This window comes from Runella zeae DSM 19591 (assembly GCF_000423565.1).
Taxonomy (GTDB): domain Bacteria; phylum Bacteroidota; class Bacteroidia; order Cytophagales; family Spirosomataceae; genus Runella; species Runella zeae.
This window is the reverse complement of the sequence record NZ_AUIF01000031.1, coordinates 57,672-144,392: the sequence shown is the minus strand read 5'-3', so window position 1 is coordinate 144,392 and position 86,721 is coordinate 57,672. Positions and strand designations below refer to the sequence as shown.

Annotated in this window: 77 protein-coding genes; 30 read left to right on the top strand and 47 right to left on the bottom strand. The window is 44.0% G+C overall.

Annotation, left to right across the window (positions count from 1 at the left end; all coding sequences use genetic code 11):
• From G563_RS0108285 to G563_RS0108260, 6 genes are all read right to left on the bottom strand, one after another.
• On the bottom strand, positions 1-267 hold a 267-nt coding region (locus G563_RS0108285; RefSeq protein ID WP_028664917.1), incomplete at its 3' end, for a hypothetical protein.
• Positions 264-518, bottom strand: coding sequence for a hypothetical protein (locus G563_RS0108280; protein WP_028664916.1), 255 nt, complete (start codon positions 516-518; stop codon positions 264-266). The genes G563_RS0108280 and G563_RS0108285, both read right to left, overlap by 4 nt.
• Positions 515-1,216, bottom strand: a complete 702-nt coding sequence (locus G563_RS0108275) for a hypothetical protein (protein ID WP_028664915.1) — start codon at positions 1,214-1,216, stop codon at positions 515-517. The genes G563_RS0108280 and G563_RS0108275 overlap by 4 nt, the downstream gene beginning before the upstream one ends.
• Entirely contained in the window at positions 1,216-2,010 is a 795-nt protein-coding gene (locus tag G563_RS0108270; RefSeq protein WP_028664914.1) for a hypothetical protein, read from the bottom strand. Before G563_RS0108270 ends, G563_RS0108275 begins: the two co-directional genes overlap by 1 nt.
• The gene (locus G563_RS0108265) at positions 2,007-2,408 is read right to left on the bottom strand and encodes a hypothetical protein (protein WP_028664913.1); all 402 of its coding nucleotides are present in this window, start codon (positions 2,406-2,408) and stop codon (positions 2,007-2,009) included. The genes G563_RS0108270 and G563_RS0108265 overlap by 4 nt, the downstream gene beginning before the upstream one ends.
• A complete protein-coding gene (locus G563_RS0108260) occupies positions 2,405-2,758 on the bottom strand; it encodes a hypothetical protein (protein WP_157585172.1) in 354 nt (117 codons plus the stop codon). The genes G563_RS0108265 and G563_RS0108260 overlap by 4 nt, the downstream gene beginning before the upstream one ends.
• Positions 2,759-2,985: 227 nt before the next feature.
• Between G563_RS0108260 and G563_RS0108255 the strand changes: the two genes are divergently transcribed.
• The 6 genes from G563_RS0108255 to G563_RS0108230 all read left to right on the top strand — a co-directional run bounded on the left by G563_RS0108255 (position 2,986) and on the right by G563_RS0108230 (position 27,054).
• Positions 2,986-3,198 (top strand): hypothetical protein, encoded by a 213-nt coding sequence (locus G563_RS0108255; protein WP_028664911.1) that lies wholly within the window; start codon positions 2,986-2,988, stop codon positions 3,196-3,198.
• 1,427 nt (positions 3,199-4,625) lie between these two features.
• Positions 4,626-18,263 carry an Ig-like domain-containing protein gene (locus tag G563_RS0108250; RefSeq protein WP_028664910.1) on the top strand — a complete coding sequence of 4,546 codons (13,638 nt, stop codon included), beginning with the start codon at positions 4,626-4,628 and terminating at the stop codon, positions 18,261-18,263.
• Positions 18,260-18,988, top strand: coding sequence for a hypothetical protein (locus G563_RS0108245; RefSeq protein WP_028664909.1), 729 nt, complete (start codon positions 18,260-18,262; stop codon positions 18,986-18,988). The genes G563_RS0108250 and G563_RS0108245 overlap by 4 nt, the downstream gene beginning before the upstream one ends.
• A gap of 554 nt (positions 18,989-19,542) precedes the next feature.
• On the top strand, positions 19,543-21,480 hold the full coding sequence (locus G563_RS0108240) for a hypothetical protein (protein WP_028664908.1): 1,938 nt from the start codon (positions 19,543-19,545) through the stop codon (positions 21,478-21,480).
• Between the two features lie 149 nt (positions 21,481-21,629).
• Entirely contained in the window at positions 21,630-24,869 is a 3,240-nt protein-coding gene (locus tag G563_RS0108235) for a hypothetical protein (RefSeq protein ID WP_028664907.1), read from the top strand.
• A 10-nt stretch (positions 24,870-24,879) separates the two neighbouring features.
• Complete coding sequence (locus G563_RS0108230; protein WP_157585170.1) at positions 24,880-27,054, top strand: fibronectin type III domain-containing protein; 2,175 nt, start codon at positions 24,880-24,882, stop codon at positions 27,052-27,054.
• Positions 27,055-27,108: 54 nt separating this feature from the next.
• On the opposite strand, the gene G563_RS0108225 is transcribed toward G563_RS0108230, so the two are convergent.
• The 15 genes from G563_RS0108225 to G563_RS0108160 all read right to left on the bottom strand — a co-directional run bounded on the left by G563_RS0108225 (position 27,109) and on the right by G563_RS0108160 (position 33,331).
• Positions 27,109-27,315: a hypothetical protein gene (locus G563_RS0108225; protein ID WP_028664905.1), complete on the bottom strand. Its 207-nt coding sequence runs from the start codon at positions 27,313-27,315 to the stop codon at positions 27,109-27,111.
• 55 nt (positions 27,316-27,370) lie between these two features.
• The gene (locus tag G563_RS0108220) at positions 27,371-27,580 is read right to left on the bottom strand and encodes a hypothetical protein (RefSeq protein ID WP_028664904.1); all 210 of its coding nucleotides are present in this window, start codon (positions 27,578-27,580) and stop codon (positions 27,371-27,373) included.
• Between the two features lie 79 nt (positions 27,581-27,659).
• Positions 27,660-28,157: a hypothetical protein gene (locus G563_RS0108215; RefSeq protein ID WP_028664903.1), complete on the bottom strand. Its 498-nt coding sequence runs from the start codon at positions 28,155-28,157 to the stop codon at positions 27,660-27,662.
• Complete coding sequence (locus G563_RS0108210) at positions 28,154-28,462, bottom strand: hypothetical protein (RefSeq protein ID WP_157585168.1); 309 nt, start codon at positions 28,460-28,462, stop codon at positions 28,154-28,156. Before G563_RS0108210 ends, G563_RS0108215 begins: the two co-directional genes overlap by 4 nt.
• A 126-nt stretch (positions 28,463-28,588) precedes the next feature.
• The gene (locus G563_RS0108205) at positions 28,589-28,819 is read right to left on the bottom strand and encodes a hypothetical protein (protein ID WP_028664901.1); all 231 of its coding nucleotides are present in this window, start codon (positions 28,817-28,819) and stop codon (positions 28,589-28,591) included.
• 12 nt (positions 28,820-28,831) lie between these two features.
• Positions 28,832-29,608, bottom strand: coding sequence for a DNA adenine methylase (locus G563_RS0108200; protein ID WP_028664900.1), 777 nt, complete (start codon positions 29,606-29,608; stop codon positions 28,832-28,834).
• 4 nt (positions 29,609-29,612) lie between these two features.
• Positions 29,613-30,005 carry a hypothetical protein gene (locus G563_RS0108195; protein WP_028664899.1) on the bottom strand — a complete coding sequence of 131 codons (393 nt, stop codon included), beginning with the start codon at positions 30,003-30,005 and terminating at the stop codon, positions 29,613-29,615.
• Positions 29,968-30,333 carry a hypothetical protein gene (locus G563_RS0108190; RefSeq protein ID WP_028664898.1) on the bottom strand — a complete coding sequence of 122 codons (366 nt, stop codon included), beginning with the start codon at positions 30,331-30,333 and terminating at the stop codon, positions 29,968-29,970. The genes G563_RS0108195 and G563_RS0108190 overlap by 38 nt, the downstream gene beginning before the upstream one ends.
• Before the next feature lie 12 nt (positions 30,334-30,345).
• Complete coding sequence (locus tag G563_RS0108185) at positions 30,346-30,837, bottom strand: hypothetical protein (RefSeq protein ID WP_157585165.1); 492 nt, start codon at positions 30,835-30,837, stop codon at positions 30,346-30,348.
• Complete coding sequence (locus G563_RS0108180; RefSeq protein ID WP_028664896.1) at positions 30,804-31,274, bottom strand: hypothetical protein; 471 nt, start codon at positions 31,272-31,274, stop codon at positions 30,804-30,806. The genes G563_RS0108185 and G563_RS0108180 overlap by 34 nt, the downstream gene beginning before the upstream one ends.
• 250 nt (positions 31,275-31,524) lie before the next feature.
• Positions 31,525-32,214 (bottom strand): hypothetical protein, encoded by a 690-nt coding sequence (locus G563_RS0108175; protein WP_028664895.1) that lies wholly within the window; start codon positions 32,212-32,214, stop codon positions 31,525-31,527.
• Positions 32,215-32,286: 72 nt separating this feature from the next.
• Positions 32,287-32,502 (bottom strand): hypothetical protein, encoded by a 216-nt coding sequence (locus G563_RS0108170; protein WP_028664894.1) that lies wholly within the window; start codon positions 32,500-32,502, stop codon positions 32,287-32,289.
• On the bottom strand, positions 32,499-32,810 hold the full coding sequence (locus tag G563_RS0108165) for a hypothetical protein (protein ID WP_028664893.1): 312 nt from the start codon (positions 32,808-32,810) through the stop codon (positions 32,499-32,501). Before G563_RS0108165 ends, G563_RS0108170 begins: the two co-directional genes overlap by 4 nt.
• A gap of 109 nt (positions 32,811-32,919) precedes the next feature.
• Positions 32,920-33,075 carry a hypothetical protein gene (locus G563_RS37955; RefSeq protein ID WP_157585163.1) on the bottom strand — a complete coding sequence of 52 codons (156 nt, stop codon included), beginning with the start codon at positions 33,073-33,075 and terminating at the stop codon, positions 32,920-32,922.
• A 1-nt stretch (position 33,076) separates the two neighbouring features.
• Complete coding sequence (locus G563_RS0108160) at positions 33,077-33,331, bottom strand: hypothetical protein (protein ID WP_028664892.1); 255 nt, start codon at positions 33,329-33,331, stop codon at positions 33,077-33,079.
• A 167-nt stretch (positions 33,332-33,498) separates the two neighbouring features.
• Here G563_RS0108160 and G563_RS0108155 point away from each other — a divergent pair, with 167 nt between their 5' ends.
• Both G563_RS0108155 and G563_RS0108150 read left to right on the top strand, forming a co-directional pair.
• Complete coding sequence (locus tag G563_RS0108155) at positions 33,499-33,933, top strand: helix-turn-helix domain-containing protein (protein WP_028664891.1); 435 nt, start codon at positions 33,499-33,501, stop codon at positions 33,931-33,933.
• 361 nt (positions 33,934-34,294) lie between these two features.
• Entirely contained in the window at positions 34,295-35,503 is a 1,209-nt protein-coding gene (locus G563_RS0108150; protein WP_157585161.1) for a tyrosine-type recombinase/integrase, read from the top strand.
• A gap of 345 nt (positions 35,504-35,848) precedes the next feature.
• On the opposite strand, the gene G563_RS0108145 is transcribed toward G563_RS0108150, so the two are convergent.
• The 24 genes from G563_RS0108145 to G563_RS0108025 form a co-directional block, all read right to left on the bottom strand.
• Entirely contained in the window at positions 35,849-36,274 is a 426-nt protein-coding gene (locus tag G563_RS0108145) for a hypothetical protein (RefSeq protein WP_028664889.1), read from the bottom strand.
• A gap of 180 nt (positions 36,275-36,454) precedes the next feature.
• The gene (locus G563_RS0108140) at positions 36,455-37,246 is read right to left on the bottom strand and encodes a DUF4261 domain-containing protein (RefSeq protein WP_028664888.1); all 792 of its coding nucleotides are present in this window, start codon (positions 37,244-37,246) and stop codon (positions 36,455-36,457) included.
• A 178-nt stretch (positions 37,247-37,424) separates the two neighbouring features.
• A complete protein-coding gene (locus tag G563_RS37950; protein ID WP_157585159.1) occupies positions 37,425-37,589 on the bottom strand; it encodes a hypothetical protein in 165 nt (54 codons plus the stop codon).
• Between the two features lie 502 nt (positions 37,590-38,091).
• Complete coding sequence (locus tag G563_RS0108130) at positions 38,092-39,804, bottom strand: AIPR family protein (protein ID WP_028664886.1); 1,713 nt, start codon at positions 39,802-39,804, stop codon at positions 38,092-38,094.
• A gap of 682 nt (positions 39,805-40,486) precedes the next feature.
• A complete protein-coding gene (locus G563_RS0108120) occupies positions 40,487-41,461 on the bottom strand; it encodes a YitT family protein (protein ID WP_028664884.1) in 975 nt (324 codons plus the stop codon).
• A gap of 70 nt (positions 41,462-41,531) precedes the next feature.
• On the bottom strand, positions 41,532-42,014 hold the full coding sequence (locus G563_RS0108115; RefSeq protein WP_157585157.1) for a hypothetical protein: 483 nt from the start codon (positions 42,012-42,014) through the stop codon (positions 41,532-41,534).
• A 618-nt stretch (positions 42,015-42,632) separates the two neighbouring features.
• Positions 42,633-43,181, bottom strand: coding sequence for a bifunctional nuclease family protein (locus G563_RS0108110; RefSeq protein WP_028664882.1), 549 nt, complete (start codon positions 43,179-43,181; stop codon positions 42,633-42,635).
• The gene (locus G563_RS0108105) at positions 43,174-43,404 is read right to left on the bottom strand and encodes a hypothetical protein (RefSeq protein WP_028664881.1); all 231 of its coding nucleotides are present in this window, start codon (positions 43,402-43,404) and stop codon (positions 43,174-43,176) included. The genes G563_RS0108110 and G563_RS0108105 overlap by 8 nt, the downstream gene beginning before the upstream one ends.
• Before the next feature lie 130 nt (positions 43,405-43,534).
• Complete coding sequence (locus G563_RS0108100) at positions 43,535-44,140, bottom strand: urease accessory protein (RefSeq protein WP_028664880.1); 606 nt, start codon at positions 44,138-44,140, stop codon at positions 43,535-43,537.
• A gap of 12 nt (positions 44,141-44,152) precedes the next feature.
• Complete coding sequence (locus G563_RS0108095; RefSeq protein ID WP_028664879.1) at positions 44,153-45,334, bottom strand: NHL repeat-containing protein; 1,182 nt, start codon at positions 45,332-45,334, stop codon at positions 44,153-44,155.
• Between the two features lie 53 nt (positions 45,335-45,387).
• On the bottom strand, positions 45,388-46,428 hold the full coding sequence (gene hypE / locus G563_RS0108090; protein ID WP_229598460.1) for a hydrogenase expression/formation protein HypE: 1,041 nt from the start codon (positions 46,426-46,428) through the stop codon (positions 45,388-45,390).
• A gap of 11 nt (positions 46,429-46,439) precedes the next feature.
• Complete coding sequence (gene hypD, locus G563_RS0108085; RefSeq protein WP_028664877.1) at positions 46,440-47,534, bottom strand: hydrogenase formation protein HypD; 1,095 nt, start codon at positions 47,532-47,534, stop codon at positions 46,440-46,442.
• A gap of 5 nt (positions 47,535-47,539) precedes the next feature.
• On the bottom strand, positions 47,540-47,818 hold the full coding sequence (locus G563_RS0108080; protein ID WP_028664876.1) for a HypC/HybG/HupF family hydrogenase formation chaperone: 279 nt from the start codon (positions 47,816-47,818) through the stop codon (positions 47,540-47,542).
• A 346-nt stretch (positions 47,819-48,164) separates the two neighbouring features.
• Positions 48,165-50,528, bottom strand: coding sequence for a carbamoyltransferase HypF (gene hypF, locus G563_RS0108075; protein WP_084650802.1), 2,364 nt, complete (start codon positions 50,526-50,528; stop codon positions 48,165-48,167).
• 7 nt (positions 50,529-50,535) lie between these two features.
• Positions 50,536-51,249, bottom strand: coding sequence for a hydrogenase nickel incorporation protein HypB (gene hypB, locus G563_RS34000; RefSeq protein ID WP_084650801.1), 714 nt, complete (start codon positions 51,247-51,249; stop codon positions 50,536-50,538).
• A 5-nt stretch (positions 51,250-51,254) separates the two neighbouring features.
• Positions 51,255-51,596, bottom strand: coding sequence for a hydrogenase maturation nickel metallochaperone HypA/HybF (locus G563_RS0108065; protein ID WP_028526817.1), 342 nt, complete (start codon positions 51,594-51,596; stop codon positions 51,255-51,257).
• 87 nt (positions 51,597-51,683) lie between these two features.
• A complete protein-coding gene (locus tag G563_RS0108060) occupies positions 51,684-53,210 on the bottom strand; it encodes a hypothetical protein (RefSeq protein ID WP_028664874.1) in 1,527 nt (508 codons plus the stop codon).
• Positions 53,185-53,511 (bottom strand): hypothetical protein, encoded by a 327-nt coding sequence (locus G563_RS0108055; protein ID WP_028664873.1) that lies wholly within the window; start codon positions 53,509-53,511, stop codon positions 53,185-53,187. Before G563_RS0108055 ends, G563_RS0108060 begins: the two co-directional genes overlap by 26 nt.
• Positions 53,508-53,816: a hypothetical protein gene (locus G563_RS0108050; protein WP_028664872.1), complete on the bottom strand. Its 309-nt coding sequence runs from the start codon at positions 53,814-53,816 to the stop codon at positions 53,508-53,510. Before G563_RS0108050 ends, G563_RS0108055 begins: the two co-directional genes overlap by 4 nt.
• Positions 53,800-54,291 carry a hydrogenase maturation protease gene (locus tag G563_RS0108045; RefSeq protein ID WP_028664871.1) on the bottom strand — a complete coding sequence of 164 codons (492 nt, stop codon included), beginning with the start codon at positions 54,289-54,291 and terminating at the stop codon, positions 53,800-53,802. Before G563_RS0108045 ends, G563_RS0108050 begins: the two co-directional genes overlap by 17 nt.
• Positions 54,292-54,513: 222 nt before the next feature.
• Positions 54,514-56,106, bottom strand: a complete 1,593-nt coding sequence (locus tag G563_RS0108040) for a nickel-dependent hydrogenase large subunit (RefSeq protein WP_028664870.1) — start codon at positions 56,104-56,106, stop codon at positions 54,514-54,516.
• Positions 56,107-56,143: 37 nt separating this feature from the next.
• Positions 56,144-57,127 carry an NADH-quinone oxidoreductase subunit B family protein gene (locus tag G563_RS0108035; RefSeq protein WP_028664869.1) on the bottom strand — a complete coding sequence of 328 codons (984 nt, stop codon included), beginning with the start codon at positions 57,125-57,127 and terminating at the stop codon, positions 56,144-56,146.
• A 211-nt stretch (positions 57,128-57,338) separates the two neighbouring features.
• Entirely contained in the window at positions 57,339-57,959 is a 621-nt protein-coding gene (locus tag G563_RS0108030; RefSeq protein WP_028664868.1) for a TetR/AcrR family transcriptional regulator, read from the bottom strand.
• Positions 57,960-57,979: 20 nt separating this feature from the next.
• Entirely contained in the window at positions 57,980-58,339 is a 360-nt protein-coding gene (locus G563_RS0108025) for a hypothetical protein (RefSeq protein ID WP_028664867.1), read from the bottom strand.
• Positions 58,340-58,504: 165 nt separating this feature from the next.
• On the opposite strand from G563_RS0108025, the gene G563_RS0108020 reads away from it, so the two are divergent.
• The 3 genes from G563_RS0108020 to G563_RS0108010 all read left to right on the top strand — a co-directional run bounded on the left by G563_RS0108020 (position 58,505) and on the right by G563_RS0108010 (position 61,214).
• The gene (locus G563_RS0108020) at positions 58,505-59,278 is read left to right on the top strand and encodes an endonuclease/exonuclease/phosphatase family protein (protein ID WP_051210824.1); all 774 of its coding nucleotides are present in this window, start codon (positions 58,505-58,507) and stop codon (positions 59,276-59,278) included.
• Positions 59,275-60,138: an AraC family transcriptional regulator gene (locus G563_RS0108015; RefSeq protein WP_028664865.1), complete on the top strand. Its 864-nt coding sequence runs from the start codon at positions 59,275-59,277 to the stop codon at positions 60,136-60,138. Before G563_RS0108020 ends, G563_RS0108015 begins: the two co-directional genes overlap by 4 nt.
• Before the next feature lie 170 nt (positions 60,139-60,308).
• Complete coding sequence (locus G563_RS0108010) at positions 60,309-61,214, top strand: dihydrodipicolinate synthase family protein (protein ID WP_028664864.1); 906 nt, start codon at positions 60,309-60,311, stop codon at positions 61,212-61,214.
• Between the two features lie 88 nt (positions 61,215-61,302).
• Here the strand turns inward: G563_RS0108010 and G563_RS33995 are convergent, their stop codons facing one another.
• Both G563_RS33995 and G563_RS0108000 read right to left on the bottom strand, forming a co-directional pair.
• The gene (locus G563_RS33995; RefSeq protein ID WP_051210823.1) at positions 61,303-62,124 is read right to left on the bottom strand and encodes an ATP-binding protein; all 822 of its coding nucleotides are present in this window, start codon (positions 62,122-62,124) and stop codon (positions 61,303-61,305) included.
• A 272-nt stretch (positions 62,125-62,396) separates the two neighbouring features.
• A complete protein-coding gene (locus G563_RS0108000) occupies positions 62,397-63,422 on the bottom strand; it encodes a helix-turn-helix transcriptional regulator (protein ID WP_028664863.1) in 1,026 nt (341 codons plus the stop codon).
• Between the two features lie 574 nt (positions 63,423-63,996).
• Between G563_RS0108000 and G563_RS0107985 the strand changes: the two genes are divergently transcribed.
• The 19 genes from G563_RS0107985 (at position 63,997) to G563_RS0107890 (ending at position 86,495) form a co-directional block, all read left to right on the top strand.
• Complete coding sequence (locus G563_RS0107985) at positions 63,997-65,097, top strand: slipin family protein (RefSeq protein WP_028664862.1); 1,101 nt, start codon at positions 63,997-63,999, stop codon at positions 65,095-65,097.
• Positions 65,098-65,153: 56 nt separating this feature from the next.
• On the top strand, positions 65,154-66,035 hold the full coding sequence (locus G563_RS0107980; RefSeq protein WP_028664861.1) for a phosphatase domain-containing protein: 882 nt from the start codon (positions 65,154-65,156) through the stop codon (positions 66,033-66,035).
• Positions 66,036-66,132: 97 nt separating this feature from the next.
• Complete coding sequence (locus G563_RS0107975; RefSeq protein WP_028664860.1) at positions 66,133-67,401, top strand: hypothetical protein; 1,269 nt, start codon at positions 66,133-66,135, stop codon at positions 67,399-67,401.
• A gap of 214 nt (positions 67,402-67,615) precedes the next feature.
• A complete protein-coding gene (locus G563_RS0107970) occupies positions 67,616-69,049 on the top strand; it encodes a sulfatase family protein (RefSeq protein WP_028664859.1) in 1,434 nt (477 codons plus the stop codon).
• A gap of 22 nt (positions 69,050-69,071) precedes the next feature.
• Positions 69,072-69,842: a sialate O-acetylesterase gene (locus tag G563_RS0107965; RefSeq protein WP_028664858.1), complete on the top strand. Its 771-nt coding sequence runs from the start codon at positions 69,072-69,074 to the stop codon at positions 69,840-69,842.
• 175 nt (positions 69,843-70,017) lie between these two features.
• Positions 70,018-70,869, top strand: coding sequence for a sugar phosphate isomerase/epimerase family protein (locus tag G563_RS0107960; protein ID WP_028664857.1), 852 nt, complete (start codon positions 70,018-70,020; stop codon positions 70,867-70,869).
• Positions 70,870-71,058: 189 nt separating this feature from the next.
• A complete protein-coding gene (locus tag G563_RS0107955; protein WP_028664856.1) occupies positions 71,059-71,616 on the top strand; it encodes an RNA polymerase sigma factor in 558 nt (185 codons plus the stop codon).
• 33 nt (positions 71,617-71,649) lie between these two features.
• Positions 71,650-72,663, top strand: a complete 1,014-nt coding sequence (locus G563_RS33990) for a FecR family protein (RefSeq protein WP_051210822.1) — start codon at positions 71,650-71,652, stop codon at positions 72,661-72,663.
• Between the two features lie 190 nt (positions 72,664-72,853).
• The gene (locus tag G563_RS0107945; protein ID WP_229598458.1) at positions 72,854-76,198 is read left to right on the top strand and encodes a TonB-dependent receptor; all 3,345 of its coding nucleotides are present in this window, start codon (positions 72,854-72,856) and stop codon (positions 76,196-76,198) included.
• 67 nt (positions 76,199-76,265) lie between these two features.
• Positions 76,266-77,747, top strand: coding sequence for a RagB/SusD family nutrient uptake outer membrane protein (locus G563_RS0107940; RefSeq protein WP_037326152.1), 1,482 nt, complete (start codon positions 76,266-76,268; stop codon positions 77,745-77,747).
• Positions 77,748-77,758: 11 nt separating this feature from the next.
• Positions 77,759-79,120, top strand: a complete 1,362-nt coding sequence (locus tag G563_RS0107935; protein WP_084650800.1) for an FAD-dependent oxidoreductase — start codon at positions 77,759-77,761, stop codon at positions 79,118-79,120.
• A 21-nt stretch (positions 79,121-79,141) separates the two neighbouring features.
• Positions 79,142-80,287: a hypothetical protein gene (locus G563_RS36805; RefSeq protein ID WP_157585155.1), complete on the top strand. Its 1,146-nt coding sequence runs from the start codon at positions 79,142-79,144 to the stop codon at positions 80,285-80,287.
• A gap of 47 nt (positions 80,288-80,334) precedes the next feature.
• Positions 80,335-81,726, top strand: coding sequence for a sulfatase family protein (locus tag G563_RS0107925; RefSeq protein WP_028664852.1), 1,392 nt, complete (start codon positions 80,335-80,337; stop codon positions 81,724-81,726).
• Between the two features lie 98 nt (positions 81,727-81,824).
• Positions 81,825-82,601: a glycoside hydrolase family 16 protein gene (locus tag G563_RS0107920; RefSeq protein WP_028664851.1), complete on the top strand. Its 777-nt coding sequence runs from the start codon at positions 81,825-81,827 to the stop codon at positions 82,599-82,601.
• 1 nt (position 82,602) lies between these two features.
• Positions 82,603-83,484 (top strand): RluA family pseudouridine synthase, encoded by an 882-nt coding sequence (locus tag G563_RS0107915; protein ID WP_028664850.1) that lies wholly within the window; start codon positions 82,603-82,605, stop codon positions 83,482-83,484.
• A 266-nt stretch (positions 83,485-83,750) separates the two neighbouring features.
• Positions 83,751-84,161 (top strand): DUF1801 domain-containing protein, encoded by a 411-nt coding sequence (locus G563_RS0107905; RefSeq protein WP_028664849.1) that lies wholly within the window; start codon positions 83,751-83,753, stop codon positions 84,159-84,161.
• Positions 84,162-84,193: 32 nt separating this feature from the next.
• Positions 84,194-85,198, top strand: a complete 1,005-nt coding sequence (locus tag G563_RS0107900; RefSeq protein WP_028664848.1) for a 4-hydroxyproline epimerase — start codon at positions 84,194-84,196, stop codon at positions 85,196-85,198.
• A gap of 26 nt (positions 85,199-85,224) precedes the next feature.
• Entirely contained in the window at positions 85,225-86,211 is a 987-nt protein-coding gene (locus G563_RS0107895; protein WP_037326147.1) for an HNH endonuclease, read from the top strand.
• A complete protein-coding gene (locus G563_RS0107890) occupies positions 86,208-86,495 on the top strand; it encodes a hypothetical protein (protein ID WP_028664846.1) in 288 nt (95 codons plus the stop codon). Before G563_RS0107895 ends, G563_RS0107890 begins: the two co-directional genes overlap by 4 nt.
• The last annotated feature ends 226 nt before the right edge of the window (positions 86,496-86,721 follow it).

The window sequence follows — 86,721 nt, the reverse complement described above, 5'->3', positions numbered from 1 at the left end:
TTTTACCGGAACCACTTCGTAGATAATGGGAGACTTTTGGTGGGTGGTGAGGCCATTGACCTTGACCATGATTTTAGATAAGGCAGGAAGCAAAATGCCAAAATAAAAGGCCGACAATGCCAATCCTACCAAGACAAAAACCCAAAAAACAATCCAGAAAAAAGAGGTTGAGCGTTCTTCTTTGGGGGTTTCTTCGTCAGCTTGAGCGTAAGAGGGTTGCAGCGGAGGCATTTGCTGAAAATACTGATTTTGAAGTTGCTGATTCATGGTTTTTTTGTGCGGTTTTGGATGGCAAAATTGATTTCGGTAAGGATTCTTTCGAGTTCGATTGCTACAAACTCATGGGGTAGGTTGGATTGTACGCTGAAGATTTTTCCCTTGCCCAAGTGGTACAAAGCCACCACCGTAATGGGCGTTTCGGGATTTTTTTTCAGGTGCTTGAGACTGCTTTGTGCCTCTTTCCGCATGGCTTCTAGTACTTCGAGGCTCGTTTTTGAAAGGTCGTCGGTGAAGGTCATTGGAGGTATTTGTTTTTGTAAGAAAAAGGGAAATAGTCTTCGCCTCGGTGAATCGTAAAGTCACCGTTTGAGTCAGGAATCCAGATTTCATCATCTTCGGTGTCGTAGATACGGGTAGCCCATTTTTGGTTGGATTCGAGCGTGTAGTTTTCCCGAATCACCTCCGTGAGCAAATGCCCTATTTCGCGCCTTGCAATGAGCTTTGGGGGTAGGTTTTCGGGGTCGTCCACGGTCTGCTTGAGGATGTACATATTGGCTTGTTCGAGCAGGGCGGGGGCGATTTCGCGGATGCTATGGGCTTGGAAAATCAGCTCATTGCCGTTGTTTTTGGGCGTTTTGAGGAGTTTTTCGCGGGCTATGGTGAGATTGCCCCGAAAAAGCACCCCACAATCATCAAAAAGGATACTGCTTTTGCTGACGTGATGGGTCACGGCTTCACAAAATTCGTCAATCTCTACGCCCCTCACGATGCCGCGTATGGGTTCTTGTTGCAAGGGTAGCAGATAGATGATTTGCTCTAAGGTGAGGGGAATTAAGTTGTGGGTGTTGTAACTAGAGTTGTTGGTATGGTCGTACACAAGAATATGCTTGCGTACTGACCCCCTAATTGAAAATTCAGTAGCCAACTGCAAGGCGGTGTAGGTTTTGCCCACATTTCGCTTACCCACGGCAAGCCATATATTACCCTTTGCGTTCATTACTTTTTCTTAGAAAATTTGTTTTTGACACTGCCCACCGCACCCGATATTTTTTCTACAATGACCTCCTTACCTGATTCTACAATCTCGGCTCCCGTGAGAAGGATGTAGTTTTTGAGAAAATCTCTAGGGTCTTCGAGGCGGAGTTCGCCCCGCTCGTTCAAGTCCCACATCTCCTGAAAAATGAGTTCTTCGTAGATATTGCGCATATCATCATCGGAAAGAATGTGCGTTTTGGATTGCTCAATAGTCCTTCTTTTCTCGACTGCTTTGCGCAGGGTCGGAATCATTGCCAGCTCTTCTTGGGTAAGGGTAGTGTCGAGTTTTTCGGCTCTTTCTACCATCTCTACCATCGCATTGGTAGCGGCCAATGCCCCCACGAGGCTACGGGCAAATCTACCTGCGGTTTCGACGTATTTGAGGTTGACGGTGGCTTTCCATTTGGCCATGCTACGCATCTTTTCCTCGTCCACTTTGTAGCGTGGGGGCGGTGGGGGTGGCATGTAAGGCGTAGGCATTCCATACATAGGTTGGGGAGGATAGGCATACATTGGCGGCGTCGGTGCTTGACGCGAAAATTGCTCTACGGCCACCGTATTTGGCGGCGGTACTGGAGCTTGAAAGATGGGGGTAGGCGCTTGATAAGCCTCTGGTGGGGTGGGTGGCGTACTTGGAGGGGGAAGCTCGGCAGGCTTTTCGGCGAGGATTTTTGAAAAGGCGGTTTTGGCCGTGTCCAAAGTGTCCTGTGCCACTGCGCCTAACCACTGATCGCGAAGGTTTTGAAATTGATTCATCGGTTGAATCGGTTTATGAATTTGGAGAAGAATTTAGAAAGGCCGTCTACTAGCTTCATTTTGAGCCAGTCGAAGGCTTTGCCCTTGGTTTCGTCGATGATTCGACGGGCTTTTTGGGCGGTATTTTCGCGCTTGAGCAAGCGTTGGATTTCGTTAGAGATATAGGGTCTCATCCATTCCTGTATGGCTTCGGGGTTGGCATTGAGAAGTCCCATTTTGGCAAAGGTGTCGGTCAATAACCTCAACTGAACCTCGTTTTGAATGGTTGTTAGGGGGAATTGTTGGCGGAATTTGAGGGCCTGAATGGCATCCCGAAAAAAAGCCTGCGCTTCTTCTTCGGTAAACTCCCCAAAATCGTAGGTAATCACCTTTTCTTGGTTGACAATGACAAGTCTCATGAAGTGGGGCAAAAGGTTAGAAAATGGGTGATGATTTCGGTCGTGTTGACGGCAATTTTTCCAGTCTCTAAGCCTTGGGCTAGGCTCTTGATAGCGGCCTTAATCGAAGGATTGGAAAAGGCTTGGTAGGCTTCTTGCTGTGGGGTGAGTGGGGCAGGTGGTGGGGGTGGTTCTACGCCTTCGGCGAGCAGTTGGCGCACGATTTGGTGAGGACTAGTGGCCGTGGTTTCGGCCAATGTTCTAATCTTTTCATGGGTAGTTTTGCCTATTCTTATGCTCAGAAGTTCGCTACAACGTTCGTTGAGAAGGCGATGTTCTGTGAAGGGTTTGCTTTGAGATACATCCATCATCGTGGAGACTGTTTTTTTCTCAAAGGTCGGGTGATAGTATATAGTTTGTATCGGTGCCCCTTACGTTACATTACGTATCATTACGTTACATTACGTATCCTTACGTAACATTACGTCGGTTGCTATACGTTTTTGAAGAGAAAGATTGAATAAGTCTATTGAAGTACACGTTTAAGTGTGTATTTTTGAAGTACTAATTATGCTGATTAATAACCCTTAAAAGAAGTATGTCACAAGCTAGTTTAAATCTTGCTGATGAAAGTTGGATGTTTGCCGAGGTGAATGAGAAGTTTCTTTTGCGCAACAAAATCTATGCGGAAGGCTATGCCCGTCAACGAATGTCTTACATCAGGAAGGCCCTTGGACTAAGGTATATCAGCATCAAAACCTTTGCCGATTTCTACAAGATGGATGTATGGTTGTTTTTTGGCAAGAAGTAGGGAGTGTACCTAATAATTATTATCATGTTATTCTAGTAAATATCTATGCGCATATGCCGTAGAGGATTACTTTTCTATAAATGGAGAAGTTTATCTTCTTAAGTATAATAGAAGGTACAATTCAAAGCTAGGCAGCTTTGTCTATAAAAGATACCTGAAATTAGAGATTTTGGCCATTTGGGTATACGACTCTTCACTTTATTATCCCCTTCTGTATTTTCTTATCGTGTCAGCTTTTTTGGGTGGCTTTTAAAAATGGTCTATTCATTACCTAAAGGGGGGATAATTACGATCATTAAACCATTTTGCGACAGTCATCATATTTCATGCTAAAAGACTTTTATTTCTATATAATTGAATATTTGTATTTTTTCGCCAAGTGGTTAAAAGACCTTATTTTTCTACAAACTTGATTAGCAGGCTCTTTCAATTATATACGTTTTGTTCATTAAGGCACCCTTTTTTGGTTAGTATTAATTGTGGAAAAGTAGTTCGTTGTTCGCAAACGTAGAAAAATTAGGTCGCTAGGATGATTGTTAATTTTCGATATTGTAGATAAGTAGCTATGAATCAATTTGTTATAAAGATGTTTATGCGGGATTTTTGGAGAGTAGTTAACTTTTTAAATTTTGCCGAACGGGTATAATGTTGTTGTGCTGATTTTTCTTGTAAAACCTTTAATTCCAAAGAAAGTGAACGAAAATATACTATTTCTTAACTTACATTTGATCTACTTTACATGTTTTACTCTCTCTATCCTCAATTCCCCAAAGCACTTAGGAACCTGCGCAAAACCTCATCCTTACTAAATATAGTTAATGTTTCTTTCAAAAAGATGCTACCTCTTGCACCTAAAACAAGTTAGATGAAATTTGATTTTATCAGGATTTATTGAGTTTTTAAAATGTTTTTGAGGATTTTTCGAAACTTTACTAATGACTGTCTACTGAACTCAACCCAAAGACTATCAAAGCATTTTCATAGACATACATTACAATTTGATTTGTAGCACTTTTCAAAGCTAAAAATTATTAGAAGTTAGATTTTTATGGATACTAATGAAGAAAGTGTAAATGAAATCATAAACAATGCAAATATTTAAAGACGTGTTTTTTGCAAGAATTTTGAATTATATCTAGTATATAAATATGTTCTGAGATTGGTATGAATTTGATAAAGTAGAGAATATATATTATGATTTTATGGAACAAAAAACGTACCATAATTATGTTTTTATATTCTATGTTAGGTAGTTGATATGTCTTTTAGTATTTTTTTTAAGCTTGTGTATCAATGCTTTAACTGATCGTTTTGCCGCTTGATAATTTTTTAAAAAATATATCTTTTAAAGTGGCACGTTTTTAGACTCAATGTAAGATAATTCCTCTTACCATAACCTATTGAAGTAGGGTTTCTTACATTGATTTATGAAACATCGTTTACTCTCTCTGCTGCTGAGTGTAGCATTTGTTAGCGTCATTTCTAGCTTTGTGCTGGCAAAGCCTACTACTGAAGAAAATCCCACTTCAAGAACTATTTTCACAAGTTTAGGTAGCCCTCATATGGGTGTTAATTTAACTCAATATTCTTTGTGGCAACAGATTTTTGGGTTAGATCCTGTTCGTTTTACGATGCGGGCAAGTAAAGACAGTGTTAAACTAGGAGAGGAATTTGAAATCACCATTAGGGCAGAGCTGTTACCTATTCCACCAAGTGCTTTTTTTGTTTTTGATGAACAAAAATCTTTTTCTCTCAAATTGATTTTACCTGAAGGTTTTGTGCAAACAGGGGGGGATTACTATGACTATATCGGCGCTACTTTAACTACCCCTAACCAGCCCGTTCAATACACAATCAAAGGTTTTTTATCGCGTTCTGATATATCCCCCTCGTTTATGCTGTTGAGAGGGCCTAAGGATGGAAATGCTTCTAGTATTTTTGAGAAGAAAGGAGAGGTTCTTTTAACGATTCCAACATTATCTGATGCAGTAGCTCACAATTCAACTCGGTTAGCTAATGCTTGTAATATTCCTACTCCAAATATTTCTTTGTCTTCCGACTATGTATGTAGCGGATTCAATGGGGCTTCCACCTCTACAACAATTACGGTGTCAAACTGTCAGAGTTTTGAATGGAACAATGGCAATGGCTATTGGTCGACTGGTTGGAATAGCATTACCGTTTCTTCTTCTGGAAATTATCGATTTAGATGCATAGATAACAATCTTTGTTCTGGAATGTACGGAGATGAAGCAGGTGTCTTTATTCACGCTAGAACTGCTACGGGAAATGCGCCAAGTTTAAATGGTACTTATTTTGAGATATGTCCCAATCAAGGATGCGTAAATTTGCACATCACTAACGGCAGCGAATGGTATCATAAGCCACAGTGGGAAAATAACTGGGGATTAGGCAATGAAGGCAATCCCGGCCTTTGTATTTCAGCAGTTTCAGGAGTAACCACTCAAACTTATCGCGCTAGGTGGATTGTGGATGGTTGTCCCAATACAGGTGATTTTGCAGGGCCTTTTAGTCCTACTGCTACTTTCCAATCTAGTAATACCAATGGCGATTGGCAACAAAGCGAGTATGAAACCGTTTGTGTTGGTAGGGCAAAGCATAAAGCTAAGTTTGATATAAATAAATGCTCTCCTACTTACAATGCCTCTCCCATTGCGGGGGATTTAATAGATGCATGTGGCTGTGCTTCTCCAGAAGAAAAAAGGGATAACTATGAAGATATACCAGGTACAAGAGAATGTAATGGCACAGAGCAAAGGGTAAAAAGAAGAGATAACAATGTTTGTTCCTCAACATTTGGCAATGAAATCTGGTTTACTGAAATTTCGGCAATAACACCGCCTGCTCCCCCCCAAATAGATGCGAGTTCAGACCGGTTTTGTGCGGGACAAGGAGGAGTCCGTCTTTCGGTACAACAACAATATAATACGTACCAATGGAGTAATGGAAGTACCTCTCCAGATATCTATGTACAATCGGGAGGAACCTACTGGGTAAAAGTTGGCTACAGCAATGAATGTGGTGTGGCATGGTCAGGTGAATCGTATTTTACGGTGACTGAGCGGCATGCTCCTGAAGCACCTTCTACTCCTAGTATTGGAGGACCCACTAGCTTTTGTAATGGGCAAAGTGTTACTTTAAATACGGAACATGGTTATAGCGATTATCAATGGAAAAAAGACGGTAATGTCGTCGGGAATTCCCATGAACTGTACAATGTCAATAGCGGGGGTACTTATGAGGTAAGACGAGGCGCTAGTAATGAATGTGGGCTTAATTGGTCTAATGCCGCCAGCGTTTGGGTGTCAGTCAATTACCCTCCAAATCCTCCGACTACTCCCACTATCACAACTAGCGGTAGTACTGAATTTTGTAATGGAGGCAATGTAACTCTCTACGCCAACGGTGGACACAGTCAATATCGTTGGAATACAGGAAGTAACTCTTCAAATATTACCGTGGGCGGAACGGGTACCTATTCGGTAGAAGGAGCCGCTTCTAATGAATGTGGCACTACTTGGTCCAACGCCGCTAGCACTTATGTAAATGTTATTAGCTTACCAATTCCACCTTCTACTCCTTCTATTACAGGACCTAGCAGTTTTTGTAACGGAAGCACCTTTAGCTTAGAAACGGGCGGAGGCTATAGTAATTATGAATGGATAAAAGACGGTAACGTGATTGGGTACGGTTCTACATTGGGTAATTTAAGTGCTGGGGGTGAATATAAAGTAAGGAGAGGCTATAGCAATTCATGTGGTATTAGCTGGTCGGCAGAGACCTCCTTTTATGTCACTACCCTCTACGCTCCCAATGCACCCCCTATCCCTACGATTAATGCGAGTGGAGCCACTACTTTTTGTCAAGGCGGTAGCGTGACGCTTTCTTCTGCAACGACCCATAACTTATACGATTGGAATAATGGTAGCACTTCACAAAGCATCTTTGTCAATGCTAGCGGAAATTATCAACTTCGGGTCGCTGATGTTAATCAATGTGGAACCACTTGGTCGGCTCAGGCTAGTCGTTCGGTAACAGTTCACCCGATTCCTTCTTTCAGCGTCTCTGGAAGTAATCCTACTACCTGTAATGGTACCGAGGGAACTATCACGCTTCAAGGATTAGCCGCTAACACTGCTTATACCGTCAATTACAGTAAAAATAGTGGAAGCGCAATCTCCACTACCTTAACCAGCAACGGCTCAGGTAGTATTACCATAGCAGGATTAACCAAAGGTAGTTATACTGGTATTCAAGTAAGCCTAAATGGTTGCAGTTCGTCATCGGCCAGTATCAACTTAACGGATCCTAGTCCAGCCGCACCCACGCTGTCGGCATCTTCTACTTCTATCTGTGTGGGAGCCAGCACTACCCTGACTGCTACCAACACCTCAGGGGCAACGTATACATGGAGCGTTAGTCCTTCTTTAGGAGCTACTTTAGGCTCGTCTACTACCAATGTGAATACCTTGAGTGCCTCTACTTCGGGAAATTATACCGTCACAGTCACGCAAACCGTGGTAGGATGTAGTGCCTCAGCCAGTCGTAGCATTTCAATCCTCAAACCCAATTTTACCCTCAGCTCCGTAGCTCCTACTACCTGTATCAGCAGTGATGGGAGCTTTACTTTGGAAGGGCTGACGCCTAATACATCGCATGTTATTAATTATCTTAAAAATACAACCCCTGTTTCCACAACGATTACTTCTAATGCAAGCGGAAGCATTACCATTGGTAGCTTAACTGCTGGTAGCTATACCCAAATTACCGCCACCCAAAATGGTTGTATTTCGGATTCCAAAAGTATTTCTTTATACCCCGCCCAAACCACAGGCGTGAGTAATATCTCCCCAGCTACTTCGGCCATTTGTGTAGGAAACTCACTTAGTTTAAGCGTTACCAATGTATCAGGGGCTACTTATGTATGGAGTGTGAGCCCTTCTTCGGGCGCTACTTTGGGCAGTCCCAACGCAAACGCAACCAGTTTTGTCGCCAATGTCGCTGGTACGTATACGGTGACGGTTACTCAAACTGTTAATGGTTGTAGCTCGTCTACCTCCCGTACCATCTCCGCTAGTAAACCTAGTTTTAGTCTCGCCAGTGTCAATCCTATCACCTGTAATGGGGCGGGTAGTATTACGTTGAGTGGGCTGACGGCCAATACTACCTATGGCATCAGTTATGTCAAGAATGGGGGGGGGCCTACCACCGCTAACCTGCAAGCCAATAATGGTGGTCAACTGGTCTTATCGGGACTGACGGCTGGCAATTATACCGCAATTACAGCGACTTTAGGGGGGTGTACTTCTAACGCAGCCAGTGCCGTATTAGCAGACCCTGTTATACCTGCCATTAGTGCAGTGACGGCCAGCGCGACTACTGTTTGCGAAGGAACCACCGTCAATTTGAGTGTTACCAATGTAGCAGGAGCTACTTATACGTGGAATGTGGCTACTGCGGGCGCTACGTTAGGCAACTCTTCCGCTGCTAGCAATACCTTGGAAGTAGCCTCCGCAGGCTCCTATGTAGTCACTGTTACCCAAACTTTACAAGGCTGTAGTTCTAGTGCTAACATAACCATTACTTGTAACGCACGACCTAATTTTAACTTTACCAATACGAATCCCACTACCTGTCAAGGCCAAAATGGTAGCATCACGCTTACGGGTCTTTTACCTTCGGTTAGCTATGCGGTTAGTTATGTAAAAAATGAGAGTACTTTCCCCATTACTGCTAATTATACCGCTAACGGCTCGGGTCAAATTCTACTTTCGAGCCTAGGGGCAGGCGTGTATGTCTTACAAACAAGTCACGGTAGCTGCGTTTCGGTACAGAAAAGTACTACACTTTCTGATCCAACCAGTACGCCTATCAGTGCGATTAGTGGCTCCACGCTGGCTTGTACGGGTAGCTCTATCGAATTGAATGTAGCCAGCCAACCAGGTGCTTCCTACCTATGGAGTGTCACGCCTTCTTCGGCAGGAGCTACACTCGTGGATATTTCTTCTGCTACCACCCACTTGACCACCTCAGCGGTAGGTGATTACACGGTGAATGTGATTCAAGCATACAACAATTGTATCACGGCTACTTCTCATTCGGTCAGTGTGAGTGAAACGCCCAGTTTTAGTGTTTCGGCTACCAATCCTACGGGCTGTAATACCAATGACGGAAGCATTACCTTGAGTGGCCTTGTTCCTTTTAGAAATTATCTTATTCAGTACAGTTATAGCGTAGGACAGAGTGGCAGCACCTCGTCGACAGCGCCTACCACGCAGGTATACACCGCCAATGCCTCAGGACAAATTAAAATAAACAACCTTGCTCCAGGTAATTATTCCAACATTACTGCTGGTGTGGGAGTATGTGTATCTACCGCCGCTAGTATCAGTTTGGTAGAGCCTACGACCACGATTAGTGCCGTCACCATTACTGGCAATACGTTGGCTTGTACTTCTACCCCCATTAGTTTGAGTGTGGTATCGGTTCCGGGTGCTACTTATAGTTGGAAGATTCAGCCGAGTACAGGAGCAAATTTAAGTAGCAATGGAGGGCCTACCAATACCCTTATCGCATCTGTTGTTGACACCTATTCGGTGAGTGTTACTCAAACAGTAAATGGCTGTAAAGATTCCACTACCAGTGCTCCTATTACCTTCCGTATATGCTCCTCTAATATTCCAAAATTCGCTACTACTAGTTCGCTCAACGACCAAAGCATTTGTTTTGGACAGACCTTTCAGCCAGTTGTGGCGGAAGTAGAGAATAAGAATCAATTGGTGAACTACCAGTGGGAAGTCATAGGGGCTTTCTTTAACTTCCAAGCCATTCCTGGACAGACCTCTCCTACCTTAACAGCCTTGCCTACAGAAGTGGGCGTACACGAATACCGCATCAAAATCATCAATCCTTACGATTCCACTTTTGTCAGCCAAGTAGTCAAATTGACCGTCAAGGCCATACCTAGTTTCCCGGTTGTAGGAGCTACGCGTACGTTTGTGTGTGCAGGTGACAGCAGTGTATTGAATGCCTCTGGTTGTATTGGAGGAAGTATCATTTGGATACCTAATAACGGTATTGTCAACGGTAATCAGATGATAGTACGCCCTACAGCTACGACTGTATACAGAGTGGCTTGCAATCTTGACGGGTGTATTTCGGATTCCACCCAAAAAGTTACTATCTCTGTTAACCCCCAAAGTCCACCGATTCCTAACGTTGCTCATAGTGTAATTACCATCTGTGACACAGTGGGGAGTACTACTTTGACGGCTTCGGGATGCGGAACAGGGAGCGATGCTTATGCTTGGTATAGCAGTGCCACTAGCACTTCTATTTTGGCTACTACTGCCTCTTTCACCACTCCTGTGCTCAGCCAGCCCACAACCTACTACGTGGCTTGTAAAGCCACTTCAGCTTGCCAAGGGGTACGCGTGGCCATTGACGTGATTGTGAATCCTAAATATCCTGCGCCTACTTTAACTGCCACTAAAACAGAAATTTGCCCTGATAGTAGTTTTACATTATCCATATCGGGCTGCAATACAAAATTCAATACCCGTTTTTGGGTTTCTAATAATTCTAATGGTACGGGTGCTAATATTATTAGTAACCTTCAAAATACACGGACACTTACCTACAATGACCTGCAGGCAGATACTACCTTCTTTCAGGTATTTTGTGGTTTAAGTTGTCTTCAAGGAAAAATTTCAAATACGATTGCCATTGTCAAAAAAGCTTCGTGCTGTATACAACCTGAATTGGCTCCTCTAGCTTCACAGATTGTGTGTCAAGGTGCTAGCTTTCAGGCCGTAACTGCCCAGGTTACTAATAATGTCCCTGTTACTTGGCAATGGTACAACGACAACGGGGTGGCTAATGCCAATACCAATCTCATCGTAGGCCAAACTACTTCTACCCTTACTGCTTTACCTACTGCAGCAGGGATATACAAATACCGCGTTGTGGCTAGGGGTATGGGTAGTATTGCGGGAGATAACTGCTTGAGTGCCCAAACGGTAACGCTCACTATTCATGAAGGTACTGCCCCTACGGTGACGGCTAGTAAGCTCAACCTTTGTCCGGGCGAAAGTGTAACCCTGACCGCTACAGGTTGCACCATGACCTCTGAAGAGCAGCTGCCTACTCTTACTAAAGTCAGGGTGTTTCCAAGAGATGTAGACCGAGCCACCGCCCATACTGGAGCCTACATAGAAGGCTCCCAAGACATGGTCAATTGGAGCGTATTGGCGGGGCCACTTGCTACTTTAGCGGCTGGTTGGAACGACATCACTATCAACAACACTACTCCTTATCGCTATTTGCGCTACGTAGGTGCGCCAGGTGGTCGTGGAGAAATCGCCGAAATAGAATTTTATGCGGGTACTCAAAAACTCTCGGGAACTCTTTTCTCCGATGGAAGAATTTTCGCCAATGCGTATGCTGATTATGATTTTAAAAATGCTTTTGACGGCAATACTCAAAACTTTTGGATGAGTCAAAATGCGGGTCCGGGCGCATATATCGGCATGGATGTATCATCGGGCTCGCTCGTTACTTGGAGCAATGGGCTAGGAAGTGGAAATAGTGTTACTTTCTCTCCCAACCAATCGGGTACTTACTTTGCTACCTGCAATGTGGGTGGTTGTATTAGCCCTGTTTCTAATGCAGTAGTGATCAACGTAGCGGCCTCTAAACCTACCCCTATCATTACGACTACCCAAACCACCATTTGCGAAGGTACGGCGGTCACTTTGAGTGCTTCGGGTTGTGCTTCTTCTACAATCTCAAGCGGTGGGATACTTACCAAAGTAAGCCTGTATCCTCAAGATGCTCTGTATGAATTGAATGTGGGGCATCGCATCCAAGGCTCTAACGACCGTATCAATTGGACGGACTTGCGCGAGCCGCTACCACAACTCAACCCCGGTTGGAATCACTTTGATATAAGTACCAGCACCAACTACCGTTACCTTCGCTTATTGGCGGGGCCTAACAGCTACGGGGCATTGATGGAGCTTGAGTTTTACAGTGGTAGCACCAAGCTTTCGGGTGCCGTATTTAGTGATGGTCTTTTCTGGGATGCTAACACTGCCCACAACGGGGCCAACAATGCCTTTGACGGGAATACCCAAACCCAATGGTATGGGGCAGTGAGGGGGCAACAAAGTACTTTTGTAGGAATAGACACCCAAAGTGGTGGTAGTTTGCTCTGGTCGCCGGGTGGACAAAATGCCTCTTCTATTACCGTATCACCTAGCAGTACTACTACTTATACCGCTACGTGTAATGTAGACGGTTGTATTGGAACGGCCACGCAAGCGATTACGGTGTTACCTGCACCTATAATAGCCTCGATACCAGATCAAACTATTTGTGGTAGTGAAGAGGCTGAAGCTTTACCCATCCAAACCAGTGTTGCCAATGGCATACAAGTGACGTGGCAATGGTATAACAATAACGGGACCGGTAATCCAAATTATAATGCAATAGTGGGTCAGACCTCTGCTACTTTAGGGGACTTGCCGTCGCAATGGGGTTCGGGTAAAACCTATAAATACAAAGTAGTAGCCAGCGCAGTAGCGGCTACTTGTCAGGCTACACAGACCACTACCGTTATTAGTAGGCCAAACGTTATTGTTATCACAAAAAATACACCATCTTCTGTAGATATTTGTGCTAATGAATCAGCTACTCTTTTTGTTGTGGCAGAAGGAACAAATTTGACTTATCAGTGGCAAAAACGTATTGGTTTAACAGGTAGTTATAGTAATATTTCGGGAGAAACTTCTTCATCTCTCACTCTAAATAGTATTCCCGCTTCTGACCACAATAATTATTATCGTTGTGTCATAACCAAAATATCCGAATGTGGTAATACCACTAGAAATTCAACAGACACTCGTATTACAATTAGCTCTTCTATAGAGTTAAATGGGGGCAATACTATTGGTGGTTCTGTGTGCTTGAATGCATTAGTAGCCAGACTTAAATATACCTCTCCTGCTGCTACCGAATACAATATCAATTTTAATACCGCAGCTGAAGGATATGGATTTGTTGATACGGGTTGGCAGCCTATTACGACACCTGATACTATTGCGATTCCTCTGCCTTCTCAACTTGCTAATCTAACTAGCGGCTTTTCTATTTCTTTTACTCTCCAAACACGGTCTGGGGCTTGTGTATCTGCTGTAAGAAATGGAAGTGTCAATTTTTCGTCAACACCTTCCTTACAATTAGTAAGTGGCTATCCTATCTGTGATCCTTCCTTAACGACTTATACTGCTCGGGTTAGTGTTTCTAGCGGTGTACCTACAGCTACCTTGGGAACGGTTTCAAACCTTGGCTCTAATGTGTATCAAATAGCAGGCATTCCCATTAATAAATCTACTACTGTTAAAGTAGGAAGTACTTGCTCTCGCCAAATTACCATAGACCCTCCTTCCTGCACTTGCCCCACGGTAGCGGCACCTTCTTTGCAAGGCTCAAGCAATGTCACCATTTGCCAAGGCCAAACCTTGCCTACCTTTACGGTCAATACAGAAAGTGGAAAAAGCTACCACTGGTATGCGGCGGCGACGGGTGGCATCCCGCTCTTGGCCAACAGTGCCAGTTTCTCACCTACTTTTGCTGGAACCTATTACGTAGAAGCGCAGCTTCCTGGCACGCCTTGCCACAGTACCCGCGTTCCCGTTACGTTGACCATCAATCCTACGCCTTGGTTGGCTCAGGGGTCGGTCTCGTGTCAAACCCTCACCTACGGCTTGCCTATCGAAGTCAGTGCGGGTGCTACGCTTACTGCTAGTCAAGGTACCATTAGCGGAGCCTCTCCTTACTATTATCTCACTGGTGTCACCAGAGGTACAACCGTGACCCTGACAGCTACCGCCCAAGGCTGTAGTACCACCACCGTACTGCCTGTCACTACCTGCGGGGGCTGCGTGAATCCTACCTTAGCGGCGATTCCTACCCAAGAAATCTGCCTTGGTGCCAGCTTTAATCCCGTTACTACTTCCGTCACCAATGGCGTAGCAGTAACTTATCAATGGTACAACGACAACGGCACCGACAATGCCAATACCAACGCCATCAGCGGTCAAACGTCGGCTAGTTTGACGGCCTTGCCCACCACAGCGGGCGTGTATCAATACAAGGTAGTGGCTACCAATACCGCCACCAATACCTGCGTTGGTTCCCAAACTGTGAAGCTGACCATCCGCCCTCTCCCTTGGATTTATTTGGGTGGCCCCAGCTGTTTTGCCAATACCTACGACATCGCCGTTATCATCAGCGACGGGGCTACTTTGGCTACGACCAAAGGCAATATTGTAGGTACGGCTCCTAACCATGCGGTATTCAATATCCCCAAAGGTACCGCTGTCACCCTGACGGCTTCTGCGCATGGTTGTAGTGTGACTACGGTATTGGCCGATACCATTTGTGGTGGGTGTGTCAAACCTGTTTTGGCCAGTATTCCTTCCCAAACCATCTGCCAAGGGGATACCCTGACGCCGGTGACGGCCAATATTACCAATGGCGTAGCCGCCAGCCTGCAATGGTACAACGACAACGGTACTGCTAACCCTACCACCACCGCCCTCAACGGCCAAACTACGGCTACCCTCACGGCTTTGCCTACCACTGCTGGCGTGTATAAGTACAAACTCGTGGCTTTCAATGGCGTGTGCCGTGATTCGCAAACCGTGACGCTGACCATCAAACCCATGCCTTGGATTTACTTGGGTGGCCCGAGCTGCTTTGCTACTTACTACGATATAGCTACCATTATCAGCGAAGCGGCTACCTTGACCACTAGCCACGGTAATATTGTAGGGGAGGCGCCTAACCACGCGGTATTCAATATCATCAAGGGTACGACCGTGACCTTGACGGCGACCCACAATGGTTGTACGACCACCACGGTATTGCCCGCTTCGATTTGTGGGGGCTGTGTGATTCCTGAACTAGCGGCCATTCCTTCCCAAACCATCTGCCAAGGAGATACTTTAGAGCCCGTGGGTAGTAGTATCACCAATGGTGTAAGTGCTCGTTTGCAGTGGTTTAACGACAATGGCGCGGCCAACCCCACCACCGATAGCCTCAGTGGCCAAAACACCCCTATCTTGACGGCCTTGCCCACCACGCCGGGGGTGTATAAGTACAAGTTGGTAGCGACCAATACCACGGATGCTAGCTGCGTAGGTACGCAGACGGTTACGATTACCATCAACGAAACCCCTGCTGCTCCTACCATTAGTTTTGCGGCTTCCCGTAGGGTTGTTTGCCCCGATAGCAGTGTTACCTTGACCGCCGGCGGTTGTGCTACCACCGTAAACTGGCACTATACCCGCGCCAATGGTAGTACGGGCACGCTTGCTGCTACGGAGGCTAGCGTAACTGTTGCCTACAATACCATCGCCGGGACTCCGACTGACTCGCTTACTTTCCGCGCTACTTGTGCGGGGACTTGTGCCGCCACTCTCTACTCCAATGCGCTCTTGGTAGTCAAAAAAGCCTTGTGTGACACGGTAGCAGTGGTGAGTGACAGTGCCTGCTATGTGTATATCAAAGCCTCCAATGCGCAAGGACAAGAAACGACAAGTTTGCCTCGCTTGGGTGGGACTCTGCAACCCCTCAAACTCCAAGCCGATGATTTGGACAGTACAGGCTTTTGGAATACGGGGGTGACTTACCTATGGACTCGCCCCGACAGCACCACCACTACTACCGATACCTTGGTGGCCTCCACCATAGGAGCATACAAACTCTTGGTAAGCAAGCAAGGCCGAACCTGCGAAGCCTACGTAACGCTCAACGCCAAGCCTTGTGTGGTACGAGACTACACCAGTGCCTCTTGCCAGACGGTGACCATCAACAACCCCACCGCTACCAACCAACTCAGCAGCCTAGCCCCAGGTGATGTATTTTACGCTGCCGATTATAGCATCCATGTGACGGAAGCGAGCGGTAGCGCGGGTGGTTGGAGTGGCAAAGGCTACGTGGAGGTGTTGTTGCCTTTAGGAGTTACCTCCACGGTGGCGGTTACTTTCTCAGGTATTGCCATCAACGACTGTTATGAGTTGACCAATGGAACGGTGGAGACGGAGTATGACCCGAATGCAGGCGGGATTTTGGATGTGGATGATGCATTAGCCGCCTTAAATGACATTAAAGAACAATTAGGTTCATGGTTAGAATCATTTAGAGGTGAACCTACTCAAATTGAAAAACTTCAAAAAACAATTTTGCCCCTTTTGAAGCCTTACAAAGATGATTCTCGGGTAGCCGCAACAATTGAAAAGTTCAAGAACCTTTCTAACGTTTGTGACACGACCTTAAGTGCTGCTTGTAAATCTGCTATCGCAGAAGCACACGCGGCTTATGATAGCCTACAATCATTCATTGATGAACTCCCTCCGTTTCCTACGTATTTGCTGCCCGGAGCTTCCACTGCTGTGAATGGTCGCATGGCTGCCGAAGGACCTGACGTAAATATTATCACTGTAGCAGCACTTGATGCCTGCGCCAATGCCAAGTGTCGCAACTCTGTTGACCCGGTACGCCTATATTGGGGCCAAGTACTTGGTCCGGGCTATGAATTTTGGTCGGTAACCAGCAATGGGCAAAAATACTATGTTATGCGTACCTACGAAAGTTTGGTAGATGTAGTGTACTATTATGTAGCCTATGGAGAAAAACAGTATAAGATATTCAAACCTGCCAGAGGCACTACTGCTGCCGATGCCTTTGCCGATGCTGCCTCCAATTTGGTTTTTAATATAGGGGTGATGATTGCTACAGGCGGAGCCGCTTCTGCTACCGAGACGGTAGTCTTAAATGTATCGGATGCTTTTATTTCGGCTTTGGAAGAAAGTAAGGATGGCAATTTCGATGACTTTAAAAAGTCCTTTGCTACCAATCTACTTTTTAGTAGCCTTGATTTTGCCGAAGCCGCCGCTCCTGTTCTCAAAAACTTTTACAATAAAGTTAAACCTAATCTAAGTAGTTTTAATCAAGTAGCCCGCAACAAACTCAATACCCTACGTACACAAACAGGTTGGATAGCTCAAGTAGATGCTTACAAAAATACCATTCCTGCGCGGGTATTACCTAATTACAGCAAGGTACTTAAAGGTACATTGGGGGCAGCGTTTAGAGGCCTTTCTGATATAGGTGCCAAGATAGACCACAAAAACAAACAAATCATAGACGCAGGTAATAAAGTCATTGCGACTTTTAACCAGAAAGCTATCAAGTTTACTGAAAACGTCATTCCTGCGAGCTGGACAAAGAAAAAAACGCTCTATGATGTAGAAGTTGAAGAAGTAGTCAATGGCGTACCAACGCGGCGTAAAACCGATGTGGAGGTGTATGAGGGAAGTTGTATTACCTCTCCTAATCCTAATAAACGTGTGGCGGCTGGCGATGAGTGTAAGTTACTAAAAAAAGTATTCAAAGACCTAAAGACTTTTGCTGATTGGAAAAATTATGTGCTGGATAAAACCGTTTTCAAACAACGATTATCAGCAACAGCAAAGAGTTATCAATTGGCTTCCCAATATTGGCATAACCGCCATTTGTATCCCAATCATCCTGCTTTTCAAGGCGTTAGTAGTTTTGATGATTTTTTTCAAAATAGATTTTTGACAGGCTATAACTTCCAAGCTCATCATGTGTTACCTCATGATATACTAAACAAAAATACAAAATTGCAAGAGTTGTTACATTGGGGTTTTGAGAATAATCATAACTTTGATTTTGCAGGGGAAGAAAACGGGGTAATGATGCTAGCTTATAAATCTGCCATAAATTCGGGACATCATGGTAACGCTCCGAATTATGATCGACAAGTAGAAGCATTTTTGGAAAGCGTATTACGCAAGGATTTGTCGAGTCCGGAAAAAAAAATTGCCGCTATCAAAAGCATAAAGGATTATATTAGTTGCCTTAAAAGAGATGTAGTAGACGTTTGTGCAACAGGTGCACCTGCCACTGGCATAAATGGTAATCCTCTCAATTCATTAACTATCAATTGCAAATGAAATTTTATCAATTAAAAATCGAAATAAGACCTGGGCAAAAAGTTTATCCTTCTGCCTATTTATCCCCCCAAATGCAAGGGGCTGAGTTTATCCCTGATGGCGGTGATACGAAGAATTTTTTTAAACAACCCATCGAAAAATCCATCAATTATAGCTCTCTTATTGACGATGTACCTGTTTTTGATCATTTTGTGTTGAAGGAATTGTATGGCGAAAGAAAAAAAAAATTCGATTGGATAAAGCTCGATGTCTATGATTTTGTTGTCAATCATTACACAACAAGTTCTTGCTTTTTAGTATCAGAACAGTTCAAAGAAACTATCGCTGCTTTCAATCTCCCTCGGCATAAGTTTTACCCTGCTAAACTGATGTATAAAGGCGAAAAATTAGATTACTATGTTTTTCAGTTAGGCGAAGAAACCAAAATAACTTTTGAAAAATGTACTTATGCTGATAGGAAAAGTGGTATTATACAATCAGCCACCGAACTTGGCATTCATAATGAAGATGATTACTTAAAGACAAGGATAAAATTTTTTGATAAGGGTTCTGTATTAAATATTCACGATTTTGTTTTGGATAAATACCACGATTATTTCATTTGTGACGAACTATTCAAAGTTGTCAGCGAGCCGCTCAAAGAAGCGTTGGAGGCGGCAGGGCTTACCGAGGGTTGGAAGTTTGAAGACATTAGCCCGCGTACCATTACATTTTTAAATCAATAAATTTTTATCACTACTCGTCTTACGCTTATTACGAACGGTTTATGTAGACATCTATTGTACCAAGGCAAGTACGCAAAACTTAGCCAAACAACTTTAAAAAGCCACTGTCGTAGGTATGACCGAGACTTTCCAAGTTTAGAAAAAGAAAGCATAACGCCGTATATATGAAACGCTATTTTACGCCCCCGTTGTGCGTAGTGTTCAAAGAACACTGCGTACCCCAAATAAATAGCCCGCACCGGCGGCTCGGGTTTGCAACGGCTCGACCAAATTAGAATATCAACTAAGCAACCGTAAAAATCAATGGCATTTGCACGCAGAATACAAAATCCGGAAGGGCTATATTTCGTAACTTTTGCTACGGGACACCGACCACGGTGATATGTTGTTCAATATCATTCATCAAGAAAAGAAATTAACGAGAAGGCAATCTAAAAACTTAGAAAGTCAGTAGAAAAGAAAGCATAACGCCGTATATATGAAACGCTATTTTACGCACTCTCACTTAAAGTATCCATTTACCTAAACAACCAATTACCTTAAACCCTCTATCCATGCGTCTGAGTATTTACACATTTATTTTTAGTAGTATTTCCCTCGCCAGCCTTGCCCAGCGAGAAGCAGCCCAATACAGTCCCCGCGTCACGGGTCGAGATTCTATATTGCTTTTTCACGCTGAGACCGATGCCAACGCCAAAACGGAGATTCTCAAAACCAAAGGCCACGTACCCTACCTCGCTACCGATGCCCAAGGAGGGATGCGGATTGGGGTTTTCAAACAATACGTGGGTTATTTTGAGCCAGGGGTCGAGACCAAAGGGCTGCCCAAAGGCTTAAACGCCCTGCCCGGTCACGATGAAATCACTTACCACCCCACCACGGGCTTTAAAACTACCTCCAGCGTGATGTTCAACCTCAATAGCGGCCTGAACCTCTCGTTGCCCTACCGCTTGCTGGATGTCACTAGCCTCGCGGGAGGGGTTTCCACGGCTGGCAATCGCATCCTGAGCGATGCCTCCACCGCCGTCGATTACAATGCCTACCTGCGGCCCCACGCCACCACTTTGGGATTTCGAGGCCACCGCTTCCAGCAAAGTGATTTGTCGCTAGATAATCGCCGTCAGTGGGCATTCCTCAACCTCACCGATGGCTACTACGCCCCTTATGCAGGGGAGCAAGTATATGCCCAGCCTCGTTCCAAAGAACTCATCAAGTTGGCGGATAGCGGCTTGCCCCTCAATCGTATTGGAGATCCTATCATCAATGCAGCGGCGGGAACTTACACCGTTTTGCGCTGGAGCGGTACCCCCGCTTTTGTCACCGTAGATGCCACTGGCAAAGTGATACGCACGGTCGAACTTCCCGAGATTGCTAATAAATTCATTTTGGCTACTACTTCCGCCCTGTCCTACGCCAAGGGGTGGACGAGTAGCGATAGTGCGGGGGTGGCCATCGCCAACGATTATGTGTTTGGCTTGCCCGTAGGTGAAAAAGGCTACAAAGATGCCAACTTCCTGCTGGTCAGAATAGCCAACGACGGTCAGCTGATTTTTAAACACGCTTTTCATTTAGAGCATGAGTATGCTCCTGCGGGTCGGCTCACGATTTCGTCCAACGAGCAAGAGAGCATTGTGCGTATCATGCTCGGCAAAGGTCTCTTCAAATACACCATTGCCAACGTCAAAATCAACGCCACGGGCATTGTCTACACGCGCTACTGGACCCGTGATGAAGACACCAAAAAGCCGGTAGTCTTTGGTTTTAGTGGAATGCTGGGCAATGATGATTGCGAGCAAGATTGGTATTTGTTTTCGCTGCCCAACCAAGAAAACATCATCGTAGGGGAGACCACCCTAAGTGGCGAATGGAAGTCTTATACGGCCATGCACCTACTAGCCGACGGCAGCGTCAAAAAAGTGTATCGCACGCGGCATTTTGCGGGGGCAGCCGTTACCAAGCACCTACCCAAATGTGTCCCCTTGCCCAATGGTCGCGTGGCGATTGTCATCAATGAACCTACGCCAACCCCCACGGCGGGTTTACGGCCTTTTCAAGTACTTGATTACGAACTAGCGGGAGAGTTTCCTAGCACCACCAAAGGGCTATGGAAAGCGGGAGAAAGCAATGTGTTGTTCAATACTGTCACCGACGGGGAGCGTCAGGAAAAGAAATTAGCAAAAATTGCCAATGCGTTGGTGTCGGGAGAAATCCCCAAAGACCGTCGGACGCCCGAGGGTAACCTGCCCAACCTCGCCCCAGCGGTGTATGTGATAGATGTACAAAAAGAGCAGTTACAGCCTTACAATTTGATGTATTTGGGGGCTTATAGTATTCCTCAGCGGCCGTCGTTGTTTGTGAATGTAGCTTCGGGAGAGTTTTTGTACGTGGGTCGCACGCTCCCCGAAGGTCGCCCTCAATCGTTGACGGTGGCACCGGGCCAAACACGCACAGGACGAGGGATTTATTTGAAAGCCGTAAGAGGAGTATTGTAGCTCTCTAAAAACCTAGAAAGTCCATTAATCGCAGTCACCGAGACTTTCCAAGTTTGGTTGATTTCAACTTGGAAAGTCCATTAAACGCAGTCACCGAGACTTTCCAAGTTTTAGAAAGTCAGTAGAAAAGAAAGCATAACGCCGTATTTATGAAACGCTATTTTACGCACCTGCTCCTGTTTTGGGGGCTATGGGTGGGCAGGCTGAGCTTTGCCCATACCACGCCAAACGACCACCCAACCCCTGCCACACTTCCAGCGGCAGTAGCGGTGGCTTTGCCCAAAATGCTGCCCGCAGCCGCCTCTCCCCACTGGCCTGCGGTGCTGGCCGTAGCCCCCGCTACCGATGCCCAGATGGTCACCGTCAGCGATAGCAGCTCGGCGGAGCGGCAAAAAGCCCGTTCTATCTTTGGGGTTTTGGATGCCGCCGATCAGTACCGCGATAGCGTTTCTTACGATGACCTCGTGCGGCTGCCCGTGGGTATCCGCAAAAAAGTCGGCAACAACACCATCGAGCTAGCCATTGCCAAGGGCATCTTCTACCCCGACAAAGCCGAACTCACTGTTTATGTCCGCATGACCATGCCCGTCTCCGACCCCAACTCCAGTGTCAAAGAGCGGCAGTTGTTTTTTGGGGCCGACAAAGTCGGTATTACCCGCATGGGCGGACTCACGGGCGATTTTCGGGCGGTTTTGTTGGGCGATTTTATCCTACCCCTCAAAAACTTCACCATCATCCTCAAAGGGGGGCAGGGACTATCCCCCAAGGGTCTCGTCACCGACCCCCTCACCTATGCCGAGTTTAGTTGCGGTTCGGGTTTTAAACAAGCCCGTTTGGTAGCTGATGTAGTCTTCCCCCGCGAAGTGCTCACCCCCCTCAATGACACTACTTTCGTGCCATTGGATGCCAACAGCCGCGTCAAAGGCACTTTTGATTTTTTCTCCACCAAAGGGTTGCACGATGTGTTGATTCAAATGAACTTCAATACCCCCTTTGCCGTCACGGGCTACGACCGCTTTGCTTTTATCGTCAATCAGGTAGCACTGGATTTGAGTACGGTCAACAACCCCACCGCTATCACCTTTCCCGAAGGCTATCCCACCCAAGCCCAAGATGCCACTTGGCAAGGAGTTTATATCCAGCAGTTTAGTTTGATTCTCCCACCCGAATTCAAAAAGAAAAGCACGGGAGAGCGCGTGGGTCTGACCGCGCATCACGTACTCATCGACCAGTTGGGTTTTACGGGAACCGTAGCCGCCGGCACCATCAATCAGCCCGTACTGGCCCTAGACGAAGGCGATGCTTCGGGTTGGAAGTTTGCCGTTGATAATTTTTCATTGAGTTTTCTGGCCAACAAACTCCGTGGGGGTAGCTTTGCGGGGCGTATTTCGCTACCCATCAGCGACGAAGCAACAGGGGCTTTGGCCTACCAAGCCGCCATTGACCAAGGAGGCAAATACCGCTTGACGGTCTCCAACCTCAAAGCCCTTAATTTTAACTTCTTACGCGCCAAAGCGACCATTTATAAGGGGTCGGAAGTGACCCTGGCGGTGGTCAACAACCAATTCAAACCCAAAGCCATCCTGCACGGACAGCTTGGCATTTATGCCAATTTGGGAGATAGCCACAGCACCGCCATTGATACGACCAAAAACAACACCATGACTTTTCGGGGGATTCGCTTTGAAAACCTGGTGCTACAAACCGAATCTCCCCGGCTCTCGTTTGGGATGCTAGCCTATGAGCGAGCAGGTAACAAAGTCGCCAACTTTCCCATTGTCCTAGAATCCTTGGGGGTGACCAATATCCCTGACGGCGACGGCAACAGCATTGGCGTCGGCATTGGTATCAGTGTCAACCTCATGAAAAGCAACGGTGGCAAAGGCTTCAGCGGCGGAGCCTTCCTGACCTTTGAGGCCAAAGAAGAAGACGGAACTTGGAAATTTGTGGGCATTCGTCGCCCGATAGATATTGTACTCGATGCCGAAGTATCGGCCTTTAACCTGGCAGGAAGGATTCGGCTTTATGAAAATGAAGTAGAAAAAGGCTTTGAGGGTGCGATCAAGCTCAACATCAAGAAACCCAAAGATATATTGCTGTGTGCCCGCGCTAAATTCGGTTACAACTTTGCCGATGAGGAGCGTTACTGGTACGTTGATGCCTTGGTCTCAGGTTTGGATATCCCCGTTGCAGGGCCTCTGACCTTGGACGGTTTTGCGGGAGGGCTTTACAGCAAATTTAGACCCATTGGCACCGGTGGCACCGCCGCTACCTCCCGCGATTGCGACGGCCCTAATACCGGTATTCCCTATATGTATGACAAAACGGTGGGCTTAGGCTTTAGAGCTGCGGTATTGGTCAAACTTAAAAACTCTGAAAATGCCTTTCGGGGAAGATTGGGTTTTGAGATTGTACTCAACCGTAACTACGGCATCAGTAGCGTAGGCTTTTTTGGACAGGGTGAGTTGATGGTCAAAGGCTACGATGCCTCCACTCAAGATAGTAAAGTATCGGGGGCTTATAAAAATGTAGCACGCAACAGCGGCGACTCTACCTCTGCTCCGCGTACTCAAGCCTCTATCCAAAAAATGGCCTCCTCGGTCGACGATGTAGCGATTTCGAGTCCACCCTCGGGCAACATCGCTTTTTGGGTAGGAATGCTCTGGGATTTGGACCGTGATATGCTACACGGCGAAGCCGAAGCCTACGTCAACATTGGTACCATGCTAAGAGGGGTAGGGCCTTATGGACGCTTAGGAAGAGTCGAGCTTCACTTTGACCCTCAAAAATGGTACATCCACGTCGGAAAACCCACGGATAGGCTGGGGGTTATTGCCAAGTTTGGTCCCGTTTCTGCCCGTACGACCATGTACATGATGGTAGGGCATGGTATCCCTGCGCGTTTGCCATCACCCCCCCCTCAAGTGACCCGATTGATCAATGTGCCCTCACAAAGCACCGTTCGGTCGAGCAATGATACCCAAGACATCAATGATGGCAAGGGATTTGCTATGGGTATTGATATCAATGTTGGTACGGGGCCTACCCAAGAAGGGATGTTTTACGGAGCCTTCAACGTGGGGGCGGGCGTAGATTTGTTGATGCGCAAATACAGTGCTTTTTCTTGTGGTACGGAGGCGGGTTCTAATGGATTCTATGCCCAAGGACAATTCTATGCGTATTTACAGGGAGAAGTAGGCATTAGAGTCAAGAAGAGAACTTTCACGATTTTGAGTGGAAGTTTGGCCGGACTTATGCAAGGAGCATTGCCCAACCCCGCTTGGGCGAGGGGCTATGCCGCAGGACAGTTTCGGGTTTTAGGCGGATTGGTAAAAGGTAAATTCAATTTCAAAGTTCAACTCGGTGATGAGTGTAGAGGACTTTACTAAAAATAAAGATATGAAAATGAGTTATTTTAGGGCGTTTTTATGGCAAGTGGTCATGGGCTGTTTGTTGAGCTTTACGCTACAAGCCCAGACTAAAACGGTTTCGGGAACAGGGAGAGGATTACAGGGTAGGATAAACAACAACTATGTGATAGGATTGCGGTGGATGCCGGTGGGAGATACGACTACAGCCAACAGCTCAGCCACTAATTATTATTTGAATGCTTGGATGCGCTACCGCGCCAATGGTTATACCATTGAGCGGCGACGTAAAAATTCAACCACCATTGAGCGAACCGTAACCATTCTCCCTGATTCGGCAGCTTTGAGTGCTCTTGCATTAAGTTCTACTTCTAGCATTGAATCGGAAGCCAGTGATTTGTTGTACGGAGCCTTGTATGAACCGATTGAATTGGATTCAGGGCAAGTCAACGGACAAGCCATCCGTATTGAGCAAGGTACCACTGCCGATGAGCAATACCAACGCTACACCCTCACCGCTCTAGGGGCTGAAATGAGCTTCCGAGCGGCTCAATTGGCTGGATTGGGCTGGATAGATTCCACTGTTTCTTTTGGGATTCATTATGAATATCGAATTAGAGAAGCAGGTATCTCAGAGGCTGATACCGCAGTCCGTTCGTTCGTAATATCCGCCCAAGCTGTTCCACCGACATTGGTTCTTGTATACCCTCCCAGAGCAAAAGGAGGGAACAAAGAAGCAATGGTAGAATGGCGTTGGAGAGACTCAAATAACGCTACGATTAGTAACTACTATAAAGCATTTTCAAGTTATTTTGTGGAGAAAGCGCCCCTTGTTTCTCCTATCGTTTATACTCGCGTCAATACCAAACCTTTATTCCCTTTTAGTGACCTGACAGATACGCTTTCCTATCGGATTCCTTTAGATACAAATGGCGTAAATTACTATGTAAAAATAGTAGGCCGTACTCCCTTTGATGAAGAAATCAATTCTGCGCCAACGTCAGTAAAAGGAGTAGAGCCGATTCCTTATTACAGCATCCGTTTTGATAGTACACACCGCTCGGCCAACAATCAAGTTTATTTACATTGGGTATTTCCTGCCGATACAGTGGATGCCCAAGCCCAATCCAAAATTCGCGGGTTTATTCTGCGACAGTCTTCGGATTTTCAAACTTTCCAGTCTGTTACTTCTGGTGCTTTTTTATCGGCTAGTACCCGTCAATTTACCCTTAATAATGTCACACAATCGCGCTATTATATGATATCGGCTGTTACGGTCAATAGGGATACCATCCATTCGGTTCCGGTATTTGTAGATTTACCTGACGATACCCCTCCAGCCAAGCCACGGGGATTATTAGCTACTTGGCAAGACAGTACAAAAACCATTAAGGTTACTTGGTCGCCTAACACCGAAACCGATTTGTTAGGATACAAGCTGCTTCATGCCAGCTTACCCAACGAAGAACCCAGCGTCTTGGCAGATTCCATTACGACTACGACCTACATAGACACACTCATTAAAATGGATAACCGCAAAGCTTACTACTATCTAGTAGCTTACGACAAACGCTACAATCATTCTGAAATTTCGGATCGTATTGAATTGAAAAAACCAGATAAAATTGCTCCTGCTCGCCCTGTCTTTAGTAATTATGGCCTAACCGCCTCGGGCAGTGTGTCGTTAAGTTGGGTCAATAGTGCTAGTATAGATGTGGCCTCTTACCGCCTTACCCGCAAACCCAAAGGGAACACGGGGGTAGGCAGTATCATCAAATCATGGACAGTAGCCCAAGCTGCCGAAACCTATATGGATAGTTCCACGCAAGTGACTAGTTATACCTATTACATACAAGCCATTGATTCTACCAACAACATGAGTGCAGATAGCATTGATGTGGAAGTACTGACGGTGATGAAATCTAAGCCTTCGTTAGATTCGTTGGTAGGCGTAGCCGATACGCTTTTCAAACAAGTAGCTTTGCGTTGGGTATATGATGCAACAGGCGTGGTAGAGTTTCAGCTGCTCAAAGCCGAAGGAACTAGTGAACAACTTAGTTCATGGAAAATTGTTGACTCCTTTGCCCGCACGATTTTCGATGACAAGGTAGCTCTAGGTAAAACGTATCGTTATGCCATTCGAGCCGTATTTTCAGACGGAACCATGTCTAACTGGAAAGAAATCACGGTGGCTATCAATCCATGATTGAGGTATAAAATGGGAGTGTAAGTTTTTTGGAAAGGTTGACCATAATCTTCTTTATTCACCTCTTAACTCACGTTGAAATTTCAAGGAGTCTTCGCCCCACTTGATTTTACCGAAGAACTTATCTACGTCGAATTTTTTAGTAGGCTTTTTGAGTTTACCTAAAGCCTCTTCTATCTGCTTTTTGGTGGCGTTAGGTTTGATGATAACAGTCATGGTGGTAAGTATTTTTATTTCACTCACCAAAATTACAAATTTCATTTGACAATTCTCCTTTTCTCCCTTCAGTACGTTTATGAAGGGAGAAAAGGATATGTTACTTATTGTCGTACCAAATGGACTGAATAGCCTCAAATTTGGCTTGGGCTTGGACTATTTCTATGGTTACTTCTAGGAGTTGGTCGGCAAAATCGGGAAGGCATTCGGCTAACCCTATTGCTTTTTTTTTCAAGATTTGAATGACTTCTAGTTGGTCGGTGTAGGCTTTTCGATAAGCCTCTCTGGTCAAGGTTATTTTATCAGGCATGGCAGGAGTTGTTTTAGGGCTATCACTAAGAGTAATAGGAAAGCCAATATGCCCACTACCGAAAATAAGGTATTGGTTTTCATAGGAATTTATTGATTAATAGATGGGAGTCATTCGATTCTGGTTGATGAGGTGGAAATATGAGTTCTTGTTGAATAGGTTTATGGGGGCTTACCTCAACAACCTGTTTGTTGCCAAGCTCTTTTTTGTAGAAAGACACCGTTCCATAACGGGTCTCAGTCCATGAGGTATCGTTAAGAATACTTTCCACAAAAGCAGGACTAGCCTTCATCTTCCACTCTTCTTTTTTGTTTCTTTTGTGAATCTTACCTTGTTCGTTGTGTATTTCTAAGTAGCATCGCCACGTATATTTTACATCAAAAACAGGGATATTTGCCCTTACGACAAGGTAGAGTTTATGTTTGCTAGGTCGATTTTTGAAAATCTTTTGCAGGTATTGGATGTCTCTTTCGGTAATAGTCGCTCGCATATTAATCCATTCATCAAGTTCTTTTCGTTCCTGCATTTGGTGGTCAAAGTCCTCGCTATGTTGTTTTTTAGATATGTATTCTCTCATTTCATTAAGATTTTAAAGGCTTTTTTGACTAGATTGAGATTTTCTTCGAGTTGTTGGTATTTCTTCTCAAAATCTTCTCTCCATTTGTAGTAGTCATTAGATTGTTTTTCGGCCTTTGTTTGAAGGGCTTGATACGCTTTTTTGGTACGGTCGTAGTCTTTGATGATGTATTCGATAACACTCTGACCAGTCTTAATGCCTTCTTTTTCCATGACTTCGTTCATGATGTTGACGAGGTCAGGTTTTTCGTTCATATCACGGAGTGTGATGGTCTTGAAGTCCTTTTTTTCTGAATTTGCTATCATTTTTTTAGATTGGTTTGGCTGATGCGGCACGGAGCTGAGCTGCATCAGCGATTAGTGCATTTATTTTGCTATCAAAATGGACGCTGCGGCGCTGTCCAGGCTTGGAGCTGGATAGGCATTTTGCTATCAAAATTTTATAGGAGTTTGATAAGCTTTTCGATCAAATGTTTGACTAAATGCTTCTCTTTCAAGTATACTTGAACAGCCATTGAATTCCATTGCTACATCTCGACAAGCATCCCAAAACGCTGCAATCCAAGCATCTAAATCTTCTACCTCAATCCAATCTTCGTCACCGAAAAATTTAACACTGTTCATTGTCTCATCAACTAGAACATATTCAGATATTAGTCTCATTTTTGTATGATTTTATAGGAGTTTGATAAGCTTTTCGATGATGGCTTGTCGCTGATGCTTGTGCATCTGAGCAAAGTTCTTGGCCCAATTCTTTTGTTGTTTTTTGAGCGTTTCGCGTTCTCGGTAGTCCTTGCCGATGTAGTAGGTGTCTTGCAGTTTTTGGGGAGGCTCGTAATTCATGTACATATGCTCGGTGCGAACTTGACCACTTCTTGTAACTGAACTGTAGATAGTTTTCCTCCAATCCGTTAGCTTCTCCTCATACAGGGCGTTTGGGTAGGTGGTGATGCCTATTTGTGCATTTTCAAACTGCAACAACTCCGTAAGAAGTAGCTCATGTTGACCATCGGTAAGTTCGTGCTTATAGCGATTGTTAGAAGAACGGGTTGAAAGAGGGTAAGGAGGGTCACAAAAGATGAAAGTATGCTCGCGGTCAATGGCTTCTTTTCGGATATATTCAAGAATCTCAAAGGCTGATGCCCAAACTATCCAAGTACCTTGTTCTTCGGTAGGCAAAATATAAAGCTGCAAATCAGTGAGACTATAAACCTTGTTAAGCTCAAGGTTTTGGGCTAATCGTTTGGCCTGTTTTTGGTTTTTTTCAATCAAAAAACACCTCTCAGGCTTTTGGGTCAGTTTGCGGTAAATAGAGGCATTTCCCGCAAAAATCTCCCAATAGTCGTGGCATTGCGGGATTTCGTTGATGATAGCCTGATAAACCCCGTCTTGCCCTTTGCCTCCAAAGTAGCTTTTGTCTGAAGCACCGCTTTTTATGGTGGTAGAAAACATTTGATTAGGGTTTGTTTTTAACGATGACCATGTTCATGAAGTAGAATTTGAGGTTTTCGACGCTTCCCAAGTGCCTAAACTCAAACTGTAGTTGTCGTTGGTATTCTTCGAGCTTCATTCCCCTATCAATGCGTGATACAAAGCTGCTGATGCGTGAAAAAGGATAGACGCTGATTGCTTCACAAATGGCATATAGGAAGGTTTTCCCTTTGACCTGAATCTCGTAAGTTTCCCCCACTTGGTAAAGGTCAGATTCAGGCAAAAGCACCTGAAAACTATGGGTAGCGGCCAATTTGTTGTTGTAGTTTTCGCCAAGATTGATTTTGGGAAAAGTCAAAGGTGGCTTGTAACCTTGTTGCTCAAAAAGGTTGATGTGATGGTTCCATTGGTTGTTCATTTCGGTAAGGGAGATTGAATTGTACAAAAACAGAATCAGGGATAGCATGAAGTAGCGTTTGAGGGTCGTAGTAGAGCGGATTTCCATTGATGTCTTTGGCGAAGACGTCTATACGGGCAGGGCTGACGTAGGGTACAGCCTTCACAAAGAAGAGCTTGATTTGGGCGTTTTCGGCAGTGATAACGGCTTTTACCTCCGTCGAATCTTCGGAACGTTCGACGGCCAAAACTTGACCAATCGGAATGACAGGAGGAGACATATGTAAAGAACCAAGGATGATGATTCCAATTACCAAAAAGTAGAGAAAAATGAGTTGGATTCGTTTCATGTAGATAGTTGTTTAGTGTTCAAAATACCAGAGATAATCTTCTTCATTGTCGGGGGTAGATTCGCGTTTCATATCTCCCAAAAAGAGGTTGAAATTCTTGGCCAAGTGCGTTTGGATATTGCCTTTGAGGATGTTCAATTCTTTGTTGTTGGAAGCCTCACACAGCTCAAAAAGGATGATAGCGACCTCAACGGAAATCCTGACTTTCAACCCTCTTTCGTTAGGACCTTGATAGTGCCACAACTGCCCCGATTTTTTCCACTTTTCGATGTCCTTTAGCAGGGTTTTGATATGGGCGATGCGAAGGATATTTTCGGGAGTACGGTTGAGGGGTTCGAGCCTGTCAAAATCGTGGCAGGGAGGGTAGATTTTGGCCATGAGCGTCCATTCTATCCAATCCACTTCGGCGGCTTGAATGTAGATTTCGGCCTTATCCGCTAAATTTTTGAAGTAGAAATAAGCGTGCATGGCTATCGACGGGCTTGTTGGATGTAGTACTGCCATGATTCCATGATTTTGGTCACAAAATCAATCCCTTCTTGGGTAGGGATGATGTCTCGGTTGACATGAGGCTCACATTGCCCATTCGTGAAGATGTTGAGTTTGCAAAGCATGGCATTGGGGTGACTTTCGGGAATCGTCCCTCCTTTGTTGTCGTTGAAATAGATTTGTATGGAGGTCATTTGATTGTCACCATAGCGTGATTTTAGCTTGTTTTCGATGAATCTGACCGACCTATTGAGTTCGAGCATTAGCCTTTCATCTTCGTTGAGAAGGGCGTCGTATTCGCGGTCTATTTTCTTTTTGAGGTAATACTTTAGGTTCTTTTTACCTTGATGATTGACGGGGTTTTGGTGGTAAATGGTGATAGCCAAGAGGCTATTTGCTTCATCAAATGGGCTTTCGGATTTAGTAGCAGGCTTGAATACGGTAGTGTTCATGATTGGCTTGATTTAATGTGTTGATAGTCAGTATGTTAAGATATTTGTCAAGAAAAATCGGGCCGCGCCCCCCCTTACCCCAAGTTCAGAATCTGAACGGGTCGTCACTTTTCGGTACATTTTATCGGAACAGGGAGGATTTTTTGGGATAAAAGGTCGAAGACCTTACTAAAAGTCCTTTTAGAAGTTCAGACGAGTACAGATAGGTACGGATTCAGTACTTGTGTCTGTACTTATAGTCAAAAATTAGCTATTCCCTTTTTAAAAAATGGGCAAACGAGCTTTCAAAAATCGAAGCGATGGCCGACGGCGTTTCGGAGCGTTTTTGGGTTTGTTTTTCGACCTGAGCTTTGGCGGCCATGATAGAAGCCCCTACTACACGGTGTTTTTGGTTGGTTTGTTGGGTTTTGTAGCGTGATTCTTCGGCGGATAGTTCGCCGACCTTGACGGCTTCGTTGTGCCTCTCATCCTCAAATTGAAGCACCAGTGGGTTAACTTTGAGGATGATACAGGGGGTGTTTTGGTCGTGCAGTCCCAATCCACCACGGTACTTTTCGGTCAAAAATGGCTTGTACATCCCCAAGAGCTTATTGATGTGATTTTTGATAGTAGCAATGCAACAACTATCGTTGAGGGCTTTCCTAAGATAGCTGTGGGTGATTCGGATTTCGTAGGCACGGGCGGTAGGTTTTCCCCAATTTTTGATGTAGTGCATGAGCAGTTGCCAAGCGGTGTTCTGAACGCTTTGGTGCATACGTGGATAGGTATCCTTGTTTTCTTGGCATAGTTTTCTGATTTGCTCGTTGGAATGGAAAAACTCGGCTAGTTTAGCTTTGGTCTTGGCCATTGAAAAAGCAGGTTTTCGAGGAAAGAAAGAAGCGGGTGCGGCGTGACGTTGGTACTGAGACCAAATCCCTGCGGTAACGGTATTTTTAAGCATTTTTTTAGGGGTGAAAGTTTGTAAAAATGACTGAAAATGAGTACTTTTATGTATTGAAATCGGGCATAAACTTTAGTTTATTCTTTCTTCTAAAAAATCCCTTATAGCCTTGAAGTGCTGTAAGGCCAATCCCTTTTTTGTTTTACCAAACCTGAGAAGGCAAGCCCAGTTGGGATAGGATGCGCCTATCGACACAGCTTTCTCATAAACTTCTACCCGTTGGTACTGCTTTTCGATTTTCTGACAGAGTTGTTCAGCCCATTCGCGGCTTTCGGTGGTAGTCTTCATTGTTGTCTCAAACGGTTGGTTTGGCATTTGGTGGGGCCGTGTCCATTGTAGGCATAGAGGTTGGGAAAGGTTCGGTCGCATCCCTTGCAATGGATACCTTCAGTGTTAGAAGGAGCATTTTGGCTTTTCTGCGTGAAATACCATTCAATCCAGTCGAGGGGGGCTACGGAGGCTTGGTTGGCAAAATTGGGGATACGAAGCAGGGCAGTTCGTTGGGCATGGGCATTGCCTCGTGCGGCCAATCCTTCTTCTACTATACTAGCTAGGTTTTGTAAGGCTTGTTCTCGTTCTTTGGTAGCAAGTGTCATGGTTTTTGCAGGGTTAAAGATAGGGCAGGGCAGGATTCTGCCTAGCTAAGTAGGTAGCTAGTACCTGAGCAATACACGAATAAATAGTATTTACGGGGTATGAAAAATCTCAATAAAAGAACAATGGAATCCAAGTGAGGCAGCAATAGTAAAAGGGCAATCCAAGGCTAAAAACGCCGATGAAAGGAGCAAAAAGGAGAATCCAGAAAAGTACTGGATACGACCAATGATGCTTGGGAGTTTCGGAGGTAGGGGCGATTTTCATGTTAAGAAAGAATGTGATTGTTATTAAGGAAATTGTCATCAGTATAGCCTAGATACTTTTTCATTAAAACAGCTACTGCCGCATCTACTTTGCGTAAGTTATAGTGGGGCTTGACAAGTAAAGTTCTCTTGAAGTATTCAAGCATTTCTAGTCTTACCAAATCTGATTGGAGTTCGAGCCATTTTTCTCTACAAGATATTTCAAGCTCATTGTACCTTCCTTTTAAGGTTTTGACATTGGTTTCTGCTTTTTCCATAGGTGTTTTTACGTGTTTTTGGGCTTTTACTTGACTTTTACAAACTTTGTCACAAACTTTGTTACAATATATGTCTTACATTTTCGTACATTTTGTAGTTAAAAATGTAAGACAAATGTAAGAACAAAATACTTTATTAATCAAAGCAACCTTATATATTTTTTTCCATGAATCCACAAATTTTGCCTATTGGATTGATTATTAGTCAGTTAATAGAGGAGAAGCGGTTGAAGAAAAAGGACCTTGCAGAAAGGCTAGGGAAGGGAAGGCAGTATATTTACGATACATTTGCCCGAAAAACAATGACTTATGAAGAGCTAGAGAATTGGGCAAATGCCTTAAACGTTACAGTAGAGGAAATTGAAAGCAGACAAAAACAAGAAAATGTGTCAGAACAAAGTTCTTTAAGTAAGGACTCTTCTTATTTATTATTATTAATTGAAGAGATGAAGAGTACTATTAAAGATTTAAGAGAAACCGTCAAGAGCCAAGCTCATACAATTGAGGTTTTGGCGGGAAAGTCGGATAGTGTATGTGCGGCTGGATTTGTAGGTTTTGGTTTTTTTTTGGGTATTTACATACAAATTCACATACACTCATAAACCTTTAGGGTTTATCAGCCTCATTATAAGTTAGTTACTTGATTTTTTGTGCGCCCAGCTTCGGGAGCTACAAAGTTGATTTTAAGCTGAAAACCGCGTTTTTACGCGGTTTTTGCGTTTCTGCCCTACCTTTCAAGTAGTTGTCTCTAGGTACATATTTAGGTACATCGTTTTTTTTGATAGGTACATCATTTTAGAGCTTCTTTTGTGGCGGCTATTACTATCATTTAGCTCATTTCTAATGATAGAAATCATCGCTTTTTTAGGTGTCTTTCTATCTCTACTTCCGTCAATGATTTGAGGAGCGTTTGCCCTCGCATTGTTTCACCTCAAATCAAAAGTAAATCATGAAAAAAGAATCATGTTTGATGTTCATTTCAAATTACGCTACACGCGTATAAACAAACAGCCAGATTACAACCTGCCCGCTACGATTCAATTTGTAGTCAACATTGACGGGATTTATTCTTCACCTCGTTCAACGGGCATATCGGTGATGGGCAACAAATGGAGCGGCGTCCAACAAAAGATAATAGGCTCGTCCGAAGAAGTACAATCCCAAAACAGGCGTTTGAGTAGCATCAAAGCAGGATTGGATAAGTTACACCAAGAACTATGTCTGGTCAAAGATTTTGTGACGCCTCAGTATTTAGTCGATGTTTATGTGGGCAAGAAAGAAAAGCGTATTACGGTCATGAAGTCTTTTGAATGCCTTTTGGAAGAATTAAAGAACCCCACTGACCCTACAGCCCCCAGACTCAAGCAAAAGACTTTGGATAAGTATGATAAGTGCTATGAATATTTAGGGGAATTTTTGAAGAAGGAGAAATGGGAAGCCATAGAAGTGGTGCAGTTTACGCACCCAGTGGCCGAAAAATACCGACGCTTCTTATACAGCAAAGAATTTGGTCAAGACCACGTAAGCCGCTATGTGAGTTATTTGAAGAAGTCATTTGCGTTATCCAAAAAAGTGGGAGATACTGACTCGAATCCTATTTTTGATGTCCCCTGCCCTCGTACAAAGCCCAAGAAAGCGAATCCCTTGACCTTTGAGCAGTTGGAACGGCTTGTAAGCTACCGTTCACAAGATATTTTTTTGCAGCAAACGGCGGATGTAATGGTGTTTTTGGCCTTTACAGGGTTGGATTATTGCGATTACGTGGATTTTGATAGCAGTAAGGATATTGTTGAATTGAAGGGGGTAAAACTAATTACGATGAAACGTACGAAGCTGTTTCGAGGAGGTTCTATTCCTGATGACACCTACATTCCTTTGTTAGCGCCTGCCAAAGCGATTTTGGACAAGTACAACGGGTTTCTTCCTTACCTGAAGTACGCGACGCTTCTAAAGAACCTAAAGCACATACTAAAGGCAATAGGGGTGGGAACAGATATGTCGGTGAAGAATCTTTGTAAAACGTTTGGTTCGTATTTGCTCAACAAAGGTCTACGCATGGAAGTGATTCGGGATTCGATGGGGCATTCGACAATCAAACAGACGGAGGAAAGTTACACGATTGTGTTTGTGGATACATTAATCCATGCTTTTAAGCAAGCAGGTTTGATTTAAGGCCAAAATGAGCATTTTGCTATCATTTTGAAGCGGTCTTTTTGCGGCTCCTGTTGTGATGCATTCAATGGCCACTTTAATTTGATAGCAAAATCGTTGTCTGGGAATGCAAATTTTGCAAGTCGACCTTAAAATTTGCTATCAAATTAACTATATATACGGTTGCTACTAACGGTTAACGGTTTGGCGTTTGCGGATTTCGGAGTACAAAACTGTGAATACACCCTCCTGATGGCTATCGGGATTGATGCGAGGTAGAATGTTCAATTAACCACGTCACCCGCCATTGAGCCAAACGTTTGTTAGCCGTAGTTCCATTTCCTTCGGTCAGCACTAACCAATCTGTCATAAGTTCTTTATTTTATTTTTGTCTAAGTTGTAGGGCCAATGATTTTCTTCATAGGTCTGTGAAGAAAACTGCTTTAACACATAACGAAATGGTTCAATTATTTCTTTGTTGTCTCCAGTAATTTTTATTAGCTCTGTCGCGGCAGCACTCTCATTGTGGAGGTCGTCAGTTTCAATAATTGTCAAGGTTATTACTTGTCCCTTTCTCTCAAAGTCAAAAAAATACGCTTCTGGTTCTAACCACCAAGTTATCCGTTTGACTTCATTGTCTTGTAATTTTGTAACTGCATTATAAAGTTCTTCAGTCGGGTTATTTAAAACGTCTGATGCTCCAAAGTCCAAATGAAAGTCTTTGTAAGAGAAGTCAACAGGTAGCCAACCGTGTTCTGGTGTGCCGAATGCTATTGAAATTGAATTGTCCATTTTTGTGTCGTGTTTGTTGATCGGTGCAATTACTGCTAACGGTTACGTATTGGCGATGGTGGGGCATTTGGAAATCGTCAGCCCCACCTTTGCACAAAAGCCAAATAGAATTACTAATGTTGAATTTACAACTGCCTGACCCCACTATTGCCAAACCGATGTTGTGCACAAACTTTAAATCTAAATTTCAAATTTAAAAGATTCTCCTTCTACAAATACTCCTTTTGACTTGGTAATTTTAATTTTTTGTTCGGCTGTATAACCCAATGTCTCACCACTTCTGAAAGTGACGTTACTATTGATTACATATGCACAAATATTCCCTAAAAAGTTGTACATTTCTTCTAAATCAAGTTTTGTGTTTATAAACTCCATTTCAAGTTTATCAAAAGCAGAGAGTCCATAAGTATATGCACTATTTCCATTTTCGCCCTTTCGAAGCCCAATATATACCCAAAGGTCAAGTGGAATTTGGTTAGTTTTTAATGCGTCTGAACTGTCAAGGTATTGTTGTCTTGGAATAAGTAAAGATTGAGAACCTTGGTAAACGCCTAAACAGTTGGTTGTTGCAATAATTGAGGATAAAACCTTAGTCAAAATTTTGAATCGTTCTAATTCGCTATTTTTATTTGACATAAGTGTTACAATAATATGTGAATTATGATTTTTTAAATCTTGGCTTGCAGATACCCAATTGTAGGCGTATTGTGCGGTTCCTTCAATATCGTCCCAAGGAATTTGAGTAGGCATTGTTGCAAGTGCAATAGTTTCACCTTGAATTGAAAATGTTACTATTCTACCTTCGCTATTTACATCTGAAATGGAAGTATTCCAATTGTTTTTTAAATAGTCGGTAACTTTCTCCAACTCAAACGTTTCTCCATTGTTGAACATTGGCATTGCAAGAAGAATGTTGCTTTTTTTTGTTTCTTTCGGCTGTTCTTTCTTTTTAAAGAAGTCAAATAGTCCCATTTTGTTATTGTTAATTGTGTGTTATTTTACGATTAGTGCTAAAGTTTCGAGCTTTCAGAAATAAAGGTATTTAAAAAATACTCCGTTTTATTTACTTTTCGCTGTGCAATAAAGTTAATCGGTTTCGCATATATTCGTCAACCCTTATTTTTGAAAGCTGATTTTGTTCGCTGGGGTACTATTTGAAACGAACTAAAATCATTGTATAATCAAATGCGCTTTCTGCTTCAGAAAGTGGCTTATTTTTTGTCAGTTCAAGTACTTCAAAAGTGTCAAACAACCCATTTGTATTCATTAACCTCAGGTAAGGTTTTTTATTGCGTTGCATGATTTCAAGCTTCATATAATCTTCCTTTTTAGAAGTTAGTTTTGTCGGAGGCTCATTGCAATAATGAGCAAATTCAAGAATAAACTGCTTTTCTTTGTAAAAACACCAGTTAACCCCGTTGCAATAGTTCATTTTATAAGACCTAGCTGTATTGAAGATTAAAGTGTCCTTTTTGCAATAGTCATCATTAGAGTTATCGTATCGCCAGTTATTTGTAGCGTCGCTAACATCATTTCGGGACTTTTTAAGTGTCTCTTTAAAGATGAAGTCTAATGAGTCCTTAGGAACTGAGGTTTGAGATATTGACAACTTTGTTATCAAACATAACAAAACGAGAATTATATTTTTTTTCATGAATGAATTGCCAATCAGCTTGCTTACAACGTTTTAGAGATTTGCGAAGGGCGGGTTTCGGAGCACAAAGCTTCAATTTATTACTAAAGTTCAATAGAAGCACAAAGCTCCAAGTTTACACGTCACCCCGCCTGAAGCAAAACCCGTGTTAGCAGATGTAGTTTTAAAATCGCTCATTTAACCTTACAATTAATGCGTCAGTAAAGCCTTTAGTTTTAGCCATATTGATCAAGTTAGTATCTTCATTTTCTTGTTGATACATGTCCAAAGATTCTGTTAAAAACACAGTAGATTTATTAAAAATTATATCGTCCAATAGTTCAATATCAATATTTACTAAGTCTTCAATTCCAAGAGTACGTTTATTGGTTAAAAATGAAGCAGCAATTCTTGTAAGATGTAGTTTGAAGTTGGCAAGTTTGTTTTTGATTTCTCTATCTTCAATATTACCCCATAGTTCAACAATTTTTTTGTTTAATAAACAACATACTAGGTATGCTTTGTAATTGTGGGTTGGATTGAAAATTCTATTATATGTTAAGTCTTCTTTTATTAATGATGTTGGTTTCGATCTGGCAGAGTTTGGGTTGTTAAAAATAATTGATTCAATTGCTTGAGCAGCAGTTTGAATACTAAATATTCTTCCAGCCGGCTTCCCTTGATTTTTGTAGTAATTTTTTCTTCTATCATAAAAATATCCCGAGTTTAAAAAGAAAAGTTCGATTTCTCTTTGTACATCATCTGTTGCCCTGAGAAGTGATGGCGATACTGGATTTTGACTATTTGTCGAAGCTATTATATGATCAATGGTTTTCTTATCTTCATTAATAATAACCTTAACTAAAACGGATCTAATATCTACATCGCTTCCATTATGGTTTAAAAAAATTGAGTAAGATGTTTGTAATCCATTTACAATTTGAACATTATCCATTAATAATGTTGTTCCAACAAGTGAAGGATTTGTTGCGATTATTGTAATACCATTATTTAACCACCAAAAATCTTCATTGACAGGATTTTCAATTGAGTCTTTAATTTTTTTATTTACATCAACCAAGCCCTGAAAATGCCTAATGTTGCTTTCAAATAAATCTTCTCTTATTGATAAATCATCATCTGTTAGGAATGCTTTATAGTCTGCTAACTTTACTGTTCCAACATATCCTATACCAAAAGTATCATAGCTAGTTGATAGGGGTGTCTCTTTGTATTTAAGTTGAAGTCGTTCTTTCTTTCGAGTTTGATAGAGTTTTAGAAGTTCTTCACTACTATAGTTAGTATATTCAATTTTTGCCCCAACAAAATGAGATTGAGCAATTCCTTTTAATTGTCTAACTTTATCAATAAAAGTGTCATTAACTGTCACAGTTTCAGAATAAGTGCAATAGTTGAATTTGACTTTTAATATCCCACCTGCGATGGAACACTTTTTCCAAGTTTCTCTGGCTATTAAACCCTTTTCAACTACATCAGGATTAAATCTGATTAAAAGAGCATCTTCACTACGACTTAAATTGAATAATTCGGGTAGAGTTGTAATTAATCTGTCAATTGCCAATTCTTTAAATGAATTTTCTCTTTTGCATTGAGAAATTAAAATTTCAACATTGGTTTTTCTGCTGAATTTTATTTCTTCAATATCTTCAATTGATTCAGGTACAAAATCATCAATAATTACGAGTATTGAATCTATGCCACCATCATTGCTACCATCGACTATTGAATTTTGAATATCTTCAAATGCCAAATCATTGGATTTTGTTATTTGCGTTAATGCAAATAGCTCAAATGTCTCACTATCAGTAGTTGTAAGTTCATTTTGAGTTTTGTATTGGTCAATACAACCGCTTAAGATTATTTTATTGTTACTCATATTCGTTTTTTACTATATCTGCTAACGGGTAGGGAATAGCCGAAGTTTCCTGAAATAAAGACCGATTACGTCGAAATGTAAGGGAATTTTGGCTAGTACGAAGTTTAGGTGTAGGAAAAGAGGCCTTAAGCTCTTTAAAACCTACTACTTGCTTTCCAAACGGCCTACTGCTGGCCCCACCTTAATTTTGTACAACAAAATATAGCCCCCATTGCACCTATACCCCAAATATACCCAATTTCAATAAAATGTACCTAATGATTTCATAGGGTATTATGCAAATTTTTCCCCAAAGTGGGTAACCGCTAAACAGACATAGTGTTTTTAGCGTAAAATCGCCCATTTTGCTATCATTTTGCGGTTGCAAAAATGTAGCTTCTGCGGAAGCTTTGCCGAAAATACTATTAAAACTGACGGAGAGGGTTTGTCTCATCCTCATAAACTAAGCCAATAAACTCCCCATTGCTAGAGCACAAGTTATCCGTATACCATCACTGCTTTACGTTAAAGAAGATGCTCGAAAATTTTTGCGCTATTATTTGAAAAGTTGTTACTGGTTTTTCGCAATTACTTCAAAAAACGCTTTGAAAATAGACCCTTTTCTAATTCTTAGTATTTTGGATTGATAATAAACCCCTGATTGAAGCCTGTAAAAAAAGCCAATCAGGGGTTTGGAGGGGTTTTAGTGATTCAAGGCCCGCTTTTTGACCATTCCCCCTTTGGTATCTTTGACGCTGCTCATTACCACAAAGGCATGAGGGTCAAGCGTCTGAATTTCGGTGTTGAGTTTACTGAGCTCCAGACGTGTAAGTACGGTGTAGATAATGTCAAACTCTTTGGTTTCACCATTGCGACCATAGCCTTTTTTGCCTTTATAAACCGTCACGCCCCGACCCATTTCGTTGATAATCATCTGCCTGATTTCGTCGCTATGAAGAGATATGATCGTCACTCCCATGTATTCATCTATCCCTTCTATTACGAAGTCGAGGGTTTTGGAAGCAGCCAAGTACGTAATCATCGAATAGAGGGCTGTTTCGACCGAAAGAAAATAAGCCGCCGCCGAAAAAATCACGATATTGACCATGATGATAATATCGCCGATGGTGGTGCTGAATTTTCGGCTTAGAAAGATAGCCAATACTTCGGTCCCGTCGATGACCGCGCCACCTCTTATCGAAAGTCCAATACCTGCTCCTAAAAAGAAACCTCCAAAAACAGCCACTAGCAGCGGGTCTTTGGTAATTTCGGGAAAATGAACCGTGGCAACACATATGGCCAAGCCAGTAATAGCCAGGGCCGTTTTGAACGCAAACTGACGATTGATGACGATGTAGGCCATAAAGACAAAGGGTAGGTTGACAAGAATCAACAAGGCATACAGCGGAATCCCGGTGAGGGTATTGATAAGGAGTGAAATACCCGTGGCACCTCCATCGATAAAACTATTGGGAATCAGGAAGCTCTCTAGACCAAAAGCGGCGGAGGCAATACCCGCTGATACCAAAATAAGGTCTTTGAAAGAGCGCACAACGTTGATTTTTAAGGCTCTAAATGCCTTTGCCAATCTAAAAGCCGAATAGGGCTGTTGTGAAGAAAAAGCCTCCTTGGGGCGTAATATAGTCTGGGTGATAATTTTGGCTAAAAATGAATTCATGGATGCTGTTGTGGGGTTTTTAGAAATGAAAATGTACCGAAGCAACTGCTCCAGTACATTTGATTAAAAACTAAGAAAGAGCTTTAGGATGATTGCGCACTTTGGTATTTAGAATCGTAAACCATTTTTCAATAAGCTGTAATTGCCCATTGAGAATAGGGTTGTCTTGTGCTACATTATAAAACTCCAAAGTGATATCAGCAGAGCCATGATTTTTGGGCTTTAAGACCAAATCTAGTTTGTCAATCTTACTTGTTTGGCTTGTGTTGAGAATACTACATTTTTGTACCAAAGCAAGAGTTATTACTTCCGAATGTTCATCTTGGTTGATTTGTCTTGTAAAAAACACCTTGCTACCCGTGCTGTCAATCCCAATAGCGGAATTGTTCCAGAGGTCATATTGGGCAATGTCACTGCCGTGTTGTTGGGCAAGGGCCGACAATTTTTGAGTCAATTTTTGGGCTTTCATACGCTTGTTTCGACTTATCCAAACAAACGGAATGCTACAGATAAGGATGAGTACAACACCCACCATTAATGCTCCTAAATCCATGTTTAAGTTTTTTAGTTTAGCAATAAATGAGAAACTTGATTTGGTAGGTTGTCACCAAATCTTAAAAAAATAAGCCATTAAATAGAAGCAATCATTACCAGAAATAATGAAAGGGGAAGATGATGTCAGTGGATTGTAAACTGACAATCTGGTTTTTAGAATGGAGACAGTATTGAATGAATTCCGAACAAGCAGCTATAGGAAAGAAAGAGGCGCGCTCTTGGAAATCATTTGCTAAACTTGGGGAGAGATTGTGATTGACAGGTGGTGCGGGAATTTCTCCTTGCTGAAGATGAAACAGCAAATGAGAAAGAATTAATGAATTAGGATTGTTGCTTTTTGCTTCGAAATGTTTCTGAAAAGTATCATTGTGAATAAATGCATTAGTACTGTATAAGCTTATGATAAAGCAATACAGAGTCGATATAGTCGCAAATGCAATTATTTTAAATACTTTCTTCAAAAGATTGTGATTGGAAACGTGGCGTGACAAAAAGACCAGAGGTAGGAACCTTTTATTTTTTAACCCTAAATGATGTAAAAAGGTTCTGTTCAAATCAAGACAAAAATAGTAAAATTTTGATATTTTTTGATATTTTATCTTGCTTGCAAAAGGTTTTATGGTTGTTTGCGCTTTTCGATGGCACTGCGCAAGCGGGCGGCGCTTTCGTAGTCTTCTTTGGCAATCACTTTTGACAACAATTCTTCTAGTTCTTCCAACGTATATTCGGCATAGGATTTCTTCTCACGGCCTTTTTCATCCAACAAATACCCCGCTTCTTCCAACACTTGGTCGCTAACGTAAAGGGGACAGTGCATCCGTACTGCCAACGCAATGGCATCAGAAGGGCGACTTTCAATCTCAACCATACCTTTTAGGCCTTGTAGGTACAATTTTGCATAAAAAATATCTTGTTGAATTTGATAAATGCAGACCTCCTTGGCTTTGGCACCAAGCTTTTGAATAATGGTTTGGCATAAATCGTGCGTAAGGGGGCGCGAAGGTTGAAGTCCCTCTAAATGTATGGCAATGGCTTGCGCTTCATTGGTTCCCACAATAATTGGAATACGTCGTTTAGAAATAGGTTCTTCCAAAATCAGTACATAATGACCACGTTGCGACTCACTTTCGGCCATAGCTATCACAAAAACTTCGTATTTATTCATTCGTGCTGGGTGTGAGGTTGGTTTTAATAAACTGACAGAGCGTTCCGATATCGTCGAAGGGAGAAATGACCCATTGTTCAAACGAAAGTCGGTACAAATCTCGGCCTTCTACTTCCAACGAAAATCCACCTGCAAGGTCAAAGTATTTGCCGTTACGGTTAAGTACCGGAATCTCCATTTGCTGGAGGGCGTATTGGACAAAATCAGCTTCGTTGTAATTCATAGTGATTTTATATTATTTGCCCCAAACTGTAATTTGGGGCAAAAAGGTACAGCGTCTCCGACGCAAATTCTATCGCTTGCCCCAAACTATCATTTGGGGCAAAAATGGTACTGCGTCTCCGACGCGAAATTCAAACATTCTCCAAAACAATTTTTGCCCCTAAACCCATACACAAAGCGGCTGAAACCAGTGCTAGCCCACGCAAGAGGTGGCGGTTTTGGAACAATTTACTCGAAAAAGGCAGACTAAAAGCCCCCGCCGCAACCATCATACCCGCGACAGAACCTAGGCCAAACAGCAACAAGTACAGAAAAGCATGACTTGGTTCTTTGATTTGGGTCAATACTGAAATCAATAGCCCGCCACTTCCTGCCAAGCCGTGCATAAGCCCTACGCCATAGGCTAAGCCATGGGCAGGTTCATGGACGTGAGGGTGATGAAGTTCGGATTTTAATTTTACAATTCGGTGAATGCCTAATACGATGAGCATCAGTCCTACACCTGCTTCAAAGTACTGAAAAATGGCTTCGGAAAGTACAAATTTGCCAAGCATATACACCAATGCCACCAATAGTATCGTGGATGTATGACCAAGTCCCCAAAATGCCCCGTCTTTGAGCGCGGCTGAGGTGGAGTCTCTGCGGGTGACAATGCTACTGACCGCCACCAGGTGGTCGGCTTCAAAACAATGAGCAAACCCGACAACAACGGCGAAAAATAAAGGGGCGAGTTCCATGTATGTGACTGGTTAAGGATTGGTAATTTGATACAAAAGCACGCGGTGATTGCCCGTATCGGCGACCACCAAACAATTCTCCACGGTACAAAGCGAAAATGGCCAGTACAATTGCTTGTCGGTGCCAAAGCGGGTATTGCTATTTTCGCTGCCTGTTCTAAAATTATCATGGCCAATGAGGTTGTCGGCCAAGGCGTTGTTTTCGGTAGGAACGCGGTCAAACCAAAGCAGACGGCTATTTCCTGTATCGGCAACAAATAACCCATTTTGGTAAAAAAAAGCGTCGTAGGTCCAGCTCATTGAGTTTTGTTGGGGAAACAAACTGAATTGATTCATTCCATTCGCGTCAAAATCGGGCTGGCCGATGATGACGTCGGCGGGCTGGGCGAAGGCATCTTGCCAACGGTGCCAAATGAGGTTTCGGTAATATTGCGTATCGGCAATCGACAGTACTCCTTCGGCATTGACTCGGACGGAATAAGGCCAAATCGGTTCATGATTTTCGTAGTCGCGTTCTGTAAAATCAGGTTTTCCAACGACGGCGTCGGCAGCGGTGAAGTTGTGGGTGGGAAACGCCTCATAAAATAAAACACGACGATTACCCGTATCACAAATCCATAGCCGTTGGCCGTCCGAAAAAACACCGTATGGCCAATACAGCGACTGAGCCGAAGGCGTAGTTCCCACTCCTTGAAGGTTAGGTAAGTTGCTTTCAAAATCGGGCTGCCCAATAACCACATCGGCGTCTTGCCCATTTTGAGTTGGGAATTTATTCCAAATCAGTACTCGGTGATTCCACGCGTCGGCGACCACCAACCGCTGCCCGTCTGACCAAATCCCCGAAGGGTATTGCAACGAGCCCGCATGGACTTTACTACCCGCGTTTCGTCCCGTGTGCGACGTTTCGAGTTGGCCTAACACAAGGTCGGGGGCTGCAAATTCGGTTTCTGGCAGCGTATTCCAACAAAATAGCCGATTTTGACCCGTATCTGCCACCAATAGACGGTTTCCAACGGCCCATACACCGCGTGGCGCTAATAAAGGATTCCCTTCATCTCCTCGAAAAATGGTTGCTTTTTCGACCATCGGTGCTTTCCCTGCCAAGGATGCAGCATAGGTAGTGCGAGCATTAGAAGTGGAAAGCGGCGGCGGCGGAGCTTCCGTGGTGTCGGTAATGGCGATGTTTAGGTTCATATAAGTAGAACCCTTCTAGGGTTTTAAACCCTAGAAAGGTTGAGGTTTGAAGGTTAACAAATACGAGGAAGCTGTTCCCCCACCAACATATTTACCACTCGTTTTCCCCCAATTCGGCTGTGAAGCACTACTTGTTTGGGGTGTTCGGTGGTTACTTCACCAATGACAGCAGCGTCCTGACCGTATGCCAACGTCCGAAGTTTTTGCACAATTTCTTCGGCTTTTTCAGCAGGAACAAAAGCCATAAAAACCCCTTCGTTAGCCACGTAAAGTGGGTCAAGGCCAAGCAATTCGCAAGCGCCGCGTACTTCTTCGAGGACGGGTATCGGCTGTTGAAAAAGATTGACGCCTAAGCGGGAGTCGCGGGCTACTTCGTTGAGGACAGATGCTACGCCACCACGCGTCGGGTCTTTGAGTAAGTGAATATCCGTCCCAAATTCGTCCAATAATGCTTTCACAGTATGGTTCAACGGGGCAGAATCGCTGGTAAGGGTTGTTTCAAATTCCAATCCTTCCCGCACAGACATGATGGCGATGCCGTGCGTGGCAATCGACCCACTTACAATAATTTTGTCACCTGCCCGTACATTTTTAGTAGAAATGTGGGCTTGCGGGTGGATGTTGCCCAAGCCAGAGGTGTTGATAAAAATTTTATCTCCTTTGCCCCTTTCTACCACTTTGGTGTCGCCCGTCACGATGCTTACGCCCGCCTTTTCGGCAGCTCGACGAATGGAGACCAGTATTTCCCAAAACTCTTTCATTGCAAGCCCTTCTTCCAAGATAAAGCTCAGCGAAAGGTATTTAGGCACTGCGCCGCACATGGCCAAATCGTTGACTGTTCCGTTAACGGCCAGTTCGCCGATGTTTCCTCCTGGGAAGAAAATGGGTGAAATAACGTAACTATCGGTAGAAAATGCCGTTCTCCCCGACCACTCAAACATGGCACCGTCGTGGTGTTCGTCGAGTAATGGGTTTTTAAGTAAATCGAAAACTCCCGATTCGAGGAGTTGATTGGTTAAAATTCCACCACTTCCATGACCAAGCGTGATAACGTCAAAGTCAAGTTTGGGCATTGGGCAATCGAGTGAAATCATAGTTTCTAAAATTATGCTACATCTGCTTCGGCAAAATGGTAATAGGCAGCGCAGGCTCCTTCCGACGAAACCATGGGGGCGCCCAGCGGTGTGATGGGCGTGCAGCCTTTGCCAAATTGCGAGCATTCAAACGGTTTTTTGATGCCTTTTAGGACCTGTCCCGCAATGCAATCGGCGCATTCGGAAGCTTTGGCGATTGAAATGGCAAACTTTCGATTGGCATCAAAGTCCGCCAACGATGCTTTGACTTCCCAACCACTGAGTGGGATGTTTCCGATGCCGCGCCACTCGCGGTCAGAGACCTCAAACACTTGTTCAATGACTTTTCTTGCTTCGGGGTTGCCGTTGGCTTTCACTACGCGACTGTATTGATTTTCGAGTTTAGCCTCGCCGTTTTCAAGTTGTTTGACCGTCATCAAAATTCCTTGCAACAAATCCACAGGTTCAAACCCCGTGACTACCATTGGGATATGGTATTTTTGAACAATGGGTTCGTATTCCTCCAATCCCATAATGGTACAAACATGCCCTGCCGCCAAAAAGCCCTGAATTTGCGCCTCACCGTCGTTGATAACGGCCTCCATAGCAGGAGGAACAAGTACATGAGAGGCTAAAATGGAATAATTGGTCAGCCCTAACCGACGCGCATGAAGCACCGAAAGTGCATTGGCAGGAGCGGTGGTTTCAAACCCTACGGCAAAGAAAACGACCTGACGCTCGGGGTGCTCTTGGGCAATTTTAACCGCTTCTAATGGCGAATACAAAATGCGGACATCGGCGCCGTTGGCCTTGGCCTCCAACAAACTACGGCTCGACCCTGGCACGCGAATCATGTCACCAAAAGAACATAAAATGACTCCTTTTTCTTCGGCCAAGTAAACGGCCTTGTCGATGAGGTTTAGCGGAGTTACGCACACGGGGCAGCCTGGGCCGTGTACCATGGTGATTTGTTTGGGCAGTAGGTTTAAAAGGCCATTTTTGACCAAACTGTGCGTTTGACCGCCGCAAATTTCCATAATTGTCCACGGGCGGGTGGCTACTTTGTGCAGTTCTTCGAGGTAGTGCTCGACTACTTCGGGGTCGCGAAATTCTGATAAGTATTTCATGGGAACTAGAGGGGGTTAGGACGGTCTAATTGGGAGGATGCTACGAGCTCATCAATTTCTCCGATTTCCTCCAAATACTCGAAGGTTTTTCGGGCTTCTTCTTCATCGACGATGCTGATGGCCACTCCCACGTGAACCAACACATAATCGCCTTCTTTGGCATCAGGCACCATTTCCAAACTGGCTTCTTTGGTGATGCCGCCAAAGAGCACTTTGGCCATGCGTACTGTTCCGTCGTACTGGAATTCTATGGATTTTATTTTACCAGGAATTGCTAAACACATAAGAGTAAGGTTGAAAGGGGTTGATACATTGGTTTTTGACACAAAGTTTCACAAAGTCGTACTGTGCAAAATTAAGCTAGTAAAAAGTTGTTTTTATTTTAACCCCACGCCTTTAGGCTGGGGACACAATGGGAGAACTTTACGTGGGCTTTAGCCCTGATTTTACCGCGTTGTTATCAAAAAATCAGGGCTAAAGCCCTAAGTTGTACTCTTTGTTTTTAGACCCCAGCCTAAAGTCGGAGCGCCGATGCGACGTGGGGTTTAAGGAGTTGCTTATTATTGATGTTATCCAGCTTAGTTTTGCATTATTACTTACTTTGTGTCACTCCGTGGCCAAAGAGAAATGTTAATTCAGGACAGCCTGCCCAAACGAAACACATTCGTCGTTTGGTGAAAATTGTTGATGGAAAAACAGCTCGTGGGTATCTCCCAAGACCGTAATGCAAAGGTCCACCAACAACGCATTTTGGAAAACCCCACCGCTAAAAGCTAATTTTTGAACCCCTGTTTGTTGGGTGAATTTTTCTATGATTTTGACTAATGTTACATGAAATTTCGCCGCGATTTCATCTACTGGAACGCCCGTGAGGACGTCTTCGGCTACCGCTTCTAGCAGTTCTTTGGAAGGAATAGACCGATAACTGAGGTTTTTCAATGAATAGTATTGCGTGACTAAAAGTCCATGCTTTAAAAAATAGCTTTCGGCCAATTCCTCCAATTGGAGGGCGGCTTCTCCTTCATAGCTGGTTTTGTCAATGCCGATTAAAACACTGGCGACGGCGTCAAATAGCCTTCCAACGGAGGAAGTTTTTAGGGTATTTTTGGCTAAAAGCTTGGCGTAAAAGCTACTTTCTTTGCCTGAGAACTTGTTTTTGAGCAGTTCTTCTTTTTCAGGAAAAAGCAATGAAAAAGCTGATAGTCGAGGTTCTAATGCCATTTTATCCCCCGCCAATGAGTCGAAATACTCAAAATGCGCTATTCGCTCAATGTTTTCTCCCAATGGACGAGAAGGATTAGGAAAATACAAAAAAAACTCGCCACCCCAGCTGTGCCCGTCGGTTCCGTAGCCTGTGCCGTCCCAAACAATTCCTGCGATGGGTTCAGGAGAAGAAGTGAGTCGGTGCTCTGCCAATACTGCGGCAAAATGCGCAACGTGATGTTGAATTTTTTGAAGGGTTGACTTCGTCGCTTCTGCCCATTCGTGCGCTAGTTGGGTGGAAAAATAGCCTTCGTGGGCATCGGCTAAAAAACAGCTAGGTTGAACATCAAATACGTTTGCAAGGTGCTGGAGCGTATGTTTAAAATGCGTTTGGGTTTCCCAATCTTCCAAATCACCAAGGTACTGGCTTGTATGTAGGTTATCGGCCGCAAGCAGTGTAAATGTACTTTTTTGAGAAGCGCCAAACGAAAGTTGGACAGACGTAGTTGAGGTCAGACCGTTGGCGTTTACGCTTCCCGTTAGCCCTCGACTGCGACGGAGTATAATTTGTTTGGCACAAAAAGAGGAAAATCGTAAGACGGAGTCGTCTTGGGGAAGTACAATTTCTCGGTTGTGCGTTAGAATAAAATCGGCGACTTGACTGAGTTCGGTAAAGGCGTCGGGGTCTTTAAAAATAATAGGACTTCCACTTCGGTTGCCGCTCGTCGCGACCAATGGTTTTCCAAAATCGTGCGCCAGTAATTCCAACAAAGGGGCATACGGCAGCATGACCCCCAAATGCGTGAGGCCAGGATTGACAGACGGAGCAATGGAAGCAGTTTTACGTGGACGTACCAACACAATCGGCGCAACTGAACTCAACAAAGCATCGGATTCTTGAACACTGACGGTTGCTTCTCGTTGTAAAATTTCTAACGTTGGATAAAGGACAGCAAAGGGTTTGGTGGGTCGGTGTTTTCGTTCGCGAAGGGTTGCCACGGCATTTTCGTTGGTGGCATCACAAAGCAAAAGATACCCCCCAATTCCTTTCACCGCCACAATTTTCCCCGCTTTTAAGGCCCGATGGGCGCGGTCTAAAATCCAATGGGTATCGTGTAAAAAAGAGGAAGAATAAGCAGTAGATTGTCGGCAAGTGTACCAGCTCAATTGAATGCCGCAGCTGGAACAAGAATTGGTTTGGGAATAAAAACGACGGTGGGTGGGGTCGTTGTATTCGTCCAAACAGGCGGGACACATTTCAAAAGCCTGCATCGTCGTTTGGGCGCGGTCGTAAGGAACTGCCCGCTGAATGGAAAAGCGCGGCCCGCATTGGGTACAGGTAATGAATGGATACCGAAAACGACGGTTTTGTGGGTCATGTAGTTCTTCGCGGCACGATGAACACATCGCAAAATCGGGGGTAAGCTTGAGGCCATTGGTGAGTTTACCAACTTGACTTTCAACAATTGTAAACGTTTGAAAGGAGCAAAAAGGGAGTGGCTCTAACTCATGCTTTTCTACTGAGGCTTGGGACGGCGTATTGGCTAGAAGGGTTTCTAAAAAACGTTTTGCCGTAGTTTGGTCGGTATTCAAAACCACTTTTACGCCTTCGGGACCGTTGCTCACTGTCCCTGTCAACCCCCATTTATGGGCTAGTTGATAAACAAATGGCCGAAATCCAACGCCCTGCACGATACCCGTTAGCCGAATACCATAGGTTTGTTCATCAAAAGGCACTGACTTTTGATGAACAACTTGTTGGATTGTATTTTCGGCAGTTTCCACCCACATAACTGTTTTACATTACTTTTTCGGAGGTTTTTTCTTTTTTCGCATAGACGCGCTCGGTCAACCAATCGCACCATGCTGCCATACCGTCGCCTTTCAAACTCGAAATGCTAAGTACTTCGATGTCAGGGTTTACGTCGCGAGCATCTTTGGTGACAGCTTCCACTGAAAACGGAACGTAAGGCAACAAGTCAGACTTGGAAACGATGAGCAGTTCGCTCGTCAAAAACATCCGAGGATATTTTTTGGGCTTGTCGTCGCCTTCGGTGCAGGCCAAGACCGTTACGCGGTAGTCTTCGCCCAGATCAAAAGCCGCAGGACAAACCAAATTGCCGACGTTTTCGATAAATAATACATCCGTGCCTGTGAGGTCGATGTGGTCGAGGGCTTGGAAAATCATCTGAGCCTCAATGTGGCACATGCCGCCCGTTACAATTTGCAGGGCGTTGATGCCCACATCGCGCATACGGATGGCGTCGCGCTCGGTTTCGGGGTCACCCACCAAAACGGCCATGTTTAACTTGCCTTTTAGCCGCTTGCCCGTTTCTTGCATGAGGGTAGTTTTACCGCTTCCAGGCGACGAACAAACGTTGATGACCAAGATGTTCGGCAGTCGGTCGCGGATGGCTTTGGCCACAAAATCGTTTACTTTTAGTAAGTTAAGTGTCGTGTTTTCGCACTGTACCGACCCAACGGAGGCTTGGTTTGATTTAGGTTTTTGCATAGCTTTTATTCAAATTCTACTTTACTGATGAGTAATTCTTCTCCTTGTATCACGTTTCGACTCGGCCGCCCACAATGACTACACACGAAGCGATATTGTTCAACTTCTGAGGTTTGCCCACAGAGGTCGCATTGAATTAAAATGGATAAAACCTCGACGTGTAAACTTGTTTTGTTGTACTTGGGCTGGTCTTCCAAAACGGCCTGAAACGCGTTCTGCATCAAAATAGGCTGGACATTAGACAAAAGCCCAGCTTTTAAATAAATCCCGCGTACGCGCTGCATGTCGTTGGGGAACTCTTCTTCCAACGTTCTGAAAATATTCCGTACTAATGATATTTCGTGCATTTATCAAGAGGTTTTGTATAGACCTTCCAAGTTTTCAAAACTTGGAAGGTCTATTTTTAGACTTCAAAAGGCAAGAATAAAGCATTGCTAGTGTGGGGTTAAGAGATTTACCATTGCTTTTAATTTCTCCAATTTTTCTTGGTGTTGCACAGCTTCCGCGCGTAAAGACGGGTCGTTGGTCAATTGGGCTAATTCGGCAATGTAGCTTTCCATTTCTTCCAACAGCGCTTTTTCGCTTGCTTCATTTTCGTGGTTGACAAACCAGCCTATTTCTAAAAAATTGAGCAAGGTCAATGCCCGTTCGTGCGGGTAGTCTGCCGCCGTTCGTACGTCCAACGCCTCCCGATAAAACGACAGCGCTTTGGCGTGGTTGTCGCTTTGGGCAGCTTCGGGGTATTTGGTGAGTGCATTGGCGTAACTGTTGCAGATGCGCGCGTATTCGTACGGATTGGTTTCGCGGGTAAAATAGCGGAGTGCTTCTTTGAAAGAACTTACCGATACGGCGGCCCAAATCCCTTTTTTCTTGACTTCGTCAGGAATTTCGGAATAAATCACGCCTAAATGGTGATGAATTTCGGCAAACACCTCGGGCGCATTGTCACGGGTAAATAGTTTGAGTGCTTCTTGGTAGGCTTCCATGGCGGGTTTCAAAAACTGCGGATTGCCATTTTGCGCCCATGTGTATAACAGTGTCCCTTTTCGATAGTGTGCATTGGCCACCAATTCGGGAATATCCTCTTGGCGCAATAACGCAATCGCCCGATTGATGTAGCCCAAAGATTCGGCAAAACTATCCGTCAGGTTGGCAATTTGGGAAGCATCAATGAGCAAAAGTGCTGCTTGTGGCCCGTTTTGCCGTTGTTCGTAATACGTTATGAGAGTAGCCAACGAATCTTTAATGGTAGCCAGCAATGCCTCGTCGTACGGTATTTGTAGCTGTTTCAACCAAACGGCACATTGCACATTTTGTAATTCCATGCGTGCATCGTCCGAAATAGCCATATCGCGGCATTGGTGGAGCAACTGTGCTGCTTCGACCAATTCGTCGGCATCAAGCAGTAAAGAGGCATAATGTTTGCCCGTAAACGCCCGCCATTCATCATCGGGGGCGGCTTCGAGGGCTTTTTGGTAGTATTTTTTTATGGTAACGTAATGAACAAAATGGGTCAATTCGCCATAGTGAGCTATGACGGCGGTGTTATGCCAATACCGATACATTTCAAAGGACGGCAGTTTTGTGAAAGGCTCCTCGGTGATTCTCACCTGCACCCCGTGTTGGAGACAGTTGAGGGTGTCGATGTCCCGTAGAAGAAACGGGTTGATTTCGGCCAATTCGTACGCTTTTTCATAATTTCCGAGTTTGGTATAAACCACTGCCAACAAATTTTGCGCGCTAAACTCCAAAGGATAGGGGAGAATGTAAGGCGGGGCTTCGTTGGCCCAATCAATTGGAATAAAAATTTCATGGTCACGTACCACCAAAAATCGGTTCGTGATTTCTTCTCCAATCGAAGGCATTTCTTTGACACTGACGACTTCGTTGAGGCGAAATTCGCTGTCAATAATGGCCTGTAAAGCAGGGAGTTGGTCAGTTGAGGCAAATATCGAAAACATGTAAAGCGTTAGATTTAAGGGTTCCTCGGGCGTCGCGCTGCATTCCGCGTCGAAACAATTGAGCGTATAATTTAGCTTTCTCTTCGGTATCGTAATGGTCGAGCCTTCGGCATAAAAACTGGAATGGGTTCTGAACATAAACATAGACCATGGTCAAATGCCAACGTCCTTTTCGGGTTTCGATTTGGTAACGTACCTCGGTCGAATGAAGCCAAAGGTCGTTGATAAGTACCTCTAAATCTCGGTATAAACCTCGGACGTTGAGGGTAAAGCCAGCGCGAGAATCAGGAAATGGGTTCACAGTCGTACGTTGATAATGCCCACTTGGGTGACGTCATAAGCCAGTTCACGGTCGTGCTCGTCGAGCTCAAAATCAAGCAATAATCCACGGAGGTAAAAAGCTTTGTCCCCAATTGCGTTTTTGTCTTTGAGCGTTTGCCAATTCGTTTTATGGAGTTTTTCAAAAAACTGCTTGGATTTTCCTGCCAACAATAAGGTTTGTCGCTCGGGATAATACACCCAATTGACCTGCGCTTCGTTTTCCAACACCGACTGCACCAACGCTACAGGTAGAATCAAATGACCATTTTTAAGCTGTAGTGTCATACGCGGCTAATTCCAATTCTTTCAAAATCAACTCAACAACGCGGTCGCCTGCTTCACGAACGGGCTGGCTCAAACCAATGTCAAGCCGAAGGTTGTCAACTGCAATCAAATACACCTGAATGTCGTTGGGGTATGCTTCCTGCAAGATTTTTTTGGCGTACGAAAGCGCTTGGTCCCATTTTAAGCTGTGCAAGAACACCATCGGGTCGTCCTGAATGTGTGCGTTGATTTCGGAGGCAGGTAGTCGATACAACGATCCTGAGGTTTCTCCCGAATTGACGACGGCGTCCACCACAATGATTCGTTCGTGACCTTGTAAGTGAAAGAGCACCTCAAAAGCTGAAGTGCCCATGTCAAATAAGCTTACCTGTTCATTCCCAGCGAATTGGTTTTTGAGTTGTTCAATCACAAAGCAGCCGACTCCGTCGTCGCTTCGGCACGGGTTCCCAAACCCCATTATCGCTGTTTTTTTCATGTCGTGTATGATCTATATAAAATTGGCCAGCTGAAAAAGTAATTTTCTTTTAACTCCAGCCTTTAGGCTGGGGACATATAAAGAATTAAGACATTATTGGGCTTTAGCCATGACCTTTAGCATTATAACGTAAAAAATCAGGTCTAAAGCCCCATCTACTTAATAGTACAGTTCCCCAAATCCCCAACCTAAAGGCTGGAGTTACTGGATTGTTTTAGAAAACTACAATTTGAACTTCGCCAATTCTTGACCGCTCTTACCGTCGTGGGCGTGAACCGTACAGACCAAGCAAGAGTCAAACGAACGAGCCACTAAACCTACTTCCACGGGGTCATGTGGGTCTTCGATTTCGGTGCCTTCCAAGGCGGCCTCAATGGGTCCTGGGTTGCCTGTTTCGTCGTTAGGGCCTACGTTCCAAGTCGTTGGTGCCATCACTTGATAATTTTTGATGACGCCATTTTCGATTTCAATCCAGTGTGCCAATGCCCCACGCGCTGCTTCGGTGGCTCCCCAGCCTTTGCCGTCGCGTTCGGTAGGTTTGATGTAAAAGTCACCATTCAGGTCCACTTGACGAAGCCACTCATCAATCATCAAATACAAGCGCGGCGCTTCGTGCAAACGTGCCAACGTGCGGGTAAATACACTTGGCCCCATTTTTTCCATAATATCCATAAAGAGTGGATCTTGGAATTGGTGTGCTTTATTGGCAGGATTGGCATTCATAATCACCCGCGACAGCGGCCCAGCTTCTGCCGCAAAGTTCATGTAACGCGGCGCTTTTGACCAGCTGTATTTATCGTTAAAATTGGTTTCGGCCAAGTTTTGTGACGGCAGCGGCGTTGGCAGTGGTTCGTCCCAAGGGTGGGCGGCGGGTACATCGGCGTACCATGCGTGCTTGACGTGCTCTTGTACCTGCAAATGGTCAAGTTCGTAGTACTTTTTACCATCCCAAAAACCGCCAGGACTAATCACGGCATTGTTGCGGGTTTCAATTTTAGGCTGGTTCCACAAATCTTTGTGAATATAGGTGCCAAACGCCACAAATTTACCTACCCCTTGTCCAAATTTATGCAGTCCAAACTCAATCCCTGCCCGAATGTACAAGCCCAAGTCGGAGTTGCGTTGCGATTCGTTTTCTTCGCCCCATTCCATCAAATCGTCCCATGTCTTGATTTGCATGTAACGTTCAATTGAACAGCCCAAAAAGATACTTTCGAGCCAATCTTTACGGAATTGATTCATGATGGCATGGGCACGCGTGATGTCTTTGAGGGTAGGAGCACTCATAACGCCCCCAGGCACCATGTAGCTAGAATGTGGCCACTGACCCCCAAAAAGCGCATATACTTGTACGGGCAACGCACTTGAGGTTACGCCTTTTTGGAAAGACGTCCCTACATATGCTGCCCAGCGTTTTACTACTTCGGCATAGAGGGGCTTGTTTGCAAATTTTTTATTGGCTAAGTCGGTGGCAAAAATGGCATAAAACCAACGCGGAATACTTTGGATGGTTTCGGTGGCTTGTCCCAAGGCGCGAAGCAAGAGGGCATTCGGTGGCAAGGTGGTTCCCCAAGCGGTGTCGAGTGCTGAGGAAGCGCAATACAAGTGGGAGCCGCCGCAAATTCCGCAAATACGTGGCGTCACAATCAGCCCTGATTGGGGGTCTTTGCCCGCCATGATTTGTTCAAAACCACGGAACATAGCCGCTTGCGTGTGGGCGCGGGTCACTACGCCGTCTTCCATATATACTTTTACATCGAGGTCGCCTTCTACGCGGCCTACGGGTGATATATTTAGTTCTTTGGTGATTGCCATTGGAGTGTGTTCAAGTTGAGATGGAGGAAATGGGAAATTATTTTGAGCCTTGGCTGTGTGCTTTTTCGACACCTAAGCCGACTTCTAAGGCGTGCATGGTTTTTTCAAAGCCTGCGCGCATATAATAGCCTAATTTGGAGTTGCCCGCTGGCACGTCTTGCGGAAGGAAACCCAAGTATTTGAGGGTTTTGAACACACTTCCTTTGGCCAAATCGTGGTGAGGGAAGCCTGGCTCAGTACAACCCAAGCAGGGGTGATTGGCGCGGGTTTTGCTGGATTGACGGTTCCACAAGATTCGGTTACAACTAGCGCGCGTCATTGGCCCACGGCATCCTACTTCGTAGAACAAGCAGCCGTTGCCTCGTTTTCCAAAACCTCCGTCCACTTTGTTGGCAAAATTGACTACGTTGGTACAACCCGTCTGAACAAAATCGGTGAAGAATGTTTTTGGACGATGGTATTCATCAAGTAACACATCTCCAATTCGTCCCGTAGCAATCGCAACCAAAATTTGGGTAATCCAGTCGGGGTGAGCGGGGCAGCCTGGGATGTTGATGACAGGCAAACCACCTTTCGATTTGTAATTAGCTCCCAAAAAGCCTCCTTTTTCCTTTTTCAAAAACTGTACTCCTGTTGACTCACTAGGGTTAGGGGCAACGGCGGGAATTCCTCCCCAAGTGGCACAGTCACCTATGGCTACCACAAAACCCGCTACTTCTGACAACTCACGTACCCAGTCTTTCATCGGGCGGTCGCAGAAATAGTTCATTGTTCCGGTGTTTTTGGGTCCTTGGATGATGCTCCCTTCGTAGACTAAAATATCGCATTGGACTTTTCCTTTGAGGATGTCATGGAGCAGTTCGGTCACTTGGTGACCAATTTCTAGCCCAATAGAGGGGTGCCAGAGAATATTTACGCCGAAATCGGTGACGAGGTCAACCACCGTAGGCTCTTCGGCATTTAAAAACGACATGGTATTGCCACTGCACGCGCCTCCTTGCAGCCATAGTACATTTGCCATAAGAAAAACTAGCTTAAGGGTTTTGGTTTGCTAAAATTGTACTAAAAAGTGAACAAATATAACCACTTCTGGCTTTTTAGAAAATATTTTCTAATTAGATTTAGAAATTTTTTTCTAATTTAGAATAAACCTAAATATTGGTAGCTACATGTGTTTCACAAAGTAGTGGATGTACTACTTAAAAGACATGACATTGATCAGGATTTAAAGATTAATTTTGAGAAAGGACGGGAGAGATAAGTTCGAAAGTGTCTAAGCCTTTTTGGGTAAAATACGGCTTTAGATGGTTCCATACTGCCATTCGATAGCGGCCTTCCGTGACGGGCTTGCGACGAATGGTTTGTTGGGGAATCCAAAAAACAAGCGTCATCCAAATGGATTCGGCAATGAGATGGTAAGTACCCTGAGACGATTCTGGAAGAAGCTCACCGCGACTTACATGAAAGTCGATGCGGTTTCTGATTTGTAAAATCATTTTGTTCATAAACATCTCCCATTCTGACTGAATTTCGGGTAGGGGATGTTCGGCAGAAAACAAATCCGTAATGTAAAAACGGTAGGTTTTGAAAAACTCAAAATAGCCCGACATCTGCATGTCGAAATCGGTAAAAGAAGGCGTAAGAAGATAGGTACTGAGGAGTTGTCGAAATTCATCAAATAATTTTTCGTACACCGACGAAACAATGGCCTCTTTGTTGCGAAAATGGTAGGCCAAATTACCGACGCTAATACCCGTTTCGTCGGCTATTTGTTGAAGCCTGACACTTGCCACCCCGTGCTCATTAAAGAGCTTTATGGAAGCCAGTACGATTTTTTCTTTGGTATTGTGCATGATAACCTTTGCGATGATGCTCAGTTCTGTGCTACAAATATATCATTTATACTGATTGCCTGCGTACCGCGCTGGTCTTTTGCCGCTAATCGGCGCATCAAAGACGCAAACAAAGACGCCTTGCGCGGGCACGAATACGAGGTGATTTGTCGGCGGATAAACCGCATCGGGTTGTTGGTATGGGCAAAAACCAAATTGACTTGCCACTCGCCTTTGTGCCGAGTGAGTTCTTCAATGACGGCCGTGTCGGCGAGCCATTCGTCTTTATGAAAAAAAATAAAATCAGGAAGTGTACCGCGCTTATCGGTCACGTGCAGGTCGTTGAGCCTGCCCAATAAATGGGAGTACGTAACTTCGTCGATGCGAAAATGAGGTTTCATCTTTGGCGCGTTGGTGAGTCAAAGATACAAAACTAGGCTCTATTTTTATTGTTTTGGAAGTGTATTTGGATAAACTTACAAGGCAGGTTTGGCACAAATTTAGGGTATAAAATAGGAGAGGGCTATATTTGTAGCTTTAAATCATTCTCTAAACCTGACTTAGTTATGAAGAAAAGTCTGTATCTTGTATTCTTGCTTTTGGGCACTTTGCATGTATTCGCTCAAAAAAATAAGCCTATTACATTGAAGGTTATGACTTATAATATCCATCATGGTGAAAGTGAGCAGGGAAAATCAAATCTCAATCGAGTGGTGGAGCTTATCAAAAAACATAAACCCGATTTGGTAGCCTTGCAAGAAATCGATAGCGTAGTGACACGTTCGGGTAAGGTCAATCAAATGAACATATTATCTCTTTTAACGGGTTATAAGTCGGCATTTTCGGATGCAATTGAACTACAAGGTGGCAAATATGGATTGGGAATATTATCTAAGTATCCGATAGAAAGTGTACAAAAACTCAAGCTCCCTAATCCAGAAGACGCCGAACCCCGTATTTTGATGTGTGCGCTTGTTCCACTTTCTGATTCCAAATACGTACGTTTTTGTAATACGCATTTAGATCATCGTTCGGCTTTGGGGCGGGGTTTGCAGGCGGCGGTAATTAATGAAAACCTCCAAAATAGTATTTATCCGGTGATTGTAGGCGGAGATTTCAACGCGACAACCGATGACCATACTTTAGAAGCAATGACAAAATACTGGAACGACGCTGGTAAAAATACGGACGGTGGCACGCTTCCTGATGTCAATAAACGCATCGACTATTTTTGGACTCATCAGAGCAGTGCTTTCAAAATGATTGACTATAAAGTATTGTATGAACCCCAAACCTCAGACCATTACCCTGTGATTGTGACTTATAAACTAGGAAAATGAAACCTCTCCTTTTTAAAGTACCGACAGTAGATGATCGTTCGTTTCGAGTTCAAATCGACACCGGTGCTCATTTTTTTCAACGTCTTCATTTTCATCCCGAAATCCAGCTTACACTTATCAAAGAAGGCGCGGGTACATTGGTGGTAGGCGACCGCATTGACCGTTTTCAGCCTTATGATTTGCTATTGCTAGGGGCTAATGTACCGCATGTCTTGCTCAACGACCCTGCGTATTTTGAGGCAGAATCTTCCCAAAAAGTGATTGCTTATTCTTTCTTTTTTAAAGAAGAAATATTGGGAGATATATTTATAAAATGTCCTGAACTTGCCCACGTGGCCGAACTGCTTCGGGAAGCGGCTCATGGGTTAAGACTTAAATGTGCCGCCCCCAACGACCTTACGGAGCGGTTTGAAAAGGTAGAAACTCAGCGCCCTTTTGAGCAATTGATGACACTCTTGGCTAGCTTGGACGGCCTGATGCTGTCGCAGGATTGTGAACGGCTTTCAGGAACGGCCTACAAACAACCCAGTAAGCCCGTTGATCATCGTCGTTTAGAAAATGTCTTCAATTTTATTTTGACAAACTACGCCAATGAGATTACGCTGGAAGATATCGCCAGTGTGGCCAATCTTACGCCTCACGCTTTTTGTCGTTTTTTGCGTACTCATACGCGCAAAACTTTCTCTCAGTTGCTAAATGAAGTAAGGGTCGAACATGCCTGTCGATTGCTGCGAGACTCAACCCAGAGTATCAGTCAGATTGCGTTCGCGTGTGGCTATTCAAATCTCTCAAATTTCAATCGTCAGTTTAAGCAAGTGACAGGCATGGCACCCCGAGATTATCTGAAAAAAACAAGCTAATTTGCTGAATATTTAACCCATTTTGGTGGGTTTGTGCCTCATTTGTAATAAAATAATATTAGAATTTGCTAAGTGGCGAAGAGTGTGAGAGCAGCTGATAGTCTAATTTTGTGGAGTCCTTTAGCAGATACAAAAACTCTCAATCAACTTACCAAAAATATTCTTCTCTTATGAAACCAGATTGGATTGGCGTTTATCCCGCCGTGACAACCAAGTTTTTCGAAGACGAAACACTTGACCTCAAAACATTTAATTATAACATCGACAAACAAATCAAGGCCGGAGTGCATGGTATTATCATCTGTGGGTCGTTGGGTGAAAATAGCACCTTGACTTATGATGAAAAACTAACGCTTTTGACTTCGGCTCGTGAAGTGATTGCAGACCGTGTACCACTTATCATTGGCGTGGCGGAGAATATCACCCGGGTAGCAGTAAACTTTGTAAAACAAGCGGCAGAAGCAGGAGCCGATGGTTTTATGTTGTTGCCACCGATGCGCTACCCCTCTGATGAGCGCGAAACCTTGCATTATATGCACACCGTGGCCGATGCGACCGATTTGCCAGTGATGATTTACAATAATCCCATTGCTTACAAGACCTTGGTGACTATTCCGATGTTCAAGGATTTGGCTCAAAATGCTCACTTCGAATCTATGAAAGAATCGACAGGAGACATTCGGTACATGACCGACATCATCAATGAAATCGGACATCGTTTCAAAATCCTTTCGGGTGTGGATGATATGGCACTTGAGAGCCTTATCATGGGAGCTGATGGCTGGATTGCAGGTCTAGTAGATGCTTTCCCTCGCGAAACAGTCGTGATTTATGAATTAGCAAAACAAGGACGTATCGAAGAAGCGCGTGAGATTTATCGGTGGTTTTATCCTTTGTTGCACTTAGATGTATCTACTAAGTTTGTCCAAAATATCAAACTAGCCGAAGTAGCTACTGGTTTGGGAACGGAGTATGTACGTCAGCCACGTTTGCCATTGATAGGAGAAGAGCGTGAGCGCGTACTTAAAGTAATCAACGATTCGTTGGCAACGCGCCCTGTATTGCCCCAAATCTAAGAACACGATTGTAGCTTTAATGAAGACAGTAGGTATAAAGTAGTACTTTATGTTTACTGTCTTTTTCTTGAATTGATTGAGTAAATGTCTATACTATAATTGTTAAGACATTTTTTCCCAACGGAGTGATTAAATACCGTTGTAAAGGGCTGCTAGGTCGGTCTTTAATGGTCGGTTGAATGAGACCTAATTCCAATAAAGGGATTAAATACTGATTTGTATTTTTAGTCTGGATTGTGAGGCTGACGTGGGCAAAAAGCTCTTTTTTCTTTTTAGGCCCTTCCGTTTCCAGAAATTTCAGAATTTCCAGTGACTTTTTATTTAATTTTTCGAGATTTTGTCTGGCTTTCTCGATTTGCTTGGGAGATAATTTTTGTTCTTCCTCAAGCATAAGTTGTATGATTTTCCAAAGGGAGATAGCTTGGTTACCAGCTTGGTTACTTAGTTCTTCTCGCTTATGCAGAATGGTCAAAAAGTAAGTACTTTGGTTATCTGTTTCAAATATGGGTTTTATTGAGCCATTGGCTTCCATCGAGCGATAAATGAGGGGGAAGCCCGTGCCTCGCCCTTCAGTTAAACGAAGTTCTTTTAAAAAATCGCCAATCCGTCGGTTACGGTAATCTCTGGCGACGATGCGTTGATTTTGCTTCAGTATTTGGGCATCTACTGGCGGCACAGGACCAGGATAACTGAGGATTTCTATTCGATCGGGCCAAAGTTGAACTTCTATGGGCTTGGAGAGTTCGTAGCTTTTATGATACACCGCATTTGCTAATGCTTCTTCCAAGGCCGCGAATGGATAATTGTAAAAACGCTCGGCTTCTGCCTGTTTCGATACTTTGACTATTTGCTCTTGAATGAGGTTTTTATTTTCTAAGCGTTCCCATGCTTCCAATATTAAGCGCTGCATGCGGTATTCGCCGTAGTGGTGACACGGAAAATTTCGCCAGAGAATTCTTAGCCCATGACGGATTAAAGATCCAAGATATAACGCAACTCCTGTCCATTAAGACCTTACAAACGGGCATAATATAATATGCATCCGATTCGGTGCTTAGTTGAGCGCGGCGTAAAAGGAACAGTATCTTTTCGGCGAATGCCCCAATTCGCCCTGTGGCCATGCTATTTCTTTGCTTGCTTTTTTTTGATGCATATGTCGAAAATAAATTTCTAAAGGGAGAGCTATTGAGACATTGGTTCTTCATACTTCTTTACCCCTTCAACCAAACGTTGGTGGATTTGCTTACGGAGAGTGTCGGGAGCGAGTACTTTGACAAACCCTCCAAACCCTAAGATTTCCTTTTCTAATTCAAAATTGAGCTGTACAAAAAGCTCAATGATAATTCCCTCTTGCTGACGCTCTAAGGTAACTTGTGAGCTATGGAGGGGTTTGGTTTCGAGATAGGGCGCATGGGCGGCGGCGACCCACAGCCGCACCTTTCGGGGTCTTTGGTTGGGTGCAACTGTCACCCCAATCACATCGCGATAGTATTCTTCTGGATTAAGGTGTTCGTTGGGGCGATAGGCCGATTCGTTGGTAGGAGTTATATCAATCATGCGGTCGAGGGCTAGATTTAAAATATCCTTTTGATTGTTTTTGACTCCTACCGCAAACCAACGATTCTTAAATTCTTTGAGCCACCATACATGAAAAATAAACTTTTGTGGTGCTCTGGCCTTAAAAGATTGATAAGTAAGTGATATAGGGTTTTGTTGGATGATTGCTTGATACAAAACCTCCAAAAACGAAAGCCCTCGCAGGTTTTCGTTTTTTTCAAAATCAATCACCGTACGCTGATGATGTTTGGCGGCATATACATGGTCTTCCAGTTTTTGAATTACATCCGTAAGTTGTTGAAAATGTGAAAAACCCTTGAATTGACGTAATACATCCACTGCTTCGTTCATTCGGTGGAGGTCTTGGTCGGTCAGCGGGATTTGAGTGATGCTATAGTCAGGGTCTTCGTAGGTATAGTATTTTTTATCTACTACAATAATGGGCGCAAAATACCCCAATTTATCGCTCCGCATCATTTGCAGGTCGGCTTGGATAGTGCGGCGGCTGATTCCCTTGTCTATTCCTTCATATTCATACATGGTTTCGGAAACTTTTTCTATCAGGTCTTCAAGTGTCCATTTGCGGTGGCGATTGCGCAAACAGGCATCTATGGTTTTGTACCGAATGAGGGCATTGCGATTGACAGGCATGGGAGGGTTGGGTTTTTTTTCAAAATTTCTGAAAATAATTTCCACTACGCAAAAAGACTGCGCAGATGCCGCCAACCTTTGTATCGTCAAACAAGGGATGACGATGGTTTTTATAGCGCCACGTAGTACCGACGAAGTATCGCACGGTATGCTGTCATGACCATCCCTATTTGACTTTTCTGTGGGTCGTGGGTTCGAATCCCGCCTTGGCAAAAGCCATGTAACTCAGTTGGGTAGAGTAACAGTCTCGGTAGAAGAAGGCCACTTCGTTAAAAATAGGTCACCTGATTCCATCAAGGCAAAAAATACTTCGGTAGGGGTGTTGAATTCAATACCAGCCTACGATTCACTCAAAGCCTGAAAGCGAGCAGATACCGCATTCATAGGTTGTATCTCTTTTTGGAGGGGGATTTTTGGTGGCTCAAACAGCGAGTAGGCTGTTTGAAAAGTCAAAAACAAACTTCAAACACAGTTGCAAAATAAGAATGCTTAAGCCAGCTTCCGCCTTGCGCGAATGAGGTATTTTTTGTCGCAGGAATCAAACAAAAACAGCAATCACTAAACACACAAAACCATGAAATTTGTCAACATCAACGCGTATCAAGTAGGGTTAGTATTCCGTAACGAGACCTATCTGAAAGCCCTTCCCGAAGGGATTCACTTCGTTGGCCCTTTCCAAACTGTAAAAGTATACGATATTACCAAGCCTTTTGCGGTGCCTTGCTCCCTCGATATATTGTTGACAGACAAGGTTTTGGCTGATTTATTGGAGGTGATTGATGTAAAAGACCAAGAGATTGTACTTCAATACGAAAATGACGTGTTCAAAACCGTTTTGAAACCTGGACGTCATGCTTTTTGGAAAAGTATGGTCAACTACCGCTACGTCAGAGCTGACTTGAGCAAAGTAGAGATTACCGAAGCTATTGATTTGACATCGCTTACTTCCAAAGAAGTATTGGCTTATATGCGTTCGTATACGGTAGAATCTTACGAAAAAGGACTACTTTTTGTCAATGGCAAATACCAAAAAGTGCTTGAGGCAGGTACTTACTATTGGTGGAGAAACAATCTATCGGTACACATTTCTAAAGTGGACACTCGTCAGCTGCAATTAGAAATTGCGGGGCAAGAAATCTTGACCAAAGACAAGGCTACTTTGCGAATCAACTTCTACGTTCAGTACAAAGTAACGGATATAATGAAAGCATTGCTCGAAAACAAAGACATCGATAAACAACTGTATATTTTGATGCAGTTGGGGCTGCGAGAGTACATTGGTACGCTTACTTTGGATGAATTGCTGGAGAAGAAAGAAGGAATTTCAAAATTTATCTTGGACGCAATTGCCGAAAATGCAGGGCAGTTAGGAGTGACATTGGTAAACTGTGGCATCAGGGATGTGATTTTGCCTGGCGATATGAAAGAAATCATGAACCGCGTGCTTATTGCCGAAAAAACAGCGCAGGCCAATATCATCATGCGCCGCGAAGAAACGGCCTCGATGCGTAGCCTCCTCAACACCGCCAAACTCATGGAGGAAAACGAAATGCTATTCCGCCTCAAAGAAATGGAATACGTGGAGAAAATTGCCGATAAAATCAACACCATTTCTATTTCGGGAGGCGGGCAGGTGCTCGACCAATTGAAGCAGATTTTCGGCACGGCTAAATAAAGGTTAGTATTTTATTTTTGTAGGTTCGCGTCATAAGCGCGAACCTTTTCTTTACGATGAAAAAAGTAATCATACTACGGGGATTGCCAGCAAGTGGCAAATCTACTTTTGCTCGAAAGCTTCTTGATGACTATAAAGGTCAATACAAACGCCTCAATAAAGATGAGTTACGAGCTATGCTCGACAATGGGGAACATTCGTCAAGCAATGAAAAGTTTGTAGAACACCTCCGTGATATGATGCTACTTGAGGCGCTGCGCGAAGGAAAAAGCGTGATAATAGACGATACCAATCTCTACGAGCGCCCCATTGAGCGTATTCAAGCGGTGGTAGAAAGATACAACCAAGAATCGGGAGAAAACGTAAAAATAGAAATGAAAGAACTAAATACTTCTTTGGAGGAGTGTTTGGCGAGAGACGAAGTAAGAGAAAAAAAAGTAGGACGGGAGGTAATTATGAAAATGTACAAAACGCATCAATTAGGCAACGAGCGGGGGCCGCATTATCAAGCGCAAGATGCTACTTTGCCAGCGGCGATTATTTGTGATTTGGACGGGACATTGGCGCTCATTCGCCATCGAAACCCCTATAATGCAATGGCTTGTGAGCTAGACGAACTCAATGCGCCTATTGCTGATATACTACATACTTACCACAAGTTGGGGGTAAAAATTATATTGATGTCAGGCAGGGAAGAGAAGGCTCGTAAGCCTACGTTAAATTGGCTTTCGTATAATCGTATCCCGTTTGAAGCACTTTATATGCGTCCTAAGGATGACAATCGACAGGATGCTATTTTGAAAAAAGAACTTTATCAAACCCACGTCCAAGGCAAGTATTTTGTACAATTTGTACTGGATGACCGCAATCAAGTAGTGGATTTGTGGCGGTTAGAACTAGGACTTCCGTGTTTGCAAGTCAATTATGGGGATTTTTAGGGGGATGTAGAGGAGCTTTGTTGGGGATAAGCACTTAATTATTTAGTAGTTGAGTTGGCAAAAATGCTTTTTAAAGTACCAAAAAGCCACTCCTCCAATGTCCCCTCACTCGCGCCGTATCTTTTTACAACAGTCTCTATTGGCACTTTCGATGCCGATGCTGGGATTTAAGCCTAAAAATGTTCCCATAAGAGCTATCACCAAAGGCCCTCATTATCATTGGTTTGGATATTATGACAAATGGCAATTTGACCCCACAGGTCGCTATGTTTTGGGGATGCAGGTAGATTTTCAGCATCGTTCGCCCACTGAAAAAGATGTCGTCAAAATTGGCCTTATTGATTTGCAAGACAACGACCGCTGGACTACCCTTGGCGAAAGCCGCTCATGGGGGTGGCAGCAAGGGTGTATGCTACAGTGGGTTCCCCAATCTACGACGGAGGTGATTTGGAACGACCGCGTTGATAATCAGTTTGTAAGTCATGTTGTCAACATCAAAACAGGCAAAAAACGTACCCTTCCCAAAGCGTTCTATGCATTGAGTCCTGATGGCAAATGGGCCATCGGGACTGAGTTTTCGCGGATTCAAGACCTGCGCCCAGGCTATGGGTATTCGGGGATTCCTGACCCTTATTTTGAGGTCAAAGCTCCTAAAGAGATAGGACTTTATAAAATGGACTTACAAACAGGAAAAACGCAATTGTTGTTTTCGCTGCACGAACTGGCTCAGTTGCCTCATCAAGGACAATCGGTAGTAGATAATTATCACTGGTTCAATCATTTGCTGGTCAATACCGACGGCTCTCGTTTTACTTTTTTGCATCGCTGGCGCGCCAAACGCGAAGACCGCCAAATCATGGCGCGTACCAATTTCGTAACGCGGATGTTTACGGCCAATGACGACGGAAGCAACCTTTATTGTATCGACCCTTCAGGTTTTACCTCACATTTTATTTGGAAAGACCCGCGTAGCATATGCGCTTACACCCGCCCAGAAGGGCAGTCGTCGGGATTTTATATATTGGATGATTTTACCGGAAAATATACCCGTATCGGTGCCGACAAAATGAAAGTAAACGGGCATCAAACCTACTTACCCGTGGGCAACGGCGCTGAGTGGATTCTCAACGACAACTATGCAAGTGGGCAAGACCGCCTCCAAACCCCTTATTTGTATCATATTCCTACCGATCGTCGTACTGATTTAGGGAGTTTTTATTCGCCGCCTGAGTTTGTGGCCGAATGGCGTTGTGATTTACATCCCAGATTTAGTCACGATGGTACCAAAATCTGCATCGATTCCCCACACGGAGGAAATGGACGTCAGATGTACCTGCTGGATGTTTCGGAAATCATAAAATCTTAATTAGGGATTAATTATATAATTTGAAAATGACACATAATGTGCTGATAATCAGATATTTTTTTGATTGGCCTACAATGGTGATTGGCAAATGTTGTCTTTGTTCCCACATCAGGTCGGGACGTGTATAACTTGACCCAAACTATGATTTGGGTCACAAATGGTACAGCGTTTCCGACGCAAAATACACAAGCTAAACAGTTAAAAAATGACCTTTATGTCGAGAGCCTTATTCTTGTTTTGTTGTCTTTTTTGTCAAATTGTATTGGCGCAATCTTCTAAGCCCAATATCCTTTTTCTTTTTGCCGACGATCTACGCGCCGATGCAGTGGGGTGTTATGGTAACCCTTATGTGAAGACGCCGAATCTTGACCAACTCGCCCAAAATGGCACAATGTTTAGTGAAGCGCACATTTTGGGAGGGCATCATGGAGCGGTATGTGCGCCTAGTCGGGCCATGCTGATGAGTGGCAAAGGTTTTTTTAGAGTAACCGACAAACTCAACGGTGTCACCACGTGGCCGATGCTATTGCGCCAAAAAGGATATTATACCTTTATGACGGGCAAATGGCACAATGAACCTGCGGCTGTAAGTGCGAGTTTTATGGAGGCCAAAAACGTAATGCTTGGTGGCATGGCCGACCATTATCAAACACCCATGTGCGATTTAAAATCCGACGGGACTTTTACCGAACCCGTCAAGAAAGGTTTTTCGACCGACCATTTCGCCCAAAGTGCCATCGATTTTTTGGATAAACAAACCCCCAATAAGCCTTTTGTAACTTATGTGGCTTTTACGGCTCCGCACGACCCACGGTCGCCGCTGCCCGATTATCTCAAACGCTACGGTACAGTGCCGCTACCTCCTAATTTTATGCCGGCTCATCCTTTCAATTTTGGCAGTGATATGACCGTTCGCGATGAAATGTTGGCGGCTTATCCGCGCACGACCGATGTTATCAAGTCACAGTTGACCGAGTACTACGCCATGATTACGCATTTGGACGAAGCGATTGGTAAAATCTTGGCCAAACTCAAAGAAAAAGGACTCGACAAAAATACCATAGTGGTATTTGCCGCCGACAATGGTTTGGCGATGGGAAGTCATGGGCTATTGGGCAAGCAAAACCTCTATGAACATAGCATGAGAGTGCCGCTGATTATGAGTGGAGTAGGCATTCCTAAAAACCAAAAACGGGATGCTTTTGTGTATCTTTTTGACCTTTTTCCTACTTTCAGCCAAATGCTCAGCTTTCCAGTCCCTAAAGATTTGGAAGGAAAAGACTTGTCGGGAATCATTCAAAACAAAACACAGGCTGTGCGTCAACAAGTATTTACGGCTTATACCTTCAATCAACGAGCTATTCGTGATCGTCGCTGGAAATTGATTCGTTATCCCAAAGTAGATTTTACGCAGCTTTTTGATTTGCAATCAGACCCTTATGAGCTTAACAATTTGGCTCAAAAACCCGAACATGCCGATAGAGTCAAGGCGATGACCGAAGACTTGAAAAAACATCAACAACTCTATGGCGACCCGCATCCGCTTATGGCTACCGAAATCTCTTCTCAGGTATTTGATTATAAAAATGTAGTGCGTAAACCCGACCAGTGGCAGCCCAAAGAAGTATTAGAAAAGTATTTTAAGTAAAAATAAACGTGATAAAATGTACATGAAATCTCTTCTCTGCGTGCTATTATGTCTTTTTGTGGTGGGAGCAACTGCCCAAATTCCTGATTTTAAAGGCAAAAAAGTACATCTATATCTACTTGTGGGTCAGTCAAATATGGCAGGAAGGGGCATCCCCGAAGCGGCTGACAAAGTGCCACATCCACGGATTTGGATGTTTAGTAAAGACAATCAATGGGTGCCCGCCGTCGCTCCTTTGCATTTTGATAAACCTGAAGCAGGAGTAGGCCCTGGATTGGAGTTTGCAAAAGTAATGGCAGAGGCCGACACCAACATCATCATAGGACTCATACCTGCGGCGGCGGGTGGTTCGGGGATTGACAAATGGCAACCCGGAGGCTATCACGACCAAACCAAAAGCTACCCTTACGATGATGCGATTCGGAGAGCTAAAGCGGCTTTGGTCGCGGGCAAATTGAAAGGTATCTTGTGGCATCAAGGCGAAAGCGATAGCAAAGCGGAACTAGTAGGAAGCTACACCGAAAAATTGAAAATTTTGATAAAGCGATTTCGTAAAGAATTATCCGCTAAAAGAGTACCGTTTGTAGTAGGTACTTTGGGCGATTTTTATGTGCTTAAAGTGACTGAAGCCCAAAATATTAACCAACAACTCCGCAACTTGTCCAAAGAGATCAAAAAAACAGCCTGTGTAGAAGCCACCGGCCTGACCGACAAAGGGGATAAAACGCATTTTGATACCCCTTCGGCGCGCGAATTGGGACGACGATATGCTGAGGCTATGAAGAAGTTTTAAAGAGGTAAGTATTCTTGCGAAGTGTATTCTTGTACGTTTACTTATTATCAGTAAAATAAGGCTCAATCGACCTTTGAATCAGTGTATTTTTAAAGTACTAAAATACTTGATTTAATAGATAGATAATAATTAACCCTGCGAAAGCATTTAACTAACTCAAAATCAATTTTATACAATGAGAAAAATAACTGTTTCATTTTGCCTTTCTCTTTTGCTAATGGGCGTTGATACCTTCGCTCAAAAAGGGAAATTGTATTCTTTCCCCATTGGTATGCAGGCTTATACCTATCGGGCTAGTTTTCCGAAAGATGTCGCCGCTACCCTCGATACCCTCAAAGCCTTGGGGGTGACAGAGCTAGAAGGAGGTGCACAAAAAGGCACTACACCAGAGCAATTTAGAAAAATGTGCGAAGAGCGAGGTATCAAAATACCCGCTACGGGCGGTGGCTATGAGCAATTGGTAAAAGATCCCGTTGCAGCCGCCAAAACAGCCAATATTTTAGGTTCTAAATACCTCATGTGTGCTTGGATTCCGCACAAAGTAAAAGGAGGTTTCACACTAGAAGAGGCCAAAAAAGCGGTAACGGATTTCAATATGATCGGGAAAGCCTTGAAAGAGAATGGTGTTACGTTTTGTTATCATATCCACGGCTATGAGTTTCAGCCTTACGAAGACGGTACTTTATTTGATTATATTGTCAAAAACACCAACCCCGATTACGTATCTTTTGAATTGGATATACTTTGGGCGTTTTACGGAGGCGCCGACCCCGTGGCACTCCTAAAAAAATATGGAAAACGCTTTCAGCTTGTGCATCTCAAAGATCTTCGCAAAGGAGTAAAAGGGGATTTGACAGGAGGTACGCCACTAGAAAATGATGTGACGCTCGGAACCGGCCAAATCGACATTCCAGGAGTAATAAGAGAAGCCAAAAAAATTGGCATCAAGCACTATTTTATCGAAGACGAAAGCCCTATTTGGAGTCAGCAAGTGCCTAAAAGCATTGCTTATTTGAAAAGTTTGTAACAAAGTTTGGGAATATTATTTACTTTCTAAAAAAGCACCTCTGTTTACTCAAAGGTGCTTTTTGCTTGATATAGGGTTCATAGATAAGCTAATCCAAAAATAAGTTTTCATTATTATTCAAAGATTTTTTAAAATCATTTAGGGATTTTTCCGACTTGATTGACTATACACCAACAGAAGCACTTACTTATGAAGTATCAAGCCCTGACGGATGAGCAATTAGTGGATTTTTTGAAAAGCGACAACCAAAGCGCTTTTGAAGAAATCTATCATCGGTATTGGTACAAATTGTTGGGGGTAGCTTATCACGAAACAGGCACGCGCGAGGAAGCCGAAGAATTGGTTCAAGACCTCTTTGAAAAACTCTGGAAACGCAGGCATGTAAGTATCATTCAGCATTTGAGTGCGTATTTGGTGGTTTCGATTAAGCATTTGGCTACCAACTACATCAAGTCGCAGATTACGCACCGTAAGTTTCAGGAGTATTTGATTTTTAATGAAATAAGACAGTCCAACGCTACTGACGAAACAGTTCAGTTTTCGGATTTGTCGAAGGCAGTAGAGGAAGCAATGAAAAAACTCCCCGAAAAAAGCGTCGAGATTTTTAAGCTGAGTCGGTTTGAAAACCAATCTGTGAAGGCCATCGCCCAACAACTCAATCTTTCTGAAAAAGCGGTAGAGTATCATATCACCAAGTCGCTAAAAGTTCTTAAAGAACAACTCAAAGCTTATCATTCTGACAATTGATATCCACCCATTTCTTCATACACATACAAAAAGATGAACCAGTACGAATTCAATCAATTGTTAGAAAAATACTTAGCAGGACAATGTAGCCCTGATGAGGAGCGCTTGATTGTGGAGTGGCAGGACAACTTGCTAAAAACCACTGATTTGGGACTAGGAGAACAAGAAAAAGAAACCACAAAAAAAAGACTTTGGCATCACATTCAAGAAGCTACTTCTGAGCCAGTCATAGAAGAGGAGTATCGACACCGTATAGGCTGGTGGAAATGGCTGACAGCCGCCTCAGTGGTATTGCTTTTGGGCGTTTATTGGGGATTTAATCGTTCAGACCCCCCCCCTCAACCCCTCGCTGAAGCTGAGGTAGAAGCCCCGCACGGCATTGAAGTTAAAAATACCGCCGCCAATCCTCGCCAAATCAAGTTAGAAGACGGGAGTATCGTAGTACTGAAGGCCAATAGCAGTGTGACTTATCCTGAGCATTTTGGGAAACAAAGCCGAAGTGTATTTCTGAAAGGTGAAGCTTTTTTCAATGTCAAACGCGACCCTACCAAACCTTTTATCGTGCATACGGGCGACCTCACCACCGAAGTATTAGGGACGAGCTTTACGGTCAAATCTTACGAAGATGCCCAATCCATCGAAGTAGTAGTGGCTACGGGGAGGGTGTCGGTTTATGAAAACTCTTCCAAAAAAACGCAGCCTCGAAATGGTATGATTTTGACCCCTAATCAAAAAATTGTATTTGATAAAGCATCGGGAAAACTCACGCCGGGTATCATCGAAGTGCCCGCCATTGTGCGACCTCCTGCCACCTCTACTGCTTTTATTTTTGACGAAACCCCCTTGCCCCAAGTCTTGAAAAGGCTCGAAAAAGCCTATGGACTTCAAATTATTGTTGAAAATCAAACCCTTAACCAATGTATTTTTACGGCAGACCTCAATGACCTACCTCTTTATACGCAGCTAGACTTAGTGTGTAAGTCGGTAAATGCGACCTACGAACAACGCGGCACCAGCCTTTTTATTAACGGTGAAGGATGTAAGTAAAACCTACGGTTTTTGTTTGTAATTCCTTAAAATAAAATTGACTTTTTACAAAAAAGCCGACAATGTAGCGAGCATTGCCGGCTTAGCGTAGCCGCCACCGAATTGGCGTTCGGGGTGTTCAGACTTCATTGGCGTGAGGTCTGATGGGCGGTTAGTTTTTGCCTTACGAAACCAAAAACATGTTAAAATTATGCAAAAAAATGTACGAACCAAAGCGTTCTTACTCAAAGCGATGAGAATGACGGTTACTCAATTTATGTTGCTGGTAGTTTTTTGTGGACTAGCCAGCGCCAACGCTACCAAAGCTCAAGAAGTACTGAATACGACTGTTTCGCTGCAAATCGAAGCCGTGGAGATAAAGCGCGTATTTAGCAATATCGAAAAACAAGCCAAAGTCAAATTTGTATATAGCCCCAATGCCATCCGAGCCGACCAAAAGGTGTCGTTGGCTACTACCAACAAGCTTTCGGAGGTATTGAAAGAACTTCTTACACCGCTCCATATTTCGTATGAAGTGGTAGGGACGCGCATTTTGTTGCGCCAAAAACTCCCCGAAAAATCAGCTTCACTCGAAGAGATAGCGGTGCCAGTCCCAAACGTAATCGAAGTCCAAGAGCAAGTCATCAAAGGTAAAGTCACCGACGGTGACAAAGGCGAAGGCTTGCCCGGCGTGAGTGTGTTGCTGAGAGGAACTCAAAAAGGCACTACTACCAATCCCAACGGAGAGTTTTCGCTGGCAGTGCCTGATGCAAACGCCATTTTGGTATTTAGTTTTGTGGGCTATGAGCCACAAGAAGTGGTGGTGGGCAACCGTACCCAAATCAATATAAGCCTAAAAGTAGATACCAAAGCACTTGATGAAGTGGTGGTAGTGGGATATGGTACTGTAAAACGAAGCGACTTGACGGGTTCGGTAACGCAGGTAAAATCAAAAGAATTGAATGCTTTTCCCGCTGCCAATGTATTACAAACCTTGTCGGGACGAGCAGCAGGGGTACAAGTGACCCAAAATACAGGAGCGCCAGGAGGTGGGGTAAGTGTTCGTATCAGAGGTACCAATTCGATTCAGGGAAGTAACGAGCCTCTGTATGTAGTAGATGGCTTCCCTACTTCGGGTAGCAATCCTACCGTGTTGAACAATGCCGACATCGAAAGCATGGAAATCCTGAAGGATGCTTCTGCTACAGCGATTTATGGGTCAAGGGGGGCTAATGGTGTGGTTTTGATTACCACCAAACGCGGAAAATCAGGCAAAACAAAGGTCGATTTTGAAACAAGTTTTACCTCTCAGTCTCTTATCAAAAGATTGGATTTAATGAATGCCAAAGAGTACGCCACGTTTTATAACCTCCAAGCGACCAACGACAAACTGAATCCTTATTTTACCCAAGCTCAAGTAGATGCTTTTGGAGAAGGATTTGATTGGCAAAACTTGGTATTTACCAAAGCCCCTATGAAAACTACTTCGCTCAATATTAGCGGCGGAAATGACAAGACACAGTTTTCGGTATCAGGCAGTTTTTTTGGACAAGATGGCATCATCAAAGGAAGTGACTACAAGCGTTATTCATTGCGTACCAATCTATCTCATAAAATCAGTGAAAAATTTAGCGTGACGCTTTCTAGTACTCTTTCGCGTCTCAAAACCGACCGAAGAGACAGTGAAGGTGGCTCGCGTGGCAATTCGATGATTTCGGCAGCTATTTCGGCGCCACCGACTTTGACACCTTACAATGACAATGGTACGTATCGGGTGCTGGCGATTGCGTATCCTTTTGTGGCTACCGACATTATCAACCCACTGAATTTTATCAATGAGCAAACAAACCGCATCAAAGCCAATCGGGTATTGACCAATGCCGCTTTGATCTATAATCCTATTCCCGAAATTACGATAAAAATATCGGGCGGTATCGAAAATGCCGATGACCGTACCGACAATTATACAACGACCAATTTCTTCAATTCACCCGGACGGGCTAGTGTGAGTACCACTCAACAAACTAGTTTGTTGAACGAAAATACAATCAGTTATAGTAAAGTATTCGGTCAAGTGCATAGCGTATCGGCAGTGGCGGGATTTACGTATCAAGATTTTGTAAATACCTCGCTTTCGGCTTCGGGCAATGGCTTTTTGAGTGATATTATCGAAACCTCGGGCTTAGGTTCGGCCATTACGCCTGGCATTCCCAACTCAGGTTATTCTAAATCAGTATTGTTGTCGTATCTAGGTCGCGTCAATTATACCTTCAAAGACAAGTACTTAGCCACGGTAAGTATGCGTAGAGATGGCTCGTCGCGCTATAGTGAAGGTAACAAATGGGGCTATTTCCCGTCGGGCGCTTTGGCTTGGCGGATTTCAAATGAAGACTTTTTAAAAAGCAATACTTTCATCTCCGACCTGAAACTACGCGCAAGCTGGGGCCTTACGGGTAGTCAGGCCATTAGCCCCTATGCCACGCTCAACCAACTTTCTTCATTTCGGACCGTGTTTGACGATGCTATGTATACTACCTTTTCGCCAGGTACTCGCCTTCCGGGCAACCTCAAATGGGAAACTACCGAGCAAAAAGACATTGGGATAGACTTTGGGATGTTGAACAATCGCCTCATTTTGACAGCCGACTATTACATCAAAAATACCCGCGACTTGCTCAATACCGTGTCTTTGCCTTCTTCTTTAGGGTTTACTTCTACGATTCAGAATGTGGGAGAAGTTCAAAACAAAGGGTTTGAGCTAGGAGTAGATAGTCGCTTGTTTACGGGAAGTTTCAAATGGGATGTCAACGCCAATATTTCATTCAATCGCAACAAAGTAGTAAAACTGTACGGTGGTGACGATATTTTGGGAGGAAATGTAAACGTGGTTGTCATCAATGATGTCACCAGTATTTTGAGAGAAGGCAGGCCGATTGGTCAGTTTTGGGGCTACGTAGAAGACGGCTATACCGACCAAGGTCGCATCAATTTCAAAGATTTGGACGGCAATGGAAGCATCACTCAAAACGACAAAACCTACATCGGCGACCCCAACCCTAATTTTATCTATGGGTTGAATTCAAATATGTCTTACAAAAACTTCGATTTGTCGTTTTTTGTGCAGGGCGTGCAAGGCAATGATTTGTTTAATGTAAGTTCGATTGTCAATACAATTGATTATGGTTTTGGCTTAAATATGCCCAAAGAAGTCCTCTACAACCACTGGACTCCTACCAACACCAACGCCAAATATCCGATTATCAGCCGCAACACCGCTACTCGTGTCTCCAATCGATTTATTGAGGATGGTTCTTATTTGCGTCTCCGAACCATACAACTTGCCTACAATCTCCCCATGGAAAAGCTCGGAGTAAAGTGGATACGCAATCTGCAAGTATATGGCAGTGGCCAAAATCTACTTACCCTCACCAAGTATTCGTGGTGGGATCCTGAGGTCAATTCAAGAGGTGGGAGCAATTCGACCATGCAAGGAATTGACCACAACAGTTATCCTACTGCTAAGTCATGGACGATTGGACTCAGAGCAGGGTTTTAAATAATCTAGCCAAAGTTTTAGGAGTAGGTATTGATTCCAAAATGTCGGTAAAATCAAAAAATTGAACATGGAAAAGCCAATCATAAATTTTTTTAAACCTTCTAAGAACGTATTCAGAGGAGGCATACTAGGAATGTTTGTTTGTTTCGCTCTCACTTCTTGCGAAAACCTTTTGGTCGAAGAACCAAAGTTTATTGTAGTAGAAAATTTCTTCAATACGGCAGCCGAAGTAGAAGCAGCCACCAATGCTATCTACACGCCCCTTCGGAGTACTAACTTCACCGTATTTGAAACCACCCTAGAGTGTCAAGCCGATTATGCGTATGGACGGGGGAGTTGGGCACCATTGCACGGTTATCAAGGTCTCAACGATGCCAACATCAGCCGCGTAGCAGGGCTTTGGAATGCTTTTTATTTGAGTATTCGCAATGCCAATTTGGTCATTAAAAACGCACCTTTGGGTAAATCCATTTCGCAGGCCGACATCAACAAATACGTGGCGGAAGCCAAATTTTTACGCGCCTTCAATTATTTCCAGCTTGTACGAACTTGGGCGGGTGTACCCTTGCGTACCGAACAAAATATGACCGACATCAATCTCAAAAAAAGCAGCGTAGAAGAGGTCTATAATTTGATTGTGGCTGATTTGAAAGAAGCCGAAGCCAACCTCCCCGAAACTCCCTCCAATGTGGGGCGTCCTTCCAAATGGGCTGCCAAGACCTTATTGGCCGATGTATATCTCAATCTAGGCCGATACGCAGAAGCGCGCGATAAAGCCGATGAAGTCATCAAAAGCAATAAGTTTTCGCTCGTGCCCATCGCTTCCAAAGAAGATTTTCAATTGAAAGTATTCGGGCCAGAGTTGGTTTCTACGACCGAAGAAATCTTTTATTTTAAATACACGCGTCAGGTGGACCAAGGAAACTATATGCTTTGGATTACCAACCATCCAAGTACCAATCTCTTCAATTTTGGCGGGGCGTATGTGGTGTATGGTGAAACCACCGACCCTTTTTATAAAGCTTGGGACCCTGCCGATATTCGCAAGGCTCTGTGGGAAAAAGTCAACATCGGGCTAGGAGCCAATACAGTTATCAGTTCTAAATTTATTGACCAAAAAGCCATCAGTCAAAACGGCGCTGGCAACGACGACCCTGTATATGCTTATGCCGATGTGCTGCTGATTTATGCCGAAGCTGCCGCTCGGGCAGGCAACGGCCCCACGGCTCAAGCACTTGAAGCACTCAACCAAGTACACCGCAGAGCTTACGGCAAAAACCCCAAAGTGGCTTCTTCGGTAGATTTTGTGTTGGGCAATTACAATGCCACCTCTTTTGTAGATTTGGTTTTACAAGAACGTGCCTATGAGTTTTTGTACCTCGGCAAAAGATGGCTCGACCTCGTTAGAACAGGAAAAGTAAAAGAGGTAATCAAAGCTTCTAAAGGAATTACGGTAGCCGACAAACACCTTTTGTGGCCGATTCCGGTGTCGGAAATGAACTTCAACAAAGCCCTTGACCCCGTTAAAGACCAAAACCCTGGTTATTAAATTTTTAGCTCATGGAAAAAATAAAAAGAAGAACCGCGCTCGCTTCTTTGGGAAGTCTGATGACAGCCCCCGTTTTAGAAAAGGGTGAGTTTGTACAAGCACCTTATCAAATCAAAAAAACAATCCTCAAAACCGATATTTTGGTGATTGGGGGCGGTACGGCGGGGGTGATTGCGGCGATTCAGGCAGGGCGAGCAGGTCGTAAGACGATTCTCGTCGAAAATGGCAGCCAACTAGGCGGTACTACCACCACGGGTGGCGTGGCTTTTCCGGGGATTTTCTTTGCTTGGGGCAAACAGGTCATCAGCGGCATTGGCTGGGAATTGGTACAATCGGCGGTGGCTATGAACGACGACACTCTACCCAACTTTTCGATACCACATGGCCGCAATCACCCTCGACATCAGGTGCGGCTCAATGGGCAGCTGTATGCCTTGCTCATCGAAGAAAAATGCGTAGAAGCGGGCGTACAAATTCGCTTTTATGAAACGCCTACCAAAATTACGCCTCAAAAAAATGGGTGGCTGGTACAAACGATGGGCAAAGGAGTAATCGCCGAAATCGCTTGTAATCAACTGATTGATTGTACAGGCAATGCCTTCGCTACTTCTTTGGCGGGTTTTCCGGTATTGAGAGAAGCGGAGACACAGCCGGGTACTTTGATGTTTCAGATTGGTGGATATGACCTCAAAACTTTGGATGTGAAATTGATACAACAACGCTACCAAGAAGCCCTTGCTAAGGGAGAACTGGTAAAAGCGGATTTTCGTAACAATATCGTGGGACTGCTCAGAAGTGCTGGCGACAATATCTCGCATGTTTTGGGGGCAGATGCTACTACTTCCGAAACCCATACAGTGGCTAATTTGAAAGGGCGAAAGTCATTGCTAGATACGCTGCGCTTTTTGCGAACCTTGCCGGGATTGGAAAAAACCCACCTCATAGACATGCAAAACGAAACGGCAGTGCGTGAGACTTACCGCATTGACGGTCATTACAAAATTACCCACGAAGATTATGTCACGGGGAAGATGTTTGATGATTCGGTTTCGTATTCGTACTATCCTATTGATGTGCACGACGAAAATGGCGTAGTACCCGACCACCTCAAAGAAGGGATTGTGCCTACGGTGCCTCTGAGGGCGTTGATTCCCAAAAATAGTCGTAATTTTATGGTAGCAGGCCGCTGCGTAAGTAGTGACCGATTGGCCAATTCAGCTCTTCGTGTGCAGGCATCTTGCATGGGAATGGGTCAAGCCGCTGGCGCTACAGCGGTGTTGGCTAACCTTCAAAACAAAACACCTTTGGAGGTATCGATGAAAGATATTCGGCAGCTTTTGGAAGAGCACGGCGGCATTGTTCCCAAAGTTTAAAACAAGACTTTTTGATTGGTTTTGAAGAAGCCTATTTTCAAAATAACCTTACTGATTTTGTGGGGAGGCATCCTTAGTACCGTGGATGCCTCCGACAAAATTCGCTATTTTCAATCTCCTACCGTAAAGTTAGAACAAGATAAGGTCGTGTTTTATCTTGTTGATTTTCAGGAAGATTTAGGAGTTGATACTTTATTTCAGCTTCAATCAAAAGAGGCACTCCCCACGGCTTACTATCGACATATCCAAAGCAATGTTTGTTTTGATGGCAAATGCCGTATGCTCGTTGTCACGCTTTACTGGAACATCACAGGGCGCTATTTGGGATTTGAGTTGCCCAAAGGTGAATTTTTGAGCAAAACTGACCACGAGCCTTTTGTCAATGAAGAATATGAGCGGCTACACGCTTTATTGGCCGATTCGTTGTCGCCTTTAGGGACAATTGCGTACGAGGCTTTAGTGCCCAAGGCTTCTTCTGACTCCCAAAAAGTAGATGCTATTTCGTCGCCCACCGCGCCTGATGTTCTCGAATACATCATCAAAGGCGCCGCTTATACGACTTACAAACTTTGGCATTTTGTGTATGGAATTACGCAAAGCGAAATCCAACAAAAAACGGTAAGTGTTTTATCCCCTTCTTTATTGCTTCAAATTTTGGATAGCCCCGATTTGGGTGACAGGATATGGGCGCTCAATCACGCTACTCCTTATTTTACCGAGAATCCGTTGCTTACTTCCAAAGTACTTTCTCTCATTCACCAAGATGCTTATAATCTCTCCGAAACGGCGATTCGGGTACTTCCTTTGACCGACGAGACGGTCCAAACGGGTTTGACGGAGGTGTTTTTGAAGAGTAATTATGCCATTCAAAAATTGATTATCAACAAACTCAGACGTATGCAGTCCTTGACTCCCTCTACGGTCTATGCGTTGGCGTCGTCGTTATCGTTGCTTAGTGGGGAATTGGTCAACAATGTGTTGGCACTTTTTCAAAAAAACCAAGTAGAAGATGTCGAAATCGGGAAGTTGGTGGCAAAATTGTTGGAACATAAAAATGGTTTTATTGCCGATAAAGCTTACCAATTTTTGGTCAAACAAAAACACAAAAGTGGGGATACCGAGCAACAACTAAAGGTGTATTTGGCAAAAATTCAGTCGCAAAAGTAGAACCTGCGTGCCTGCGGCTTCTATTCAAAACTAAATTCTGTTTTCTGATGAAGTACTGTGGCTATCTGCTTCTTGTGGGGTGTTTGGGACTTTGTGCTTTTGGCATGATTGCTAAAACAAAACCAGCCGATGCTCGTCCCAATATTATTTTTTTGCTTACTGACGACCATCGCTGGAATTCATTGGGTGTGATGGGAAATACCCTCATCAAAACCCCTCACCTAGACCAAATCGCTACCAAAGGGATATTATTCAAAAACGCCTACGTCACTACTTCTATCTGTTGTGTAAGTCGGGCTAGCTTGTTGAGTGGGCAGTACATGTCACGCCACAAAATCGAAGATTTTAATACTAGTTTTACCCCCGAAGCTTTTCAAAATACCTATCCAATCCTGCTCAAAAGTGCGGGTTATCAGACAGGCTTTATTGGGAAATATGGGGTAGGAGTACCCAAAGAACAACCCGCCAAGGCTTTTGATTTTTGGGCGGGGTCTGACAAGCCTCAGCCCGATTATGAAATGAAAGACGCCCAAGGGCGATTTATTCATCATACCGACAAGGTCAACAACGATATTCAAGCGTTTTTGACCAATGTACCCTCCGACGCCCCGTTTTGCCTTTCGGTGAGTTTCAAAGCACCGCATATTCAAGATGGCGACCCACGGCAGTTTATTGTCCAAGAACGCTACAAAACCATGTATGCCCAAGACTCCATTCCCGAACCAGAAAAAGCAAATCCTAAATATTGGCAGTCGTTTCCAGATTTTTTCCGAACCGACAAAAACATCGCCCGCGAGCGTTGGTATCTTCAATTTGACGGCAATCGTATGTATCAAGAAAGTGTGCGTCAGTATTATCGGCTTATTAGTGGCGTAGATGAAGTAGTCGGAAATATGATGAAGACATTGCAAGACAAAGGATTAGCCGACAATACGGTGATTGTGTTTATGGGCGACAACGGTTATTATTTGGGCGAATACGGTCTTTCGGGTAAGTGGTTTGGTCATGAAGAGTCGATTCGGGTGCCACTTATTATTTATGACCCTCGTAATGCTAAATTGCAGAAAAAAGTGAATACGCAATTTGCGCTCAATATCGACATCGCTCCTACCATTGTGGCCTTAGCAGGAGTCAAGATTCCTGAGCAAATGCAAGGCATCAATTTGCTGGAAATGGTCGCAGGGAAAAACAAACGCCTCCACCGAGAAGAGTTTTTTTACGAACACACTTTTTTAGGAACACCCCGTTTGCCAAAAGTAGAAGGCGTTGTAAGAAAGGATTTCAAATACATGAACTATCTCGAACATGGCTACGAGGAATTTTATGACCTAAAAAAAGACCCTGACGAAAAGCGTAATGTAGCCAAAGAAGCGGCTTATCAGGCTTCCTTAACCCAAATGCGACAAAAATACCAAGATTGGAAAACCAAAGTGCGCTAACAATGGGATAAGGGCGGCTTTGAAAACCAACAACAAAGGAGAATATGTGTTTAAAAAAACGGCCTTTGCTGAAATCGCCTCCAAAGATAGTTTACCGTATGAAAAAATACCTCTTTGTACTTATGGCGGGCTTTTGGGGGCTTTTAGCAGAAGCCCAACGTCCTGCGCAGCCGCCAATGTCGCCCGAACGATATACGCCCGAAAAGCTTGGTTATCAGTTGTTTTGGGAAGACAATTTCGATGGCAATCGACTAGATGAATCCAAATGGAGCATACGAGGCATTGGCCCACGGGCGCTGGGGTATGTATCGGCCGAAACTGTGAAGGTAGAAGACGGGATGCTCAAAATCTACGCACTTCAGCGAAACGATAGCCTGCTCATCGGAGCCGTAGGAACCCAAGGCAAACTCATGACCAAATACGGCTATTTTGAATGCCGCGCACAACTCCAAAAGTCGCCAGGGGTGTGGGCTGCTTTTTGGATTCAATCACCCGATATTTCCAAAGGAGAAGACCCCGCCGTGTATGGAGCCGAAATTGATATTTTTGAATTTTTCAAAAAACTGGGTACCGACATTGTTTCGCACAATGTACACTGGGCGTATGGTCCCAACCAAAAATCCACCCGTGGGATGCAAAGTTACCTGAAAGGGGTGAGCGAAGGATTTCATACCTTTGCGCTGGAGTGGACTCCTGAGAAGTATTCGTTTTTTATTGATGGCTATAAATTTTATGAAGTCACGATGGGTATTTCGCGTATCGAAGAATACCTCATTTTGAGCATGGAGCTTCCTTCCGAAAAAAAAGATTTACAGCATACCGTCTATCCTGATGTATTTGTGGTAGACTATGTGAAGGTCTATAAAAAACCTTAAAATGTCTCAAGCGCCTATCTTGCTGACGGTGGCCGAGTCCGCCGAATTAATGGCTTTTTTGTTGATAAAACTACCCAACAAAAGTCGTAACAATATCAAAACCTTGCTGCGCGACGGGCAAGTATGGGTAGAAGGTAAGATGCAGTCGCAGTACAATTTTCCGCTTCAGGCAGGGCAGCGCGTGGAGATTCGCCGCGAAAAAACCGAACGTGCGCCCGCTTTGTCAGGGTTGACGATTTTGTATGAAGATGCGCATCTGATTGTGATTGACAAACCCGAAGGGCTACTCTCTATTTCGACTGGAAAATCGGACGAAAAAACGGCTTATAATCTTTTGAGTGCCTACGTAAAACGCCAAAATCCTGCCCACAAGATTTTTATCGTGCATCGCCTCGACCGCGACACATCGGGTGTGATGGTTTTTGCTAAAAGTGAAAAAGCCAAAGAACGCCTGCAAGCTTCGTGGGAACCTAGTACCAAAGAACGCACTTATTTGGCGATTGCCGAAGGAAAAGTGAGTGAGCCCAAAGGTACCCTTATTTCTTATTTGAAAGAAAGTAAGGCATTTGTTGTATATTCGACCCAAGACCCTAAACAAGGCCAAAAAGCAGTCACTCATTTTGAGGTTATTGCTCAAAGTCAAGACTTTAGTCTCTTGAAAATCAACCTAGAAACAGGTCGAAAAAATCAGATTCGGGTACATTTACAAGACTTGGGACACCCTATTGTGGGAGATAAAAAATATGGCGCAAGCTCCAATCCTATGCGACGACTGGGTTTGCACGCGTGGATTCTTGGGTTTGTCCATCCAATAACCAACGAAAAATTGCGTTTTGAAACAAAAGTACCTAGCCATTTTCGGGGACTTTTTCCAACCTTTTAGTTTTTTATCATCACCCAAATTCCTGTACTACTATGTCAAAAGATAAACCCAGCAAGGAAAAGAAAAAAGAGCCTGAAAAAAATCTAAAAGAAAAACGGGCTGAGAAAAAAGCCAAGAAAGAAGGCAAAAGCAAGAGTATGTAGTTTGCTATCCAAACGGCGGAATAATCCTCGGCATACCTGCCGAGGATTATTCATTTTAGGCGGGTTTTCGTCACTTCCCAAATCCTCTTAACTTTGTACTCTATCTTAAAAAATCCTACTATCATGGCAGAAAACAAAACCCAACCTACCGACAAAAGCGTGGAGGCTTTTTTGGAGAATATCATACCTCCTCAACGTCAGGCGGATAGCCGCACCGTAGCCGAAATCATGGAGCGTTTGAGCCAAAGCCCCGCTCGTATGTGGGGTGAGAGTATAGTGGGATTTGGTGATACTCACTACCAATACGCGAGTGGGCGTCAAGGTGATTGGTTTTTGGTGGGTTTTTCGCCCCGCAAACAAAACCTCACCCTTTATCTTACTTCTGGCATTGGGTATTTTGAGGAAGAATTAAAACGTCTTGGCAAGCACAAAACGAGCGTTTCCTGCCTGTATATCAATAAATTATCCGATATAAACCTGCCTGTTTTAGAAGCAATTATTCAAAAAGCACTCCGCCAAGCGGCGCTCAAGTAAATAGTTATCATCAACCCCAATTTATATTTTACGTGTCAGCCAAAACATTTTTTTGTATCGATGCCCATACGTGTGGCAATCCTGTTCGTTTGGTAGCGGGCGGTGGCCCGGTGCTCGAAGGCCGCAATATGAGCGAAAAACGCCAACATTTTTTGCGCGAATATGACTGGATTCGCAAAGGTCTTATGTTTGAGCCTCGTGGCCACGACATGATGTCGGGTAGTATCTTGTATCCACCCCACGACCCCGCCAACGACGTAGCGGTGCTGTTTATCGAAACCAGCGGCTGTTTGCCAATGTGTGGGCATGGTACCATCGGGACCATTACGATTGCCATCGAGCACGGGCTGATTCAGCCCAAAACGCCCGGCATCGTGCGCATGGAAGCGCCTGCGGGATTGGTGTTGATTAGTTATGTGCAAGAAGGCAATAAGGTAAAATCAGTAAAACTCGTCAATGTGCCCTCGTATTTGGCGGCGGAAGGCATCGAAGCTGAATGTCCTGACTTGGGTACGCTCAAAATGGACGTAGCATACGGTGGAAATTTTTATGCCATAGTGGATGTACAGGAAAATTTTCCCGGCTTGGAGCATTTCAAGGCGGAGCAACTCATCGGTTGGGCGCGGGTGTTGCGTCAGCGCATCAACGAAAAGTACAGTTTTGTTCACCCCAACGACCCTACCATCAACGGCCTGAGCCATATCGAATGGACGGGGGCGGTGATTGACCCTACGTCGTCGGCGCGCAATGCCGTTTTTTACGGCGACAAAGCCATCGACCGCTCGCCTTGTGGTACGGGCACCTCTGCCCGTATGGCCCAGTGGGCCGCCAAAGGCAAGCTAAAAAAAGGCGACCGCTTTGTTCATGAAAGCATCATCGGGAGCAAATTCATCGGTACGGTCGAAGACTACGCTACAGTAGGCAACTACGCGGCTATCATTCCGGGCATAGAAGGCTGGGCCAAAGTGTATGGTCTCAACACCATCACCATCGATCCCGACGACGACCCCTACGCACATGGTTTTCAGGTGATATAATCAAAGGTTTTTATAGGAAAAGAATAATGCAAGAAGAAAATCGGATTATTGGCTACTATATCCATGCTTTTGCGAATCTTCGGCGTGATTCAAAAAAAGGCGGTGCCCCTCACAAACCCGTTTTACTTCTTGCCATTATTAATGAATATGAATTAGGGCGTATCAAAGACAATCGTATTTTTATTACTCCTGAATTAACTCATTCGTTTTCTGTACTTTGGAATCAACTTGTAACGACTGAACATGACCAACGTTTTGCCTTACCGTTTTATCATCTTTCGGGCGAAAAGGGTAATTGGTGGAGACTAGTCCCTAATATTGGGTGTGAAATTTGGCTTGAAAACCCAGGCTCTATGCGAAGTTTTGGCAATTTGAGTGCCGCAGTTGCTTATGCTGAAATTGACCCAAACTTAACCTCTTTGTTTTTGAATAAGGAAAGTCGAGAAGTTTTAAAACAAATGGTTTTAAAAACATACTTTCCCCAAAAATCTATACAGTCAACTGAAAACCAGAAAGATGACTATTTAGATGATTTGAAAAACGAAGTTTTTGAACCTTCGGTGGAATACAAAACCAAATTATTGAACCTTAAAAAGCGTCTTGACCCCGAAACATATCAAATCGAAGTCTATAACCGAGGTGCGATTTTTAGACGTGAAGTAATTAAGATTTACGACGAAACTTGTTGTGTATCAGGACTTCGGGTTTCGGCTTTATTTACAATTACGATGGTAGATGCTTGTCATATTATTCCATTTGCAAAGGATTTTGATAATAGTTTAACAAACGGTATCGCCCTTTGCCCCAATCTCCACCGCGCTTTTGACCGAGGCTTAATTTCTGTTAACGATAGTTATGAAGTGATACTTTCCCCCTCCTTTAAGGAAAACGCCCAAAGTGAGTATAGTTTTTCAAAAATAGAAGGTAAAACAATTGCTTTACCAAATGATAAAGATTTTTGGCCGTCGTTGGCTAATTTTGAATGGCATCGTAAAAATGTGTTTAAAAAATGAGTGAAGAAACTATATACCCTCTAAAATGGGAAGGTGATGTAGCCATTGGAAAACAAGGAGATAGCTACGTTATGTATCAAGTTTTTGAAAATGGAGAGTTATGGATTTCAGGACCAAAATGGAAGCAGAAAAAAGACAAAAACGGTCAGCCAATTATTCATCCAAATAGAGTTTCAAAGCTTGGTACAAAAGAATATGCCACTTTAATAGCCGAAAATATAAACAAAGTGCTTAATTCTGAGCCGTTTACTAGCTTATATGCTAAAAGGGCAAAGAAGAAGTAAAGCTTTTTTTCTTAAAGTTTCTCTATCCGCTCTCCAATCCTTCACTTTGTTAAGCGGGTTTGCTTTTATCCCCAAAAACTTGGAGCCGTATGTATGACACTTTCCCCAAAATGATTTCAGACGCTTGCAGCGTGACAAATTTGGAGCCTCATGGGTGGGGAAACAACCTTTTTTCTCTATCAATATTACGCCCCTCTGGGGCTGTGTTTGTTCTCAGCCAAAAAGT

Coding starts and splice junctions, on each gene's coding strand:
- G563_RS0108280 (WP_028664916.1), bottom strand. CDS start 518: ATGACCTTCACCGACGACCTTTCAAAAACGAGCCTCGAAGTACTAGAA.
- G563_RS0108275 (WP_028664915.1), bottom strand. CDS start 1,216: ATGAACGCAAAGGGTAATATATGGCTTGCCGTGGGTAAGCGAAATGTG.
- G563_RS0108270 (WP_028664914.1), bottom strand. CDS start 2,010: ATGAATCAATTTCAAAACCTTCGCGATCAGTGGTTAGGCGCAGTGGCA.
- G563_RS0108265 (WP_028664913.1), bottom strand. CDS start 2,408: ATGAGACTTGTCATTGTCAACCAAGAAAAGGTGATTACCTACGATTTT.
- G563_RS0108260 (WP_157585172.1), bottom strand. CDS start 2,758: ATGATGGATGTATCTCAAAGCAAACCCTTCACAGAACATCGCCTTCTC.
- G563_RS0108255 (WP_028664911.1), top strand. CDS start 2,986: ATGTCACAAGCTAGTTTAAATCTTGCTGATGAAAGTTGGATGTTTGCC.
- G563_RS0108250 (WP_028664910.1), top strand. CDS start 4,626: ATGAAACATCGTTTACTCTCTCTGCTGCTGAGTGTAGCATTTGTTAGC.
- G563_RS0108245 (WP_028664909.1), top strand. CDS start 18,260: ATGAAATTTTATCAATTAAAAATCGAAATAAGACCTGGGCAAAAAGTT.
- G563_RS0108240 (WP_028664908.1), top strand. CDS start 19,543: ATGCGTCTGAGTATTTACACATTTATTTTTAGTAGTATTTCCCTCGCC.
- G563_RS0108235 (WP_028664907.1), top strand. CDS start 21,630: ATGAAACGCTATTTTACGCACCTGCTCCTGTTTTGGGGGCTATGGGTG.
- G563_RS0108230 (WP_157585170.1), top strand. CDS start 24,880: ATGAAAATGAGTTATTTTAGGGCGTTTTTATGGCAAGTGGTCATGGGC.
- G563_RS0108225 (WP_028664905.1), bottom strand. CDS start 27,315: ATGAAATTTGTAATTTTGGTGAGTGAAATAAAAATACTTACCACCATG.
- G563_RS0108220 (WP_028664904.1), bottom strand. CDS start 27,580: ATGCCTGATAAAATAACCTTGACCAGAGAGGCTTATCGAAAAGCCTAC.
- G563_RS0108215 (WP_028664903.1), bottom strand. CDS start 28,157: ATGAGAGAATACATATCTAAAAAACAACATAGCGAGGACTTTGACCAC.
- G563_RS0108210 (WP_157585168.1), bottom strand. CDS start 28,462: ATGATAGCAAATTCAGAAAAAAAGGACTTCAAGACCATCACACTCCGT.
- G563_RS0108205 (WP_028664901.1), bottom strand. CDS start 28,819: ATGAGACTAATATCTGAATATGTTCTAGTTGATGAGACAATGAACAGT.
- G563_RS0108200 (WP_028664900.1), bottom strand. CDS start 29,608: ATGTTTTCTACCACCATAAAAAGCGGTGCTTCAGACAAAAGCTACTTT.
- G563_RS0108195 (WP_028664899.1), bottom strand. CDS start 30,005: ATGAACAACCAATGGAACCATCACATCAACCTTTTTGAGCAACAAGGT.
- G563_RS0108190 (WP_028664898.1), bottom strand. CDS start 30,333: ATGAAACGAATCCAACTCATTTTTCTCTACTTTTTGGTAATTGGAATC.
- G563_RS0108185 (WP_157585165.1), bottom strand. CDS start 30,837: ATGGCAGTACTACATCCAACAAGCCCGTCGATAGCCATGCACGCTTAT.
- G563_RS0108180 (WP_028664896.1), bottom strand. CDS start 31,274: ATGAACACTACCGTATTCAAGCCTGCTACTAAATCCGAAAGCCCATTT.
- G563_RS0108175 (WP_028664895.1), bottom strand. CDS start 32,214: ATGCTTAAAAATACCGTTACCGCAGGGATTTGGTCTCAGTACCAACGT.
- G563_RS0108170 (WP_028664894.1), bottom strand. CDS start 32,502: ATGAAGACTACCACCGAAAGCCGCGAATGGGCTGAACAACTCTGTCAG.
- G563_RS0108165 (WP_028664893.1), bottom strand. CDS start 32,810: ATGACACTTGCTACCAAAGAACGAGAACAAGCCTTACAAAACCTAGCT.
- G563_RS37955 (WP_157585163.1), bottom strand. CDS start 33,075: ATGAAAATCGCCCCTACCTCCGAAACTCCCAAGCATCATTGGTCGTAT.
- G563_RS0108160 (WP_028664892.1), bottom strand. CDS start 33,331: ATGGAAAAAGCAGAAACCAATGTCAAAACCTTAAAAGGAAGGTACAAT.
- G563_RS0108155 (WP_028664891.1), top strand. CDS start 33,499: ATGAATCCACAAATTTTGCCTATTGGATTGATTATTAGTCAGTTAATA.
- G563_RS0108150 (WP_157585161.1), top strand. CDS start 34,295: ATGTTTGATGTTCATTTCAAATTACGCTACACGCGTATAAACAAACAG.
- G563_RS0108145 (WP_028664889.1), bottom strand. CDS start 36,274: ATGGACAATTCAATTTCAATAGCATTCGGCACACCAGAACACGGTTGG.
- G563_RS0108140 (WP_028664888.1), bottom strand. CDS start 37,246: ATGGGACTATTTGACTTCTTTAAAAAGAAAGAACAGCCGAAAGAAACA.
- G563_RS37950 (WP_157585159.1), bottom strand. CDS start 37,589: ATGAAGCTTGAAATCATGCAACGCAATAAAAAACCTTACCTGAGGTTA.
- G563_RS0108130 (WP_028664886.1), bottom strand. CDS start 39,804: ATGAGTAACAATAAAATAATCTTAAGCGGTTGTATTGACCAATACAAA.
- G563_RS0108120 (WP_028664884.1), bottom strand. CDS start 41,461: ATGAATTCATTTTTAGCCAAAATTATCACCCAGACTATATTACGCCCC.
- G563_RS0108115 (WP_157585157.1), bottom strand. CDS start 42,014: ATGGATTTAGGAGCATTAATGGTGGGTGTTGTACTCATCCTTATCTGT.
- G563_RS0108110 (WP_028664882.1), bottom strand. CDS start 43,181: ATGAATAAATACGAAGTTTTTGTGATAGCTATGGCCGAAAGTGAGTCG.
- G563_RS0108105 (WP_028664881.1), bottom strand. CDS start 43,404: ATGAATTACAACGAAGCTGATTTTGTCCAATACGCCCTCCAGCAAATG.
- G563_RS0108100 (WP_028664880.1), bottom strand. CDS start 44,140: ATGGAACTCGCCCCTTTATTTTTCGCCGTTGTTGTCGGGTTTGCTCAT.
- G563_RS0108095 (WP_028664879.1), bottom strand. CDS start 45,334: ATGAACCTAAACATCGCCATTACCGACACCACGGAAGCTCCGCCGCCG.
- hypE (WP_229598460.1), bottom strand. CDS start 46,428: ATGATTTCACTCGATTGCCCAATGCCCAAACTTGACTTTGACGTTATC.
- hypD (WP_028664877.1), bottom strand. CDS start 47,534: ATGAAATACTTATCAGAATTTCGCGACCCCGAAGTAGTCGAGCACTAC.
- G563_RS0108080 (WP_028664876.1), bottom strand. CDS start 47,818: ATGTGTTTAGCAATTCCTGGTAAAATAAAATCCATAGAATTCCAGTAC.
- hypF (WP_084650802.1), bottom strand. CDS start 50,528: ATGTGGGTGGAAACTGCCGAAAATACAATCCAACAAGTTGTTCATCAA.
- hypB (WP_084650801.1), bottom strand. CDS start 51,249: ATGCAAAAACCTAAATCAAACCAAGCCTCCGTTGGGTCGGTACAGTGC.
- G563_RS0108065 (WP_028526817.1), bottom strand. CDS start 51,596: ATGCACGAAATATCATTAGTACGGAATATTTTCAGAACGTTGGAAGAA.
- G563_RS0108060 (WP_028664874.1), bottom strand. CDS start 53,210: ATGTTTTCGATATTTGCCTCAACTGACCAACTCCCTGCTTTACAGGCC.
- G563_RS0108050 (WP_028664872.1), bottom strand. CDS start 53,816: ATGACACTACAGCTTAAAAATGGTCATTTGATTCTACCTGTAGCGTTG.
- G563_RS0108045 (WP_028664871.1), bottom strand. CDS start 54,291: ATGAAAAAAACAGCGATAATGGGGTTTGGGAACCCGTGCCGAAGCGAC.
- G563_RS0108040 (WP_028664870.1), bottom strand. CDS start 56,106: ATGGCAATCACCAAAGAACTAAATATATCACCCGTAGGCCGCGTAGAA.
- G563_RS0108035 (WP_028664869.1), bottom strand. CDS start 57,127: ATGGCAAATGTACTATGGCTGCAAGGAGGCGCGTGCAGTGGCAATACC.
- G563_RS0108030 (WP_028664868.1), bottom strand. CDS start 57,959: ATGCACAATACCAAAGAAAAAATCGTACTGGCTTCCATAAAGCTCTTT.
- G563_RS0108025 (WP_028664867.1), bottom strand. CDS start 58,339: ATGAAACCTCATTTTCGCATCGACGAAGTTACGTACTCCCATTTATTG.
- G563_RS0108020 (WP_051210824.1), top strand. CDS start 58,505: ATGAAGAAAAGTCTGTATCTTGTATTCTTGCTTTTGGGCACTTTGCAT.
- G563_RS0108015 (WP_028664865.1), top strand. CDS start 59,275: ATGAAACCTCTCCTTTTTAAAGTACCGACAGTAGATGATCGTTCGTTT.
- G563_RS0108010 (WP_028664864.1), top strand. CDS start 60,309: ATGAAACCAGATTGGATTGGCGTTTATCCCGCCGTGACAACCAAGTTT.
- G563_RS33995 (WP_051210823.1), bottom strand. CDS start 62,124: ATGCAGCGCTTAATATTGGAAGCATGGGAACGCTTAGAAAATAAAAAC.
- G563_RS0108000 (WP_028664863.1), bottom strand. CDS start 63,422: ATGCCTGTCAATCGCAATGCCCTCATTCGGTACAAAACCATAGATGCC.
- G563_RS0107985 (WP_028664862.1), top strand. CDS start 63,997: ATGAAATTTGTCAACATCAACGCGTATCAAGTAGGGTTAGTATTCCGT.
- G563_RS0107980 (WP_028664861.1), top strand. CDS start 65,154: ATGAAAAAAGTAATCATACTACGGGGATTGCCAGCAAGTGGCAAATCT.
- G563_RS0107975 (WP_028664860.1), top strand. CDS start 66,133: ATGTCCCCTCACTCGCGCCGTATCTTTTTACAACAGTCTCTATTGGCA.
- G563_RS0107970 (WP_028664859.1), top strand. CDS start 67,616: ATGTCGAGAGCCTTATTCTTGTTTTGTTGTCTTTTTTGTCAAATTGTA.
- G563_RS0107965 (WP_028664858.1), top strand. CDS start 69,072: ATGAAATCTCTTCTCTGCGTGCTATTATGTCTTTTTGTGGTGGGAGCA.
- G563_RS0107960 (WP_028664857.1), top strand. CDS start 70,018: ATGAGAAAAATAACTGTTTCATTTTGCCTTTCTCTTTTGCTAATGGGC.
- G563_RS0107955 (WP_028664856.1), top strand. CDS start 71,059: ATGAAGTATCAAGCCCTGACGGATGAGCAATTAGTGGATTTTTTGAAA.
- G563_RS33990 (WP_051210822.1), top strand. CDS start 71,650: ATGAACCAGTACGAATTCAATCAATTGTTAGAAAAATACTTAGCAGGA.
- G563_RS0107945 (WP_229598458.1), top strand. CDS start 72,854: ATGCAAAAAAATGTACGAACCAAAGCGTTCTTACTCAAAGCGATGAGA.
- G563_RS0107940 (WP_037326152.1), top strand. CDS start 76,266: ATGGAAAAGCCAATCATAAATTTTTTTAAACCTTCTAAGAACGTATTC.
- G563_RS0107935 (WP_084650800.1), top strand. CDS start 77,759: ATGGAAAAAATAAAAAGAAGAACCGCGCTCGCTTCTTTGGGAAGTCTG.
- G563_RS0107925 (WP_028664852.1), top strand. CDS start 80,335: ATGAAGTACTGTGGCTATCTGCTTCTTGTGGGGTGTTTGGGACTTTGT.
- G563_RS0107920 (WP_028664851.1), top strand. CDS start 81,825: ATGAAAAAATACCTCTTTGTACTTATGGCGGGCTTTTGGGGGCTTTTA.
- G563_RS0107915 (WP_028664850.1), top strand. CDS start 82,603: ATGTCTCAAGCGCCTATCTTGCTGACGGTGGCCGAGTCCGCCGAATTA.
- G563_RS0107905 (WP_028664849.1), top strand. CDS start 83,751: ATGGCAGAAAACAAAACCCAACCTACCGACAAAAGCGTGGAGGCTTTT.
- G563_RS0107895 (WP_037326147.1), top strand. CDS start 85,225: ATGCAAGAAGAAAATCGGATTATTGGCTACTATATCCATGCTTTTGCG.
- G563_RS0107890 (WP_028664846.1), top strand. CDS start 86,208: ATGAGTGAAGAAACTATATACCCTCTAAAATGGGAAGGTGATGTAGCC.